The organism is Pseudoalteromonas sp. S8-8, from assembly GCF_000497875.1.
Taxonomy (GTDB): Bacteria; Pseudomonadota; Gammaproteobacteria; order Enterobacterales; family Alteromonadaceae; genus Pseudoalteromonas; species Pseudoalteromonas arctica.
Genome location: NZ_AUTR01000065.1, coordinates 1 through 86,702, shown reverse-complemented (window position 1 = coordinate 86,702; position 86,702 = coordinate 1). Strand labels below are relative to the sequence as shown.

Annotated in this window: 80 protein-coding genes and 1 tRNA gene; 53 read left to right on the top strand and 28 right to left on the bottom strand. The window is 39.0% G+C overall.

What is annotated here, in order from left to right:
• On the bottom strand, window positions 1–444 hold a 444-nt coding region (locus tag L659_RS0119970; RefSeq protein WP_024589301.1), incomplete at its 3' end, for an IS30 family transposase.
• 73 nt (window positions 445–517) lie between these two features.
• On the opposite strand from L659_RS0119970, the gene L659_RS0119965 reads away from it, so the two are divergent.
• Both L659_RS0119965 and rdrB read left to right on the top strand, forming a co-directional pair.
• A complete protein-coding gene (locus L659_RS0119965) occupies window positions 518–2,479 on the top strand; it encodes a hypothetical protein (protein WP_024591662.1) in 1,962 nt (653 codons plus the stop codon).
• Window positions 2,476–5,055 (top strand): antiviral RADAR system adenosine deaminase RdrB, encoded by a 2,580-nt coding sequence (gene rdrB / locus L659_RS0119960; protein WP_024591661.1) that lies wholly within the window; start codon window positions 2,476–2,478, stop codon window positions 5,053–5,055. Before L659_RS0119965 ends, rdrB begins: the two co-directional genes overlap by 4 nt.
• A 95-nt stretch (window positions 5,056–5,150) precedes the next feature.
• Here the strand turns inward: rdrB and L659_RS0119955 are convergent, their stop codons facing one another.
• The 3 genes from L659_RS0119955 to L659_RS0119945 form a co-directional block, all read right to left on the bottom strand.
• Complete coding sequence (locus tag L659_RS0119955; protein WP_231388456.1) at window positions 5,151–6,242, bottom strand: hypothetical protein; 1,092 nt, start codon at window positions 6,240–6,242, stop codon at window positions 5,151–5,153.
• Between the two features lie 156 nt (window positions 6,243–6,398).
• Window positions 6,399–6,695: a hypothetical protein gene (locus L659_RS0119950; protein WP_024591659.1), complete on the bottom strand. Its 297-nt coding sequence runs from the start codon at window positions 6,693–6,695 to the stop codon at window positions 6,399–6,401.
• A gap of 35 nt (window positions 6,696–6,730) precedes the next feature.
• The gene (locus L659_RS0119945; protein ID WP_024591658.1) at window positions 6,731–7,735 is read right to left on the bottom strand and encodes a YHYH protein; all 1,005 of its coding nucleotides are present in this window, start codon (window positions 7,733–7,735) and stop codon (window positions 6,731–6,733) included.
• 186 nt (window positions 7,736–7,921) lie between these two features.
• Here L659_RS0119945 and L659_RS0119940 point away from each other — a divergent pair, with 186 nt between their 5' ends.
• Entirely contained in the window at window positions 7,922–8,680 is a 759-nt protein-coding gene (locus L659_RS0119940) for a sulfite exporter TauE/SafE family protein (RefSeq protein ID WP_024591657.1), read from the top strand.
• A gap of 179 nt (window positions 8,681–8,859) precedes the next feature.
• Here the strand turns inward: L659_RS0119940 and L659_RS0119935 are convergent, their stop codons facing one another.
• The 3 genes from L659_RS0119935 to mnmC form a co-directional block, all read right to left on the bottom strand.
• Entirely contained in the window at window positions 8,860–9,495 is a 636-nt protein-coding gene (locus L659_RS0119935; protein ID WP_024591656.1) for an NAD(P)-binding oxidoreductase, read from the bottom strand.
• A 183-nt stretch (window positions 9,496–9,678) separates the two neighbouring features.
• Window positions 9,679–10,002, bottom strand: a complete 324-nt coding sequence (locus L659_RS0119930) for a hypothetical protein (protein ID WP_024591655.1) — start codon at window positions 10,000–10,002, stop codon at window positions 9,679–9,681.
• A 67-nt stretch (window positions 10,003–10,069) separates the two neighbouring features.
• Window positions 10,070–12,079 carry a bifunctional tRNA (5-methylaminomethyl-2-thiouridine)(34)-methyltransferase MnmD/FAD-dependent 5-carboxymethylaminomethyl-2-thiouridine(34) oxidoreductase MnmC gene (mnmC, locus tag L659_RS0119925; protein WP_024591654.1) on the bottom strand — a complete coding sequence of 670 codons (2,010 nt, stop codon included), beginning with the start codon at window positions 12,077–12,079 and terminating at the stop codon, window positions 10,070–10,072.
• A 178-nt stretch (window positions 12,080–12,257) separates the two neighbouring features.
• Here mnmC and fabB point away from each other — a divergent pair, with 178 nt between their 5' ends.
• A complete protein-coding gene (gene fabB / locus L659_RS0119920; protein ID WP_024591653.1) occupies window positions 12,258–13,469 on the top strand; it encodes a beta-ketoacyl-ACP synthase I in 1,212 nt (403 codons plus the stop codon).
• Between the two features lie 103 nt (window positions 13,470–13,572).
• On the opposite strand, the gene L659_RS0119915 is transcribed toward fabB, so the two are convergent.
• Window positions 13,573–13,938 (bottom strand): hypothetical protein, encoded by a 366-nt coding sequence (locus tag L659_RS0119915; protein ID WP_024591652.1) that lies wholly within the window; start codon window positions 13,936–13,938, stop codon window positions 13,573–13,575.
• Window positions 13,939–13,989: 51 nt separating this feature from the next.
• Between L659_RS0119915 and L659_RS0119910 the strand changes: the two genes are divergently transcribed.
• Window positions 13,990–14,532 carry a GNAT family N-acetyltransferase gene (locus tag L659_RS0119910; RefSeq protein ID WP_024591651.1) on the top strand — a complete coding sequence of 181 codons (543 nt, stop codon included), beginning with the start codon at window positions 13,990–13,992 and terminating at the stop codon, window positions 14,530–14,532.
• A gap of 92 nt (window positions 14,533–14,624) precedes the next feature.
• On the top strand, window positions 14,625–16,298 hold the full coding sequence (gene ggt, locus L659_RS0119905; protein ID WP_024591650.1) for a gamma-glutamyltransferase: 1,674 nt from the start codon (window positions 14,625–14,627) through the stop codon (window positions 16,296–16,298).
• Between the two features lie 48 nt (window positions 16,299–16,346).
• On the opposite strand, the gene L659_RS0119900 is transcribed toward ggt, so the two are convergent.
• The 9 genes from L659_RS0119900 to L659_RS0119860 form a co-directional block, all read right to left on the bottom strand.
• A complete protein-coding gene (locus L659_RS0119900; protein ID WP_024591649.1) occupies window positions 16,347–17,207 on the bottom strand; it encodes a Tim44 domain-containing protein in 861 nt (286 codons plus the stop codon).
• Between the two features lie 164 nt (window positions 17,208–17,371).
• A complete protein-coding gene (locus L659_RS0119895; protein ID WP_024591648.1) occupies window positions 17,372–18,124 on the bottom strand; it encodes a DUF3379 family protein in 753 nt (250 codons plus the stop codon).
• The gene (locus L659_RS0119890) at window positions 18,124–18,681 is read right to left on the bottom strand and encodes a sigma-70 family RNA polymerase sigma factor (protein WP_032827217.1); all 558 of its coding nucleotides are present in this window, start codon (window positions 18,679–18,681) and stop codon (window positions 18,124–18,126) included. The genes L659_RS0119895 and L659_RS0119890 overlap by 1 nt, the downstream gene beginning before the upstream one ends.
• A 61-nt stretch (window positions 18,682–18,742) precedes the next feature.
• Window positions 18,743–20,401 (bottom strand): BatD family protein, encoded by a 1,659-nt coding sequence (locus L659_RS0119885; protein ID WP_024591647.1) that lies wholly within the window; start codon window positions 20,399–20,401, stop codon window positions 18,743–18,745.
• A complete protein-coding gene (locus L659_RS0119880; protein ID WP_024591646.1) occupies window positions 20,395–22,347 on the bottom strand; it encodes a VWA domain-containing protein in 1,953 nt (650 codons plus the stop codon). Before L659_RS0119880 ends, L659_RS0119885 begins: the two co-directional genes overlap by 7 nt.
• Window positions 22,347–23,333 carry a vWA domain-containing protein gene (locus L659_RS0119875; protein ID WP_024591645.1) on the bottom strand — a complete coding sequence of 329 codons (987 nt, stop codon included), beginning with the start codon at window positions 23,331–23,333 and terminating at the stop codon, window positions 22,347–22,349. Before L659_RS0119875 ends, L659_RS0119880 begins: the two co-directional genes overlap by 1 nt.
• On the bottom strand, window positions 23,326–23,760 hold the full coding sequence (locus tag L659_RS0119870) for a DUF4381 domain-containing protein (protein WP_004335624.1): 435 nt from the start codon (window positions 23,758–23,760) through the stop codon (window positions 23,326–23,328). The genes L659_RS0119875 and L659_RS0119870 overlap by 8 nt, the downstream gene beginning before the upstream one ends.
• A 2-nt stretch (window positions 23,761–23,762) precedes the next feature.
• Window positions 23,763–24,707 (bottom strand): DUF58 domain-containing protein, encoded by a 945-nt coding sequence (locus L659_RS0119865; protein WP_010554656.1) that lies wholly within the window; start codon window positions 24,705–24,707, stop codon window positions 23,763–23,765.
• 3 nt (window positions 24,708–24,710) lie between these two features.
• Complete coding sequence (locus L659_RS0119860; RefSeq protein WP_004335627.1) at window positions 24,711–25,667, bottom strand: AAA family ATPase; 957 nt, start codon at window positions 25,665–25,667, stop codon at window positions 24,711–24,713.
• A gap of 306 nt (window positions 25,668–25,973) precedes the next feature.
• Between L659_RS0119860 and fadI the strand changes: the two genes are divergently transcribed.
• The 3 genes from fadI (at window position 25,974) to L659_RS0119845 (ending at window position 30,074) form a co-directional block, all read left to right on the top strand.
• Entirely contained in the window at window positions 25,974–27,284 is a 1,311-nt protein-coding gene (gene fadI / locus L659_RS0119855) for an acetyl-CoA C-acyltransferase FadI (protein ID WP_004335629.1), read from the top strand.
• Window positions 27,284–29,491 carry a fatty acid oxidation complex subunit alpha FadJ gene (gene fadJ / locus L659_RS0119850; RefSeq protein WP_024591644.1) on the top strand — a complete coding sequence of 736 codons (2,208 nt, stop codon included), beginning with the start codon at window positions 27,284–27,286 and terminating at the stop codon, window positions 29,489–29,491. The genes fadI and fadJ overlap by 1 nt, the downstream gene beginning before the upstream one ends.
• Before the next feature lie 73 nt (window positions 29,492–29,564).
• A complete protein-coding gene (locus tag L659_RS0119845; RefSeq protein ID WP_007580595.1) occupies window positions 29,565–30,074 on the top strand; it encodes a GNAT family N-acetyltransferase in 510 nt (169 codons plus the stop codon).
• A 36-nt stretch (window positions 30,075–30,110) separates the two neighbouring features.
• Here L659_RS0119845 and L659_RS0119840 read toward each other — a convergent pair whose 3' ends face one another.
• A complete protein-coding gene (locus tag L659_RS0119840; RefSeq protein WP_007580596.1) occupies window positions 30,111–30,497 on the bottom strand; it encodes an MmcQ/YjbR family DNA-binding protein in 387 nt (128 codons plus the stop codon).
• Between the two features lie 194 nt (window positions 30,498–30,691).
• Between L659_RS0119840 and efpL the strand changes: the two genes are divergently transcribed.
• Both efpL and L659_RS0119830 read left to right on the top strand, forming a co-directional pair.
• Window positions 30,692–31,264 (top strand): elongation factor P-like protein EfpL, encoded by a 573-nt coding sequence (efpL, locus tag L659_RS0119835; protein ID WP_007580599.1) that lies wholly within the window; start codon window positions 30,692–30,694, stop codon window positions 31,262–31,264.
• Between the two features lie 352 nt (window positions 31,265–31,616).
• Complete coding sequence (locus tag L659_RS0119830; protein WP_007580601.1) at window positions 31,617–31,811, top strand: hypothetical protein; 195 nt, start codon at window positions 31,617–31,619, stop codon at window positions 31,809–31,811.
• On the opposite strand, the gene L659_RS0119825 is transcribed toward L659_RS0119830, so the two are convergent.
• Together L659_RS0119825 and L659_RS0119820 are read right to left on the bottom strand one after the other, a co-directional pair.
• Window positions 31,808–34,060 carry a sensor domain-containing protein gene (locus L659_RS0119825; RefSeq protein WP_007580604.1) on the bottom strand — a complete coding sequence of 751 codons (2,253 nt, stop codon included), beginning with the start codon at window positions 34,058–34,060 and terminating at the stop codon, window positions 31,808–31,810. The two genes, L659_RS0119830 and L659_RS0119825, sit on opposite strands and share 4 nt — an antisense overlap.
• A gap of 54 nt (window positions 34,061–34,114) precedes the next feature.
• A complete protein-coding gene (locus tag L659_RS0119820; RefSeq protein ID WP_010554661.1) occupies window positions 34,115–36,838 on the bottom strand; it encodes an insulinase family protein in 2,724 nt (907 codons plus the stop codon).
• A gap of 192 nt (window positions 36,839–37,030) precedes the next feature.
• Between L659_RS0119820 and sixA the strand changes: the two genes are divergently transcribed.
• From sixA to L659_RS0119805, 3 genes are read left to right on the top strand one after another with little or no spacing between them, the layout of a single operon-like run.
• Window positions 37,031–37,501 (top strand): phosphohistidine phosphatase SixA, encoded by a 471-nt coding sequence (gene sixA / locus L659_RS0119815; RefSeq protein ID WP_024591643.1) that lies wholly within the window; start codon window positions 37,031–37,033, stop codon window positions 37,499–37,501.
• A 24-nt stretch (window positions 37,502–37,525) separates the two neighbouring features.
• On the top strand, window positions 37,526–37,879 hold the full coding sequence (locus L659_RS0119810; RefSeq protein WP_024591642.1) for a RidA family protein: 354 nt from the start codon (window positions 37,526–37,528) through the stop codon (window positions 37,877–37,879).
• 8 nt (window positions 37,880–37,887) lie between these two features.
• Window positions 37,888–38,625: an SDR family oxidoreductase gene (locus L659_RS0119805; protein WP_024591641.1), complete on the top strand. Its 738-nt coding sequence runs from the start codon at window positions 37,888–37,890 to the stop codon at window positions 38,623–38,625.
• A 1-nt stretch (window position 38,626) separates the two neighbouring features.
• Here the strand turns inward: L659_RS0119805 and L659_RS0119800 are convergent, their stop codons facing one another.
• Window positions 38,627–39,556, bottom strand: coding sequence for an AEC family transporter (locus L659_RS0119800; protein ID WP_024591640.1), 930 nt, complete (start codon window positions 39,554–39,556; stop codon window positions 38,627–38,629).
• Between the two features lie 27 nt (window positions 39,557–39,583).
• Entirely contained in the window at window positions 39,584–40,141 is a 558-nt protein-coding gene (smrB, locus tag L659_RS0119795) for an endonuclease SmrB (protein ID WP_007377742.1), read from the bottom strand.
• Window positions 40,142–40,293: 152 nt separating this feature from the next.
• Here smrB and prmB point away from each other — a divergent pair, with 152 nt between their 5' ends.
• The 9 genes from prmB (at window position 40,294) to L659_RS0119750 (ending at window position 47,961) form a co-directional block, all read left to right on the top strand.
• Window positions 40,294–41,229 carry a 50S ribosomal protein L3 N(5)-glutamine methyltransferase gene (gene prmB / locus L659_RS0119790; RefSeq protein ID WP_007580615.1) on the top strand — a complete coding sequence of 312 codons (936 nt, stop codon included), beginning with the start codon at window positions 40,294–40,296 and terminating at the stop codon, window positions 41,227–41,229.
• Between the two features lie 64 nt (window positions 41,230–41,293).
• Window positions 41,294–42,391, top strand: a complete 1,098-nt coding sequence (gene aroC, locus L659_RS0119785; RefSeq protein WP_024591639.1) for a chorismate synthase — start codon at window positions 41,294–41,296, stop codon at window positions 42,389–42,391.
• Window positions 42,392–42,511: 120 nt separating this feature from the next.
• Window positions 42,512–42,889: a DUF4112 domain-containing protein gene (locus L659_RS0119780; protein ID WP_024591638.1), complete on the top strand. Its 378-nt coding sequence runs from the start codon at window positions 42,512–42,514 to the stop codon at window positions 42,887–42,889.
• Window positions 42,890–42,995: 106 nt separating this feature from the next.
• Window positions 42,996–43,643 (top strand): glutathione S-transferase family protein, encoded by a 648-nt coding sequence (locus L659_RS0119775; protein ID WP_024591637.1) that lies wholly within the window; start codon window positions 42,996–42,998, stop codon window positions 43,641–43,643.
• A gap of 62 nt (window positions 43,644–43,705) precedes the next feature.
• Window positions 43,706–44,167: a zinc-ribbon domain containing protein gene (locus tag L659_RS0119770; RefSeq protein ID WP_029769945.1), complete on the top strand. Its 462-nt coding sequence runs from the start codon at window positions 43,706–43,708 to the stop codon at window positions 44,165–44,167.
• Between the two features lie 117 nt (window positions 44,168–44,284).
• Window positions 44,285–44,839 carry an elongation factor P hydroxylase gene (locus tag L659_RS0119765; protein ID WP_024591636.1) on the top strand — a complete coding sequence of 185 codons (555 nt, stop codon included), beginning with the start codon at window positions 44,285–44,287 and terminating at the stop codon, window positions 44,837–44,839.
• Window positions 44,829–45,992: an ATP-NAD kinase family protein gene (locus L659_RS0119760; protein WP_024591635.1), complete on the top strand. Its 1,164-nt coding sequence runs from the start codon at window positions 44,829–44,831 to the stop codon at window positions 45,990–45,992. The genes L659_RS0119765 and L659_RS0119760 overlap by 11 nt, the downstream gene beginning before the upstream one ends.
• Window positions 45,989–46,264, top strand: a complete 276-nt coding sequence (locus tag L659_RS0119755; RefSeq protein WP_002962183.1) for a YfcL family protein — start codon at window positions 45,989–45,991, stop codon at window positions 46,262–46,264. The genes L659_RS0119760 and L659_RS0119755 overlap by 4 nt, the downstream gene beginning before the upstream one ends.
• Before the next feature lie 143 nt (window positions 46,265–46,407).
• Entirely contained in the window at window positions 46,408–47,961 is a 1,554-nt protein-coding gene (locus tag L659_RS0119750) for an AbgT family transporter (RefSeq protein WP_024591634.1), read from the top strand.
• Between the two features lie 89 nt (window positions 47,962–48,050).
• Here the strand turns inward: L659_RS0119750 and L659_RS0119745 are convergent, their stop codons facing one another.
• From L659_RS0119745 to L659_RS0119730, 4 genes are all read right to left on the bottom strand, one after another.
• A complete protein-coding gene (locus tag L659_RS0119745; RefSeq protein ID WP_024591633.1) occupies window positions 48,051–48,641 on the bottom strand; it encodes a hypothetical protein in 591 nt (196 codons plus the stop codon).
• 26 nt (window positions 48,642–48,667) lie between these two features.
• Complete coding sequence (locus L659_RS0119740; protein ID WP_024591632.1) at window positions 48,668–49,084, bottom strand: hypothetical protein; 417 nt, start codon at window positions 49,082–49,084, stop codon at window positions 48,668–48,670.
• Between the two features lie 213 nt (window positions 49,085–49,297).
• The gene (locus tag L659_RS0119735; RefSeq protein ID WP_007585469.1) at window positions 49,298–51,163 is read right to left on the bottom strand and encodes a DEAD/DEAH box helicase; all 1,866 of its coding nucleotides are present in this window, start codon (window positions 51,161–51,163) and stop codon (window positions 49,298–49,300) included.
• A gap of 160 nt (window positions 51,164–51,323) precedes the next feature.
• Complete coding sequence (locus L659_RS0119730) at window positions 51,324–51,587, bottom strand: GrxA family glutaredoxin (protein WP_007585470.1); 264 nt, start codon at window positions 51,585–51,587, stop codon at window positions 51,324–51,326.
• A 257-nt stretch (window positions 51,588–51,844) separates the two neighbouring features.
• On the opposite strand from L659_RS0119730, the gene L659_RS0119725 reads away from it, so the two are divergent.
• The 9 genes from L659_RS0119725 (at window position 51,845) to L659_RS0119680 (ending at window position 61,392) form a co-directional block, all read left to right on the top strand.
• Entirely contained in the window at window positions 51,845–52,882 is a 1,038-nt protein-coding gene (locus L659_RS0119725) for a response regulator (RefSeq protein ID WP_010554674.1), read from the top strand.
• 22 nt (window positions 52,883–52,904) lie between these two features.
• A complete protein-coding gene (locus tag L659_RS0119720) occupies window positions 52,905–53,513 on the top strand; it encodes a cysteine hydrolase family protein (protein WP_024591631.1) in 609 nt (202 codons plus the stop codon).
• Window positions 53,506–56,316 carry a PAS domain-containing hybrid sensor histidine kinase/response regulator gene (locus tag L659_RS0119715; protein ID WP_024591630.1) on the top strand — a complete coding sequence of 937 codons (2,811 nt, stop codon included), beginning with the start codon at window positions 53,506–53,508 and terminating at the stop codon, window positions 56,314–56,316. The genes L659_RS0119720 and L659_RS0119715 overlap by 8 nt, the downstream gene beginning before the upstream one ends.
• 336 nt (window positions 56,317–56,652) lie before the next feature.
• Window positions 56,653–56,943: a hypothetical protein gene (locus L659_RS0119705; protein ID WP_024591629.1), complete on the top strand. Its 291-nt coding sequence runs from the start codon at window positions 56,653–56,655 to the stop codon at window positions 56,941–56,943.
• Between the two features lie 427 nt (window positions 56,944–57,370).
• Window positions 57,371–58,183 (top strand): putative bifunctional diguanylate cyclase/phosphodiesterase, encoded by an 813-nt coding sequence (locus L659_RS0119700; RefSeq protein ID WP_231388455.1) that lies wholly within the window; start codon window positions 57,371–57,373, stop codon window positions 58,181–58,183.
• Window positions 58,184–58,291: 108 nt separating this feature from the next.
• Complete coding sequence (locus tag L659_RS0119695) at window positions 58,292–58,666, top strand: Hpt domain-containing protein (protein WP_024591627.1); 375 nt, start codon at window positions 58,292–58,294, stop codon at window positions 58,664–58,666.
• A gap of 9 nt (window positions 58,667–58,675) precedes the next feature.
• Window positions 58,676–60,073, top strand: a complete 1,398-nt coding sequence (locus L659_RS0119690) for a sigma-54-dependent transcriptional regulator (RefSeq protein WP_081709172.1) — start codon at window positions 58,676–58,678, stop codon at window positions 60,071–60,073.
• A 112-nt stretch (window positions 60,074–60,185) separates the two neighbouring features.
• The gene (locus L659_RS0119685; protein ID WP_007585494.1) at window positions 60,186–60,716 is read left to right on the top strand and encodes a peroxiredoxin-like family protein; all 531 of its coding nucleotides are present in this window, start codon (window positions 60,186–60,188) and stop codon (window positions 60,714–60,716) included.
• A gap of 229 nt (window positions 60,717–60,945) precedes the next feature.
• Window positions 60,946–61,392: an Hsp20 family protein gene (locus L659_RS0119680; RefSeq protein WP_024591625.1), complete on the top strand. Its 447-nt coding sequence runs from the start codon at window positions 60,946–60,948 to the stop codon at window positions 61,390–61,392.
• Between the two features lie 60 nt (window positions 61,393–61,452).
• Here the strand turns inward: L659_RS0119680 and L659_RS0119675 are convergent, their stop codons facing one another.
• A complete protein-coding gene (locus L659_RS0119675) occupies window positions 61,453–63,009 on the bottom strand; it encodes a cryptochrome/photolyase family protein (protein ID WP_024591624.1) in 1,557 nt (518 codons plus the stop codon).
• A gap of 192 nt (window positions 63,010–63,201) precedes the next feature.
• Window positions 63,202–63,663: a globin domain-containing protein gene (locus L659_RS0119670; RefSeq protein ID WP_010554682.1), complete on the bottom strand. Its 462-nt coding sequence runs from the start codon at window positions 63,661–63,663 to the stop codon at window positions 63,202–63,204.
• A 430-nt stretch (window positions 63,664–64,093) separates the two neighbouring features.
• Between L659_RS0119670 and L659_RS0119665 the strand changes: the two genes are divergently transcribed.
• From L659_RS0119665 to L659_RS0119565, 21 genes are all read left to right on the top strand, one after another.
• Window positions 64,094–64,170: transfer RNA gene (locus L659_RS0119665), tRNA-Met, on the top strand.
• Window positions 64,171–64,451: 281 nt separating this feature from the next.
• Window positions 64,452–64,907, top strand: coding sequence for a ribosome maturation factor RimP (rimP, locus tag L659_RS0119660; protein ID WP_002958482.1), 456 nt, complete (start codon window positions 64,452–64,454; stop codon window positions 64,905–64,907).
• 39 nt (window positions 64,908–64,946) lie between these two features.
• On the top strand, window positions 64,947–66,446 hold the full coding sequence (gene nusA, locus L659_RS0119655; RefSeq protein WP_007585502.1) for a transcription termination factor NusA: 1,500 nt from the start codon (window positions 64,947–64,949) through the stop codon (window positions 66,444–66,446).
• A 25-nt stretch (window positions 66,447–66,471) separates the two neighbouring features.
• On the top strand, window positions 66,472–69,132 hold the full coding sequence (infB, locus tag L659_RS0119650; protein WP_007585504.1) for a translation initiation factor IF-2: 2,661 nt from the start codon (window positions 66,472–66,474) through the stop codon (window positions 69,130–69,132).
• Window positions 69,133–69,288: 156 nt separating this feature from the next.
• Window positions 69,289–69,774, top strand: a complete 486-nt coding sequence (rbfA, locus tag L659_RS0119645; protein WP_007585506.1) for a 30S ribosome-binding factor RbfA — start codon at window positions 69,289–69,291, stop codon at window positions 69,772–69,774.
• Complete coding sequence (gene truB / locus L659_RS0119640) at window positions 69,758–70,717, top strand: tRNA pseudouridine(55) synthase TruB (RefSeq protein WP_007585508.1); 960 nt, start codon at window positions 69,758–69,760, stop codon at window positions 70,715–70,717. The genes rbfA and truB overlap by 17 nt, the downstream gene beginning before the upstream one ends.
• A 153-nt stretch (window positions 70,718–70,870) precedes the next feature.
• Window positions 70,871–71,140 carry a 30S ribosomal protein S15 gene (gene rpsO / locus L659_RS0119635; protein WP_007585509.1) on the top strand — a complete coding sequence of 90 codons (270 nt, stop codon included), beginning with the start codon at window positions 70,871–70,873 and terminating at the stop codon, window positions 71,138–71,140.
• 620 nt (window positions 71,141–71,760) lie between these two features.
• Window positions 71,761–73,887, top strand: coding sequence for a polyribonucleotide nucleotidyltransferase (pnp, locus tag L659_RS0119630; RefSeq protein WP_024591623.1), 2,127 nt, complete (start codon window positions 71,761–71,763; stop codon window positions 73,885–73,887).
• Window positions 73,888–74,028: 141 nt separating this feature from the next.
• Window positions 74,029–74,907, top strand: a complete 879-nt coding sequence (gene nlpI, locus L659_RS0119625) for a lipoprotein NlpI (RefSeq protein WP_002958493.1) — start codon at window positions 74,029–74,031, stop codon at window positions 74,905–74,907.
• A complete protein-coding gene (locus tag L659_RS0119620) occupies window positions 74,894–76,069 on the top strand; it encodes a hypothetical protein (RefSeq protein ID WP_024591622.1) in 1,176 nt (391 codons plus the stop codon). Before nlpI ends, L659_RS0119620 begins: the two co-directional genes overlap by 14 nt.
• A gap of 215 nt (window positions 76,070–76,284) precedes the next feature.
• A complete protein-coding gene (locus L659_RS0119615; protein WP_024591621.1) occupies window positions 76,285–79,077 on the top strand; it encodes a monovalent cation/H+ antiporter subunit A in 2,793 nt (930 codons plus the stop codon).
• On the top strand, window positions 79,077–79,430 hold the full coding sequence (locus L659_RS0119610) for a Na+/H+ antiporter subunit C (protein ID WP_010554685.1): 354 nt from the start codon (window positions 79,077–79,079) through the stop codon (window positions 79,428–79,430). The genes L659_RS0119615 and L659_RS0119610 overlap by 1 nt, the downstream gene beginning before the upstream one ends.
• Window positions 79,427–80,944, top strand: a complete 1,518-nt coding sequence (locus tag L659_RS0119605; protein ID WP_024591620.1) for a monovalent cation/H+ antiporter subunit D — start codon at window positions 79,427–79,429, stop codon at window positions 80,942–80,944. Before L659_RS0119610 ends, L659_RS0119605 begins: the two co-directional genes overlap by 4 nt.
• Complete coding sequence (locus L659_RS0119600; RefSeq protein ID WP_007585523.1) at window positions 80,944–81,480, top strand: Na+/H+ antiporter subunit E; 537 nt, start codon at window positions 80,944–80,946, stop codon at window positions 81,478–81,480. Before L659_RS0119605 ends, L659_RS0119600 begins: the two co-directional genes overlap by 1 nt.
• Window positions 81,474–81,743, top strand: a complete 270-nt coding sequence (locus L659_RS0119595; protein ID WP_007378493.1) for a K+/H+ antiporter subunit F — start codon at window positions 81,474–81,476, stop codon at window positions 81,741–81,743. The genes L659_RS0119600 and L659_RS0119595 overlap by 7 nt, the downstream gene beginning before the upstream one ends.
• Before the next feature lie 9 nt (window positions 81,744–81,752).
• Window positions 81,753–82,085: a Na+/H+ antiporter subunit G gene (locus L659_RS0119590; protein ID WP_007585525.1), complete on the top strand. Its 333-nt coding sequence runs from the start codon at window positions 81,753–81,755 to the stop codon at window positions 82,083–82,085.
• Between the two features lie 130 nt (window positions 82,086–82,215).
• Complete coding sequence (locus L659_RS0119585) at window positions 82,216–82,713, top strand: DUF2059 domain-containing protein (RefSeq protein ID WP_024591619.1); 498 nt, start codon at window positions 82,216–82,218, stop codon at window positions 82,711–82,713.
• A 511-nt stretch (window positions 82,714–83,224) separates the two neighbouring features.
• Window positions 83,225–83,668 carry a MerR family transcriptional regulator gene (locus tag L659_RS0119580; protein ID WP_024591618.1) on the top strand — a complete coding sequence of 148 codons (444 nt, stop codon included), beginning with the start codon at window positions 83,225–83,227 and terminating at the stop codon, window positions 83,666–83,668.
• On the top strand, window positions 83,658–85,904 hold the full coding sequence (locus tag L659_RS0119575; RefSeq protein WP_024591617.1) for a heavy metal translocating P-type ATPase: 2,247 nt from the start codon (window positions 83,658–83,660) through the stop codon (window positions 85,902–85,904). Before L659_RS0119580 ends, L659_RS0119575 begins: the two co-directional genes overlap by 11 nt.
• Before the next feature lie 20 nt (window positions 85,905–85,924).
• Window positions 85,925–86,278: a cupredoxin domain-containing protein gene (locus L659_RS0119570; protein ID WP_024591616.1), complete on the top strand. Its 354-nt coding sequence runs from the start codon at window positions 85,925–85,927 to the stop codon at window positions 86,276–86,278.
• Window positions 86,279–86,348: 70 nt separating this feature from the next.
• The gene (locus tag L659_RS0119565; protein WP_007585532.1) at window positions 86,349–86,564 is read left to right on the top strand and encodes a TIGR02450 family Trp-rich protein; all 216 of its coding nucleotides are present in this window, start codon (window positions 86,349–86,351) and stop codon (window positions 86,562–86,564) included.
• The last annotated feature ends 138 nt before the right edge of the window (window positions 86,565–86,702 follow it).

Here is an 86,702-nt window from a genome sequence, read left to right as displayed (position 1 = left end):
CCCTCGGTTTGTTTTACCATGACTGCGCTTGTGATATTTCTTACCGTGTCGGCGCAGATGTAGGTATAACTCACCACCTGCTTTTTTATCTTCCCAGATATACAGATAAATGCATTCATGGCTGACAGACCGTTCACTTTCTTTGCGTAACCATCCCGTTATTTGTTCAGGACTCCACTTCTCATTAAGCTTCTGGGTAATTAAAGCTATCATTTCAGGTGTCATCTTAAGCGGTTTTCTTACACTTCTTCGGCGAAACAAAGCCCGCTCATGAGCTTGTTTGTGTCTGTAACCTCGCTTACCTGTATTTCTAGAAAGCTCTCTTGAAATCGTAGATTGCGATAAATTAGTTAGCTCAGCAATACTTTGTTGCGTAAAACCGCTTTTCTTTAGAACGGCGATCTGGCATCTTTGCGCATAGGTCAGTTGTTTGTAATGTCTCATTGTAAAATCTCTTGCCGGAGAAAAAGCAGTTAGCTTATGAGCAACTGACCACTTAATCTAGCCAAAACAAGTTATGCACTTACAATTTGAATCTAGGCTTTCAAATAATTTAACGGATGCATATTTAACAAAAGTGTTCCCTAATCAGATGCGGCTAAGCTTATTACCGATAGACTATATTTCGCCATCGCTATTTATTAAAACTGCTTCAGGAAAGAGATCTTATCCATACCGAGAATATGTTGAAGCACTCCAGTCACAATTTTATCCACTTTGTTCAAATGAAAGTATTTTAAAAAGTTGGCCTAAACCGGATTCTGCAAGGGATCTTGTTCAATTTACTCGAACTGTATTACCACATGAACTAGAGCTCGCTCAGGGAAATACAGATCTCAGTTATAAGCTTTGGAAGGGCTTTATTAACTGGGCTGAGCACAAACAAAATGGCCAAGCCTATGCAAATGTAGAGTCTTACTTGACGGTTAAAAATCGAAATATTCAGGATCAATTTAATATTTCAGATTTATTTTGCTTTAGCCCTAAAGCACAAATAAAAAGCAGACACTTAAATTGGGCAGATAAGCCTTTTTTAAAATCACAGCTTTATTCTTTGGGTATTGAAGATAAAACCAAGTTAATCGAGTTGAAGGAACGAAGGTTTAAAACAACTCAACCATGGAAGAAAACTCAAGATAACAATACATGGTTTTTAGATAATATATCCTTAATTGAATTTGGCTTTAATGCTGAAGACAGGACTTTAACTAGTTTGCCACCACTTGAATTTTTTCATTCGAGTAGTATGGTTACATTAGATGAGGCTAAAGAGGCAAGTAAATCGAATGACCTCAATCCCTCTGAGTTTATAATTAAAGAGAAAAGCAAAGAAATTAGCTCTAAAGAATCAGCCAACAAAGGTGATGAGAACACAGTTAAATACAACTTGAATAGATTATTACTGGATGTTTACACGTATGGAGATCTCTATTCAACGCTAGGAAATAGCTACCAGTATGTGTTTATAAGTAGGGCATTTGAACTCATTTTGTACTCTTTCCTTTTGGGGAAGAATGAAACTCCTACTAACAGCCTTGATAACATACTTAGCCGAAGACCTTTTTACAGTATATTTAACATCGCGCCCACTAAAACAATAATCAGTGGTGAGGATGAGGATATAGATAACATTGCAACACCAACAGTTGCTGATAATATCAGCAACATAGAAGTACTTGAAAAGCTAATAATGCAGTGGCGAAAAACACATAGTGCGTTTTTTGAAGCTATCCCGAGCGAGAAGTTACTCCCGATTTTTTCTTTTATGTTTAATAAAATATTCACTGCATTTCACTCGTTTAAATTTGAGAACTATATTGGTTCAGGTACCGTAAAAAATGAGTTTCTAACGGATCATATTAAACGTTTTGAATTGATTACTTTAAATTCTGCTTACACGGCAATGATAAAAGGAGAAGCAGTAGAAGCTAATGTAGGTGTAACAAAGAATCATGAAACAATTAGAAGTAAAAAGTTATTTAAGCAAAGAGATAGAACGCTTCACAGGAATATGGCACGTTTTAATAGTCAATTTAAAGAGCCAGAGTGTATTGAGCATCAATTTATCAGAGCTTTAGAGTTACATCCTCTTTTTGAAATTATCAAATCTGAGAGTGAAGACGGTGATGTAATTATTGAGCCAAGGATTAAGTTAGGGAAGAAAGATGATAATGAAACCGACGATAATAAAAAAGCTACCGTAAAAAAGAGAGAAAAACAACTTTATAAATTACCAAGTGAGCTAGAAAATAAAATAGAAGAATACTTTGATTTACACAGCGAACGTTATAATGGTGTAGGTTCTGGTAAACCAGTACTAAAGCCAGTTATCTCCAATGACGATAATGCAATTAAGTACTTTGAAAGTGATTTAAGCAATCAAGAAATACGTTTCGAAGAATTAAGCAATAACGGTAATAAAGCTACAAAATTTATAAAAATATTGCACGAAATTTATAAAGAAGATCAATCTAAATGATGTTATTTAGCGACTTACTACTTGCTGATGTCGCTTTTCTTTCATCGGATAAAGCCATTAAAGAGTTAAGCAAAGATGATGTGTTGGGTAAAGATTTTTCAAAGCGTCTAGCTAGTTACATACAAGATTACCAGCCTTATTTACATCGAAATTTACGTGATGAGGATGTAATTAATCAATTACATGCCTATGAGTATGATAAGCCGGATATAACTATTAATGGCGTACTTTCTCGCTTAGCTCATACTTTTTTAGAGTGGCAAGGGAGCCATTTTGAAGTTAAGCCGAGCAAATTAGAGCCGTGGCTAGAGCTTTTATCGCTTATAGATGGTACTTGGATTATTGCTCAAGCGTATAAGGATATTGCTAGGGAGTATGATTTTAGCGCCAGTGACACTATAAATGCTGTTATAACAGAGCAGTGCCCTCATGCACTGGCAAGTGAGAGGGCGGGTAAATTATTTGCAGATAATCATGTGCATTTAGGCGGCCATGGGCATACAGGGCCTTCGCTATTAAGTTTTGCGCTCTATGGCGAAACCTTACCAGATAAGAGCTGGCCTAAGCGCCCAGAATATACACTATTTGAAAGTGGCCAATATAAAAAAGAAAATTTACCGATTTGGAGCTTTCAACTTGCGGGTAAGCTGGTGGAGTACGCGTTTACTCAACCTGAAAAAACAACTAAAGTCGATTTGGACAATCCAAAATTTGAACAAGATGATTGCTTGGCGTTGTATTACTTAAGTACACAATCAGCATCGACTCTTGCTCAAAAAGCATTTTTACAGGCGCACTGCAAACCAGTTCGTTCAGATGTACGCTGGTTATTATTTTGTATTGGCGTGGTAAGTACAGAACTTAAAGACCCAACTACAGCGGCGCAATTTATCCGGGTATCAAATATACTGCGTAATTATATGATTGTATGGGGTACAGGCCTAAGCCAGTTTGTAGAATCATTTGGTTTTAATGCCCGTAAAAAACGATATCATACTTATCAAAATAATAGCCGACTAGATGGTTTAATTGCTGATATTGATTACCGAACATTACGTGAGTTTAGAGTCTCGCCAAATGTAGTTGTTAATGGCAAAGGTAAAATTGGAGTTAAAGATTTACAGCAAGGTTTAGAAGCTGCTTTAAAACATTCTCTTGCTGAAAATATCCATTTTGTTATTCATTTTTCTCGTAGTTTAAAAGGCGATTTAGTAAAGAGAGAAGATAAATATCAAGCCAATATTCGCAAATTCCTTAAACAACAAGTGAATGCATTACAAAAATTTAAAGGCTCGGTAACGTTTTCAGATACTGAAATTCAAGCATTTGATCTTAACACCTCAGTTAAACAAAATATTGACTTGCGCAAGGCTATTCGTGGCTATGACTTAGCAGGGAACGAAAATGAGCTACCAGTAGAAGTGTTTGCCCCTGCGCTTCGTGTACTTAGAAGCGCAAAACATTCTACCGCTAGTATATTTAGCAAGCGCTTTATACGACCGTTTTTAACAGTGCATTCTGGCGAAGATTACAGCCATTTACTATCAGGTTTAAGAGCCATAGACGAAGCAGTGTATTTTTGTGATTTTAAAAACGGTGATAGATTAGGGCATGCGTTAGCGCTTGGGGTTATGCCGCGAGTTTGGGCTCAAAGGCAACAAACAGCATATGTAAGTTTAGGTGATCACATTGATAATTTAGTTTGGTGTTATCAAAAGGCACTTGAAGTCATTCAAATTGCCCCGCGTTTTACTGGGGTGCTTCAGCTGATACAAGAAAAAATTAACTTCTGGTCCTTGCAACTGTATGTTGGTGAGCAAAAAAAATCTGAGAATCAACAATATACTGTAAGGGATATGCATGAAGCTTGGAAGTTACGACGTAATTGCCCAGAAACATTAAATTTAGAAACGTGTGAAAAATCACTACCGAATGTTGACCATTTGAACCCTTTATACCGTGACTGGATCATTGATTTTGATAAACAGGTTGGTGGCTCAATAACAAGCAAAGCATTTAAGTTATGGCAAAAATATGTTTTAGGCCATATTAGAGATGACGCATACTTTGCTGCACGCAAAAAGCCAGTCATTATTCATTGCCAGCCTAAGCAAGGTGAAGACCCATTTTATGTTGAGGGACATATGCAATTTGATTCAGTCTCTGCTGCGGAACTTGATCTTTATGAAGTTATTCAAGACCTACAAATGGAAAAGTATGCAGCTAAAGGCATAATCATTGAAGCTTGCCCAACCTCAAATATTTATATTGGCCGATTTGAACACTATTATGAGCACCCTATTTTTAGATGGGACCCGCCAGAGCAAGATTGGCTTAAGCACGGTGAAAAATACAATCGCTTTGGCTTGAGAAAAGGGTCAATTACAGTATGTATCAATACGGATGACGCAGCCCTAATGCCAACCACAATACAAAATGAGCACCGAGTACTCCAAAAAGCTGCTGTTGAGCATTTTAATGTGGGCGTTAATAAAGCGGAAGATTGGATAGAGCGTGTTCGTCGAAAAGGTGTAGAGATTTTTAAGGCTAATCACTTAGATTGGGTGAATAAATAGTTATTAATTAAAAAGGACCTTCGAAAACCATAAGAAACCCGCAAATTTGTTAATCCAAATTTGCGGGTTTTTTTATGGAATTTATAAAATAGAGTTTAAGAATGTCTTATTGCGCGTAGCTTCATTTTTATTGCAATCACAAGCAGGCTAAATAATGACAGCATACTTATTAACAACGTTAGATTAAGTATAGGGTTACTTGGCTCGTCGGTACTGACCGGAGAGTTGTTTGTAGTTTGCGAGTTTTGATGTTGCCTAATATAGCTTTGGCTGATCCAATCTACCGCGTTTATCCATTGTACTTTGGCGGGGTCAGTGTTGTTTAGCATCCCTATTGCGTGCTTATCGTTATCTAAGCTTTTTGAAAGTTGTATCAGTTGCTGCCAAAATTCATTTTTAGGGCCTAGGTCGTCTATTTCTTGTAGGTGCTGTTGTAATTTATCACCCCCCATCGTTTTTATATCAGCTTGTCCTGTACTTTGCGCGTAGCTATTTATTAGTGATGAAAAGCGACTAAAGTACTCATTACTTTTTTGCTGTGTAGGGTTAGCTGTTCGCTCGTTTGTTACTTTTTGTGTTGGTTGATTTAGGCTATTTTGATCAATCAAATATTGTTTATAGTTTTGGTAACTTAAGTTGTTTGTAGTTGTGTTATTTAGAGTGCCAAAGTTGTTTTTAAGTGCATTCACACTGATAACTACGCCTACTAAGGTAATAATACAAAGTGAGCAATAGCAAAAGTACAATGCGCTTTTTAAAGTGTTACGCAGTAGTTTATATTTATTATAACTTTGCTTAATAGCTGCAGCTGTATTTGGGGCTTCGTCTGTATCTAGGCGTTCATTTTGTATTGAAATACTTTTGTCGTTAGTACTTTCACTAATGTGTTTATCTGTATTTTTGTTGTGCTCAGTGAGTGCTATTTGATTATTTTGAGATTGAGAGATTACAGTAATGAGTTGAGGTTCTACTTTAGTAATCAAACCTAGCTTTTTTAGTGAGGATTCTGTTTTAACAGCATCAATACTCGATAAGTCTTTTTTTAATGCGTAAGCTTTTCCATCAAATAACTGAATAACAATATTATGAGGAATATTAAGAAGTTGGCTGAGTTGTTCTTGGGCAGAGGTAAGGTCAGTATTTTGATATAACTGACCATTAAAAACAATTTTAAATGTAGCGCTCACGTTAGTACCTTGCTTGTGTAATTCCATTTTTGGAATTTTATTTTTATTATTTGATACACCAAGCTAACTTAACAGATAAAGGGTATGCTTTCTAATGATTTGCGATTAAAAAAGCCCTAACAAACAGCGTTAAGGCTTTGGCGTGTAGCTGTTACTTTATCGTTTAGCGAGTGATTTTACAGATTGCTTTTGATCTCTTGCTGGTTGGGTTGCTTTGTCTATTAATGTTTCAAGTGGTTTATTTCGAACGCACATAAGTACTTTGTTCATTGCTTGGCATGTGCCTGTCGCTTTTTTATCATGGCCTGTGTAGCTGCAATCTTCATTAATGGCTTTTGCTTCACATGCTTCCCAAGGCGCGTTTGAACCGTGGCCTGCATGGCTTAGCGCTGAGCATGAGGCAGCAAGTAAAAAGCCAGTGGTTAGTGCTTTTATCACGTTAAATATTTTCATTAGTATCTCAGTTAATTATTTGGCCAGAATGCGAGTTATCTTGCGGTAGCACCTTTAAAACAACCAATAAACATGTTTTCAGATACATCGGCTGCATGGTAGTGGTATCCGCGTGTATCGTCGGTGTGGCCTCTACATTCGTCTAAATCAGTGGGTTCTAATCCATCTTCGTTAAGCATGCCAAATATACCAAATCCATCGAGTGCATAACCCATCATGGCGGCATGACCGTCTGATTGAATTTGTGTTTGGCTACAACCTGCTTCACCGTGGTAGTGATAACCTGCTACTAAGTTAATATGGCCAGCGCAATCATCAAAGGCTGCAATAGTGTATGCGCCTAAAATAGCCTCAACAGGCGCGGGTGCAGCAAGTACAACACCATTGAGAGCAACACCTACATTAGCGTTACCAATACTGCTATTTTGAGTGGTTGCAACAGGCGTTATTGGAATTAAAAATGATTCTGATATACCGCCATCAACATAATCAATAGAGCATTCTACGCAGTGGTTTTGGTATTGTTCTTCTACGTTTGGACGTGCAGCGCCATCACACGATTCTTGTGTGTCGGTTACATTTACAAGGCCTGTACCTTCGTCGTATAGCTGCCAATGACTATCGTTATATAATGTTGGTAGATTTAAAATAAAGTCTCCGGTTATATCGTAAACCTCACCGGTACCATCAAACCAAATACCGGCTTCGTCAGCTGTTGAGGTGATATTTTGAGGGCAAAATACACCAATCTCGTAATTTGAAGGCGCACCGGCAATATCAATTTTGTAGCATGAGGCTTCATCGCCATTACTTAGCGTACATGTTTGAGTGGTAATTGATGAAATGAGCGCATCGCTTTCAAAGTTAAAAGGGTCAACTTCTACAACAAAATCGGTTGAAGTATCTGTTGTAGTTCCCTCATCGGTGGTTGTTTCAGTTACGACGGTACTTTCAGCATCGCTACCGTTACAGGCAGCTAAACCCAGTGCGAGTATACACACTGCAAGCGGTGTCAAAATTGGTGTGTTAAATCTTCTCATCAAAAATATCCGGTAATGAAGTTGAATGTATAATATTTGTTAAATGTGCAAACAAAGTGCAAAAACAACGCAACATAATACATTGCCTGAAATAGAGGCTTATAACGCTTGCTATAGGTGTATGTTGTACCTTTTATTGTTTAAAATACTGCGACTTAAAAGTACTTAAATAGGCAGTGGAGTTTTATGGATTTTTTATTCCCCGACAGCATGTCTTTATTTTTGTTTTTATTGTTAATGATCACCGCTGGCTTTACTTCTTTTATATCTGCTGCATTTGGTGCTGGTGGCGGATTAATGCTGCTTGTTGTTATGGCGTCGTTTATGCCAATGGCAGTTGTTGTGCCTGTGCATGGTTTAGTACAGCTTGGCTCTAATGCAAATAGGTTTTTACTCAGCTTTAAGCATATTGATAAAAGCATGTTTGTATATTTTGCGTTAGGCGGCTTAGTAGGGGCGGGGTTATCAAGTTTTGTTATTGATGATATATCGCTTGATGCTATGAAGTTAGTGGTCGCTATTTTTGTTATTTATTTACTGTGGGGTAAAACGCCACCTATAAAATTAACCTCTAAGGTGTGGCGTATGGTCGCCGGTGGAATAACTACTTTTATTTCTATGTTTGTAGGGGCAAGTGGCCCATTAGTTGGTAGCTGTTTATATATAAATAATTACGAAAAGTTAAAATTTACGGCAACGTTTTCGAGCATTATGAGTGTGCAGCATTTATTAAAAGCGATAATTTATGGCGCTGTTGGTTTTAGTTTTTGGCAATGGATACCGCTTGTAATTGCCATGGTAATAAGTGGCGCTGTAGGAACTTGGTTCGGAATTAAATTACTTAAAAGGATGTCTGGGGATAAATTTAAGCATATTTTTAGGATAGTTTTAACGTTATTAACGCTACAACTTGGTTGGCAAGGTATAAAAATATTACTCCACTAATTTGCTTAGTGGAGTAAATTTAATTTTATTAAACATAAATTATTTAAGAGGATTAAATAATTCATTGCGCCAAAAAGTTACTGATATAGAGCGACTATACTGTAATTTTTTGCCTTATCGATGAATTACATATTCTTTGTAATAATTGTTCATACGTTTAATTAAATTGGTATTAAAGCTTATTTAACAGCGGCTTTAATTGGCTTGTCGCCATCAAACAACTTAAAAATGCGTTTACTAATAAATGAGTTGGTCGCAATATGTAATAATGCATTGGCTACGTTTTCGCGGCTAATTTTAGCTTCTGAACGATCACTTGGTTGCTGCGTAGTTACTTGCATTGATGCACTATCGTCAGTCAATGTACCAGGGCGAACAATGGTATAATTTAAACCACTATTTATTAGGTGCTCGTCAGCCATGTGCTTAGCAACTAAGTAAGGTTTTAAATCACCTTGAATCGAATCTGGATCGTCAGCACCAATTGAACTGACCATAATAAAGTGATTAACGCCGTGCTCTTTAGCGAATGTAGCTGCTTTTGTTGCAGCCCATAAATCAATGAGTACAGTTTTATCATCGCCTGTACTTCCACCAGAACCAGCAGCAAAAATCACTTGGTCACAGCCTTTCATTGCATCACCAAAATCGCCTTCAAGATCTTGCTCAACAATAGTTAAAAAAGAGCTGTTTAAATCGCTTAACTTATTTTTGTCACGCACTAATGCCACAACATTTTGCTCATTTTCTAAAAGTAGCTCAGTTGTCATTTTACCTATTTGTCCGCTTGCGCCAATAATTAGGGTCTTACTCATAATTAACTCCTTCCAATAAATAGTAAAAGTAATGTGCTTACAAACAGACCTTGGGGTAGGGGATTATTTTTAAAGGGTAAAGAAGAGTTTAAATGAGCTAATTTCAAAAAATACTTTAATTAAAGTGCGATGCTTAACTGAGTATTAAAATTAGCTGCTTTTGGTGTGTTTTTTTAGACCTTTTTATTCAACCATTATGCTCACTTCGGTCACATAACTACGGCGGTATAAACTAATACGGACTTTATGTTCTTGGTAATTATAAAATAAAGTGCGATATGTACTATTGCCATTTGTTTTTGAAGGTTCACCTAATTTTTGCTGATAAAAGCGAGTGATATCAGAAATTGAATCGGTTAAATAACCAGTACGTACCATTGGGTATTCGCTTGCTACATCCATCGTTGTAACAAACTCTTCAGGAAGTGGGATTTCAGTGATGTTTTGGCTGAGTGCGTTAAACGATAGAGTGCATAGCAACACTATTAAAAATGCTAAAGTTTTCATTAGAGTCCTTTGAGTAATAAATTCCTTTTATTGGTACTTATTTTACCTCAATAAGCACCAATGTCATTTAAATTTTATTACGAATTAAGTCTCGCACTATAAACCGGGCAGGGTGAATAGCTTGGCTTACACGTTCGCTTAATGGGCGGGGTTCGTTATTTAAACAACTTACGAGGTGGTCTGCACTTAGCGGTGCGCTACACAATGCGCGTGCACCAAAACCGGTAAAAATATGCAGGCCTTGTTGTGGTTTATTAAGTTGCTCATATTGGTAGCGTTTACCTAAACGTAGATTAGCAAAAGCCATTATGTAATCACTTTGCTCGCACCATTGCCCTGCCATTGGTAGGTGATCTATAAATGTGCAGCGAACAGCCGCTTTTGCCGAGTTTATATTGCCAAGGGTGGTGGCAAATTCACTTTGCTGGTAAAAGCTAAGTAGTTGCTCTTGGTTTAATTGGTTGTCGAGCGCTGTAACTTGGCGGCTTTTAGTGTTTTTTTCAAATGTGGCACCCATACAGTGATGATCTAAATAAGCCGGGGTAAAATACCCTTTATGGCATAGCACTGTTTTAAGTTTGCGTGATTGCTCACTTGCCTCAATATGTGAAACCTGACCGCGTACGCCTACTATAGGTAGCGCTTTTGTTTGCTCAAATGCATCGCTGTGCTCGCCTGCACAAATAATTACATCGCTAAAAGGGCCTAGCTGCTCATCATTCGTTAATAAAAACCAACCGTTGTCAGTTTTTTTAAGCTGCTTTATATTGCAGTTAAACACGCTTTTAGATGGGTTTATGCTATTTGCAGCGCTTAGCATAGCGTTTACTAATTGCGGCGGGTTAACCCAGCCGCCTTGTTCAAAAAACACGCCTGAATAACCTGTCGTTACGCCGGCTATTTCATCGCCTTGCTCTGCGGTTACGTTACGCATTAGCTGGGTTGGCCACAGTTGCTTTTGTGCTAAGTTTTCGTGCTTATCAGCGAGAGGTTTTTTCACTGCGTGTTGTAATACGCCGCACCAATCGTAATCAAAGCTAAAGCCGTTTTTGAGTAACTGGTTATACAAACGTTTTGCGTATAAAAAGCTATGTGCAAACAATTCACTGTGTGGCGAGTTTTTAGCTTGTAGGTGAGGGTAAATAGCGCCTTGCACATTGTGCGATGCCCCCATTGCAGGCTTTTCATCTTGGCAGAATAATTGGCTGGTTATGCCTCGTTTAGCCAAGCTGTATAAAATACAGCTACTGGCAATACCACCGCCAATGACCGCTACATTTTTTAAAGTACTGCTATCTTGATTAAAATAAGCGGGGGTTGATTGAGCGTTATTAACATGTTTAAGTTGGCCAGTAAGCATATCTTCTTTTTGATTAAAATTTTTGGCTTTTGTAGTACTAAAGCCAGCCTCTATTAATCCTCGTTGAACAAAGCCAGCGGCAGTAAAAGTCGATAAGGTTGCATTAGCTCTTGTTATATCAGCCATGGAGTTAAATAAACTTTGCTGCCACATATCAGGATTTTTACTTGGCTCAGGCCCATTTAAATACCAAGCATCAACAATTCCTGTTTGCGGATAGCTCATTGCTTGTATTGATTCAAGCGCATCACCAAAGTATAAATCGAGAACAACATTGCCATTATTAAATTCGAGCCGGTGGCATCCTTCTAAATTAATTGGGTAGTTTACTGTTAATTGCTCACTAAAATAACTTAAGGTAGGCCAAGCGGTTAATGCTTGTTTTAAGTCTGTTAATGTTAAGGGATTCTTTTCAAACGAAATATAGTGTAGGCGTTTTACGCTTTTTTCACATTCATTTTGAACTTGCATCCGCTCAAGGTGGTCTTTAAAGCGTTGCCACGTATTTAAAAAGTTTAAACCGGTGCCAAAACCGGTTTCGGCAATAACAAAATGTGATTGGTCATGATTTTGTAATCGTACATCTATATTATTTTGCTCATAGTACACATAATGCGATTGAGCTAAGCCATCGTCATTAGAAAAATAAATATCACCGGAGTCATTAGTCAAAGGTGTACCTAAATTATTAATGTGACTATGTGCGTTCTTAATCATAATTTTTTAAATTTATAGATATATTTTTAATTATTTTACGGGTTTTCTTTGTAATAGTCTGGCGTTATTTATAAGCTAGCAGTTCAGAGTACAAGTGTACGCTAGAAAGCTGACCACTTAGGTGATTAAATTCGCGTAAAATAGAATGCAATTAAGTATTAAGCTAAGGGAATTACCCATGAGAAGAGCTGTAATTACAGGTATCGGTGTTGTATCAAGCATTGGTAACAACAAAGAAGAAGTATTAGAATCGTTAAAAACGGGCAAAAGCGGTATCGCTTTTAACCAAGAATTTGCCGATTATAAGTTACGTAGTAACGTATCGGGTAAAATTGATATTGACGTTAAAGCACATGTTGACCGCAAAGCAATGCGCTTTATGGGTGATGCTGCTGCATATTCTTATATTTCGATGACTCAAGCAATTGAAGACTCAGGTTTGTCTGACGACCAAGTATCAAATGAGCGCACGGGTATTATTGTTGGCTCTGGCGGTGGTTCGTCTAAATGGCAGGTAGAAGCTGCTGATATTTTACGTGAAAAAGGCGTAAAACGTGTAGGGCCTTATATGGTTCCACGTACTATGGCGAGCACTACATCTGCTTGTTTAGCAACACCCTTTAAAATTAAAGGTGTTAACTACTCAATTAGCTCTGCATGTGCAACATCTGCGCATTGTATTGGTAATGCAGTAGAACAAATTCAATTAGGTAAGCAAGATGTTGTATTTGCTGGTGGCGGTGAAGAACTACACTGGACATTGGCAATGGAATTTGACGCTATGGGCGCACTTTCTACTAAGTACAACGAAACACCAGAAAAAGCGTCTCGTACATACGATGCAAATCGCGATGGTTTTGTTATATCTGGCGGCGGCGGTATTGTTGTAGTTGAAGAACTTGAACATGCACTTGCACGTGGCGCGCACATTTACGCTGAAATTGTTGGTTACGGTGCAACATCAGATGGCTACGACATGGTTGCTCCATCTGGCGAAGGTGCAGCACGTTGTATGCGCCAAGCTATGCAAGATGTAGATAGCATTGATTACCTAAATACGCACGGCACATCAACGCCTGTAGGCGATGTTAAAGAGCTAGGTGCGATTCAAGAAGTGTTTGGTGGTAAGTCACCAATGATCAGCGCTACTAAAGCAATGACGGGTCATGCCCTCGGTGCTGCAGGTGTTCACGAAGCTATTTTCTCATTATTGATGCTAGAGCACAGCTTTGTAGCGCCTTCAATTAATATTGATGAGCTAGATGAACAAGCAAAAGGTTTAGATATTATTACTGAGCGTCGTGACGTTGAGTTAAATACTGTAATGTCTAATAGCTTTGGCTTTGGTGGCACAAACGCGACTTTAGTTATGAGTAAGTACAAAGGTTAATTTGAGCTTATAAGCCCTAAATATGTAAACACATATCTGGGCTAAATAGCTTAAAACAAAAAAGGAAAGCCGAGGCTTTCCTTTTTTATTATCGAAAGTTAAATTAACCTTCGTTATGTTCTTTACGCGCTTGCTCAATTTCGTCAGCAATATCTTGCGCTTTCTGCTTAGTTTTCTCAGTTAACTCGCCAGCAGCTTCTTTGCTTTTAATCCATGCATCAACCGCAATCTCTTTGCCGTCGTCGTACATGTCTAAGCCCATTGTTTTACTTTGCTCTAATAGCTCGTTTAAAGACTCATCATTTTTAAGATCGTTAGTTGTCTCTTTAACGTCGTTCCATGCATCACCAAGCTTTTCTTGCATTTGTGCGCTTTTATCTTTTGCATCTTCTTTTACTTCGTTGGCATCTTCACAACCAGTTAATGTAATTAAAGTGCCTAATAAAGCTAAACCTGCTAATTTATTCATGTGCTATCTCCTTTAGAGACTGATAATTAATTCGAGGCAGACTATACAACAATGAAAATGAACGCCCCCGTAACAAAACGATTAAATTTTAAATTAATGAATGAGCACGATTGGCCTCAATTATTTGAACTCGACCAAGACCCCGCCGTAATGCAGTATTTAACGCGAGGTGTACCTACCTCTTTAGAGCAAATAAAAAATGAGGGAGTGCCTCGTATGCTCGCATATAGAAATGAGCTAAAAGGCTGGGGGCTGTGGAGTATCACTCTAAAGCAAACCAATACATTTATTGGCTGGGTATTAATAAGACCTATGAATTTCTTTAGTGATGCACCAAATTACAGCGATATTGAAATAGGTTGGCGCTTTAAACAAGCGAGTTGGGGGCATGGTTATGCAACCGGGGCGGCTTTAGCATTATGTGATGAACTCATTAAGCAAGATGACGTTAAGGCGATAAGCGCAACTGCACTAAAAGATAATACGGCCTCTATAACAATAATGAAAAAGTTAGGCCTGCAATTTATAAAAAATTATACACATACAGATGAGCAAGGCGACTTACCCGCGGTACTTTATTCAAAAAACGTTTGAAGATGATTAAATATCAACAGCATAAAGATTGACCTGTCCTTAAGTGACGTGCATTAATATGGGCAACAAAAATAATAAATTAAGGATGTTGTATGGGATTGTTTTTTTCACCACGTAAATTAATCGTCAAAAGTGTACTGGTTTTACAGTTCACTACTTTTAGTGTTTTGGCGCAGCCTTTAGCGCAAAGCGCGGTCGCAATGCCAGACTCGTTCAGTGCGGATGCTGCTCAAAGTATATTAGAGCAAGGCGGTAATGCTGTTGATGCAGCTATTACGGCACAATTTGTACTTGCAGTGACGCTTCCTGAAGCTGGAAATATTGGCGGCGGGGGATTTATGCTTATTCAAAAAGATGGCAAAGGCGATTTTATAGATTATCGCGAAACAGCGCCAACAGCGGCTCATCGTGATATGTATTTAGATGAGCAAGGTAATGTTATTGCAAACAAATCAATATATGGCATTCACGCAAGCGGTGTACCTGGCAGTGTAGCGGGTATGTGGCTTGCCCATCAAAAGCATGGCACTTTAAAGTGGGAAGCACTAGTACAGCCTGCTGTAACGTTTGCTGAGCAAGGGTTTGTAGTTCCGCCTAAGTTAGCAAAAGGTGTGAGTAATTATATAGCCCATCTAAAAGAGCAAAAAATAAATGTAAACTTTGAAAAATATTTTGCTGATGTAAAAGCCAATAAAATCTTTAAGCAACCAGAGTTAGCGGCAACGCTAAAGCGTATTCGTGATAACGGCCAAGATGGATTTTATAAAGGAGAAACTGCAAATATTATTGCTAAATTTATGCACCAGCATGGTGGTATTATTAATCAAGATGATTTAAAAGGTTACACCGCTAAATCACGTATACCTATTAAAGCGAGTTGGAATGGTTATGAAGTACTTACTTCGCCACCGCCGAGTTCAGGTGGTATTGCTATTTTACAGTGGCTCAAAATGTATGAGTCACAAAAACCAGATGCGGGCTTAGCGCATAACTCGACTCAGTATGTGCACTTACTTTCTGAAATAGGTAAACGTGTATTTGCAGATAGAGCAGAGTATTTAGGCGACCCTGATTTTTTTGATGTTCCAGTAAACGCGTTAACTAATATTAACTACCTCAAAGAGCGCAGTAATGGCATTTCGTTAACCGCTATCTCGACTACCGAAAATATTAAACCGGGCCTTAAAGAAAGTGAGCAAACTACGCACTTTTCAATTGTTGATAAAATGGGTAACGCTGTAGCAAATACCACCACAATAAACTTAGGGTTTGGTAGCGGTGTCGTTGTTGAAGGTGCGGGATTTATTTTAAATGATGAAATGGACGACTTTAGCGCCAAACCAGGCGTTATGAATGTGTTTGGTGCAATAGGCGGTAAAGCTAACGAAATACAGCCACACAAGCGTATGTTGAGTTCTATGACACCTACAATACTACTTAAAGACAACACCGTTAAAATGGTGACAGGCTCGCCTGGTGGCACAACCATTATTAGCTCTGTGTACGAATCTATCTTAAATGCGATAGAGTTTGATATGACTGCAGAGCAGGTTGTAAATAGCCCTCGTTTTCATCATCAATTGTGGCCTAAAAATATAATTAGAACGCACATTGGTTTAACCGATAGCGTAAAAGCAGAACTCACCAAAATGGGTTACACCATAGACGAGAATCACTTTGGTGACTTACACGTTATTATTAATAAAGAGGGTCAATTAGATGCCGCTTCTGAAGCATCAGGGCGCGGTAAATCAATTGTTTTTTAAATAAAAAAACACCGCGCTAAAAAGCGCGGTGTTTAAAATAATAAAAACTTATTGAGTATCAATTAAATCTTCAACACCCACTATTAGCCATGGAGCATCGTCTGAAATTAGGCGCTCTAAGTGCCAAATTTCTAAAATAGGATGTTCTTTTTTATCGCCTAAATCACGGTACTTACCTTTAAAGCGAGCACTAACCTGCCACGATTGCGCATTTGTATCTGCACGCACAAGTTCGGCATCAATAAACATTACTTCAGTGTCTACACTCTGTATAGCTTCACGATCAGCTTTAAACTCGGCAACAAGCGCAGGGCTTAAGTATTCAGCCATTGTGGTGTAATCGGCATTATTCCATGCAGTTTGTAGCGTATGGTAATGACTACGGGCACCTTGCAAAAAGCCATTAACGTCAAAGTTAGGTGGTAAATTAAAAGGGACACTTTCATCTTGTGGGGCGCTGTTAGCAAAGCCTGTACTTGTTGGTTGCTCGATAGGTGCTTGTTTAAAAGCATTTTGCTGAGCACTTGTACCTGCACTGGCATTTGCAAGTTGTGGGGCACGATTAGTACGTAAAAAGCCTGTTACTAGCTTAAATAAAATAAATAGTCCGCCAGCTAATAAAATCATTTCTAATAGCTTAAAACCTTCAAAATCGTCGCCTAACATTGCTGCAATTAAGCCACCCGCTAAAAGACCACCCAAAACGCCAGCCATAATGCCTTTTTTATTTGATGTGGCTTTAGGTGCTGCTGTTGGGGTTGTTGTATCTGCTTTTTGCTTTTGTGCTGTTTGTTGTGTTGCAGGAGTTTGTCCACGTTTGCTACTGCCAAACTTTTTACGTGCGTGTGCATCAAAACTGGCAGTACATAATAATGCCAATAATGAAAAAATAACGATGATGTTCTTCATGAAATTCCCTAATTAAAATCGAGCCGCGATTATAATTTACTTTCTTAAGGAGTTTAATTAATTACTTTAAAAATCAGAGGTTTTAGGTATAAAAGAAAAGGTTTGTTGGTGGGTACATAATCAAAAAACCGCTTAGTAGGGACTAAGCGGTAAATTTGTTTATTTTAAAGCCAACGAATAGCGCCAGTAACGCGTTCGTTATAAGTATTTAGAGGTGCTCCAACACTTGCCACTAAAATAGTATCTGCTTGTGAGCCTCGGTTAATATGACCTTCAAAGCGCTCGTCTTTGAAATTACCATCGCCAAAACCAAATGATTTATTTTCAGAAGGCACTATAAATACCGTCATAGGACCAAAGTCAGACTCAAATATCAAATGTAGCCCTTTTTCGCCTTTAAAATCACAAAACATAGCGTAAGTTACATCACCAGGAAGCTCATCAAGATGACCACCTAATACTGCAAGCTTGTCGTTAACGCTTTGTAGGCTAATGGGCTCTTTTTTATCAAGCGCACTAATTTCGTAGTACACATGGGCAAGCGCATGCTCACCCGCTTCGTGTGCAATATTTTGCTCTGTACTAAAAAAGAAGGCACTAATAGCCACTACAAAAGATGCTGCTAATGCAAGATGCACGCGGTCAAGCTTAAAACGCGAACGGGCATCAACTACATTTTTTCCTGTTGCTTGCTCTTCTTGTAGTGCTTTTTCTTTTAACGATGTGTTTAAAAGAATGCGGTCTGCAAGGTTTTCAGGCACAGGTATATCTAAAGAGTCTTGAATAAATTTATCAAAATCTTTCATATCGTTAATAAAACTTTGTCGCTCTGGGTTATTGTTAGCAAACTCCATGAGCTCCTTGTCAATGTCGTTTGGCTGCGCAATAGTGCGGCGACGAAACTCAAGTTCATCCATTATTTTGATGCCCCTTTAAGTTGTTCATCATCACGGCTTAAAGCCTCTTTAAGTTGATTTCGGGCACGGTATAAACGAGTCATTACCGTGTTTTTATTTAAATTAAGTATGCCTGCGATCTCTTCGCCAGAGCAGCCCATTACAACTTGTAGTAATAATGGCTCTCGGTATTCATCAGATAACAGGGCAATCTGGCGTTGGATAACCGTTTGCTCCATTTCATCATCTAATGAGTGGCTGGTTTCATCAACAAGCGTATCGTTTTCTACGTCGCTGTAATCAAACTGTTTACGTTCAAATCGGCGCGCATTTTCTCTTCGTAATATAGTAAGCAGCCAGGGTTTAGCTGCCTTTTGATCAAGTAAAGAGTCGAGAGAACGCCACGCGCGTAAAAACGTTTCTTGTACTAAATCATCTGCTATGTGCGGATCACGGCATAACCAATAAGCAAAGCGATAAAGCTCTTTATTGTAAACGTGGACCAAGGCTTCATAACGCTTTTGTTTCTCTGCCATATCGATTAAGACCTGATTGTTTGATTTTTTCTTTCCAAGCATAAGCACTTTTTTAATTAAAAATTATTAGTTATTGCAAAAAAAGACCTGAGTATCGTAGTTATTAATCATAAAGGTCTTTTAATACAGCTTGTTGCGACTTTGATGCCTGAGTTTGATAGTTCTCAAGAATTTTAATAATAGCATTAAGATCCGTGTTTGCGCCTTTATTACTGTAAAGTTGTGCCTGCAATTGGCTAATGAGACCATTAAGCTCGCTGCTGTTTACGCGGATGCAGAGCTCATCAATCGCGCCAACATTTTTATGGGTCACCTTTACAGAAAAGTTATTTAATGCGGTGTAAAAGGCTTTCACATCGTGTGTTTTGGCTAATGCTTTAAGCTCATTTAAGCTTGGCTGAGAAGTACCACGGGTGTTTAGCTGTAAATTTTCAGTCGTATTTTTAGTAGAACGGGTCATTAAGTAAAAAATTACAGTACCAATCCATAAAATATACCCTAAAGCGGCAACAACTATTAACCAAAGAGGAGTATCACTTTTAGTTTCAATAGGTTGTGTACCAGTTGCTTGATTCGAAATATTTTCAATAGCAGGTAAATTGTTTGGGTTTGATTGTGGGTTTGCCACGGCGGTATTAGGTGCGGTACTACTTGGCGTTACCGTTATAGTGCGCTTTGGTAATGTAGCTACGCTAATACGGTTCATTTTAGTATTAAACCAAGGCAGCTGTATTTCAGGTAAAGTGTAAGTACCTGGTTTTTGCGGCAATAATGCATACGATGCAGTTTGCTGCGATACAACGCGTCCGTCACGTACTGCATTGTTATTTTCTTTTTTATCAGGGTAGCTGCGTATGCCATCAATGGTAGGCATAGAGATTTCAGGTAATTGCTCTTTTGTAACCCCAAGCGCTGTAAGTGTAATAGTACGTGTTATAGGCGTACCTACTTCTACGGTGTTGTCGTTAGGTTGCCATTCTTCATCAAGACTAACCAGCTCGCTTGGTAACCATGCACCTTTATAGTCACTCGGAATTGGTTTGATTTCTACTTGCTGATCGTCGCCAAGAGCTGATACTTCTAATTGACGATAATTTTGTTGTACTCGCCCTTGAAAAGCGGGGCCTGCAATAGTGTACGCACCACTTTTTTGTGGCTGAATCAAATACTCGCGAGTAATAACAAGGTAGCGTTTACCATCAACAAGCTCATAGCTTTCAGTTTGCTTACCCAATTGGGTTAGCTGAGCATCTTCCATACTTGGTGTGCTTAAGCTGCCATCAAGCAGTTCTTTCGCAAGGTAAAGCTTAATAGTGTAAACACCGGCTTCTTGGACAAACAATGAATTACTCGAGAGCGACGTTTTTAAAAATATTTCGTTATTTTTATCTGCATCAACTGAGCGTTTTGCCACTTTTAATTTAATAGGCTGTGAGGTTAACCCTGCAACGCTAAATGCCGGAATAGTGTAATCACCCTCTGCACGGGTCATTAATTTAACTGACCACGTGGTTTGTTTATTAATGCTGCCATTAATAATGTTGGTACGAGAACTTAAGCTTGTTGGGCCTACCACAAAGTCTTTTAACAGCGATGAGGTGTCTGGTTGCTCGCCCTTAACTGTATCGTCTACGGATATATTAAGCATAAAAAATTCACCCGCTAAAACAGGGTTTTTATCTACGCTGGCTTCTAATTTGGTGGCAGCCCACGAAGGCATCGCACTTAATAGCAATAAACAGCAAAATAATCGCATTACCATGATTTTTCGACTCCTGTAGGGCGACGTTTATATTGTCTTTTTTGGGCTTCTAATTGCATTTTATTCCGTAATAAAATAGCCGGATCGTCCGGGACTTTTCTAAGTAGTTGATTAAGCTGTTGTGCTTTTTCTTTTTCTTCATTAGTGAGCTCACTTGCTTGGGCTTGCATAGCTTGTTGCTGAGCACTTTGTTTTTGCTCATCAGTAGCAGGTTGCTCACTCATTGTTTGTGGCTTACTTTGTTGCTGCTCGTCTTGAGGCTGGTCAGCGTCTTTATTTTGCCCTTGCTCACTTTGTGGCTGAGCTTGCATATCAGGTTCATTTTGCTTGTCTGATTGCTCACCAGGCTCACCTTGTTGATCTTTTGATTGTTCAGACTCTTTATCTGATTCTTTATCTGATTCTTTATCAGATTTTTCATCGCTTGAGCTTTGACTTTCGTTTTCGCCTTTTTCAGAATCGCTTTTATCACCATTTTGTTGCTTATCCTGTTTTGACTCATCAGAATTTTGCCCTTGGTTTTGCTCATCTTTTTTCTGGCTATCATCTTGGTCTTGAGAGTCGTCGCCGTCGCTTTGCTGATCTTGCTGGTTTTGTTGCTCTTGTTGATTGAGTAATTGTTCAACTAAAGCTTGGTTGTCAGTTGCTTGTGTAAAGTCGTCTTGTAAGGTTTGGGCTTGTTTGTAGGCTTCAATGGCGTCCTCAAGCTTGCCAGCTTTGGCGAGGGCATTACCGTAGTTGTATAAACCGGTAGCCGACTTATCATTACTAAACTCATTAAGTGCAGCATCAAAATTACCTTGCTGGTAAAGCGCCGCGCCTTTTAACTCACTCGATTGCGCCTGTGTTGCTGCATCGTATTCTTTATTATTGTAAGCCTCTAATGCACGTTGATCTGCATTTTGCAAAAGAGTAGGGAGCTCTACGGCATACGCATTTTGCTGCGGTAAAAAACCAAAAGCTAAAAATGCGCCTAACAAGGCAGCGCGTCTAAATAAATACAAACCAAATGGCAGTAATAACAAGAGTCCGTATATACCTGCATCTATTCGCCAAAGTGCGTGGCTTTGTTTTTCGTCTTTCAATAATTCACTCTGTGCATTTGGGGCAAACGTATTTATGTCGTTATTACTAGGCTGGTAACTAGCAAATTTACCACCACTGCTCGATGCTAAATTTTTAAGCTGACTGGCATTGAGAGTAGGTACTACAATTTGGCCGTATCTGTCTTTCAAAAAACCACCTTCAGGTAACTTAATTGGAGCGCCTTGAGCGGTACCCACGCCATATATATTTAATCTATATTGGGTGTTACTGGTAAAGCTACTCACGTCGCTTTGTTCTTGCTGGTCAATACCGTCGGTCACTAAAATAATGTCGCCATCAATATAACCCGCTTGCGTTAATAGCTCTTTGGCCATATCAAGACCGGCTAAAACGTTTGAGCCTTTGTCTGGCATTATTTCAGGGCTTAAGCTTGGAATTAAATTACTGAGTGTTGTGGCGTCGTTTGTTAGCGGCGATATTATATAGGCTGTGCCTGCGTAAGCTACAAGCGCGGTATCACCTTCTCTAAATAGCTCAATCATATCAAGCGCTTTAAAGCGTGATTGCATTAAACGATTTGGTAAAATATCGGTGCTGTACATTGAGTACGACATATCCATAACAATTACACGGGCACTTTTACTTTGAAATACAGGAACTTGTTTTTTCTCAAAGCTAGGCCCAGCACTAAATAAAATGCCAAGGCTGCAAAACAAAGCAACTAACCAAAGTGGCTGGCTGGCTTTAGTGTTTGCTTCGCTCATTATAAATTGTGCTAAATGCGGTGCAATTAGCTGCTCACTGGTGGTTTTTTTATGCTTAATTAAGGCGACAAAAAATAATGCCACAGCAGGTATGAGTAACCATAAAAGAGCGGGGCGAATAAATTCAAAATCCATTAGTTTGGCTCCTTTAATGCACGCAGTGTACTCAGCATTACTTTTAAGCTAATAAGTAAAATAGCGATAAGTAACGGGTAGTAAAATAATGAGCTTTGTGGGCGAAATGTTTGTTCATCAGCGCTAATAGGTTCAAGTTTATCAAGCTCTGCATAAATTTGTTGAAGGCCTGCTACATCTTTGGCCCTAAAGTATAATCCGCCAGTTTGCTCGGCAATCTTTTTAAGTAAGCTTTCATCTAAACTACTGCCACTAGAGCCACCCATATTAAAGAGGCTAAAGCCGCGCGGATTATCTGAGCCAACGCCAATGGTGTACACTTTAATACCTTCCTCGCGGGCTAGCAGTAGTGCATCTTCTGGGTTTAAATTGCCCGCGGTATTTTGTCCGTCGGTTAATAGCACCACAATACGGTTACTCTCATCTTTATTGGCAAAGCGTTTTACCGAAAGACCCAATGCATCACCAATGGCTGTTGCGCGTCCTACTAAACCAATTTGCGCTTCACTGAGCATTTTACTTACTGTTTTAACGTCGCGCGTGAGCGGGGTTTGTAAAAACGCGGTGTCGCCAAATAATATCAGCCCAAGCCTGTCGCCTTGACGCTGCTCTATAAAATCACTGAGTACGGCTTTTACCATGGTAAGGCGGTCAACATATTGGCCATTGTAAGCCATGTCTTGTTCGGTCATTGAGCCTGATAAGTCAACTGCTAACATTATATCGCGCCCTTCATTTGGTAATGAGATTGGCTCATCTAACCATGTTGGATTGGCAGCGGCAGTAACAAGTAATAACCAAATTACCCACTCGAAAGGATTTAAACGTCGTGCGTGTGGCTCAATGCTTTGACTGGTTAAATTGTGCTTTGCAAAACTGGGTATACGTAAACGCGTACTGGCATTACTTGCTGCGGGTTTTAATAGTAAAAGTAATAAAGGTAAGGGTATTAATAAAAATAACCATGGCCAGCTAAATTCAAACATTTACTGACTCCTTTATTTTAAATTGCTTAATACCTTGGCGAAATTTTTCGCACAGTGTTGTATCTTTTTGGCTGGGGTTATACAAGCTTAGTATTTCTTGTTCTGTAAAGCTCAAACCGGTGAGTGTATTAAGTGTTGTGCACCATTTAGAGGTAGATTGCGCAGCAAGGCGCTTGTCGTAATATTCAATCACTAAACGTTTTAAAATAATATGCAGTTGCTGAGGATTTTGCTCACTTTGGCTCAATTGTATTGCGTAGCGTTTAGGCTTTTTAAATTTATGTTTTTTGTAAAATATATAAATAGCTGCGCACAGTGCTAAAAACAGCAGTGCAATAATAACCCACCAAGCAGGGGCGAGTGGCCACCAATTAACTTGGCTTGGCGCTATTATATCGTGCAGGCCATCGAGTGGATTGGTTTGCATGGTTATTTTCTCACTAATTGCAGCTCAAGCGGTGTTGCTGCATTGAATGATATTAAATTAAGACCCGATTTAGTTAAGCGATTAAAGCGCGTACTAAATGCTTGCTCAGCATTTTTAGCAAAGCGTTCTCTAAAGCTGTTATCCATTAATGGTAGGGCAAAGTCTTGACCATTTGCATTAACAGTAACGGCTTGCTTAAACGCAGGTAACTGATGCTCAAATGGATCGCTTATATGGCAACCAATCAGCTCGCAGTGGCGGCTTAATATTTCGAGTTGCTTAAAGCTGGCATCATCCAGAGCATTAAAATCAGACACCAAATACACTAAGCTGCCTGGTTTTGCTAAATGATTAAGGCGCTTTAGGTTATCGCTAAAGTTGTTAGGGGCTGTTTTATCAATATTGTTGAGCGCTTGCTGGTGGTTGTCGCATAAATTATGACAAAGCTTAAGGACTGCTTTTTCACGGGCGCTGGGCTTTAGCTCCAAATGCGAGTGCTGATTAAACACAATACCGCCAATTCTATCGCCGCGCTGACACGCCGACCATGCAACAAGAGCGCTTATATGCGCAGCTTGCACCGACTTTAATAGTAACTTTGAACCAAACAGCATTGAGTTTGAAAAATCAGTAAATACAAACACAGGGCGCTCTTTTTCTTCTTGAAAGAGCTTTGTGTGAGTCTCGCCGGTACGCGCAGTAACTCGCCAATCAATAGAACGAATATCGTCACCTTGCTGATAATGTCGCACTTCGGCAAATTCCATTCCTCGACCTTTGTGCGGTGCAAGGTATTGCCCTGTTAAGGTGTTTTTTATTTTTACCTTAGGGGCAAGTTCGAGCAATTGCGCTTTGGCTTTGTAATACATCAGCTCTTTGAGTGCTAAATTAACACCGTGGCTATGGCTCTGTTTGAGCCATGCTTGGGATTCTAATTGTTTTTGCATAACTTATGGTACGGCTACAAGTTCAACTATACGGCTTATTACTTGATCTTTAGTAATGCCATCGGCTTGGGCTTCGTAACTTAAAATAATGCGGTGACGCAGTACGTTATGCACAACAGCTTGAATGTCATCAGGTGCTACAAAGTCACGGCCTTGAAGCCATGCATGAGCACGAGCACATTTATCAAGTGCTATTGTTGCACGCGGACTTGCACCAAATTCAATCCAGCTACCTAGTTGCGCATCTAATTTAGCGCCTTCACGAGTGGCAATAATAAGTTGTACTAAATATTGCTCAAGCGGCTCTGCTAAATAAAGGCCTAATATTTCTTTACGAGCTGCAAATAAATCGCTTTGACTAATTTTTTGCATTACTGGTTGTTGCTCGTTAAGCGCTTCGCCACGTGTTAAACGTAGTATATCAAGCTCATGCTCTGCGCCAGGGTAGCCAATACTTAGGTGCAGTAAAAAGCGATCCAGCTGGGCTTCTGGTAACGGGTAAGTCCCTTCTTGCTCTAGCGGGTTTTGTGTTGCCATAACTAAAAATAGTTCGCTAAGCGGATAAGTGTTTTTACCCACGGTCACTTGTCGCTCTGCCATGGCTTCTAATAGTGCTGATTGTACTTTGGCTGGTGCACGGTTAATTTCGTCAGCTAAAATTAGGTTGTGAAAAAGAGGGCCTTTTTCAAATACAAACTCGCTAGTTTGTTGGCGGTAAATATCGGTACCTGTTACATCAGCCGGTAATAAGTCTGGCGTAAACTGTACGCGCTGAAACGATCCTTCAATACCTTTAGCAAGTGCATTAACTGCACGTGTTTTTGCAAGCCCAGGAGGGCCTTCTACTAATAAGTGACCATCAGCTAAAATAGCAATAAGTAGCGCTTGTGTAAGCTCTGGCTGGCCAATGATTTGTGTATCTAAGTACGTTTTTAATTGTGAAAATGCGTTAGCTGCCATAATAAGTGGACTGTCCTCGTCAGCTGGGTTTGTACCTAATAGTGTTAGGTGATAAATACTGACCTATTTATAAGGTTTATAATTGGGTAACTCAAGAGTTAGACTGTATTTTTTAAAATAGTTCGTTATTTTTTAACGATTTTTAGCGTACCACAAAACTTTGTAAATGCGTCTAAAAAAGCCTATTGTGATAGTCGTAATTAAACACTATTTATATAAATTTGTGTTTATCTATTGGCTTTAGTACACGGGTTGTTTAGAATCGAGGAAAACAAACAGGTCAGACCTGTCAGCGGGAGAGCATAAATGTCTGAGCAAAACATACTAAAAACACCAAAGGGCGACCGTATTGCCATAGTCAGCGGCTTACGTACACCTTTTGCAAAGCAAGCAACAGCGTTTCACCATGTACCAGCACTTGATATGGGTAAATTGGTGGTTAACGAAATGCTTGAACGATTAAATTTTAACAAGTCAGAAATTGATCAACTTGTATTTGGTCAAGTAGTACAAATGCCAGAAGCGCCAAATATTGCACGTGAAATTGTATTGGGCACAGGTATGCCGGTATCGGTTGATGCATATTCTGTATCGCGCGCATGTGCTACCAGCTTTCAGGCTATTGCTAATGTAGCTGAGTCTATTATGGCGGGATCTGTAAGTGTAGGTATTGCAGGCGGCGCAGATTCGTCATCAGTATTGCCAATTGGTGTTAGTAAAAAGCTAGCAGGCAGCTTAGTTGATTTAAATAAAGCGCGTACGCTTGGTCAACGTTTAAAAATATTTTCAAAACTGCGCTTAAAAGATTTATTACCAGTGCCTCCTGCAGTTGCAGAGTACTCAACAGGCCTTTCAATGGGGCAAACTGCTGAGCAAATGGCTAAAACACATAATATTAGCCGTGAAGATCAAGATGCGTTAGCGCATCGTTCTCACTCACTTGCAACGCAAGCATGGGCTGATGGAAAGTTAAAAGATGAAGTAATGACGGCACATTTACCGCCATATAAAAGCTTTATTTCAGAAGATAATAACATTCGTAAAAACTCAACTGTTGAAGGCTACGCCAAGCTTAAACCTGTTTTTGACCGTCAGCACGGTACTGTTACCGCCGCAAATGCAACACCATTAACTGATGGTGCAGCGGCCGTACTTATGATGAGCGAAAGCAAAGCAAAAGCACTAGGTTATGAAATACTAGGTTACGTACGTAGCTTTGCATTTTCGGCAATTGGCGTAGAAAAAGACATGTTAATGGGCCCAGCTCATTCAACGCCTATTGCACTAGATAGAGCGGGTATTACGCTTGCTGATTTAGATTTAATTGAAATGCACGAAGCGTTTGCATCGCAAACACTTGCCAATATGAAAATGTTTGCTTCAGACAAATTTGCACAAGAGCATTTAGGTCGCAGCAAAGCAATTGGCGAAATTAACATGGATAAGTTTAACGTTAACGGCGGCTCTTTAGCATATGGTCACCCATTTGCAGCGACAGGTGCACGCTTAATTACGCAAAGCTTACACGAGCTTAAACGTCGTGGTGGCGGTTTAGCATTAACAACAGCGTGTGCTGCTGGTGGTTTAGGTGCAGCCTTTGTATTGGAGAGCGCGTAATGACAGATTCAGTATTTAATTTAGCGGTAGATGAAAATAAAATCGCCGTGGTAACGATTGATGTGCCGGGTGAGAAAATGAATACCCTGCGCAGCAGTTTTGCCGATGATTTAAAAGCGTTACTAGAAGACGCTAAGTCGCAAAATGTAAAAGGCATGGTATTTATAAGCGGAAAAAGCGATAACTTTATTGCTGGCGCCGATGTAAAAATGCTCGATAGCGTTCAAAAGCGTGAAGATGCTTTAGCTATTAGCGAGCTATGTCATCAAGCGTTTTTTGATATGACAAAATTGCCATACACAACAGTAAGTGCGATTCATGGCGCTGCATTAGGTGGTGGTTTAGAGTTTGCTTTAGCATGTGATTACCGTGTTGGTACCGACAGTGATTTAACAAAAATTGGCTTACCAGAAGTGCAACTTGGTTTACTTCCTGGTGGCGGCGGCACCCAACGCTTAACTAAAATTGTTGGTATTCAAAAAGCACTAGAGTGGATGCTAACAGGTAAACAGATTCGCCCTAAGCAAGCTAAAAAAGCAGGTGTGCTTGATGACTGTGTACCGCACAGTGTGCTGCTAAAAGTTGCAAAAGAATTTGCGACTAAGAAAAAGCCACAAGCAAAAGAGCCAAAGCTCGACAATATTAGTAAATTACTAGAGTCAAACCCGTTTGGTCGTAACTTTATCTTTAAAAAAGCAAAAGAAAACGTACTTAAAAAAACGGGCGGGCACTACCCAGCACCACTCGCTATTATTAAAGCAGTGCGAGCTAGTGTAGAGCTTGATGAGCTAAAAGCGTATAAAACAGAAGCTGAAAGCTTTGCAACACTTGTAATGAGTGACGAATCGAAAGCGCTTCGCGGTATTTTCTTTGCAACCACTGAAATGAAAAAAGAGTGGCGCAATGATGACGCACCCGCAATAAGCAAAACTGCTGTTTTAGGTGGTGGACTAATGGGCGCAGGCATTGCGCACGTAAGTGCTGTTAAAGCTAAAGTACCGGTACGTATTAAAGATGTAGCAGAGCAGGGCATTAGTAATGCAATGAGCTACACCTATAAAATTTTAGATAAGCGTCTTAAGCGTCGTATTATGCCTAAAGCTGATGTGCAGTTAACGATGAACCGTATTACAGGTACAACTGACTACAGTGGCTTTAAACACATTGATTTAGTAATAGAAGCGGTGTTTGAAGATCTTGCACTTAAGCAAGGTATGGTTGCAGACGTAGAGCAGCAATGCCAAGCAAATACAATTTTTGCAAGTAACACGTCATCATTACCAATATCGCAAATTGCAGCGCAGGCAGCACGTCCTGAAAATGTAATTGGCTTGCATTACTTTTCACCAGTGGAAAAAATGCCATTAGTGGAAATTATTCCACACGAAGGTACGTCTCAAGAGACCATTGCCCGCGTTGTTAACTTTGCACGTAAGCAAGGTAAAACGCCAATTGTTGTAAAAGACATGGCCGGTTTTTACGTCAACCGTATTTTAGCGCCTTACTTAAACGAAGCTGCTAACTTAATGTTAGCAGGCGAGCCAATTGAAAAGATTGATGCGGCGCTTGTTGAGTTTGGTTTTCCGGTAGGCCCGCTGGCTCTACTTGATGAAGTAGGTATTGATATTGGCTCTAAAATTGCCCCAATTCTTGAAAAAGAATTAGGCGAGCGTTTTAAAGGCCCTGATGCATTTATGCGTATGATTGATTCAAAACGCCTTGGCCGTAAGTCTGGTCGTGGTTTTTATGAATACGATAAAAAAGGCAAAAAGGTTGATGAGTCAGTTTACGAACTATTGGGTGTTACCCCGGCTCCACGTTTAAACAAGAGCGAAATTGCTAAGCGTTGTGTATCGCAAATGCTTAACGAAGCAGTACGCTGTTTAGATGATGGCATTATTGCCAGCCCACGTGATGGCGATATCGGTGCAATATTTGGTATTGGTTTTCCACCATTTTTAGGTGGCCCGTTTAGCTATATGGATAAATTAGGCGCAAGTAAAATAAGCTCTGATATGTCTACATTAGCTAACAGCGATGCTAACTTTGCACCATGTGAATCACTGGTAACAATGGCAAGCTCTGGTGCTACTTTTTATAACGCAACACATGTTGAGGTTGTAGCTCCTGAAGTACAAAGCACTGAGTCACAAGAGCAAAGTGTAACTGAGCCTGAAGTTACCAAAGAGATTGAAACGAAAGAATAAAGTTTCTGCTATCTAAAAAAACCGCATTTAAATGCGGTTTTTTTATAGTTTTTATAAATAAATGAGGAGCTTAATGACATTATTTACACAAAGATTGAGCATATACCAAATGGAAGAATCTGATTGGCCTCTTTTTCTTGCGCTTCATCGCGATCCTCAAGTCCTCAAGTATTGTTTTGATATGCCAATGGAGTCACTGGTAAGAAACCGCTTTGAGATACGCTTGCCTAAGTGGAATGCTAAATCACGTCATCCCCTGTGTTTACTCATTATTAATAATCAAACAAAACAACCTGTGGGTGTTACAGGTTTTGCCTATGACGGAGAAACCGCAGAGCTTGGTTATTTATTATTGCCAGAGTATTTTAATAAAGGCTACGCGACAGAATCCCTAAGAGCTGTGATTGACTGGGCTTGGAAAGAATGTGGTATTAGGCAGTTTAAAGCAGTCGTAACGCGTGGCAATATTGGTTCTGAAAAGGTGCTTGGTAAGTGCGGTTTAACCCATACCGATACACTTTTTAAAGTGCATACAATAGGCGAAAAGTTATATGACGATTTAATTTATACGCTTAAGGTGTAGGGTTTTAATGGGCTAGTAGCCTAGCCCAAAAAGTGTTTACAAGTGAAGTGAAATAGCTTTTCGGTCTTTTTCTGGCATGTTTTCTACGACTAAATTAAATGAGTTATCAATCATTCTCTCAATTTCACCTTGTGGAATTGTGCCGTCTAAAATTACTGTGTTCCATAAGCGTTTATTCATATGGTAACCAGGGATCACTGCCGGGAAAATATCACGCAATGATATTGCTTCATCAGGATCGCACTTTAAGTTAAGCCACCAAATAACCTCACCATCATCATTAGTTTGACCGTCATTGCCAATAGCAAGAGTCGCAAACATTTTATGATTCACTTTATATACATCAACCTCTTGCGCAAATGGTTTTGTAACCTGAACAAGTGGTTTTTTAACTAAATACTCATGTACTTTTTTCTGGTCCATGATCCATTCCTTGAAGTCATACTCGGTAAAGCTACCATAGCAGTTTTTTTCACATTTGATTATATGTATTTTAGTATAAATTAAAATTTTACAAGCTAATACAACATGTAGCGTAAAACCAACGTAATTTTAGTTGAACAAAATCCAGTTCGTGGTATGTTTCTGGCAATCAAAAAAATAATAGGAATTCACACATGCCAAAGGCGAGTGATGTTAAAAAAGGTACTGCTATTGACTTCAATGGCCGCGTTTTAGTTGTAAAAGATATTGTGCGCTCTGTGCCGCAAGGTCGTGCTGGTGGTAGTTTATACCGTATGCGTTTATACGATGTGGTAACCGGTGGTAAAGTTGACGAAACATTCAAAGACAGTGACATGCTAACGCTGGCTGATTTAACACGCCGTGAAGTAATGCTATCGTACATTGATGGTGACGAGTATGTGTTCATGGATAATGAAGATTACACGCCTTATAACTTAAGCAAAGATGCTATTAGCGAAGAAATTTTATTTGTTAATGAAGAAACACAAGGCGTACACGTAATTGTTATTGATGGCGCGCCAGTAGGGCTTGATTTACCGTCAAGTGTTGAACTTGTTGTTGAAGAAACAGACCCATCTATCAAAGGTGCATCTGCGAGTGCTCGTTCAAAACCTGCACGTATGTCTACTGGCTTAAATATTTCTGTGCCAGAGCATATTTCAACAGGTGACCGTATCCGTATTAATACTGTTGAACACAAATTTATGGGTCGTGCTGAAAAGTAACTTGCAATACCAACCTGCATAAATCCTTGATCAATTTAACGAATTAAATTGCACTATAACGTCGTTAAAAGTTTTTTATTTACGACTGCATGGATGCAGGAGGTAGAGCAATGCAGGGAGCAATTGCCGAGAACAACTAGATATAAAAACTTTTGCCTAGTTCTAGCGTAATTTTCTTAACGTTAAATAGACCCCATATATAAGCAGATTGGTATAAATTATAATTTTAAAAGCCGAACCTGTGTTTAACAGGTTCGGCTTTTTTGTGCGCGCGGGGGATTTGTTGCTTTAAATTTAATCACGTTAGCGTTAGAATAACCGCCGTATTTTTGAGCAACTTTAAAGGGTAATTTTGTTTATAGTTTTACTAAGCAGTGCATTTATAGCTTTAATGTATTTAGAAGCCATTAAAAAAGGTATGCCAATTAAGCGATGGCTTATTTTAGGCGGTTTACTTGGGCCTGTGGCCTGGTGCTTGTTTAATCTACATTATCGTCGTGCTTTAGTAAGAAATGTAGGTATAAATGCGTGCATATGGCGCCCTTAATTTATCGACGCCACATTTTTATTTTTTCTAATTAAGCTTGGGGCTGCTTTAGTTTGTTGCTGCTTTAAAAATTCAGTAAATTCACTTTTTGATAGTGGCTTAGAATAGTAATAACCTTGTACTGTTTCGCAATTAAGCTTTTTAAGTATATCAATTTGATGAGCTTGTTCTACACCTTCAGCAACTACATGCAAATCAAGGTTATGCGCAATAGTGACTATTGAGTCGACCATATTACGCCCACGTTCGTTGGTCATGTCATCTATAAATGCTTTATCTACTTTAAGTGTATTAAGCGGAAATTGCTTTAAATACGCTAATGATGAATAACCAGTACCAAAATCATCCATTGCTAAATGAATACCTCGGGCACTTAACGAACGCATAATTGCAATGGCTTCTTTAGGGTCGTCCATTACAGTACCTTCTGTTATTTCAAGCTCTAAAAAGTAAGAAGGTAATTCGTTTTTTTGCAAAATAACGTCAATACGAGAAGTTAAATCGGGGAGGCTAAATTGCTTTGCTGATAAGTTGACAGCTACTCGGCCGCTAAATAAACCGCTATCTAGCCATTCTTTTACGTCTCTGCAGGCTTTGTTTAATACAACTTCGCCAATTTCAATTATTTGGCCCGTTTCCTCGGCTATGGGTATAAACACGCCTGGGCTAATAATACCTTTTTTGGGTGTAATAAAGCGTACTAATGCTTCCATGCCCGTTAGCTTGCCTGTGCGAATATTCATTTTTGGTTGGTAGTACACTTCAAAATGATCTTCTTTTAAACCAAAGCGCATAAGGTTTTCTATTTGCAGTCGTTTAACGGCTTGACGGTTCATCGTGTCGTTAAAAAATAGGTAGCTATTACCTTTCTTTTTAGCATGATACATCGCGGTATCTGCATTTTTTAGGAGCAGTTCAGGCGTATTACCGTCTTCTGGAAATAATACAATGCCTACACTTGAGGTGATTGCCAGTTCGTGGCCAGCCATTTTAAATGGTGTAGCAATGGCTGCTAAAAACTGTTTTGCCATACGTGTAATTACATGTATGTCGTTAGTGTCAGACATTACAAGAGCAAACTCATCGCCGCCTAAACGATAAAATACATCATTTTCGCGGGTTAGTTTATTTAAGCGCATTGCTAGTTTAGCTAATAAGCTGTCACCTAGTTGATGCCCTAACGAGTCATTTATTTTTTTAAAGTTATCTAAATCGAATACAAGCAAGGCGTGATGCGAGTTGAGCTTTACTAGCTTTTGCAAATCAGTAAAAAATAAATTTCGGTTAGGTAGACTAGTTGTGCGATCTCGATTCGATAAGTTATGTAACTGCGATTCGGCTTTTTTACGCTCTGTTAAATCTGAATAAACAACGACATAATTAGTTATTTGATTTTGATCGTTTTTAATTTCATCTATCGATATTTCTATAGGCAATAAAACACGCTCACTATTACGAAGCTTCACTTCTTGTTGGATATGTTCGCGCTCTTTTACTATTTCAATAATTCTGTTTGTGTAGCTTGGCTCATACCCAGATAGGTTGAAATCTTTTCCTAAGTATTGCTCGCGTACGCCACCAAACAAGGTTAAAAAACTCGGGTTTATATCAACCAGTTTAAAGTTTTTATCGTAAATTGCTAAGGCGTCAGTGAGAGATTCAACACATTTAGCAAAAAGGTTTAAGCGTTCTTCCGTTGATTTTAACTGTGATATATCGCGAACGGTACCTGTCATTCTAAGGGGTGATAAGTTGGCGTCTTTTTCAATTATTTTTCCGCGATCGAGTACCCAATGCCAACGACCAAATGTATCTTTGATTCGGTAGGTGGCTTCAAAAAAAGCAGACTGCTCTGCAAAGTGTACTTTTAACAAGTGCTCAACGTTATTAATATCGTGAGGGTGAATAAGGCCTTTGTTTGGCGGAAACCCCATTAAGGTAGTCGAATCCATTAAGTACTTATCGTTAATACGAATAACTTCGCCTGTTTTTATGTTCCAGTCCCAAAGTGTATCGCCGCTACCTTCTACAGTACTTTTAAGGCGTTTTTCCGAAAGACGGAGTTGACGGCGTGAGCGTCTAAGTTTGTGGATTACAAATAACAGGTAGGGCAAAGCAAGCGCTATAATGGCGCTTGCTAGTATAAGTATATTGTCGGAGTTGTAATTAAATGATGACTCAAAGGCAAAAAGCTCAAATGAGTAAGCAAGTACTACAAGCATGCTTAGTTTTATTATTATTTTTATCATTTTTTTATTACTTCTAATTTACAAATGATAATTTAAAACAAGCTAAACCTAGTGTCAAAGAGATTGAGAGTAAACGGGCATATTTTGAGATTTATTGACTTTTGCCGAGCTTAAAAGCTCATATCTTGGTCTATTATCATCAAATAGGCTTAGTGCATAAACTTTTAGTTCTTTTAGGGTTAGCGCATTTAAGGCATCTAAAAGTCGTTGTTGCATATGAAATTCATGATCTCTGTTACCAATAGCAAGCCATAACCGTTGTGAGCGTAGGCGCAGGTTTTTATCTTTTTCTGCAATATGAGTACTAAGGCCGTGTTTTTGCTGTTGCCAATCGTTTTCATCAAGTGCATCAATATTATCAAGGTAGTTTTTAATAAAACGGTTATGTCGATGCAATAAAGTTTTTGCATCAAACTTAGGTGACTGCACATAAAATGCTATACCAGCACGCGTGTTAAATGGTGCATAACCTGCGCCTACTAAATAACCAAGTTGCTGTGTAGTTCGTAATTCATTAAAGTAATCTTGATTAATTAAATGATTTAACGCCATCATTTTTACTTTTTCGGCCACGCAATCCGTTTGCGCTTGATAGTAAATAACCATTGCATGGTCGTTACAAGGAAGCTCTAACTCGTAGCGAGTTACTTTTTTAATTTCAAAAAGAGGGCGTCTTAAATCTTCAATTATGGTTGCGTTTTTTAAGTGATTTGCGACCTTTTTTTGAAAGGCTATTGCATCACTTTGCTGCCAGTTACCATGTAAAAATGATTCAACATGTAGTGCTTTAAAAAAGTCTGTTCTGAACTCATTAAATTGCTGAAAACAGGTGTTTTTTAATGCCGATGCAAGCTCCCCAGGTTGTGGGTTCCAAGGCATTATTTTTGCGCCTAAAATACTAAATAACTCACTGACTGGTTTGTTTTGGTTGCTATTGCGCCAATGCCTTACAAGCTGTTTTTTATATTCAGCAAAGCGTTTTGCACAGATCTCTACATTAAATAAAGCATCTATTAATTGATCAACAAGCTCTAACTGGCTAGATGAAAGCCCCGCGGTATGTAGAGTTAATCCACCTTGATGCGAGGTTAAGTGGTAGCTAAGTCCCGCAAGTTCTGCTGGATAAAATTGCTCGCCGACACTATCCATAAATAAATCTGTAAATAAGCGGGTGAGTGCCATATGTTTTACATCTTTTACGGCAAAATCAGAATCCATGGCCAAATAAAAATGGCCTTTAGCAACGCGAAATGTATTGTCTTGTTTAAACCAAAAATCAAAACCGGGTTCTTTTACTAATAATTCGGGTTTTGTTTGTGGTTTTACGACATCAAATAACACCACTTCTTTTGTTAAATAAGGATTAGCTGTAGGTAGCAGCATTTCGCTCAACGGCTTATTTATCTCGCTAAGGGCATCAAGCCAACTAGGTGAAATATGTTCTACTTTATATGGTGTGTTGTACCATGCCGTTTTATGTTCAGGCTCTACATCTGGATGTATAAGTACGATGCGCATATTATGTGGCGTTAACCACTGCATGGCCATTTCGTGGGTCGCTTTTTTAAAGCCTTCCATTAAATAGTCGCCTTGCACGTAATTTGCTTCGTCGTAATGCTGCATATTAATGCTTAAATTACTGACCCAATCAATTAAGCGTGATTTTTCTTGGTTATCGAATGCTATTTGTAATAGATTTTTTTTATCTTGATATAAGCGCGGCAATTTTTCGGTGTTATCGTTAATTAAACAAATGTATTCAAACACCATTTCAATAATGTCTTCAAAGTATTCAATACCCTCATCGGTAAGCGCTAAGCTAATATTAAAATCTTTGAAGTTGCTGCCATTAATACCACCGCCAGCAGAAAGTGCATTGATCCAGCCTTGTTCTTTTAAAATAGAATAAAGAGAACCCGCGCCTTCATAGCCAAGTAAATGGGCAATAAAACTTACTGTTTTATGGCGATAAAAGTCGTCAATATTAGGCATAGCAAAACTTATAATAAGTTTTTGCATATGCTTATGGGGCTCAATATGGAGTATTTTCCCTATGTCTTGTTTGCGATAAAGTGGCTCACTGATCTCTGGCTTTTTAAGGTTTTTGTTGCCGTTAATTGCGCCAAAGTAAGTTTGAGTCCAGCTTTGTAGTGTATCTAGTGTTTCGTTTGCGCAAATAACTAAAGTCATCCACTGAGCTTGGTACTGGCTATTAAAAAAGTCACGAAGCTCATCACTAATACAGCGCTCTCTGTCAGCTAAGGTTTGTAGGTTTCCTACAGAAAATTTAGCAAATGGATGAGCTGGGTTTACCGTTTCTTTATGGGCTTGATAAATACGGCGACCGTCGTCTTTTATTTTTAGTTTAAACTCGGCTTCAATTGCGTTGCGTTCTTTTTCTGTTTCGGCTGAATTTAAAAGTGGCGCAATAAAAAAACGGCTAAATTGGGTAAGTGCTTGTTCAAATTCTTGATTGTTAATATCAAAAAAGTAACAGGTATGCTCAGTTCCGGTCCACGCATTGGTGTTGCCGCCAGCTTGCGAAACAAAATTATTAAAACTGCCTGAATCTGGGTATTGGTCAGTGCCTAAAAAAAGCATGTGCTCTAAAAAGTGTGCTAGGCCTTGCCTATCAAGAGGGTCGTCAAAATGTCCGGCGTTAACTGCCATTGATGCTGCCGCTTTTGTAGAATCTTTATCTTGCACTAATAGTACTTTTAGACCATTGTCCAGTGTAAAGGCGCGGTATGCTCTGTTATCATTGCGGCTGATATTCAAATGATGCTCCTGAAACTAAACGTTTACTTGTTAACAACAGATGATGGCTTCAGGAAAGCGAAGTACAGCTTAAAGATTTACCTGAATCTCATGAAAGAACTATTTTAGAAATAAATAGATTTATATTGTTAATATAGCTGACAAACGGGCAAACTGGCTACTGTTTTATATTCTTTAATCGGTTGATTTTTTATGAAAACAATCCTAATAATGCGCCACGGCGAAGCAACACCCATGCAGGCTGATGATGCAGGTAGAAATTTAACCCAAGCAGGGCATGATGAAGCTGAAAAAATGGGCCTTTGGCTCAGTAAAGCACATTACCCTGATGCACTGTTAGTTAGTCCTTACATTCGAGCACAGCAAACAGCTGCAGGTGTGGCTAAAAATAACGTATTTAAATTTAGCGAAACCACGTCTGATATAATTCCCGAAGGCAAACCTCAAATTGCTGCTGACTACATCGAAACACTTATTGCTACGAACCCCCAATGCAATACATGGCTTATAGTGGCACACATGCCTATTGTAAGTTACTTAGTGGACCAATTAAGCCCTGGCAATATGCCCATTTTTAATACGGGTGCTGTTGCTGTTATTAGTTACGATGAGCAAACCCAGCGTAGTAGTTATTTAAGTATAAATGCCCCAGAAAACGTTTAAATATAAATAATTGAGTAAAGTAAAATGACAATAGAACGTTTACAAACAGGTGCGCGCATGAGCCGCATTGTAAAACATAACGGCACTGTGTATTTATGTGGGCAGGTATGCGCCGACGCGCAAAAAGATATCAAAGAACAAACTCAAACTATGCTTGATAAAGTAGAGGCATTGCTTGATGAAGCGGGAAGTTCAAAAGAACATATGCTTAGCGCGACTATTTATGTAAAGAGCATGGAATACTTTGCTGATATGAATGCAGTATGGGATGCGTGGGTAACCGAGGGTTATGCACCAGCACGTGCCTGCGTAGAAGCTAAAATGGCACGTGATGCACTGCTTGTTGAAATTTCAGTCGTTGCAGCTTTAAAAGAATAATAGCTTTAATGACTTGCTCCCCCGTTGTACTCATCACTGGCTCTAGTCGAGGTATTGGCGCAGCTACCGCATTATATTTTGCAAAGCACGGTTATAATGTTTGCATTAATTATAAAGCAGATTTAGCTAGTGCAATATTGGTGGCAGAAAAAGTAAAGCAATTAGGCGTTGAGGCTGAAGTAATTCAAGGTGACGTGTCACTAGAGGCTGACGTTTTAGCTTTATTTATGCATATAGATAAAGTCTTTGGTCGACTTGATGTACTAATAAATAACGCCGGTATTTTAAAACCACAAATGCCTTTGTTAGAAATGAGTGCTGAGCGCATAAACGAAGTTTTGACTACAAATATTACCAGTGCTTTTTTATGTAGCCGTGAGGCAATAAAGCGAATGGGAAATGGCGGTAGTATTGTTAATGTATCATCGGGGGCCGCTAAAACGGGCTCTCCTAATGAGTACATTGATTATGCAGCATCTAAAGGTGCAATGGACACATTTACTATTGGCTTGGCAAAAGAGGTGGCAAGTAAAGGTATTAGAGTTAACTCGGTTAGACCTGGGCTTATTTACACTGATATGCATAGCGATGGCGGCGAAAAAAATCGAGTCGATCGTCTTAAAAGTAAATTACCCCTTGGCAGAGGCGGTACACCCGAGGAAGTTGCTGCAGCAATTTACTTTTTAGCTTCAGAGCACGCTTCTTTTACAACGGGTAGCTTTGTTGATGTAGCCGGCGGTTTGTAAGCTAAAGTAATAAAGCTAGCCAAAACGTAAAGCTAATAACACTTAAGATAGTAGAAAGTACGACAGCCCCAGCAAGAGTAGCTTCATGCTGCTTTATTTGACTCGCAATAAGATAAGCATTTACGCCAACAGGGGACGCACTTAAAAGTACTAATACATTGAGTATTTGCGTGTCTAGTTTAAATACATAAGTGCCTACCAATAAAACTAGCGCAGGCAATAAAAATATTTTTAAAATTGATGCTATTAACGCGGGTTGCCAATTTGCTGCTATTTTATAAAAAGCTAAATTTGCACCAAGTACAAATAGCGCACAGGCAATTGCTGGTTTAGCTAATAGCTCCAAACTATTTGCTAAGTCGGTGAACAGTGTTACTCCTAATATGTTTAATATAAGCCCGCACCCAATACTCAGTACTATTGGATTTAACACCATACTTTTCCCAAAATGCGACCACGAAAATTTATCGCTACTGCCTTTAGCGCCTATTAAAAAAGTAAGTGCAAATAACAATGTGCTATGAAAAGTAATGATCATAAACGCAATGGCTATCATCTCTTTGCCAAGCGATGCAATAACAATAGGAATACCCACTAACACCATATTTGAATAGCTAGAAGCAAGTCCAAAGACGCCGTGTTGTTGGTAATTTTTTAAATACTTTTTATTTAAATAAAAGCGATCAATTAAAATACCCACCCCAAACACGCTCAGAACGGGTATGTAAAAACTCAAAAATGCAAAAAGGCTAATGCTTTGCTGTAAGTTAATTTGCGACATATTTAACAATAAAAAAGCAGGCAAACTAATATAAAAAGTAAATTTACTTAAGCCTGCAATATGCTGCTTTTCGAAAAATTTTAATCGGCAACAGCTATAACCAAACGCAACAATAAAAATGAGTGGAAAAATAATCGAAAAAATATGCACGAAGTTACATCCTAGTAATAGCTAAAGTTAGCGTCTAAATTCATCACTTTGCGGTAAATTAATTAGTATGAGTACAGCGCCTCTACCACCATATTCGAGAGGGGCTTGGTGCATCGCTATTACGTCAGGGTGCTGTACTAAGTACTGAGGCACTTTGTGCTTTAGTACGCCGCCGCCAATACCGTGCACTACACATGCACAATAGTAATGCTGCTTTTTACATTCGTGAATGAGTCCAGCGAGTTCATCTTTAGCAAGTTCTTTATTTAAGCCATGTAAATCTAGCGTCAAATCGGGTGCAAAGTCACCACGGCGAAGCTGTTTAGCTAGGAAGGTATCTTGGCCTGGTTTTACATATTTAACCGTGCCGTGGGTGTCTATATCGGGAATATAAACGTCTGAGAAGAAAAATTCAGATTGAGCCTGCTTTTTTTGCTGGGCAAATTGCTTAGCTTGTGACACCTTAGGCTTTGTATCAAAACGATGAGTATCTTGTTTAAATACTTTGGCGCCTGTGATCGTTTGACGAAATAAGCTTATGTCGTCATTGCTTAGGGACGAATGTGATGGAGTGTCTTTTTTCATAACTATTACCTAAACAAAAAAACGTAAAAACGCAGCGCAAAAGGCGGTACAATACTTAAATGAGAGGCAATTGTAATTTGCCCAGCGCAGATAGGCAATGCAATCGTCTTAAAGACTCAAAACAGTCAGTAAGCTAATACAGGTAAAAATATATGAGCGATTTACAAATAGAAGAAGCAACACTCGAAGAAGCCGTTGCAGAACTGTCAACTTTACATGACTGGTTACGTTGGACTACAAGCCAATTTGCAAGTAGTAGTATATTTTTTGGACACGGTACAGATAACGCATGGGATGAAGCTGTAAGCTTATTACTGCCTGCGCTTAGCTTGCCTGTTGATGCGCCAAAAGAATTAATGCACGCGCGTTTAACAAGCACAGAAAAAAACCGACTTGCGGGTCTTATTGCAGAACGTATTAACGACTGCACACCAGTACCTTACTTAACAAACATTGCATGGTTTGCGGGTATGCCATTTTATGTGGATGAACGTGTACTTATACCTCGCTCACCGTTTGCTGAGCTTATCAGCAACCGCTTTACACCCTGGCTTGAAGAGCCACAATCGGTTAACCGCATATTAGATTTATGTACGGGGTCGGGTTGTATAGCAATTGCACTTGCTCAAGCTTTTGAGGAAGCACAAGTTGATGCGGTAGATATATCGTATGAAGCGCTTGAAGTGACAGACATTAACATTAACGATTACATGTTAAGTGATCGTGTGTTACCCATTCAGTCTGATGTATTTAGCGGTGTACCAGGTCAAAAATACGACCTAATAGTTGCAAACCCACCGTATGTTGATGCAGAAGATATGGCTGACCTGCCACGTGAGTTTCATCATGAACCAGAGCTTGGGCTTGCATCAGGCCACGATGGTTTAGATGTAACCCGTACTATTTTAAGTGAAGCGAGTGAACACCTAACTGATAACGGTTTGTTATTTGTAGAAGTTGGTAACTCTATGGTACATATGGATGCACTTTATCCGGGCGCGCCGTTTGAATGGATTGAATTTGAACAAGGCGGCTTAGGTGTATTTGTAATTAGCAAAAAGCAGCTAGATGAGTATTTTGCAAAATAAGTAAAAAATGAATAGCCAAGCCGTGTGCTTGGCTATTGGTAGTCATTAGGAATGAGGAAAGTTAATGGCAGGTAATAGCATTGGACAGTTATTTAAAGTGTCCACCTTTGGTGAGAGCCACGGCGTTGCATTAGGCGGCGTTGTTGATGGTACTCCCGCAGGTCTTGAAATCACAGAGGCCGACTTACAAATTGATTTAGATCGCCGAAAACCAGGCCAAAGCCGTTATACAACGCAGCGCCGTGAAAGCGATCAAATAAAAATATTAGCAGGCGTTTTTGAAGGTAAAACCACAGGTACCAGCATTGGTTTATTGATTGAAAATACCGATCAACGCTCGCAAGATTACGGCAAAATTAAAGATGTATTTCGCCCAGGTCATGGCGATTACACGTATTGGCATAAGTACGGCTTGCGCGACTATCGCGGTGGCGGTCGTTCATCTGCACGCGAAACCGCAATACGCGTAGCGGCAGGTGCTATTGCTAAAAAATACTTAAAGCAATTTCATGGTATTGAAGTTAAAGCATGTTTAAGTCAGCTTGGCCCTATTAAGGCGGAAATGTTTGACTGGGACGAAGTTGAAAATAACTTATTCTTCTTCCCTGATGCAAGTAAGCTTGAAGCGCTTGACGAATATATGCGTGACCTTAAAAAGCAAGGTGACTCAGTTGGCGCTAAAGTAAAAGTAGTGGCAAGCAATGTACCTGTTGGTCTTGGTGAGCCAGTATTTGACCGCCTTGATGCCGAACTTGCACACTCATTAATGAGTATTAATGCAGTTAAAGGCGTTGAAATTGGTGATGGCTTTGACGTAGTTGAGCAAAAAGGCTCTGAGCATCGCGACGAGCTAACCCCTGAAGGTTTTACATCAAACCATGCGGGTGGCGTACTTGCCGGTATTTCGACAGGGCAAGACATTATTGCTTCTATTGCGCTAAAACCAACGTCGAGTATTACCATCCCAGGTAACAGCATTAATACAAGCAACGAAGCGGTAGAGATGATCACCAAAGGTCGTCACGATCCGTGTGTGGGTATTCGTGCAATCCCGATTGCGGAGGCAATGATGGCTATTACCTTAATGGACCACTTACTGCGTCAGCGCGGACAAAATCCGCATGTAAATCATCAGCACGGGCCAATTAACGGCTCTGTGTAAGTATTTATAATTATAAAAAAACGCGGATTACCGCGTTTTTTTATGTCTGTAATTTAGTTTAAAGCCTTTCAGGAGTTGTTCAAGTAGGCCCTATATACTGCAAGAAGGAGGGTAGTAATCATGAACGATAATATTAATGAACACTCACAAATAAAAGCCCAAGCTGCAATAGCCCGCTTAGAGCGATTCAGTAAGTTAACTGATAGCAGCATTGGCATTCCTTTTACTAAATTTAATATAGGTTTGGAGGCTGTGATTGGTTTAATTCCCGTTATAGGTGATGCCGCAGGGCTAATTTTATCAAGTTATGTGCTGATAGAAGCGCAGCGTTTAGGTGTGAGTAAACGTATAAAGACTAAGATGATTATCAATATGCTCATAGACTTTGTGGGCGGTTTAGTGCCATTTTTTGGTGATATTTTTGATGCCTTTTTTAAAGCTAACACGCGTAATACACAACTATTAAAAAAGCATTTAAACAAGCAGTTAAGTGAGTAATTAATAGCTTTAAGTAACAGTTAGCAAAGAGACTTTAAACAAAATGTTGTTGGTTGTTAAATCACCTAGTAAGGTAGGAGCGTCTATTCACTTTGGTATCTACAATATGCAATTATTTATCGGTAATAAAAACTACTCTAGCTGGTCATTACGCGCATGGTATTTAATGAGTAAATTTGATGTTGAGTTTAGTGAAACCCAGCTGGTACTCGACACCCCCGACTTTTACAATGAACTAAAAAAGACCTTTGCTGTGCAAAAAGTTCCAGCGTTAATTGATGGCGATTTACAGGTATGGGATTCACTAGCAATTTGTGAATATATTAACGATGCTTACTTATCGGGCGCTGCATGGCCAAAATATATTACCCAAAGAGCTAAAGCGCGTGCGCTAAGCGCTGAAATGCATTCAGGCTTTATGGCGCTGCGCAGCGAAATGCCAATGAATATAAGAACTACCCGTAAAGTAGACCTATCGAGCGAAGCACTAAAAGACATAGCCCGTATAGACGAGATATTTGCACAGCAACAAGATGTGTTTCCAAATGAGTGGTTTTTTGGTGACTTTAGTATTGCTGATGCCATGTATGTGCCTGTTGTACTGCGCTTAAAAACCTATCAAATTACGTTATCGCCAGAGGCGCAGCAATATTGTGACTTTGTTATGCGCTGCCCAGTATTGCAAGGATGGATCACTCAGGCATTAACCGAGACCGATATTGTAGAGTGTGATGAAGCAGGAACGCCTGTATAATTATTGTTTTCTTATATGGCATGTTTTATGCCTTAAAATCATAAGTTTAAACTAGGCAGCTCATGTATCTAAATCACCCAAGGTATGGCAATACACCAATAACTACCAATACCCCAGTGACAATAGAGGCGATAGAGAATGCGCACTGGCGTTACTCGAGCCTTAAATACTTCCCTAATACGGTAATATTGGCTGATATAAAAAAGCAAAACTATGCCATTTATCCTCGGGCACTTTATGTTGATATTGAAGAGAAGTGCGGGACTTGCTCTAAGGCATTTATTTTTTTTGCTCAAGAGCAGCAATATTGGTTTGAAACATTAAGATTTTGGGTCGATTCACACTGTACTCATTGCTTTGAATGCCGTAGACATGCCAGATATATACTAATTCTACGTAAACGGTACGATATGTTAACTAGCTTAGCCAATAAAACCTCAGGTGAAAAAACACAGTGTAAAGAACTTGGTAATACTCTTTACTGTTTAGGTATTATTAAAAATATCAATAAAGTGAAAGATTAGTCCGCTTATATTTTACTATCACGCCTTATTTTTACTTTAGTTGTAAAAGCCCGTACAATTCGTCTCGTTTTTAATGCGCAAAATAGCGCTATAACCGAGACTAATTAGCCTAATTTTATGCATCAAATAGCTGATCTAATTTCAATTTTTGAGCGCACTTTTTATCAAAATTATAATACCCGATTGATAAAAGGCGATTGCGAACCTATTTATATTCCAGCTAATAATACAACGCCTTTTCATCAGGTTGTATTCGCTCATGGTTTTTATGCGAGTGCACTGCATGAAATTGCGCATTGGCTAGTAGCAGGCGATGCACGTCGTTTATTAGAAGATTATGGTTATTGGTATTGCCCCGATGGGCGCGACAAACAAAAACAAGCTGAGTTTGAAAGCGTAGAAGTAAAGCCTCAAGCTATAGAGTGGTTATTAAGCACTGCAGCAGGGTTTACTTTTAATGTGTCGGTGGATAACTTAAACGGCGAGCAAACATGTCGGTTTGATTTTCAGCAGCGAGTACATGCACGTGTATTATCGTTAATCGAAAATGGCTTTAACTCTCGTACAGAGTCACTTTTAAAAGCACTCTCTGATTTTTATAATACACAGTGGCCATTAACAGCGCAGCAATTTAATTGGCAACATCCGAAGGAGCTTTGTAATGGCGTTTAAATTAGGTTTAATTGTAAACCCAGTAGCGGGTTTAGGCGGAACAGTTGCTTTAAAAGGTAGTGATGGCGCACACACAGCCGCTAAAGCAATCGAATTAGGTGCAGAACCCAAAGCAAATAGCCGCACAAAAGCAGCGCTTGAAGTGCTATTGCCTTATAAAGAGCGCTTAACCATTTACACCGTTAACGGTGACATGGGTGAGCAAACAGCAAAAGCCTTGGGCTTTAATGTAGAGGTTGTATATAACTCTGAAGTAATAACAACCCCAGATGACACAGAACAAGCAGCAAAAGTACTTAAAGACTTTGGTGTTGATTTAGTTTTATTTGCTGGAGGCGATGGTACAGCGCGTAATATTTGCCATGCAATCGAAGATACCATTCCTGTACTTGGTATTCCTGCAGGCTGTAAAATTCATTCTGGTGTATACGCCATTACACCCAAAGCAGCAGGGCGCGTAGTCGAAATGCTGGTTAAAGGTGAGTTAGTTACCTTAGCTGACGCAGATGTAATGGATATAGATGAAGATGCCTTTAGACAAGGCACAGTAAAAGCAAAGCGCTACGGCGAAATGCAAACACCTAGCGAAGTACGCTATATGCAAGCGGTTAAAAATGGCGGCAAAGAAACCGACGAACTCGTACTTGCCGACATTGCTGCGCATGTTGTATCGCAAATGGATGAAGACACATTTTATATAATGGGTAGCGGCTCAACCGTTGAGGCCATAATGGAAGAAATGGGACTTGAGAATACGTTGCTTGGCGTTGATTTAATAAAAGATCAAACCTTAGTTGCTCAAGATTTAACGGCGAAGCAATTACTTGAGCTTACACATGATCAAAGTACTAAGTTAGTCATTACGCTCATTGGCGGGCAAGGGCATATATTTGGCCGTGGTAATCAGCAATTGAGCCCTGCGCTTATACGTGCAATTGGCAAAGAAAACATTATTGTAGTAGCAACAAAAACAAAACTACAAGCGCTTAATAGCCGCCCCCTTATTTGTGACACCGGCGATGGCGAATTAGATGATGAATTAACGGGTTATATTAAAGTAACCACCGGATTTAACGACCATATTATGTATGCAGTAGGGCACCAAAACCTTGAAAATACAGGTGCTTTGCAAAACCAGGAGATTAATAAATGAGTTTAGTGAACTATATCGATGCAGCCCAGCAGTACTTCGATGATTTAGTAATAAAAGCAACTGACGATGAGTTATTTGCAGGCGGCTATTTACGAGGTCATTTTGATCTTGCAGTTGGTTATGCCGAAGTAGAAAAGCTGACAATCAGTATAGATGAGCTAAACGAAACTGTAGAGCAGAGCTTAGTTAAAGCGTATCGTAATGGTGAGCTTAACGAAGAGGACAAGACATTAGTTGCACGCTTGTGGGAAGAAGTTAAAGCCCTCGCTTAAAAGTAAGTGATACAAAAAACACGATTTGTTTATCACTATCGTGTTTTTTTGTGTCCAAAACTTTTAAAGCAGATTTTTATGTTAATTTACTGTTTTGTTTTTATGCGATATTGTTACTAAAATAAATTTTAGGAACAATAAAAATGAATAATAATCACGACGCTTTACCTTCAGGGGTTGTTGCGCGTTTTTTAAATTTTGTTGAGCGGGTTGGCAATAAGCTTCCAGATCCAGCCGTAATATTTCTGTTTGCAATGTTATTAATTTGGTTTTTGTCGTGGTGGTTTTCAGGTGTAAGCTTTGATGCAATAGATCCACGTACCGGTGAAGCGATTATTATTAATAATATGCTGGCAAGTGATTCGCTCGCTACCTTTTTATCCTCTATGGTAAAAACCTTTACCGGCTTCGCTCCCTTAGGTGTCGTTTTAGTAGCTATGTTAGGTGTAGGTGTTGCTGAGCATTCGGGCTTTATTAATACTGGCCTTAAGTTAATGCTTAAAGTTACTCCTAAAAAGCTATTAACGCCTTCAATCATCTTAGTGGCCATTGTGAGCCATACCGCTACTGACGCAGGTTATGTATTAGTTATTCCACTTGCCGGTGTTATATTTTATGCTGCAGGACGCCATCCGCTTGCGGGTATTGCAGCGGCATTTGCAGGAGTCAGTGGTGGTTTTGGGGCTAACTTTATTCCATCAGGGATTGATCCATTACTACAAAGCTTTACCCAAAGTGCGGCGCAAATAATTAATCCTGCAATGACAATTAACCCGTTAAATAACTGGGCATTTGCTTCAGCATCTAGCTTATTTATTGTGGCATTGGGCTGGTACATCACCGATAAAATTATTGAACCACGTTTACAAAAAACAGCGGTTGATGGTGCGAAAGAGGATTTACCTGTATTTGAAGATGCACGTAGTGATGAAAAACGTGCCTTTTATATAGCCAGTACCGTGATGATTGCAGGGCTTGCGTTATTAGCATTTATCTCTGCTCCAGACGATTCTGCAATGCGCAGTAGTGACGGATCCCTTACTAATTTTAGCTCTCCTTTAATGCAATCTATTGTACCATTAATATTTTTACTTTTTTGGCTACCTGGCACTGTATATGGTTTTACGGTAGGTACCTTTAAAACTTCAAAAGATATGATTGATGCTATGAGTAAAGCGATGAGCGGCATGGCATATTATATCGTCATGGCGTTTTTCTGTTCGCTATTTATTGCTGCATTTAGTAAATCAAATTTAGGTGCATTACTCGCAATCGAAGGTGCGCAGTTATTAAAGGCAATGGAATTGCCAAGTGCAGTAACGGTTGTGGGCATTATCTTTTTAACTGGCTTTGTTAACTTGTTTGTAGGTTCAAGTTCAGCAAAATGGGCGTTACTTGGCCCTATTTTTGTACCGATGTTAATGCAACTTGGCATTTCGCCAGACTTAACTCAAGCCGCTTATCGTGTAGGTGACTCAAGTTCTAATATTATTACACCGTTAATGCCATACTTCCCATTAGTGGTGGTGTACTGTCAAAAGTATGTGAAAGGCACAGGTATAGGTACTTTAATTGCTATTATGCTACCGTACTCAATCGCCTTTATGATTGGCTGGAGTATCTTTTTATTAGGTTACTGGGCACTTGGTATTCCACTAGGGCTTGATGCTAGCTACGTTTACCCAGCTTTGCCTTAATAAAGTATAAATATTAAGAGCTTATATTAGCCTTGCCACGAAAATGACAGGGCTTTTTTATAAGCTTTAACTTTGTAAGCCAATGATGGCTATCTTTCTAGCCCTCTGACAATATAACCAAAATAGCTAGCTTCACCGATTACATAAACATAGTGCCCTTTACTATTGATAATGGATGATTTCTCTTCATACCACCGAAGCTCGTGTATTTGCTTAGTTTTAGGATCTAAAAAAGATAAACGTGTACAACTATTTTCATAATCACTGCCGCACTCTTCAACGTCTGTCAGGATATATTCTTTATACCAATAATCACTTTCAGTGAAATAAGCAAACAGCTTTATTGGAAGGGCTAAATAGATATAAAATATTGCGTATATTAAAAATGGAGCTGCCAAATAGCCTAAAATAAATGAAGCTAGGTTCTTTATTCCTGAAATATTATGCTTAAATGATTCTCTATATTTACTGCATTGCTTATATTTTTTGAATACAAGCATATTCAAATAGATAAATAGTGCACCTGAAATAATAGGGATAATCCAAAAAATAGTAATGTCATATTTTTTATTTGCAATAAATGGAGGGTCTGTAAAGTCTATTACAATTGGAATAGCCATGAATAAAATAAGAGGGCTTAGTAGCGCTATGATTGGTAGGTATTCATATAATTTTTTCATATCAGTGATCCTTACTGTCAAAAATATTATTTTTTTACAAAGCCTGGCGCATTATTTAGTAAATGTTGATGACTAGCTTGGTAGTCTGCATAAAAAATGACTGCTTCATCCTCAGCTAGTGAGTTAACAACAGTTGAGTACCAATCTATGTATTGAAGTTGCTCTTTTGTAGGAGAATATTTTTCAAGTTTGAAGTAGTTAATAAAGTCATTGCATAAATCTTTAGTTGTATTCTTCTCAGACCATGTCAGTTTGCTGCTAGAGTTGATGCTACCATAAGTAATTAGATCGTTAGTTGGCCACTTCCCATCTTTAGTGTGACCAATTATATAGCGCCAATCACAACCGCTGGGCGATAATCCAGCATATAGGTATATGTGAAAAAAACCTTTATTATGAAGTAGGGCTACCATTCGGGTTATTTGGCTTGTTAAAAGTTTCATTTATTTACATCTCTCCCTGAAAGTAATACAGCTGCTTATTCCTATTACGGCAGCCATTTTAATAGCGAGCTTCTGAATTTTTCCTCTAACTAACCTGAACTCTGGTTAAGAGATTTATTATTCAGAGTTCAGGTTAACTAGTTTTCTCATGTTACAGACACAAAAAAACCTTGTCACTTTCGTGGCAAGGTTTTTTTATTAAAGAGTCGTTGCTTATTTAGCTGTGAAGCTTACTGGGCGACGTTCTTTACGAGGGCCAGTACGCTTATCACCGCGTTGGCTATCGTCTTTATCTTTACTAAAGGTGCGCTTTTTGTCACCAGCTGGACGCTCAGAGCGTTCTGCACGTGGCTCAGCAGGGCCTTGATCTTGTGTAATTGTTAAGCCCATAGGACGTTTACAAATAAACACTTTTTGGAAATGATCAAGTACATCTTTAGGCATGTTTTGCGGCAATTGAACCGTACTGTGATTGTCGTGTAAACGAATATCACCAATAAACTTGCTTGAGATGTCAGCTTCGTTAGCGATAGCGCCAACAATGTTCTTAACCTGAACACCGTGTTCACGACCTACTTCGATACGGTAAGTATCCATAGGGCCTGCATCACGGCTGTTACGTTCGCGAGGTTTACGCTCAGCGCGTTCACCACCACGTTCGCCGCCACGTTCGTTACGACGTCCACGGTCACCACCGCGATCATTGCGGTCGTTACTACGTGGGTTGCGATCGTTACGCTCGTTACGTTCACGAGGTTGAATCTTAACTTCTTCAACTTTAATTGGAGACTGTTGCTGTGCTAAACACAGTAACGCACCCGCTAAGCTTTCAAGAGGAAGTTCAAGTTTTTCAGCCATATTAGTAGCTATCTCGTTAAAGAATGTAATATCTTTGTTTTCAAGCGCAATAGTTAATTTTGCTTGTAACGCTTCAATACGTTTTTCTTCAACGATTTTTGCAGTTGGTAATTCAACTTGTGCAATTTCAGACTTCGTATGACGAATGATATTTTTAAGTAAATAACGTTCGTTATGTTTTACGAATAAGATTGCTTTACCAGTACGACCAGCACGACCTGTACGGCCGATACGGTGAACGTAGGCTTCAGAATCTTGTGGGATATCGTAGTTGATAACTAAGCTTAAGCGGTCAACATCTAGACCACGAGCAGCAACGTCTGTTGCAATAACAACATTTAGCATGCCGCTTTTTAAGCGTTCTACAGTGCGTTCACGTGCTTGCTGGTTCATATCACCATTAAGTGGAGCAGCAGAGAAACCTTCGCGCTCTAATAACTCAGCAAGTTGTACTGTATCGTTACGCGTACGTACGAAAACAATAGCACCTTCATACTGTTCAGCTTCTAAGAAGCGAACAATAGCTTTATTTTTATGTACGCTTGCATTCCAAAACACTTGCTCAACAGATGATACTGTAGAGTTACGCGCAGAAATATGAACCTGTTCAGGATTGTTCATATACTTGCTGCTGATGTTTTGAATTTGCTTAGGCATAGTCGCAGAGAAAAGACATGTTTGCTTTTCGCGCGGTGTTTTTTCCATGATGCTTTCTACATCATCGATAAAGCCCATACGTAACATTTCATCGGCTTCATCAAGTACAAGTGCTTGTAGAGCATCAAACTTGATAGTGCCACGGTTAATGTGATCGATTAAACGACCTGGAGTTGCAACAATAACCTGAGCGCCACGACGAAGTGCGCTTAATTGGATACTGTAGCTTTGGCCACCATATAGTGCCAATACTTCAATACCACGAACATGTTTAGCATATTGTTCGAATGCCTCAGCAACTTGGATCGCAAGCTCACGTGTTGGTGTGAGTACAAGGATCTGTGGCTGTTTCACAGACGGGTCAATATTATTTAGTAATGGCAGTGCAAATGCTGCGGTTTTACCTGTACCCGTTTGAGCTAGTCCCAGTACGTCCTTTCTTTCTAGCAATAACGGTATACATTGAGCTTGGATTTCAGATGGTGTCTTGTAACCCAACTCTTCAACTGCCTTCAAAATTGCAGGAGAAAGATTTAGAGATTCAAACGTGACTGGTTCTGACATTAATACGCCTCAACGAATTTAAAGAGGCGCGCATTATATAGGATTCGCGAGGCAAATGCTTGTATAAATTGAAACTAATTTGTATGTGTTTGATGTTGGTCTAAATTTAACCAGCTCAATGTAGGGTTTATTAAACTGGTTAACATATTTAATACAAAGCTTATTTATACAAGCCTAGGTTTTCTTTTGCGTAAGCTTCAAATTCTGTAAATCCACCAATGTGATTTTGGTCTACAAAAATTTGTGGAACAGTAGGGCAAGGCTTACCCGCTGACTTTTCAAGGTCGGCTTTACTTATACCTTCTTTAATTATGTCGATGTAACGAAATTTAAAGTCATCACGTTCGTTTGATAATTGCTCAGCAACATCTTTCGCACGAACACAAAATGGACAACCTTCACGGCCAAAAATTACGGTTAACATAGCTTTCTCCTCAATTTGATTAATATCAGTTTAAATGAATGGAAAATTATTTAAAGAGAAAAAAATCGATTGCACCATTCTAATAAAAGCATAAATCATATTATGCATAGCAATATGATTTGCAAAATGCGAATGAAAAACCAGAGCCCTGTTTGTCTAATACTTAAGTCTATGAATGCAAGTGTGTTTACAAGAATTAATTTATGGCACATAACTTGATGATATAGAGCTATACATTGGGTTAACGAGAATGCTTTATGAATATTAATAGTCACGTTTTAGAAATTATCCAAGGAGTAATAGGTAAATATTGTGAAACCCAAAGTCAAAAATTCTCTATTACCTTAATCAATAAGTTGCAATGTAACTACGTCTGTTTGCAAATTCCGCCAGAGCAAATGATTGCACAATGCGAGGCGTTTCTTACTCCGGCGCTAGCAGCAGTAAAGCAGTGCTTTTTACTTAACCTCGAAGCAAATATTCAGGGAGTTAGTATTCACTATCAGATTGATGATTCTGAACAAGTAAACACGTTGGATTTTCACGGGCTCTTAGCAACTAAAGAGTCTGTTAGTTTAGCGCTTGATGTTAGACAAAATGTAGACGTTTTAACTGATTGCGAAGCGTTACTCAAAAGCTGTTTAAAAATGTCAGCTAATACTCACGATCGTTTTGGTTTAAATTTTAAATTATTTAATAGCACGCTTAGAGAGTCTGCACAGCTAGAGGATTTACGCCATCTTAGTGGTAACGCATTAATTGATAAATTAAATAGTGACAGCTTAAATACACACATAAAGTTGTGCTCTATTAACGACATTTACGAGCTGAGCCAAGCTCATAAACTATCTAAAAAAATATTAGGCTGGCCATTTTTTGATACCGACTTAATTACTATTTTAACAACATTTCACACACAAACACGTTTATCGGTATTAGTAGCAGACGACAGCTTACCGAGCCAAATTGCTACAAAAGTAATGCTTGAAATGCTGGGCTGCTTAGTAACGTGTGCAGAAAATGGTGCCAGTGCATTAACACTTGCTCAAAATGAACCATTTGACTTGCTACTTTTAGATGAGCGTATGCCAGGAATGTTTGGTAGCGATGTGGCGCAGCAATTAGTTAGGCAAAATACACCTAATAACAATACTCCTAAAGTTATTTTAACGGGGTTAACAGGCGATGAGCAAATAGCTGAGTTGTTTGATAAAGGAATTACTCACTATTTACAGAAGCCAGTGACAAAAGCGGTACTTGAGAAATTTATTAAACCTTGGCAGTTAGCCTCTTAAATTGATTAATAAGGAGAGAGTTATGGATGATTTCTCTAAGACAGCACCTATTTTAATTGGTTTTCAAAACAATTACTTTTTGCCAAAAGGTATTTTGTATGACGAGGTTGAAGAGTCATCAAGAATTACTGGCGTGGGGGAAAATACACTCTATTTATTGACCTTCTGGGCAGAGCAATTTGCTTTAGTTATTAATACACCCATTCACTTTACGCAAAACTATAGCGAGCTTAAAAATCCGATTGGTATATTAAAAGTCATTGCGGTGGGGGCATTTAAAGCGGGTTCGTACGGTGCTCAAACCATTAAGCAGCTAGACCTTTTTAGTAATATTATAGAGGTGGTATTTGGGAAAAGAAGTTTAAATGCTTTTACACATATAGATTTAGCCGAAAACATCAAAAAACATGGGGCCACTAATATAATTTTAGCGGGTACTGTGTCTTCTATCTGTATTGATTCAACTGTGCGCACTGCTGTTGCACGTGGTTCTAATGCCACTATTTTAAGTGACTGCACACCGAGACGCACTCCTTTTGAACAAGCATTCTACTGTGAAAAGGTTTCCCTTCTTTATGCACGAGTTTGTGAGAGTAATACTTTTATAAAGTATTGGAGAGATCATGAATAATAATGATGAGCTACAAGTTCAAATCCAATATGCACTAGTTGAAAAACTTTCCAATAGTAATCGACGTCAAGCAAAGCTATTAGCTATTTTAGATGAGTGTATTTTTGAGTGTGATAAACATTTGAATTTTACTTATATTAATGAAGCTTGGGAGAAGAAGTTAGGTTACTCAACCGATTCATTAATTGGCTCCAATATTACTAAGTTAATGAATCGCGATGATATTATGCATTTTGTCGCATACAGCTGTTGTTTACTAGAAGGGAAGCAGGCTCCCAGTGTAGAAATACAAATTAAAAGCAGCATCGGGCTCATGAACTGGTTTGAGTTAAGGTTAGTTTATGATGAAAAAAGCGGCTTTATAGGCTCGTTCTATGACATTCAACGTCATAAAGATTCTCAATTATTGCTCACACAACAACAAAAATATGTAAAACGCTTATCGCTTGTTGCAAGCCATACAAATAACTTAGTAATAATTACAGATAAATTTGGCGTAATTGAGTGGGTTAACAATAGTTTTGAAGTACTTACAGGTTACACCTGTGATGAGGTTATAGGCACTAGCCCAGGTCAATTACTGCAAGGGCCAAAAACATGTGAAAAAAGTCGTAAGGTTATGTCTCACGCTGTAAAAAATGGGCTTCCTTTTCAAGTTGAAACCACAAATTACGATAAAAATGGTAACGTTTATTGGGTTGCTATTGATGCAAATCCAGTGCGAGATGATGAAGGTAAAGTAAAGCATTTTATCGCTATAGAAACTAATATTACGCAGCGAGTTAAAGCTGAACAAGCAATGGCAGAGATAGAATATAACTACCACTCTGTCGTCGATAATATTCCTGATATTGTTTTACGCCTTGATACATTTGGCAATTTATTATTTATAAATCAAGCATGGCAACGCGTCTTACACAGCAGTGTAGATGAGAGTCTTGGCTTACCTATAATTAAGTTTATAGCAAAAGAAGATGTAGAAAAAATTAGTAGCACTTTGCTTGATTATAAACAAGGTAAGCGTGATATACGTCGCTTTGATATACGTTTGATTAATGCACAAGGCATAAATAATTGGGTTGAAATGACACTTACTCCCATTGTGGGTGGCTACGAAAGCGATTTGTTATCTATTGCCGCAACACTTGTTGATATACAAGAACGTATTGAAAGCGAGCAAATATTGCTTGAAGCTAAACATCAGGCAGAAACCCTAGCGGAGTCAAAAAGCCGATTCATGGCAAATATTAGTCATGAAATTCGCACGCCATTAAATGCTGTGATTGGATCTGCAGATATTTTGCATCATACCGGTTTAACTTCTGAACAAATGCGTTATACACAAATGATTAAAACAAGTTCTGACGCGCTATTAAGTGTATTGGACGATGTATTAACGTACTCACGCTTTGAAGCACAAGCTATAACACTCGATAATCAGCCATTTAGTATTGATACGTGTATTGAGGAAGCTGTAGATATTATTACCCAAAGTGCTTTGCAAAAAGGGCTTGAGGTTGTTTTTGATTTTTATCCTGATGTACCCGCTCAAGTAATTGGTGATCATGTACGTATAAGGCAAATAGTCATAAATTTATTAGCCAATGCGATTAAGTTTACTCAGCATGGTGTAATAACGGTTACTGTTAAGTGCACTCATATTGAAGGTAATAATTTAAACCTTTATATATCTGTAAAAGACACTGGAATGGGAATCGCAAAAAATAAAATAGAAAGTATGTTTATGCCTTTTATTCAATCAGATAATTCAATTACCCGAAAACATGGTGGTAGTGGCTTAGGCCTTGCGATATGTAAGCAAATTTGTGATGTAGTAGGGGGAGATATTTCGGTTAACTCTGAGCTCAATAAAGGGAGTGAGTTTATCGTTAATTACCCGTTAAAAATAGACACAACCGACTCAATATTGCGAGAGGGGTTTGCAGCACGAAGTAAAAAGCCAAGAGTATGGATTGTAGGACATAACCAAATTTTAAAAACCGCGTTGGAGCACACACTCACTCGGTTTTCTATCGCTTTTGAGCACTATGAAATATGCCCAGATATCCCTGAGTATGATAGTTTTCCTGATGCAATTGTATTAACTGATCCTCCAATGCTAGCCCAAACACGCGAGTGTATAAATACATATAACTCCCTTAATTCACCGTGTTTACTTATCTTAGACTTACTAGGTGAAAGCTTATTACCGCAAAATCTTAACGACAGAGAGCTTAGGTTAAATGGCCCTTTTAAAGTATCGCATGTACCGCGAGCAATTAGTTTATTGGAAGAACAGTTATTTCATTTAGATATTATATTTACTAATCGTGAACAAAAAGAAGCCTTAGAAAGCCCTTCAGGGTTAACTCAGTTGAATGGGACCAATGTATTGGTTGCTGAAGATAATACTAATAATCAAATAGTAATAAGGCAGTTTTTAGAGCAAAAAGGCTGTCGGGTACATATTGCTAGTGATGGGCAAGAGGCAATAACCAAGGCTAAAAACAATAAACTTGATATTATTTTTATGGATATCCAAATGCCAATACTCGATGGGATTTCTGCAACTAAAGCAATCAGAAAGTTAGGTATAGTCACTCCTATAATAGCGCTCACAGCAAATGCAATTCATGGTGATAAAGAGCGATTTATAGAAGCGGGGATGAATGATTACTTAGCTAAGCCAATTGTAAGTGAGACACTTTATTTATTGCTTGATAAATATGCCCCAGAGCAGGTTATTGAATCTAAACATTTAAAGCTCTCTCGTTTAGCGCAAGTGTGGGAAAAGCTGAGCTGAGCAATGAAGAACAATATAAAAAGTGGGTTTGTGTTGCATAAAACTTGATAAACGAAGAAATTAACCTAGTATTTTAGGAGTAAGTTAAATTTATTTTTTAGTATTTAATGAGTGTTTTTATTATGGTTTTTCAATTTGATTCGCAAATTGCAATTCAAAATAAAAATACAACGTTACGAATTATTTTTGGATTCTAAATTACATTTTTAATTTTTTTAATACTTTGATTTTGTTGTTTATTTTATCTTTCGTTTGTTTTTGTTTAGTTGGCACGGCTTTCGCAACATATTAAATATCAAATCAAGACGAATTTAGTTAAATTTTAAGGGGTGCAAAATGCAAACAAACACAAAAGCTAAACAACAGCCTAAAGGTAACAATTGGGTACTAACACCTGAAATTATGGTTTTGTCTATTTTGCTTGTTGCCACTTTAATAATAGGTATTACAGTTTTACGAGGTAGCGATTCGATTGAACCGTTGGCAGATATACAGCCAATTACTTTTACACAAGCTGATGTTGAAAACGCACAGTTGATGAGTAATACATTTGACTCGCAAAATACTAACTATGCACAACATGTAACTGCTCCTAAAAACGAAAATAATGACACTCTTTCAAACTAGAGACTTTTGCGCAGGTAACTATTTATAGTTGCCTGCGTTTTTTTATGTTCCTACCACCGTTTTAACTTTCTATCCCTCCCTATAAAATTAGCTATATGCTTTTAAATTTAGATTGTGCTTAACTTAGACAGAGTTTTATCAAAGCTTTCTCTTTTCTCACCTACAATTGCTAACACTAGCTTTAGTAGCAGCTATTAACTGGCTTATCTGTGCTTTATAGGCTCGATTAAGCGCTCATTTGCCAATTTAGGTGCATAGCAAACTGAATTGCAAAATGCGAATAAAGTGGGAGAACTAAAATCTTTTAACCTTCCAATTTAACCGCCTGAATCTATTGGTTTTTATTTCTATTTTTCCACATTTAAAATGGCCTGTAAATTGCTACTCATTATAATAAGTCACTAAGAGTGAAAAACGGAGCAAAATCATGAGTGCGTTTAAATACCTAGAATCGGAAAGCCCAGTCAATCTCGCAAGATGGCATGAGTTAGAAAGAATCATGTCTGATTCAATGCAAAATAATTATTTTAAAATGGTTTATCAACCGCTTGTATCATTAGGAACGGGAAAGTTGGTCGGCTTTGAGTCGCTAGTAAGGTGCCAATCACCGCGCTTTGGTATTGTAGGCCCTGATGAGTTTATCCCGCATGTAGAGCAATCGGGAATGATTTTAGAATTAGGTGACTGGATTTTTGAGCAATGTTTGTCTGATCTAAAACAGATGCGACATTTTGGTATGACAGATATTGCTGTTTCTTTAAATATTTCACCGGTACAAATTTTAGATGGTGATGTGTTTTCAAAAGTAATGGCTTTGCTAGAAAAGCACCAAATACCACCACAAGCCATTAAAGTTGAATTAACGGAAACAGCGCTCATTCATAGCCCTGATAAAATAGCTAAGGCGTTTGAAAACTTCCATAAAGAAGGCGTAAAGGTGTGGATTGATGATTTTGGCACTGGGTACGCGTCTTTAGGTCTACTTCGTCAATTTGATATTGATGGTTTAAAAATTGATCGCAGTTTTGTAAGTGGTATTGCAACTAATAATGAAGACTTTACGTTATGTAGTGCAATTATTGCGATGGCTCAACGATTGGGCTTACAAACTGTAGCAGAAGGTATTGAAGAGAATGAGCAATTACAAATATTAGAACAACTTGGTTGTGATATTGCTCAGGGGTACTTGCTCGATAAACCGCAAACATTAACAAAAAGTATTGATACCTGGGCTCTGTAATTGTTTATATTCATTTTGATTTGCAAAATGCAAAAAATAAATTACTCTTAAACTACAACTCTTACATTTTATTAGTGTACGAAGCTTTAACTTACACAAAGGTTATTTATGCCTATATCAGAGCAGTTTATCGATAAAAGTATTACTGAGCTAAACGTTTTAATTCAACTTGAAAAGGATGTTGGAATAAGCGTTTTAGCCCGATTAGTAAACTTATTTATCGATGAATTAGTTACTATGGCAAACCAATTAGATACGGCAATTAGTAATGCAGATATTATAAAAATTAGAGAAATAATGCATGTTTTGAAAAACTCAGCTGCTTTATATGGAGCCGCTCCTTTAGCTGCATTGGCAACACAGTTACACGATTCACCACCACCAACCACAGAAGAAAATTTGCACGCAGCGCTTGTTATTAAGCATAACTTGGATAAAACCCGAGATGCATATCAAATAATGAGTAAGAGTATAGCTATCTAGGAGAAAGCCGTGTCAGATATAATGGGTAAAGGTCTTGTTTATATAGTTGAAGATAGCATCGCAAGTGGTGCTTTGTACGCAAGTCAGCTAGAGCAAGTAGGTTTTGAATGTAAGCATTTCGCAGATGGGTATTCTGCGTTGGTCGGTATTAAAGAAAAAATGCCTGCGGTGATAGTACAAGACGTATGTTTGCCTGATATAAGTGGGCTTGAAGTTTTACAATTTGTAAATAAACAAAAAAATCCTGCTAATGTAGTCATGATCACCTCAAATAGTTCTATTGATATTGCAGTGGAAGCTATGCGTTTAGGTGGCTTTGACTTTTTAGAAAAACCCTTCACAAGTCAGCGACTTATTAGCTCAGTAGAAAGTGCGTTAACACCCAAAGAGCAAACTAAAGTACAACCTTTGGTTGAAAGCAGTGATAAAAGCCAAGATTTTGTTGGTGAATCACTCGCAATGAAAACCGTTTTTAGATTGCTAGATAGCGCAGCTAGAAGCAAAGCATGCGTATTTATTACAGGTGAAAGTGGAACCGGTAAAGAAGTATGCGCACAAACCCTTCATGATTCGAGCCCTCGCAGCCAAGGTCCTTTTATTGCAATAAACTGCGCCGCTATACCAACCGAATTATTTGAGTCTGAATTTTTTGGTCATGTTAAAGGTGCGTTTAGTGGGGCGTTAAGCGATCGAAAGGGCGCTGTTGAAGTGGCCAACGGCGGTACGTTATTTCTAGATGAACTATGTGAAATGGAGCTTAACTTACAAGCTAAGTTATTACGCTTTTTACAAACCGGCATATTTAGCAAGGTTGGTAGCAGCGAGGTATTACACAGCGATGTTCGCTTGGTATGTGCAACCAACAGAAATCCAATAATAGAGGTAGCAGAAGGGCGCTTTAGAGAAGATTTATATTATCGTTTAAATGTTATCCCCGTAAAGCTCCCGCCTTTAAGGGAGCGCGGAAACGATATTTTACTGCTCGCTGAGTATATTTTAAAACAAAAAAGCGATAGCAACGCTAAACATTTTATTGGCTTTTCTGATGAAGTTAAGGCGCTTTTTTGTAATTACGATTGGCCAGGAAATATACGCGAACTGCAAAATGTAATTGAAAATACAGTCGTTATTAATGATGGCGATGTAATAGAAAGAGATATGCTACCAAATTCATTTGGTCTAGGCGCTGTAAAACACTCAAGCTCAGCTAAGTCAATTCACAATACAAACGATCAGAGTGTTCAATTATCTCCTATGTCGGTTCACGATATAGAACCATTATGGCAAGTTGAAAAAAGGGCTATTGAAAACGCAATCAAAAGCTGCGAAGACAACATTCCTCTTGCTGCTGCTTATTTAGGGGTAAGTGCATCTACCATTTATAGAAAAATAAAGGGATGGTCTTAAAGCTTTAATAGATTTTAATTGCAATTTTAGGTTGAATTAATAAAAGTTACCCTAAACTCTATGTGTAAGAGCAAAATTAATTTTTAATCTGAAATAGTAAAAGGAGATCGCAATGAGTAACACTAGTTTAAAACCTGCGGATATTATGCCATCACTAGTAGTGAGTGATGTTGATGAGAAAAAGGTAGATTTAGTTGACAGAATAAGTGACTCTCCGTGGAAAATGATTGTTGTTTATCGAGGCCAGCACTGCCCTAAATGTACTGCGCAACTCAACGAGCTTGCTAAAGTTCATAAAGACTTTAAAGAGGCTGGAGTTGAAGTGGTTGCAGTAAGTGGTGATAGCCATGAGCAGCTTAATAAACATCTTGAAAAAATAGATATTAACTTCCCAATTTACTATGGTTTAACAATCGAACAAATGACTGATTTAGGGCTACATATTAGCGAGCCTCGCAGTGGTGCAGAAACTGATCATCCATTTGCTGAACCAGGGATTTATGTGCTTAATGAAAAAAATCAGCTTCAAATGGTCGATATATCAAACAGCCCGTTTGTTCGTCCTGATTTAGAGCAACTGCTAGGTGGGATTAAGTTTTCAAGAGAAAACGACTATCCAATCCGGGGCACATTTATTAAATAGTATTCATTTTACATGGTTTCAAAAAAGGCACTCTTCAGTGCCTTTTTTATTTATTTTTAATAAATTTACTTGAAAACAATTTTACCGTCCATATATAGTTAAGTAGGACGCCTGATGGGTCCTAAATTAAACTTAAACAATTGAAATTTATATTATTAATTAAACTTTGCTTGAGCTTGTTCAATAGAAAAGCACATGCAAAATATCGCTTAAATATGAGGATATTATTATGCGTACAGTAGACTTATCACCACTTTATCGTTCATTTATCGGCTTCGAACATTTAGCATCACTTATGGATGCGGCAGCTAATACAGACAAGCAGTCGAGTTTTCCTCCTTACAATATAGAAGCACTCGATAAAGACAAATACAGAATCACTATGGCCGTTGCTGGTTTTAGTGATAGTGAATTGACCATTGAGTCAGAAAACAACACATTAAAAGTTGCAGGTATTAAAGCTAATAAAGATGAAAATAATGAACGTAAGTTTATTCATCAAGGTATAGCAGAGCGTAACTTTGAACGTAAGTTTCAGCTTGGAGACCATGTAAAAGTACTTGGTGCCGATTTAGCTAACGGCTTATTGAGCATAGAGTTACAGCGTGAAATTCCTGAAGCACTTAAACCACGTAAAATAGAAATTGGTAATAGCAATCTAATAGAAGGTAAATAGTCTTCTAAAGTACATATTCCCCTGATTATTTAGCCGCCTCATTTGAGGCGGTTTTTTTACTTAAAGCGCTTCTAAATTATTAAGGTAGTAGGTTGCTTGTTGCAGCGTTTGTTCTTGAAGTGTTTTATCTTGTTTATCCCAGTTTTTATATACCATACCAATACGTGGATTCTTCTCTAGCCTGTCTCTGTGTCTATTCATGAAATGCCAATACAAGCTATTTAGCGGGCAGGCCTTATCTCCTACTTTTTGTTTAACATCGTACTGACAGCTTTTGCAGTAATCGCTCATTTTATTAATGTAGTTACCGCTTGCAGCATAGGGTTTTGTTGCAATTATTCCATCATCGGCAAACTGGCTCATGCCTCGAGTGTTGGGCATTTCTACCCATTCTATGGCATCTATATAAACGCCTAAGTACCAGTTGTCTACGTCATCAGGGTTAATACCTGTAAGCATGCAAAAGTTCCCAATAACCATTAGACGCTGAATATGATGGGCATAAGCGGTTTCAAGGCTTTGTTTGAGTGAGTGGCTTAGACAATTCATTTTTGTAGAGCTGTTCCAAAAATAAGATGGCAGTTTATTTTTGGCTTGTAGCTGATTTTTAACTGCGTAGTCGGGCATGTTAATCCAATAAATGGCACGTACATACTCTCTCCAGCCTAATATTTGCCTAGTAAAGCCCTCTACTTGCGAGAGGGATATTTCATTGGGTCTTTGTTCGTATTCGCTTATTACACGTTTGATTACATATAACGGGTGGAGTATTTTTGCGTTTAGGGCAAACGATAAACGGCTATGGTACAGGCTGGTATTGTTTTTACTTTGATCTGTCATCGCATCTTGAAAGTGACCAAAGCGACTAAGTAAGTGCTCACAAAAGTATTCAAGAGATTCAATCGCTTGTTTACGAGTTGTTGGCCACTCCAGTGAATGTTGATTTATTTCACCCAAATAAGCGACGTTGTGTTTATTTAAACGAGAGATAATGCTGCTAACATCAGTATTGAATAACTTAGGCTCTGGGATGTCGGCTAAGTCTTTTTTGGAAAATTTATTACGATTATTACTATCAAAATTCCATTTGCCACCAGTTGGCTTTGCATCATCAATTAATATATTAAATTGCTTACGCATAGCACGATAAAAGTGCTCCATTGTTACATGCTTGTTTTTTGTAAAGCGTGTTTTTATATCGGTGAACGGTAATAAAAAGTGTTCAGTATCTGTAGCAATTACATTTAATGAGCTATCACTTTTAAACTTAGCTAATTGAGATTTTAGCCTAAACTCGTCAGGGTATTGATATTCAATAGAGTCGCATTGGTATTTATCGGCAACTCGCTTGAGTAATTCAATCAAGTATTTGTCGTCATTGGTATCATCAAGTGTTAAATACAAAACATTAAAACCAGCCGTGTTTAATGCAGTTGCAAAGTTTTCCATAGCATTAAAAAAAGCACACAGTTTTTGAATGTGATGTTTAACGTAGTCAGTTTCTTGTTTTAGCTCTGCGATGAGGTAAAGCGTATCGTCGTCTTTTTGTTTGTACCATGAATGAGATGGGTTTAGCTGATCGCCTAGTATTAGTCTGAGTGTTTTGTGATGGGTCATAGTAAAGCCAAATTTTTTTATACGGACGTATTTAATTAAAGGATCGTTTTACTATTTAACTACGAGAGAATAGAGCAAAAAGGCTTAACCGATTATCAAGGCAATAAAGGCGTGTTGAACCATGGTGTGCAAATGAGTTTAATTAATGGGGAGGTTAAGTAAGTTAAATTGCCACCCCTAAAAATTGTATATTTAAATTTTATTACTTTGCTTTTGCTGCATTTTTTGTTGTAACGAAACCACATTAGATACATTAAATAGAATATTGCTGGCAAAGTTTTCAAAATATTTAAGGGCTTTTTTCCAAGCGAGCTGGCTCTCAGGAGTAAAGTGTTTACCAAGGTGCTCTTTAAGGGTTTCGTAAAACGCATCAGATAATAGTGCAATGTCATTTTGTGAAACACTGCTTTTTTTTAGGTACATTAAATGATGTGCTAAAAAAGGAGCTACCGATGCTGGCTTATCTAAATGTTTAACAATTCGTTCTAACACACAAAAAAGGGTAAAACTCTTTTCGTTAAATTGTAAGGCTGTTGGGTAATTCATTTCAATGCTAGATTCAGCCAATTTACTGTGAAATCGAGCCGTGAATGCATGAAAATTTGGCTTAATAATTGTTAAGTTATTTAACAATGCTGATTGTTGTTGGTTCATTTTTATCTCGCTGCAGTGAGTAATAACTATTATTATTAAGTGGCATAAAATTGATTATAGCGGGCAGATAAAATTCTGCACGTTTTTTTAGTGTTAAAGTATGGGTTTTAGTTATATCAATTTATTTTCTGGTAAATTGTAAGCATCTAGAAGGTACTAAGGTAGCTCAAATTTAGTTTGTTTGATTTTCACTCAAAAATAATAAGCTGTAATATTTAATAATTTAGATACAGCATTTTATAAAATTGATTGATTACTTATGTTACTTATATATACATTAAATTAGCATCTTGACGAATTGGAAATTTTATAAACTAATTGCGTATTATAGTTGCTAATCATCCCGTACATCCTTATAATAGCTGCCATTGTTTAGCATGTTGTAAAACAGCTAACAGCGATATTAAATTTAAAGTTTGATATCTATTGGCGCGGGATGGAGCAGTCTGGTAGCTCGTCGGGCTCATAACCCGAAGGTCGTCGGTTCAAATCCGGCTCCCGCAACCAATTCTACTAGTAGGTATTACCTTACTAATTTATATCGCGCATTCTAAGTAATGCGCGTTTTGCGTTTTAGACTATGTAGTTTAATTAGGTCAGTTTACTGACTCGCAACCAAGCTTGGCCCTAGGCCACACAGTTTTATGCTTTATTGGTGTGACGCCCCGCTTGGTTCGGGGCGTTGTTGTATCTGCACCTTGCGATTTGTGGCAATTGTCATCAAATTAAAACTTAAACTCAGTATTTTAGGGCTATAAGCCCTTTTTTTGTTTGTATGGAGGATTTTCGTGACAAAACTTGAACAAGATTTAGTAACCATGTTAACGCCTGCGGTAGAAATGTTAGGCTTTGAATTGCATGGTCTTGAATTTGTGCAAGCGGGTCGCCATTCTACCTTAAGAGTATATATTGCTCATGAGGATGGGATCTCAGTTGATAACTGTGCGGATGCAAGTCGCCAAATTAGTGCGATTTTAGACGTCGAAGACCCAATTACAAATGAATATGATTTGGAAGTATCGTCTCCTGGTGTTGATCGTCTATTATTCAAACAAGATCACTACGAGCAGGCGCAAGGAGAGGAAGTACGCGTGCGTACTAAACTTCCACAGGATGGTCGTCGTAATTTTAAAGGCGACTTAGTAGCAGTTAGCAGCGATATGATCACACTATCTAGCGATGGTGCAGAGCATCTGATCATGCTTAGTAACATCGAACGTGCGAATTTAATCGCGAAGTTTTAAATTCGAGTGCGAAGGAATAGGGCAAGCGAGGCATTACCCATGGCAAAAGAGATATTATTGGTTGCTGAAGCCGTTTCCAATGAGAAAGCGGTTCCAAAAGAAAAGATTTTTGAAGCTCTAGAGTTCGCTTTAGCGACAGCTACAAAGAAAAAACACGATGGCGAAATTGAAGTACGCGTAGCAATTGACCGTAAAACCGGTGATTACGATACGTTCCGTCGTTGGCAGATTGCCGCTGTATTAGAAGATGGTTCTTTAGAGAACCCATACAGCGAAATCACTCTAGAAGCAGCACAGGTTGAAGAACCTGATTTGCAAATGGGTGATTATGTTGAAGAGCAAATCGACTCAATCAAATTTGACCGTATTACAACACAAATGGCTAAGCAAGTTATCGTACAAAAAGTACGTGAAGCTGAGCGCGCTTTAGTTGTTGAAGCATATAAAGATCAAGAAGGCGAGCTGGTAACGGGTGTTGTTAAAAAAGCAACTCGCGATGCAATCGTACTTGATTTAGGTAACAACGCAGAAGCGGTAATTTACCGTGATGACATGTTACCACGTGAAAACTTCCGCCCGGGTGACCGTATCCGTGGTCTTTTATATGAAGTTAAGCCTGAAGCACGCGGTGCACAATTATTTGTAACGCGCTCTAAACCTGAAATGCTAATGGAATTATTCCGCATTGAGGTGCCAGAAATTGGCGAAGAGATGATTGAATTACGTGCAGCAGCACGTGATCCAGGTTCACGCGCTAAAATTGCTGTTAAATCTAACGACAAACGCATTGACCCAATTGGTGCATGTGTTGGTATGCGTGGCGCACGAGTTCAGGCTGTATCGTCAGAACTTGGCGGTGAGCGTGTTGATATCGTACTTTACGATGACAACCCGGCACAATTTGTTATCAATGCAATGGCGCCAGCAGAAGTTGCTTCAATCGTAATGGATGAAGACACTCACTCAATGGATATCGCTGTAGAAGCAGATAACCTAGCGCAAGCAATTGGTCGTAATGGTCAAAACGTTCGTTTAGCAAGTCAGTTAACTGGCTGGGAACTAAACGTAATGACTGTTGAGGACATGCGTACTAAAAATGAAGCTGAATCTGATAAGTTACTTAACTTATTCACTGAAAATTTAGAAATTGATGATGAGTTTGCATCATTACTTATCAACGAAGGTTTCTCGACACTTGAAGAAGTGGCGTATGTACCAGCGTCTGAATTTTTAGAAATTGATGGTCTTGATGAAGAGACTGTAGATTTACTGCGCTCACGCGCAAAAGATGCATTGACAACTAAAGCACTTAAAACGGAAGAAAGCTTAGATGGCGCAGAGCCAGCTGAAGACTTACTTGCGCTTGAAGGCTTAGAGCGTCACTTAGCATTTGTTATGGCAAGCAAGGGTGTTGTTACACTTGAAGACTTGGCAGAACAAGGTATTGACGAATTAGTTGATATCACAGAACTTTCATCTGAAAAAGCGGGTGAACTGATTATGGCTGCACGAAACATTTGTTGGTTTGCAGACGAGTAATTTATTAACGGAGGTATTACACACTATGGCAGAAGTAAATGTTGAAAAACTAGCCGGCGATATAGGTACGACTGTTGATAAATTGCTACAGCAGTTTTCACAAGCAGGTATCACCAAGCAAGCAACTGATAACGTAACAGAAGCTGAAAAAGCAACGTTACTTGATCATTTAAGCAAGCATCATGGCGGTACAGGTTCAGATGGCCCAGCGCGTATGACTTTACAACGTAAGAGCAAAAGCACTTTAAGTGTTACGGGCTCTACTGGTAAAGCAAAAGATGTTCAAGTTGAAGTTCGCAAAACACGTACTTACGTGAAGAAAAGCGCAATGGAACAAGAACAAGAGCAAGCTCGCTTAGCTGCTGAAGAAAAAGTGCGTCTTGAAGAGCAGCAAAAAGCTGACCAAGAAGCCGCAGAATTAAAAGCGAAACAAGAGGCAGAACGCAAAGCGAAAGAAGAAGCCGACCGTAAAGCCAAAGAAGAAGCTAAACGCAAAGCTGATGCAGAGCGTAAAGCGAAACAAAAGCAGATGACCCCAGAGCAAAGTGCTAAGTCTGAGAAAGATCGCATAGAAGCTGAGCGTCTGCAAAAAGAAGCAGAAGAGGCCGCATTGAAGAAAGCTGAAGAAGAAGCGAAACGTCAAGCAGAAGAAGCAAGAAAGCTAGCTGAAGAAAACTCGGCACGCTGGAAGAAAGAAGAAGAAGAACGTAAGAAACGCGAAGAAACAGCGGATCACCATCTTACGACTTCTACTTATGCACGTGAAGCAGAAGATGTTGCCGATGCTCGTGATGAGCAAGGTACACGCCGTGCTAAGAAAAAGAAAAAAGCGCCAGCAAAAGATAAATTTGCAGCGTCAAGAGGCCGTAACAAGTCTAAGTTAAAAGCACCTGCATCATTACAACATGGTTTCCAAAAACCAACTGTTGATGTTAAAAACGAAGTGCGTATTAGCGAAACAATTACAGTAGCTGAGCTTGCATCACGCATGGCCGTTAAAGGCGCTGAAGTTGTTAAAACAATGATGAAAATGGGTGACATGGTTACTATTAACCAAGTGATTGACCAAGAAGCTGCACAATTAGTTGCAGAAGAAATGGGTCACAAGGTTATCATTGTTAAAGAAAACGAATTAGAGCAAACAGTACTTAATGACCGCCACGAAGATGGTAAGTCAGAGCCACGTGCTCCAGTAGTAACTGTAATGGGTCACGTTGACCATGGTAAAACATCAACTCTTGATTACATTCGTTCTGCGAAGGTTGCTTCTGGCGAAGCCGGTGGTATTACACAGCATATTGGTGCATACCATGTTGATGTAAACGGTCACATGATCACCTTCTTAGATACACCAGGACATGCTGCATTTACTTCAATGCGTGCTCGTGGTGCTAAAGCGACTGATATCGTAATCCTAGTAGTTGCAGCAGATGATGGCGTTATGCCACAAACTAAAGAAGCGGTACAGCATGCTCGTGCAGCTGGCGTTCCTTTAATCATCGCAGTAAACAAAATGGATAAAGAAGGCGCAGATCCAGATCGTGTTAAAAACGAACTTGCTGTACTAGACGTTATTCCAGAAGAATGGGGCGGCGATACGCAGTACGTTCATATCTCAGCTAAAACTGGCTTAGGTATTGACGACCTTCTTGAAGCAGTATTGAACCAATCTGAACTTTTAGAGCTTTCTGCACCTACTGAAGGTATGGCGGCTGGTGTTGTTATTGAATCTCGTCTTGATAAAGGCCGTGGTCCAGTAGCATCAGTACTTGTTCAATCTGGTACGCTTAACCAAGGTGACATTGTATTATGTGGTCTTGAGTATGGCCGTGTTCGTGCAATGCGCGATGAAAACGGTAAAGACATTAAGTCAGCTGGTCCATCTATTCCAGTTGAGATTTTAGGTCTTTCTGGTATTCCAGCTGCAGGCGACGAAGCGACTGTAGTTAAAGATGAGCGTAAAGCGCGTGAAGTTGCTTTATACCGTCAAGGTAAGTTCCGCGATGTTAAACTAGCACGTCAGCAAAAAGCTAAGCTTGAAAACATGTTTACTAACATGACTGAAGGCGATGTTTCTGAAGTTAACGTGGTACTTAAAGCAGACGTTCAAGGTTCTATCGAAGCAATCTCTGATTCACTAACTAAACTTTCTACTGATGAAGTGAAAGTGAAGATTGTTGGTTCAGGTGTTGGTGGTATTACCGAAACTGATGCAACACTAGCTGCAGCGTCTAACGCAATTGTAGTTGGCTTTAACGTTCGTGCTGATGCTTCAGCTCGTAAAGTTATCGAGACTGAAAACTTAGACCTACGTTACTACAGCGTAATCTACAGCTTGATTGACGAAGTTAAACAAGCAATGTCAGGTATGCTAGCGCCAGAGTTTAAACAAGAAATCATTGGTCTTGCTCAAGTTCGTGACGTATTCAAGTCTCCAAAAATTGGCGCAATCGCTGGTTGTATGGTTACTGAAGGTGTTATTAAACGTAGCGCTCCAATCCGTGTACTACGTGAAAACGTTGTTATCTATGAAGGTGAACTTGAGTCACTTCGTCGCTTTAAAGACGATGTTGCTGATGTTCGTAACGGCATGGAATGTGGTATCGGCGTTAAGAACTACAATGACGTACGTGTTGGTGACCAAATCGAAGTATTCGAAACAGTTGAAGTACAACGTACTCTATAATTGTTACTAGGGAGTATTGAACGCTCAGGTTAACGCCGGACGTTCTACACACCCTACGCTAAGATTTTAAATGGGGGCTTAGCCCCCATTTGCATATCCATTATTTAGTTAACTTATTATTTAATTTCAATAAGTTATTATTTTAGGACAAGTATAATGAGAGAATTTTCTCGCACTGATCGTGTTGCACAGCAAATCCAAAAAGAGATTGCTGTAATTTTACAACGCGAAATTAAAGATCCACGCTTAGGTATGGTGACAGTGTCAGCGGTAGAAGTATCGCGCGATTTATCTTATGCCAAAATTTTCATTACTGTGTTTAACACACAAGATGAAGACGCAGCAAAGCAAAGCGCAAAAGTACTTAATGAAGCAACGGGCTATATTCGCTCGTTACTTGGTAAGCGTATCCGTGCACGTATAATGCCTGAGTTAAAGTTTGTAGTTGATAACTCATTAATGGAAGGTATGCGTATTTCTAACTTAGTGGATTCTATTATCCGCGAAGATAACGCAAAGCATGTAGATGAAGACGTAGAAAGTGTTGATGCTGCTGATGTTTCAGATAGCGAAGAAGGTACTGATCACGTAGACGATACAGATAGCGAAGAAGGCACTGATACAGATGGCAAAGCGCAGTAAAGGCCGTGCAGTTGACGGTATTTTGTTGTTAAACAAACCTGAAGGCATTTCATCAAATAAAGCATTACAGCAAGCAAAAAGTGTTTATTTTGCGCAAAAAGCTGGGCACACAGGTGCTTTAGATCCACTTGCTACAGGTATGCTGCCAATTTGTTTTGGTGAAGCGACTAAGTTTACGCAGTTTTTACTCGATACAGATAAAACCTATATAGTTCGTGCACAACTGGGTGAGCGTACAACAACATCAGATTCTGATGGCGAAATTGTTAGCACTAAAGATGTGAACGTTACGCGTGAACAGCTAACAAAAGAAATAGCTGCTTTTGTTGGTGAGTCTGAACAATATCCGTCAATGTACTCAGCTCTTAAGTACCAAGGTAGACCGTTATATAAGTACGCGCGCGAAGGTATTGAAGTTCCTCGTAAATGCAGAAAAATAAACGTGTTTAGCTTATCGTTTGACGAATTTGATGAGCAAAGCAATGTATTACAAATGACGGCCCATGTATCTAAAGGGACCTACATTCGTACTATCGTTGATGATTTAGGCGAAAATCTAGGCTGTGGCGCACACGTTATTATGCTCCACAGAACCGCTGTTGGTCAGTATCCGGCAGATAAAATGGTCTCGCTAGATGAGATTGAAGCGTTGCTTGCTAAAGCGAAAGAAGAAGAGCTTGCGCCTTCAACTTATTTAGACTCGCTATTGCTACCAATTGATACTGCTTTAACTGATTTACCCGTTGTTGAAATTACAAAAGAACAAGGGGGGATTTTTAGTCACGGGCAAGCTGTAGAATTATCAATCGCTTTACCTGATGGTGCAATTAAAGTTGTTGCGGATAATATATTTATTGGTACTGGTGAGCGCAACTCAAACGGTCATTTAAAGGTTAAACGTGGTCTTGCTAGTCAGCAAGACGATTATGTAAAGCCTGAATAAGCAACTAATGTGCCTAACGGTGGCTTATTAGTTGTAGTTGGGGATAATTAGCTTGTAGTTATTCCTACAGTTGGTAGAATACGCCCGCTTAATCGTTTTGGCTGAATTAGTGATCGGCTAAGACACCTTTTAAATTTAATTTTTGGAGTTACTATGTCACTAAGCAATCAAGAAAAAATCGATATCATTGCTAAATTTGCACGTGCAGAAGGCGATACAGGTTCATCAGAAGTACAAGTAGCATTACTTACTTTTGACATCAACAAGCTTCAAGGTCACTTTGCTGATCACAAGCATGACTTCCACTCACGTCGTGGTCTGCTTCGTAAAGTAAGCACTCGCCGTAAACTACTTGATTACCTTAAAGGTAAAGACATCACTAGTTATACTGCGTTAATCAAAGAACTTGGCCTACGTCGCTAAGAACTAGATTATAGAAAAAGGAGCTTTTTAGCTCCTTTTTTTGTGCCTGAAATTTGTGTTTCCAAATTAAGAAAATTCTTAAACCTATTGAATTATAATATAAACCCCCCATTTCATAGCCTACCAATAGCTGTTGTATTTACCCGCTAATTAGCCCAGTTTAAATCTAGTAGCTAGTGTGTGTTGACCTTTCGTGATTAATTTTGTAGCTGTATGTTTGGTCTTTAGGCAAGGCAGCGCCTATGTAGTGTGGTTATTCCCCATAAATAGGCGATAACGCAGCATAAATGCCAAACATGCGCTGCCCTGCGGGTTCATCCTAGGGGCGATTAACTCTTTGTTGCTCGATTTTTACTTAGCCCACTAGGTTACAAATCTCGCGCCGTGATTAAATCGACCCTAGATTGAACAAATTTCAATCCACAAAGATCAACACACCCTAGACTCGCATTTTGAAGCAGCTTTGGTATATACTATGCGCGTAGGTAAAAAGGTTTATCTACGCTTATTCACATCATTGCCAATTGTAGTACTTAATTGATTTCCAACTGAATACAATTATGTACTGTAATTGGTACTTTGATGACAACTTATTAGAATACATTTAAGGAATATTTTAAGTGCAAGCAATTATTAAAGAATTCAAACTAGGTCAACATACAGTGACTCTAGAAACTGGTGCAATCGCTCGTCAAGCAGACGGCGCTGTACTTGCAAGCATTGGCGACACTTCAGTTTTAGTAACTGTTGTTGGTAAGCGTGAAGCACAACCTGGCCAAGACTTTTTCCCACTAACAGTTAACTACCAAGAGCGTATGTATGCTGCTGGTCGTATCCCAGGTGGTTTCTTAAAGCGTGAAGGTCGTCCTAACGATGGCGAAACACTTATTGCACGTCTTATTGACCGTCCAATTCGTCCACTTTTCCCAAGCGGTTTTGTAAACGAAGTACAAGTTATTGCTACTGTTGTTTCTGTTAACCCTGAAATCCAACCTGATATGGTTGCGATGATTGGTACTTCAGCAGCACTTGCTATCTCTGGTATCCCGTTCAGTGGTCCAATTGGTGCATCTCGCGTTGGTTACATCAACGGCGAATACGTACTTAACCCTACATTAAAAGAGCTTGAAGAAAGCCAACTTGATTTAGTGGTAGCCGGTACTGATAAAGCTGTACTTATGGTTGAATCAGAAGCTAACGTACTTGCAGAAGACGTAATGCTTGGCGCTGTTGTATATGGTCATGAGCAATCTCAAGCGATCATCACTGCAATCGAAGAATTTAAAGCAGAAGCAGGCAAGCCTACTTGGGATTGGACTGCACCAGCTAAAAACGTTGCACTAGAAGATAAAGTTGCAGCAATTGCTGCTGATAAAGTAGGCGCAGCTTACTTAATCACTGATAAAGTAGCGCGTAAAGAAGCACTTGGCGAAGCGAAGGACGAAGTTGTTGCAGTATTAACAGCTGAACTTGCTGAAGGCGAGTCTCTAGACAAGCAAGAAGTTGGTAAAATCTTCGGTTCACTTGAGAAGAAAATCGTTCGCGGCCGTATCGCTGCTGGCGAAAAACGTATCGATGGTCGTGAACCAGATATGATTCGTGCACTGGATGTAATGACTGGCGTATTACCGCGTACTCACGGTTCTGCTATCTTTACTCGTGGCGAAACTCAAGCGTTAGTAACAGCTACACTTGGTACAGAACGTGATTCACAGTTAATCGACGATTTAACGGGTACTCATAAAAACCACTTTATGCTTAACTACAACTTCCCTCCATTCTGTGTCGGTGAAACTGGTTTTGTTGGTTCTCCTAAGCGTCGTGAAATCGGCCATGGTAACCTTGCTAAGCGTGGTATTGCTGCTGTAATGCCAACATTGACTGAATTCCCATATTCAATCCGTGTAGTATCTGAAATCACTGAATCAAACGGTTCATCTTCAATGGCTTCTGTATGTGGTACTTCACTTGCACTTATGAATGCCGGTGTACCAATTAAAGCGTCTGTTGCCGGTATTGCGATGGGTCTAGTTAAAGAAGACGATAAATTCGTTGTTCTTTCTGACATCTTAGGTGATGAAGATCACTTAGGTGACATGGACTTTAAAGTTGCTGGTACAGCTGCAGGTATCACTGCACTTCAAATGGATATCAAAATCGAAGGTATCACTCAAGAAATCATGCAAATTGCGCTTAAACAAGCAAAAGCTGCACGTTTACATATCTTAGAAGTGATGGACGAAGCAATTTCTGCTCCTTCTGAAGAGCTATCAATGTTTGCTCCTCGCATATACACAATGAAAATCCCACAGAAGAAAATCGCTGAAGTTATCGGTAAAGGTGGCGCAACTATTCGTCAGCTTACTGAAGAAACTGGTACAACGATTGAAATCGGTGACGACGGTACAATTAAAATTGCCGCTACTGATGGCGAAAGTGCAGCTAATGCAATTAGCCGTATTGAGCAATTAACAGCTGAACTTGAAGTAGGTACTATCTACGAAGGTAAAGTTGTACGTATTGTTGATTTCGGTGCGTTTGTAAACATTCTTCCTGGTAAAGATGGTCTAGTACATATTTCTCAAATTAGTACTGAGCGCGTTAATAACGTGGCTGATCACCTTTCTGAAGGTCAAGAAGTTAAAGTTAAAGTACTAGAAGTAGATCGCCAAGGCCGTGTACGTCTAAGTATTAAAGAAGCAATGGAATCAGCAGCACCTGCAGCTGACGCGCCAACTGATGCGTAATTGCTAACTTATTAATCTAGTTATATTAGCTAGATGATAAAAAAGGGGCTGTTTAGCCCCTTTTTTTATGCTTTAATGAAACCTTATTGGACAAGGTCTGTCTTATATTAATCGCGATATATCTTGGTATTAAGGATTTTAATGATACTCAAACATTTAGCTTTGGCATCTTTTGCTATTTTGTCTTTAAGCGCTTGCCAAACTACAACAGAATCAGAACCAACCCCGATTGTTAATGTGCCATTTACTGCACCTTTAGCTTCTGACTTTAGAAGTGAAATTGCTATTGCACGCTACTCAGAGCTATTAAATAGAGCCGACTTAAGCGAAGAGCAACAAGCTAAGCTTTATTACGACCGTGGTGTACTTTTTGATAGTCTAGGTATGACAACTCTTTCGCGTATTGATTTTAATCGCGCAGTAAAGCTTAAGCCTGATTTAGCTGAAGTGTATAATTTTTTAGGTATTCAACATACGCTTATGCAGCAGTATGAAAAAGCCTATGAGTTTTTCGATTCTGCCCTAGAACTTGATGAAGAGCATGAATACGCCTATTTAAATCGTGGTATCGCACTGTATTACGGCGACAGAGCAGGCCTTGCTAAAAATGATTTTAATGAATTTTTAGCTCGCTCTCCAAAAGATCCGTACCGAGTTTTATGGGTTTATTTAGCACAAGCACAAGAGGATAAAGCCGTTGCGCTTGATGCACTTAAACAAAATGCCACTGCGCTTGATGAATCACAATGGGCGTATCAGTTAATTTCTCTTTATACGGGGGATATGAGTGAACATGCATTTTTATCTGGCATTAGTGATGGTGTTAGAACTGAGCAAGAATATGCGCAGCGTTTATGTGAAGCTTATTTTTATTTAGCTAAAATGCATCAAGCAGCAGGTGAGCTGTATTTAGCATCAGACTACTTTAGGCTTGCGCTAGCAACTAATGTACACGAGTTTATTGAGTACAAATATGCGCGTTTAGAGCTTGAGTTGATGCAAGGTGTTGACGCAAGTTAAGCGTTTTAAATTAATAGGTGTATTACTATATTGTTTGTTAATTACAGGCTCGAGTAATCACCTTGGCGCTATTGGCTTTTGGCATGTTTTAAATACAAAAGCCAATGTTCTACAAAGCTATTGGAATTCACCAGTTTATTTTTTTGATCACCTAGAGCAGTTACCAAAGACCTCTTTAGCTATACTCGCTCGCAGTAAAATTTCCTCAGCACAATATATGTATTCTCTTAAGCTTATTAAAAGCAGCCAGAGTGATACTGCAAAACAATTTTGGCTCTCCGCTATAAATGACTTAACAATCCCAGAGCGTAAAATATTAGCAGCAAAGTTGCTTGAACAATCACGTTGGAGCGATTTAGAGTTACTTGCTAGTAAAAATAAATTACCAGCAGGGGATGTGCTAAATCATCTTAAACTTCAATTAAAAACACCACAGAGTAAAATATCTACCGCGTTTATCCACGATCTCGGTTTTTCATCTTTAAGAAATATAAGCAAACCTAATAAGCAATGTATGTTTAACGTGCTGACTATGAGCGATCATCGTAGTGGCTTATATAAACTTACAGAGTTTATTAATGCTTATAATAAACAACCAGAGCCCCGTGAAAATATTTTTTGCTTTTCAAAACCAGTTTACGTTGCGGGTATGCTTGAGTGCAAAAGTAGTACTAGTCAAATAGCAAAGTGTGACTGGCAATTATCTAAACTTAATAACCAGCTTCCTAACAATTATGATTTTATAGTGATGATGCCAAAAGGCGGAACGGCTAATGTCACTAAGGGAACAATGCTAATAAACTCAAAAGCAAAATACAGTGTGTTTTTGCATGAGCTGATGCATTTTAACGGTTTTGAAGATGAATACGCTTTGCCTAAAACTAAGCAAGCATGGTTGTGTGCAAAAACAGGTTTTGTTGCACCTAATTTATTTATTTCTCATGGTGAGTCGCCGCCAACAGGTTGGCATAAAGCAAAGAGTTGCCAGGTAGGAGGTATTGCTTATAAACCTAGTGAAAATTGGTCTATTATGCAATATCAGCAGTTAGGGCTCTCAGCGCAGTATAGACAACTTTGGTTGAAACATTTAGATATGACCAATGGTAACTTTCATCGTCACCCTGGCGCGCTTACATTTGCAAATAAGGCCATATTAAATTAACAATTATCAGTATTAATTAATTGTTTTTTTAGGCTTAATAAATTGTTAGTTCTTGTTTAAAAAACACCCATACAGAACCGCTTTTTATAGACAAAATCAGTGTTTTTCAGTATAACTATAGTCATTAATGTCGTTTAAAAACAGGCAGTAAAAGCATCACTTAGTATTAAAAAGAGATGCCCTGATAAACTTATGATAATAAAAGGCCCTACATTATGACTTTGCTCTGGATACCCTTGTTATCCTTAATTGGCAGTGTTATTTCTGCATGCACAGGTAAGTTATCCCGCAATTTAAGCACTAGTTTAACGGCTCTTGCGCCTTTGACGGCTTTGGGGATTACTCTATACCATGCACCTGCCGTTTTAGCGGGCGAAACCATTCGTTATTCTTTAGCTTGGATCCCGTCAATAGGACTCGATTTGTCTCTGCGGTTAGACGGCCTCAGTTTATTGTTCATGTTTATGATTTTAGGCATAGGCTTGCTCGTTATCCTCTACACCCGTTACTACCTAAGCGCTAATGACTCAATGGCTAAGCTATATAGTTACTTAATGCTATTTATGACTGCAATGCTTGGTATTGTTATGTCTAACAACGTCATTCAACTGTGGTTGTTTTGGGAATTAACGAGCATCAGCTCATTTTTATTAATTAGTTTTTGGTGGCATAAATCAGAAGCGCGAAAAGGCGCACGTATGGCGCTTGCTGTAACAGGCGCGGGCGGCTTAGCGTTACTTGCTGGATTGATGCTATTAGGTGATATTGTTGGTAGTTACGACCTAGATGTTATTCTAGCGAGTAAAGCAATAATTCAATCTCATGATTTATACGAAGTAGCATTGGTATTGGTGCTACTGGGTGCGTTTACTAAATCGGCACAATTTCCATTTCACTTTTGGCTTCCTCATGCAATGGCAGCGCCTACGCCAGTAAGCGCGTATTTACATTCTGCGACGATGGTAAAAGCCGGTATATTTTTGTTAGCACGTTTTCATCCTGCTTTGGCAGGCACCGATACTTGGTTCTTGCTCGTTGGGTTAACGGGTTTAGCTACGCTGTTGTTTGGTGCTTATATAGCACTATTTAAACACGACTTAAAAGGCTTGTTAGCCTATTCAACAATAAGCCATTTGGGTTTAATAACGCTATTACTCGGACTTGATACTGAGCTTGCGACTGTTGCTGCTATTTTTCACATAATTAACCATGCAACGTTTAAAGCGTCGTTATTTATGGCCGTTGGTATTATTGATCACGAAACGGGCACGCGCGATATGCGTAAATTAAATGGTATGTGGCGATACTTACCATACACTGCAACGCTTGCGATGGTCGCGGCGGCTGCAATGGCAGGAGTTCCTTTACTAAATGGCTTCTTGTCTAAAGAAATGTTTTTTGCAGAAACGCTACACCAGCAAGTGCTTGGTTCTATGTCGTGGTTAATTCCAGTACTGGCAACTGTTGCAGGTGCATTAGCTGTTGCGTACTCAGCACGCTTTATTCATGACGTGTTTTTTAATGGTGAACCAATTGATTTACCTCGTACGCCGCATGAGCCACCGCGCTATATGCGTGTACCAATAGAAATACTCGTTGTGATTTGTTTGTTAGTGGGTATGTTCCCGCACTTTACAATTGATGGCATTTTATCTGCGGCGTCTTTAGCTGTACTTGGAAAAGAAATGCCGGTGTACGAATTGGCTATCTGGCATGGGTTTAACTTGCCTCTACTAATGAGTGCGATGGCGATTGCTGGCGGCTTATTTATTTATATTAATCGTAAATATCTATTTCAATTTCAAGCATCATTACCACCTTTAAACGCTAAAAAGACGTTTGAACGTGTAATTTTAAGTGTTGTTGCTTGGTGTCAGTCAAAGGTAAGCAGTATCGAAAATGGATCGCTGCAGCGCTACCTAGTAATTATGTTAGCGGTGGTATTACTGTGTGCGGGTTGGCCATTATTTGAAATGCAACAACTTGCCGGAAGCATGCCACTTACCCCTGTTGATGTGCACAATGCAATTGGTGCAGGCTTATTGATTATTGGTGCTCTTGCTACCGTTATTTGGCATCGCTCTCGAATGGTGTCGCTATTAATGCTCTCAATTGTAGGATTAATGGTGTCGGTTGTATTTACACGCTTTTCTGCTCCAGATTTAGCGCTTACGCAGCTAACTGTTGAGGTTGTTACTATTATTTTACTTATGCTGGCATTGTTTTTCTTGCCTCAGCATACGCCAAAAGAATCAAGTTCATTACGCGTACTTCGAGACTTAGCAATAGCCTCTACGTTAGGTGTGGTGATAGCGAGTATTTGTTATGCATTACTTACACGTCCATTAGATTCAATCTCAGACTTCTTTATTGCTAACGCTAAAATTGGTGGCGGTGGTACTAACGTAGTTAACGTTATTTTAGTCGACTTTAGGGGCTTTGATACGCTTGGTGAAATTACCGTATTAGGCATTGCCGCATTAGGTATATTTAAAGTACTTTCTCGAATCCCATTATTTATGCCAGCGAGCGACAGCGAAGGGCGCCCATGGGCACGAGAGCGCCATCCAATATTACTGGCGAGTATTTCACAAAGTTTATTACCGCTTGCGTTATTAGTTTCTGCATATATTTTCTTACGTGGACATAACTTACCAGGTGGTGGCTTTATTGCAGGACTGGTAACGTCAATCGCGTTTATTTTGCAATACATGGCGCATGGTACAGCATGGATAAACGAACGCTTTGATGTTAATTATCGCAAAATTATAGCTTCAGGCATTGGTATTTCTTTGTTTACAGGTGTGGGTAGTTGGTTCTTCGATAAGCCATTTTTAACAACTTGGTTTGACTACTTTGATATTCCGTTTGTCGGTAAAACAGAGCTTGCCAGCGCGATTGCATTTGACCTAGGTGTTTACTTAACTGTTGTAGGCGCTACGTTAATGATTTTAGCAAGCTTAGGTAATATGACAGCAGATACCCAGAAAAAAGAGGTAAATATTTAATGGAATTATTGTACGCATCTTGCGTTGGAGTATTGGTCAGTTGCGGTGTGTTTTTACTGCTAAGAGCTCGTACGTTCCCTGTAGTACTTGGGCTTACTATGATTTCATACGCTGTTAACTTATTTTTGTTTTCAGCAGGTCGCCTTACTATTAATAAAGCGGTAGTACTTGGTACTGGCACAGAATACGCCGATCCTCTACCTCAAGCATTAGTACTAACTGCAATAGTGATTGGTTTTGCGATGACCGCATTTGTGGTTATTTTGGCAATACGTGGGCGCGCCGATTTAGGTAGTGACCATGTTGATGGTTATGTGCCTAACACCTCTGCAGATAATAAGGAGCAAAAATGATCCAACATTTAGCTTCACTACCTATTTTATTACCTATGCTGACGGCTGTTATTTTACTGCTGCCGCCATGTGGTAAAAGCGTCAAAATTCGCCGCTTAGTTTCAATTGTAATGGCAATAGCTACTTTTGCCATTAGTGTGCTTTTACTTGTACATATTAATAATACAGGTATTAATGTTTACGCTATTGGTAGTTGGTCTGCACCATTTGGGATAGTCTTAGTCGCTGATATGCTATCTACCTTATTGGTTACGTTAACTTCACTTTTAGGTTTGGGCGCTATTTTATATGGTAGTGCTGGCGATGATGAAAAGGGCAGCTTTTATCATCCACTTGTTCATTTTTTAATATTGGGTGTAAATGGCGCGTTTTTAACTGGCGATTTATTTAACCTATTTGTATTTTTTGAAGTGTTACTGATTGCATCATATGCACTGTTAATGCATGCAGGTGATAAACAAAACACTCGTGCGGCACTGCAATATGTAATATTAAATTTAGTTGGCTCAAGCGTATTTTTAATCGGTTTGGGTATTTTGTACGGTGTACTTGGTACGCTTAATATTGCAGATATGGCGCAAAAAGTATCACAGCTTTCGGGCGATGATGTATACCTAGCAAAAGCAGGTGGTTTATTACTATTAATTGTATTTGCTTTAAAGGCCGCACTATTACCTCTGCATTTATGGCTTCCAAATACGTATTCAAGCGCTAAACCTGTGGTTGCTGCATTGTTTGCGATTATGACCAAAGTAGGCGTTTACGCCATGCTTCGTGTTTACACGGTGATATTTGGCGAACAAGCAGGAGCGCTTGAACATATGGCGCAGCCTTGGCTTTGGGGCTTAGCAATTGCCACCATTATAGTGGGTGCCATTGGCGTTATGGCAGCGCAAGACTTACGTAAACTCACCTCTAACTTAGTATTAGTATCGGTAGGTACGTTGGTTGCGCTAATTGCATTGCAAAATGTAAATGCCACTGCTGCACTTTTATATTATTTAGTGCATTCAACACTTGTTAGTGCCGCACTGTTTTTACTAGCAGACCTTGTTTCTACGCAGCGCGGTAAAGTTGGTGATAGGCTAGTAGCGGGTCGCTCTGTTAAACAACCATTTTTATTAGGTGTGTGCTTTATTGTTGCAGCTTTAACTGTAGTTGGTATGCCGCCACTATCAGGCTTTGTAGGTAAAATTTGGATACTTAAAGCCACATTAAATAGTGAGCAAGCTTTACTATTTTGGCCTGTATATTTAGTAACAAGCTTTGCGTTGTTGGTAGCGCTTTCGCGTGCTGGCACGACCTTGTTTTGGGAGCATAAAAGTAAAAATAGCGAAAACGCAGATTGTGCAAATGCACACCCGTTGCAGGTAATTGTAATTATAGGTTTACTTGCGTGTTCGCCATTGCTCGTTATTTTTGGCGGACCAATAAGTGAATACATGCTAGGTGCTGCTACTCAGTTACATGATATAAGCGGCGGTATTAATGCTGTACTTAAAGGAGGCATGTGATGAGATTACAAGCCCGTTTTCGTTGGTTACCAACGCCATTTCGTAGCTTATTTTTGTTTATGGTTTGGCTATTGTTAAATAATAGCGTGTCGGTAGGGCACTTAGTATTAGCGACTATTTTTGCAATACTTATCCCAATATTAAGTTTTTCGCTTCGCGAGCCTCAGCCACTAATTTTAAAGCCGGGCTTGGCTCTTAAGCAGTTGCTTATTGTGCTGTACGATATTGTCGTAGCAAATTTACAAGTGGCTTTACTTATACTTGGGCCATCTAAAAATTTGCGTCCGGCATTTATAAAAGTACCGATAGATTTAACTCATGATATGCCAATTACCATATTGGCCAGTAGTGTATCGCTTACACCCGGTACAGTGAGTGCAGAGGTTTACCCAATTGCTGAATCGTTACCTGAGGGTGAAGAGCCAACACAACGCTACTTATTAATACATGTGCTTGACCTTAAAGATGAAGAAGCACTTATCAAACAAATAAAACAACGCTACGAAGCTCCACTAAAGGAGATATTTCAATGTTAGACACCGTATTACTCATTGTTTTTTCGATGATTGGCTTATCATTATTGCTTAATTTATGGCGATTGATCATTGGTCCATCAGTGCCTGATCGTGTTTTAGCGCTCGATACAATGTACATTAACGTCATTGCACTGATTATTTTATATAGCATTAGTATGGATACAGGGCTTTATTTTGAAGCTGCACTGCTTATTGCCATGCTAGGTTTCATAAGTACAGTTGCAGTGTGTAAGTATTTACTACGTGGCGATATAATTGAATAAGGTGAAAACATGATCAGCGAATGGGTTGTATCAATATTATTGTTATTTGGTGGTACGTTTATTTTAATTGGCTCAATAGGCTTAGTTAAACTACCTGACTTTTTTATGCGTTTGCATGGGCCAACTAAAGCAACAACGTTGGGTATGGCAAGTATGCTAATTGCAGCTATGGTTTATTTTGCAAATTCAGGGCATGGCCTAAGTGTTAAAGAAATACTCATTACTATATTTTTACTAATTACGGCACCGATTAGTGGCTACATGCTAATAAAGTCAGCTATTCATCATAAGCTAAAAGCCAAAGAAGGCACTAAAGGCCTAGATAATGTAGAAGACGATTAACATAAAAATATATTTATAAAAGGCCGAATAAATTCATTTTATTCGGCCTTTTTAGTGACTGCTTGTACCCTTTACAAGACTAATTAATAATGTAACTATAAAACGATTATTTATATGAAAGGATATTATTATGGGTAAGGTACTACTTTTATCATTACTGATTTTTTCTAGTAGTTTGTATGCTGAACAAAATATTAAGCAGCAAAAAATAGATGAACTTATTAGTGTAATGAATTTAGATTCAATGGTTGACTCTATGTACGGCCAGGTTGAAGGTATGATGAAAGGCATGTCAGACCAAATGGGCGTTAAGCCTTCTGAACAGGCAATTTTTGATAAGTACTACAGCGACATGACGACGGTATTAAAAACCGAAATGAGCTGGGCCAAAATGCAGCCGATGATGATTAGCGTGTACGACAAACATTTTAGTGAGCAAGAAATTGCCGATATGTTAGCGTTTTATAAAACAGATACAGGGCAAAAAATACTTGAAAAAATGCCTGTTGTAATGCAAGAGTCTATGCAAATGTCACAAAGCTTAATGAAAGATGCTATGCCTAAAATACAAACTTTAGCGCAGCAACTAAGCGACGAATTAGAGCAAAGCCGTAGCGAATCAAACTAGGGCAGCGCATGTTTGGTATTTATGCTGCGTTATCGCCTATTTATGGGGAATAACCACACTACATAGGCTCTGCCTTGCCTAAAGACCAAACAGTCTGCTGTAAATTAAACCACCAATGATCAACACGCCCTTAGATTAATACGCGCCTTACTTAGGCGCTTCTCTCCTGAATTACACCCCCTCCAGATAATACACGCCCGATATCAGCTTAAGTTAATTATGTTTGTGTCATTATATCAATGAGCAACAATACTTAATCAATTTGAGGGATTAAATTCTGCGTTAACAGCGTTAAAAAATTTCTGATATACGAATGCATGGATGCAGAAGCAATTAGTGATAGCAACTAAATAACGAAACCTTTGCCTTGTTATCAACACTATTTTCTTGTCTTAAATTGGTTACTTAATTAAGCGAATTGGTATTATTTTATTAGTTTTAAAATAGTCATTGACCTATGTGTTGCACCTAGGTTTATTATGAAGCTACTGAAACACGACGGAGCTAAATTATGTATGTTAAACAACTCGCCAAGTTAATGGGCGTGACTGCCGATACTGTTCGTCATTACACACGTGTTGGGTTACTTTATCCAATACGCAGTGAAGAAAATGGCTATCAAGAGTATACAAAGCAAGACCAGCAGCGTTTAAAGTTTATTATTAGCTCTCGTCAACTTGGTTTTTCACTCAAAGATATTCAACACATTATAGGCGAGTCAGAGCAGGGGAATTGTCCTTGTCCGTTAACGCGTAAACTCATTACTAAACGCCTAGAAGAAACCGAAGCACTATTTCAAGAAACATTAAAATTACGAAACAGAATGCATGCAGCTCTGGAGCAATGGGATACATCAGCCGATGGTGCAAATGCCAGTGACGTGTGTAGTTTAATAGAATCTTTTGTTGATCCAATAAACGATTCTGCAAATAAGGAGCAGCGTAATGACGACTAATACAAAAGACACCGCGCAAAACTTTATTATTGAAGGCGCTAATTGCGGCAGTTGTGTGGCTAAAATTGAAAAAGCCCTTAATAGCGTGCAAGGCGCGCAAAACGTGGAAATGAACTTTGCTGAGCGTACTGTCCGTGTAGAAGGTAAAGCCCGCGAAAGCACGCTTATTAAAGCAGTCGAAAACATTGGTTATTCAGCTAAGCCAATGAGTAACGAGTCTGATCAAGATGCACTTGATGAAAAAGCAAAGTCGGACGAGGCACATTACAAAAAGCTAATGCGTAATATGATATTAGCGTTAGGGGTCGGTGCACCGTTAATGATATACGGGCTTATTTTTGACATGAGTGTGACCACCGACACACAACGAATAGCATGGTTTTTAGTGGGTATAGTCACGCTTGTGGTTATGGCTATATCAGGTAAACAATTTTACAACGGTGCATGGCAGGCATTCAAAAACCATGCTGCCAATATGGATACATTAATAGCGCTTGGTACAGGTACTGCGTGGTTGTATTCAATGTTTGTGGTAATAGCACCAAACTTATTACCACAAGTCGCAAGACACGTATATTTTGAAGCGTCATCGATGATCATCGGTTTAATTAGTTTAGGGCTCGCTTTTGAAGTAAAAGCACGTGGGCGCACCTCACAAGCAATTAAACGCTTAATTGGCCTGCAACCAAAAACTGCATGCGTAATTCGCGATGGGCAAGAGCAAGACATCGACATTAGTGATGTTGTAAAAAATGATGAAGTACGCGTACGCCCGGGTGAAAAAATCCCTGTGGATGGCGATGTTATTGAAGGCAGCAGTACGGTTGATGAGTCAATGCTTACTGGTGAGCCAATGGCCGTCCGCAAAAAAACGGGCGATAAAGTTGTTGCCGGAAGTATTAACAAAAGTGGCACTTTATTATTTAAAGCCACGCACATTGGTAGCGAAACCACACTTGCCAATATTATCAATATGGTAAAGCGTGCACAAAACTCTAAGCCATCAATAGGGCGCTTAGCTGATGTTATATCAGGAATATTTGTACCAACAGTTATGATTATTGCAGTACTTGCGGGCCTTGCATGGTTAAACTTTGGACCTGAGCCATCAATTGCCTATGCCGTTGTTGCAATAACCACTGTACTTATTATTGCTTGTCCTTGTGCGCTAGGACTCGCAACCCCTATGTCGGTTATGGTAGGTATTGGTAAAGCCGCAGAGTCAGGAATATTAATTCGAAATGGTGAGTCGCTGCAAACAACATCTAAAATTACCACCATGATTTTAGATAAAACAGGCACTATTACTCAAGGCACACCGCAAGTTACCGATGTAGTTACGTTTAATAACAGTGATGAAAATACAGTAATGCAACTTGTTGCAAGCCTTGAAAGTAGCTCAGAGCATCCACTGGCAGAAGCAATTACGGCATACGCTAAAAAGCAGGGCTTAGCTTTAGGTAAAGTAGCCGACTTTGATGCCATTACAGGTAAAGGTGTAACTGGCAGTGTTGACGGGCAAACATTGTTGTTTGGCAATAAAGCGCTAATGGATAAATACGATGTAGCCGTTGATGATGCAACCGAGCAAGCTCAAACACTTGCCAGTGATGCTAAAACGCCCATGTATTTTGCAAGTAATAATAAGCTTCAAGCTATTATTGCAGTAGCAGATCCTATTAAAGAGGATTCAGTTGAAGCTATTAAACGCTTGCAAGATAAAGGTATCCACCTAGTTATGCTAACAGGTGACAACAAAGTCACTGCACAAGCCGTTGCTAAACAAGTTGGTATTGATGACTTTATTGCAGAAGTAATGCCCGATGATAAAGTAAACGAAGTAACAAAACGCCAAGCAAACGGTGAAATAGTGGGTATGACAGGTGACGGTATTAACGATGCCCCCGCACTTGCGCAAGCAGATGTAGGGTTTGCAATTGGCACTGGTACCGATGTTGCAATAGAAAGTGCAGACATTACCTTAATGCGTGGTTCGTTACATGGCCTTGCTGATGCAATTGCAGTGAGTAATGCAACTATTTCAAATATTAAACAGAACCTATTTGGTGCCTTTATTTATAACGTGGCGGGTATTCCGATTGCAGCCGGCGTGTTGTATCCATTTTTTGGAATACTACTTAACCCTGTTGTTGCCGGTGCAGCTATGGCACTTTCATCGCTTACAGTGGTAAGTAACGCTAATCGCTTACGTTTTTTCAAACCAAATAAATCGTAATTTAAGCTAAGGAGTACATTATGTTGATGATTAATATAGGTGGTGCACTGTTAATAGCCGCAATTATTTATTGGTTTTGGCTATACAAACCAGAGCAAACACAAAGTGATGACAACAAAGTAACGATAGTCGTTGATAACGGTGTTTATAAGCCAGGACACATTAAAGTGGCAGCCAACAAAGAGGTTGTACTTACCTTTGATAGAAAAGACAGCGCGCCGTGCGCCGAAACAGTGGTATTTCCACAGCTTGATATAAGTAAAACTCTGGCAATGGGTGATGGCAATACAGTTAAACTACCCGCGCTTGAAGCCGGTGAGTATGACTTTCATTGCCAAATGCAAATGTATAAGGGCAAGCTAGTTGCAGAGTAACCTGAACTAAGTAGGTGTTGGGGTCGTATAGTTGCCTTATAAAAGTTACGAGTAAGAGTCGCTATATTAAATGAATAAATTAAACCCTAAAAAATTATTGAATAGTAAATGGACCGCAACACCTTCTATAAATAAAGAAAAACACTTCATTATTGTTGAGGTAGAATTTGATGAAGATGGCAATGTAATTGAGTGTATTACCGAGGCTGTTATGTCAAAAAATCAATATCCAATTAGTTGGCGAGATTTAAAAGATAACCAAAAGTGGCTACAAGGGTGGAAGTAGTTTAAATCTATATACTTTACCTTCCACTAGGGCGTGTTGATCTTTGTGGATTGAAATTTGTTCAATCTAGGGGCGATTAAATCGCGGCGCGAGGTTTGTAACCTAGTGGGCTAAGTAAAAACCGAGCAACAAAGAGTT

Excerpts from the sequence above, each read along its gene's own strand:
- L659_RS0119965 (WP_024591662.1), top strand. The coding sequence starts at position 518 with ATGCACTTACAATTTGAATCTAGGCTTTCAAATAATTTAACGGATGCA.
- rdrB (WP_024591661.1), top strand. The coding sequence starts at position 2,476 with ATGATGTTATTTAGCGACTTACTACTTGCTGATGTCGCTTTTCTTTCA.
- L659_RS0119950 (WP_024591659.1), bottom strand. The coding sequence starts at position 6,695 with ATGAAAATATTTAACGTGATAAAAGCACTAACCACTGGCTTTTTACTT.
- L659_RS0119945 (WP_024591658.1), bottom strand. The coding sequence starts at position 7,735 with ATGAGAAGATTTAACACACCAATTTTGACACCGCTTGCAGTGTGTATA.
- L659_RS0119940 (WP_024591657.1), top strand. The coding sequence starts at position 7,922 with ATGGATTTTTTATTCCCCGACAGCATGTCTTTATTTTTGTTTTTATTG.
- L659_RS0119935 (WP_024591656.1), bottom strand. The coding sequence starts at position 9,495 with ATGAGTAAGACCCTAATTATTGGCGCAAGCGGACAAATAGGTAAAATG.
- L659_RS0119930 (WP_024591655.1), bottom strand. The coding sequence starts at position 10,002 with ATGAAAACTTTAGCATTTTTAATAGTGTTGCTATGCACTCTATCGTTT.
- mnmC (WP_024591654.1), bottom strand. The coding sequence starts at position 12,079 with ATGATTAAGAACGCACATAGTCACATTAATAATTTAGGTACACCTTTG.
- fabB (WP_024591653.1), top strand. The coding sequence starts at position 12,258 with ATGAGAAGAGCTGTAATTACAGGTATCGGTGTTGTATCAAGCATTGGT.
- L659_RS0119915 (WP_024591652.1), bottom strand. The coding sequence starts at position 13,938 with ATGAATAAATTAGCAGGTTTAGCTTTATTAGGCACTTTAATTACATTA.
- L659_RS0119910 (WP_024591651.1), top strand. The coding sequence starts at position 13,990 with ATGAAAATGAACGCCCCCGTAACAAAACGATTAAATTTTAAATTAATG.
- ggt (WP_024591650.1), top strand. The coding sequence starts at position 14,625 with ATGGGATTGTTTTTTTCACCACGTAAATTAATCGTCAAAAGTGTACTG.
- L659_RS0119900 (WP_024591649.1), bottom strand. The coding sequence starts at position 17,207 with ATGAAGAACATCATCGTTATTTTTTCATTATTGGCATTATTATGTACT.
- L659_RS0119895 (WP_024591648.1), bottom strand. The coding sequence starts at position 18,124 with ATGGATGAACTTGAGTTTCGTCGCCGCACTATTGCGCAGCCAAACGAC.
- L659_RS0119890 (WP_032827217.1), bottom strand. The coding sequence starts at position 18,681 with ATGCTTGGAAAGAAAAAATCAAACAATCAGGTCTTAATCGATATGGCA.
- L659_RS0119885 (WP_024591647.1), bottom strand. The coding sequence starts at position 20,401 with ATGGTAATGCGATTATTTTGCTGTTTATTGCTATTAAGTGCGATGCCT.
- L659_RS0119880 (WP_024591646.1), bottom strand. The coding sequence starts at position 22,347 with ATGGATTTTGAATTTATTCGCCCCGCTCTTTTATGGTTACTCATACCT.
- L659_RS0119875 (WP_024591645.1), bottom strand. The coding sequence starts at position 23,333 with ATGTTTGAATTTAGCTGGCCATGGTTATTTTTATTAATACCCTTACCT.
- L659_RS0119870 (WP_004335624.1), bottom strand. The coding sequence starts at position 23,760 with ATGCAAACCAATCCACTCGATGGCCTGCACGATATAATAGCGCCAAGC.
- L659_RS0119865 (WP_010554656.1), bottom strand. The coding sequence starts at position 24,707 with ATGCAAAAACAATTAGAATCCCAAGCATGGCTCAAACAGAGCCATAGC.
- L659_RS0119860 (WP_004335627.1), bottom strand. The coding sequence starts at position 25,667 with ATGGCAGCTAACGCATTTTCACAATTAAAAACGTACTTAGATACACAA.
- fadI (WP_004335629.1), top strand. The coding sequence starts at position 25,974 with ATGTCTGAGCAAAACATACTAAAAACACCAAAGGGCGACCGTATTGCC.
- fadJ (WP_024591644.1), top strand. The coding sequence starts at position 27,284 with ATGACAGATTCAGTATTTAATTTAGCGGTAGATGAAAATAAAATCGCC.
- L659_RS0119845 (WP_007580595.1), top strand. The coding sequence starts at position 29,565 with ATGACATTATTTACACAAAGATTGAGCATATACCAAATGGAAGAATCT.
- L659_RS0119840 (WP_007580596.1), bottom strand. The coding sequence starts at position 30,497 with ATGGACCAGAAAAAAGTACATGAGTATTTAGTTAAAAAACCACTTGTT.
- efpL (WP_007580599.1), top strand. The coding sequence starts at position 30,692 with ATGCCAAAGGCGAGTGATGTTAAAAAAGGTACTGCTATTGACTTCAAT.
- L659_RS0119825 (WP_007580604.1), bottom strand. The coding sequence starts at position 34,060 with ATGATAAAAATAATAATAAAACTAAGCATGCTTGTAGTACTTGCTTAC.
- sixA (WP_024591643.1), top strand. The coding sequence starts at position 37,031 with ATGAAAACAATCCTAATAATGCGCCACGGCGAAGCAACACCCATGCAG.
- L659_RS0119810 (WP_024591642.1), top strand. The coding sequence starts at position 37,526 with ATGACAATAGAACGTTTACAAACAGGTGCGCGCATGAGCCGCATTGTA.
- L659_RS0119805 (WP_024591641.1), top strand. The coding sequence starts at position 37,888 with ATGACTTGCTCCCCCGTTGTACTCATCACTGGCTCTAGTCGAGGTATT.
- smrB (WP_007377742.1), bottom strand. The coding sequence starts at position 40,141 with ATGAAAAAAGACACTCCATCACATTCGTCCCTAAGCAATGACGACATA.
- prmB (WP_007580615.1), top strand. The coding sequence starts at position 40,294 with ATGAGCGATTTACAAATAGAAGAAGCAACACTCGAAGAAGCCGTTGCA.
- aroC (WP_024591639.1), top strand. The coding sequence starts at position 41,294 with ATGGCAGGTAATAGCATTGGACAGTTATTTAAAGTGTCCACCTTTGGT.
- L659_RS0119780 (WP_024591638.1), top strand. The coding sequence starts at position 42,512 with ATGAACGATAATATTAATGAACACTCACAAATAAAAGCCCAAGCTGCA.
- L659_RS0119775 (WP_024591637.1), top strand. The coding sequence starts at position 42,996 with ATGCAATTATTTATCGGTAATAAAAACTACTCTAGCTGGTCATTACGC.
- L659_RS0119770 (WP_029769945.1), top strand. The coding sequence starts at position 43,706 with ATGTATCTAAATCACCCAAGGTATGGCAATACACCAATAACTACCAAT.
- L659_RS0119765 (WP_024591636.1), top strand. The coding sequence starts at position 44,285 with ATGCATCAAATAGCTGATCTAATTTCAATTTTTGAGCGCACTTTTTAT.
- L659_RS0119760 (WP_024591635.1), top strand. The coding sequence starts at position 44,829 with ATGGCGTTTAAATTAGGTTTAATTGTAAACCCAGTAGCGGGTTTAGGC.
- L659_RS0119755 (WP_002962183.1), top strand. The coding sequence starts at position 45,989 with ATGAGTTTAGTGAACTATATCGATGCAGCCCAGCAGTACTTCGATGAT.
- L659_RS0119750 (WP_024591634.1), top strand. The coding sequence starts at position 46,408 with ATGAATAATAATCACGACGCTTTACCTTCAGGGGTTGTTGCGCGTTTT.
- L659_RS0119745 (WP_024591633.1), bottom strand. The coding sequence starts at position 48,641 with ATGAAAAAATTATATGAATACCTACCAATCATAGCGCTACTAAGCCCT.
- L659_RS0119740 (WP_024591632.1), bottom strand. The coding sequence starts at position 49,084 with ATGAAACTTTTAACAAGCCAAATAACCCGAATGGTAGCCCTACTTCAT.
- L659_RS0119735 (WP_007585469.1), bottom strand. The coding sequence starts at position 51,163 with ATGTCAGAACCAGTCACGTTTGAATCTCTAAATCTTTCTCCTGCAATT.
- L659_RS0119730 (WP_007585470.1), bottom strand. The coding sequence starts at position 51,587 with ATGTTAACCGTAATTTTTGGCCGTGAAGGTTGTCCATTTTGTGTTCGT.
- L659_RS0119725 (WP_010554674.1), top strand. The coding sequence starts at position 51,845 with ATGAATATTAATAGTCACGTTTTAGAAATTATCCAAGGAGTAATAGGT.
- L659_RS0119720 (WP_024591631.1), top strand. The coding sequence starts at position 52,905 with ATGGATGATTTCTCTAAGACAGCACCTATTTTAATTGGTTTTCAAAAC.
- L659_RS0119715 (WP_024591630.1), top strand. The coding sequence starts at position 53,506 with ATGAATAATAATGATGAGCTACAAGTTCAAATCCAATATGCACTAGTT.
- L659_RS0119705 (WP_024591629.1), top strand. The coding sequence starts at position 56,653 with ATGCAAACAAACACAAAAGCTAAACAACAGCCTAAAGGTAACAATTGG.
- L659_RS0119700 (WP_231388455.1), top strand. The coding sequence starts at position 57,371 with ATGAGTGCGTTTAAATACCTAGAATCGGAAAGCCCAGTCAATCTCGCA.
- L659_RS0119695 (WP_024591627.1), top strand. The coding sequence starts at position 58,292 with ATGCCTATATCAGAGCAGTTTATCGATAAAAGTATTACTGAGCTAAAC.
- L659_RS0119685 (WP_007585494.1), top strand. The coding sequence starts at position 60,186 with ATGAGTAACACTAGTTTAAAACCTGCGGATATTATGCCATCACTAGTA.
- L659_RS0119680 (WP_024591625.1), top strand. The coding sequence starts at position 60,946 with ATGCGTACAGTAGACTTATCACCACTTTATCGTTCATTTATCGGCTTC.
- L659_RS0119675 (WP_024591624.1), bottom strand. The coding sequence starts at position 63,009 with ATGACCCATCACAAAACACTCAGACTAATACTAGGCGATCAGCTAAAC.
- L659_RS0119670 (WP_010554682.1), bottom strand. The coding sequence starts at position 63,663 with ATGAACCAACAACAATCAGCATTGTTAAATAACTTAACAATTATTAAG.
- nusA (WP_007585502.1), top strand. The coding sequence starts at position 64,947 with ATGGCAAAAGAGATATTATTGGTTGCTGAAGCCGTTTCCAATGAGAAA.
- infB (WP_007585504.1), top strand. The coding sequence starts at position 66,472 with ATGGCAGAAGTAAATGTTGAAAAACTAGCCGGCGATATAGGTACGACT.
- rbfA (WP_007585506.1), top strand. The coding sequence starts at position 69,289 with ATGAGAGAATTTTCTCGCACTGATCGTGTTGCACAGCAAATCCAAAAA.
- truB (WP_007585508.1), top strand. The coding sequence starts at position 69,758 with ATGGCAAAGCGCAGTAAAGGCCGTGCAGTTGACGGTATTTTGTTGTTA.
- rpsO (WP_007585509.1), top strand. The coding sequence starts at position 70,871 with ATGTCACTAAGCAATCAAGAAAAAATCGATATCATTGCTAAATTTGCA.
- nlpI (WP_002958493.1), top strand. The coding sequence starts at position 74,029 with ATGATACTCAAACATTTAGCTTTGGCATCTTTTGCTATTTTGTCTTTA.
- L659_RS0119615 (WP_024591621.1), top strand. The coding sequence starts at position 76,285 with ATGACTTTGCTCTGGATACCCTTGTTATCCTTAATTGGCAGTGTTATT.
- L659_RS0119610 (WP_010554685.1), top strand. The coding sequence starts at position 79,077 with ATGGAATTATTGTACGCATCTTGCGTTGGAGTATTGGTCAGTTGCGGT.
- L659_RS0119605 (WP_024591620.1), top strand. The coding sequence starts at position 79,427 with ATGATCCAACATTTAGCTTCACTACCTATTTTATTACCTATGCTGACG.
- L659_RS0119600 (WP_007585523.1), top strand. The coding sequence starts at position 80,944 with ATGAGATTACAAGCCCGTTTTCGTTGGTTACCAACGCCATTTCGTAGC.
- L659_RS0119595 (WP_007378493.1), top strand. The coding sequence starts at position 81,474 with ATGTTAGACACCGTATTACTCATTGTTTTTTCGATGATTGGCTTATCA.
- L659_RS0119590 (WP_007585525.1), top strand. The coding sequence starts at position 81,753 with ATGATCAGCGAATGGGTTGTATCAATATTATTGTTATTTGGTGGTACG.
- L659_RS0119585 (WP_024591619.1), top strand. The coding sequence starts at position 82,216 with ATGGGTAAGGTACTACTTTTATCATTACTGATTTTTTCTAGTAGTTTG.
- L659_RS0119580 (WP_024591618.1), top strand. The coding sequence starts at position 83,225 with ATGTATGTTAAACAACTCGCCAAGTTAATGGGCGTGACTGCCGATACT.
- L659_RS0119575 (WP_024591617.1), top strand. The coding sequence starts at position 83,658 with ATGACGACTAATACAAAAGACACCGCGCAAAACTTTATTATTGAAGGC.
- L659_RS0119570 (WP_024591616.1), top strand. The coding sequence starts at position 85,925 with ATGTTGATGATTAATATAGGTGGTGCACTGTTAATAGCCGCAATTATT.
- L659_RS0119565 (WP_007585532.1), top strand. The coding sequence starts at position 86,349 with ATGAATAAATTAAACCCTAAAAAATTATTGAATAGTAAATGGACCGCA.